General features: G+C 62.1%; 102 protein-coding genes and 3 pseudogenes. 51 read left to right on the top strand and 54 right to left on the bottom strand.

Features of this window, described 5'->3' with window-relative positions:
- Positions 1–12: 12 nt before the first annotated feature.
- The gene (locus tag J3P97_RS27000; protein WP_434602283.1) at positions 13–291 is read right to left on the bottom strand and encodes a YheV family putative zinc ribbon protein; all 279 of its coding nucleotides are present in this window, start codon (positions 289–291) and stop codon (positions 13–15) included.
- Positions 288–2,366: an oligopeptidase A gene (prlC, locus tag J3P97_RS26995; protein ID WP_434673131.1), complete on the bottom strand. Its 2,079-nt coding sequence runs from the start codon at positions 2,364–2,366 to the stop codon at positions 288–290. Before prlC ends, J3P97_RS27000 begins: the two co-directional genes overlap by 4 nt.
- A 72-nt stretch (positions 2,367–2,438) precedes the next feature.
- On the opposite strand from prlC, the gene J3P97_RS26990 reads away from it, so the two are divergent.
- The 3 genes from J3P97_RS26990 to J3P97_RS26980 all read left to right on the top strand — a co-directional run bounded on the left by J3P97_RS26990 (position 2,439) and on the right by J3P97_RS26980 (position 4,046).
- The gene (locus tag J3P97_RS26990) at positions 2,439–2,984 is read left to right on the top strand and encodes a gamma carbonic anhydrase family protein (protein WP_186643364.1); all 546 of its coding nucleotides are present in this window, start codon (positions 2,439–2,441) and stop codon (positions 2,982–2,984) included.
- 87 nt (positions 2,985–3,071) lie between these two features.
- Positions 3,072–3,722, top strand: coding sequence for an HAD family hydrolase (locus J3P97_RS26985; protein ID WP_434673130.1), 651 nt, complete (start codon positions 3,072–3,074; stop codon positions 3,720–3,722).
- A 114-nt stretch (positions 3,723–3,836) separates the two neighbouring features.
- Positions 3,837–4,046: a hypothetical protein gene (locus tag J3P97_RS26980; RefSeq protein ID WP_434602280.1), complete on the top strand. Its 210-nt coding sequence runs from the start codon at positions 3,837–3,839 to the stop codon at positions 4,044–4,046.
- Between the two features lie 186 nt (positions 4,047–4,232).
- On the opposite strand, the gene J3P97_RS26975 is transcribed toward J3P97_RS26980, so the two are convergent.
- Positions 4,233–4,667, bottom strand: a complete 435-nt coding sequence (locus J3P97_RS26975; protein WP_434570841.1) for a DcrB-related protein — start codon at positions 4,665–4,667, stop codon at positions 4,233–4,235.
- Positions 4,668–4,698: 31 nt separating this feature from the next.
- Positions 4,699–6,630, bottom strand: coding sequence for a type VI secretion system tip protein VgrG (locus J3P97_RS26970; protein ID WP_434673129.1), 1,932 nt, complete (start codon positions 6,628–6,630; stop codon positions 4,699–4,701).
- A 244-nt stretch (positions 6,631–6,874) separates the two neighbouring features.
- Between J3P97_RS26970 and J3P97_RS26965 the strand changes: the two genes are divergently transcribed.
- The 4 genes from J3P97_RS26965 to J3P97_RS26950 are packed head-to-tail and all read left to right on the top strand — an operon-like array spanning position 6,875 to position 9,376.
- The gene (locus J3P97_RS26965; RefSeq protein ID WP_434570845.1) at positions 6,875–7,309 is read left to right on the top strand and encodes a DUF1795 domain-containing protein; all 435 of its coding nucleotides are present in this window, start codon (positions 6,875–6,877) and stop codon (positions 7,307–7,309) included.
- Positions 7,310–7,363: 54 nt separating this feature from the next.
- Positions 7,364–8,737, top strand: coding sequence for a PAAR domain-containing protein (locus J3P97_RS26960; RefSeq protein ID WP_434602278.1), 1,374 nt, complete (start codon positions 7,364–7,366; stop codon positions 8,735–8,737).
- Positions 8,724–8,957 (top strand): hypothetical protein, encoded by a 234-nt coding sequence (locus tag J3P97_RS26955; RefSeq protein WP_434673128.1) that lies wholly within the window; start codon positions 8,724–8,726, stop codon positions 8,955–8,957. The genes J3P97_RS26960 and J3P97_RS26955 overlap by 14 nt, the downstream gene beginning before the upstream one ends.
- A complete protein-coding gene (locus J3P97_RS26950) occupies positions 8,954–9,376 on the top strand; it encodes a GTP pyrophosphokinase (protein WP_434673127.1) in 423 nt (140 codons plus the stop codon). Before J3P97_RS26955 ends, J3P97_RS26950 begins: the two co-directional genes overlap by 4 nt.
- A gap of 299 nt (positions 9,377–9,675) precedes the next feature.
- Here J3P97_RS26950 and J3P97_RS26945 read toward each other — a convergent pair whose 3' ends face one another.
- Positions 9,676–10,170 (bottom strand): hypothetical protein, encoded by a 495-nt coding sequence (locus J3P97_RS26945; RefSeq protein WP_434673126.1) that lies wholly within the window; start codon positions 10,168–10,170, stop codon positions 9,676–9,678.
- A 123-nt stretch (positions 10,171–10,293) separates the two neighbouring features.
- Here J3P97_RS26945 and J3P97_RS26940 point away from each other — a divergent pair.
- Positions 10,294–10,593 (top strand): annotated as a pseudogene (locus J3P97_RS26940) (hypothetical protein).
- Between the two features lie 198 nt (positions 10,594–10,791).
- On the opposite strand, the gene J3P97_RS26935 reads toward J3P97_RS26940, so the two are convergent.
- The 11 genes from J3P97_RS26935 to tssA form a co-directional block, all read right to left on the bottom strand.
- Positions 10,792–12,732, bottom strand: coding sequence for a type VI secretion system tip protein VgrG (locus J3P97_RS26935; protein WP_434673125.1), 1,941 nt, complete (start codon positions 12,730–12,732; stop codon positions 10,792–10,794).
- Positions 12,733–12,890: 158 nt separating this feature from the next.
- Positions 12,891–15,581 (bottom strand): type VI secretion system ATPase TssH, encoded by a 2,691-nt coding sequence (tssH, locus tag J3P97_RS26930; protein WP_434673124.1) that lies wholly within the window; start codon positions 15,579–15,581, stop codon positions 12,891–12,893.
- Positions 15,574–16,626: a type VI secretion system baseplate subunit TssG gene (gene tssG / locus J3P97_RS26925; RefSeq protein ID WP_434602271.1), complete on the bottom strand. Its 1,053-nt coding sequence runs from the start codon at positions 16,624–16,626 to the stop codon at positions 15,574–15,576. Before tssG ends, tssH begins: the two co-directional genes overlap by 8 nt.
- The gene (gene tssF, locus J3P97_RS26920; RefSeq protein WP_305497869.1) at positions 16,590–18,449 is read right to left on the bottom strand and encodes a type VI secretion system baseplate subunit TssF; all 1,860 of its coding nucleotides are present in this window, start codon (positions 18,447–18,449) and stop codon (positions 16,590–16,592) included. Before tssF ends, tssG begins: the two co-directional genes overlap by 37 nt.
- Positions 18,446–18,958 carry a type VI secretion system baseplate subunit TssE gene (tssE, locus tag J3P97_RS26915; protein ID WP_305497870.1) on the bottom strand — a complete coding sequence of 171 codons (513 nt, stop codon included), beginning with the start codon at positions 18,956–18,958 and terminating at the stop codon, positions 18,446–18,448. The genes tssF and tssE overlap by 4 nt, the downstream gene beginning before the upstream one ends.
- A complete protein-coding gene (locus J3P97_RS26910; protein WP_434673123.1) occupies positions 18,952–19,368 on the bottom strand; it encodes a hypothetical protein in 417 nt (138 codons plus the stop codon). Before J3P97_RS26910 ends, tssE begins: the two co-directional genes overlap by 7 nt.
- A gap of 20 nt (positions 19,369–19,388) precedes the next feature.
- Entirely contained in the window at positions 19,389–19,847 is a 459-nt protein-coding gene (locus J3P97_RS26905) for a T6SS effector amidase Tae4 family protein (RefSeq protein WP_434673122.1), read from the bottom strand.
- A gap of 81 nt (positions 19,848–19,928) precedes the next feature.
- The gene (locus tag J3P97_RS26900; protein WP_186615146.1) at positions 19,929–20,417 is read right to left on the bottom strand and encodes an Hcp family type VI secretion system effector; all 489 of its coding nucleotides are present in this window, start codon (positions 20,415–20,417) and stop codon (positions 19,929–19,931) included.
- Between the two features lie 228 nt (positions 20,418–20,645).
- Positions 20,646–22,142 carry a type VI secretion system contractile sheath large subunit gene (gene tssC / locus J3P97_RS26895; protein ID WP_305497874.1) on the bottom strand — a complete coding sequence of 499 codons (1,497 nt, stop codon included), beginning with the start codon at positions 22,140–22,142 and terminating at the stop codon, positions 20,646–20,648.
- 12 nt (positions 22,143–22,154) lie between these two features.
- Positions 22,155–22,670, bottom strand: coding sequence for a type VI secretion system contractile sheath small subunit (gene tssB, locus J3P97_RS26890; protein ID WP_186633609.1), 516 nt, complete (start codon positions 22,668–22,670; stop codon positions 22,155–22,157).
- Positions 22,671–22,751: 81 nt separating this feature from the next.
- On the bottom strand, positions 22,752–23,777 hold the full coding sequence (gene tssA, locus J3P97_RS26885) for a type VI secretion system protein TssA (protein ID WP_434627066.1): 1,026 nt from the start codon (positions 23,775–23,777) through the stop codon (positions 22,752–22,754).
- Positions 23,778–24,181: 404 nt separating this feature from the next.
- Here tssA and tagH point away from each other — a divergent pair, with 404 nt between their 5' ends.
- From tagH to J3P97_RS26820, 13 genes are all read left to right on the top strand, one after another.
- Entirely contained in the window at positions 24,182–25,624 is a 1,443-nt protein-coding gene (tagH, locus tag J3P97_RS26880; RefSeq protein WP_434673121.1) for a type VI secretion system-associated FHA domain protein TagH, read from the top strand.
- Positions 25,625–25,692: 68 nt separating this feature from the next.
- A complete protein-coding gene (tssJ, locus tag J3P97_RS26875; RefSeq protein ID WP_434673120.1) occupies positions 25,693–26,199 on the top strand; it encodes a type VI secretion system lipoprotein TssJ in 507 nt (168 codons plus the stop codon).
- Between the two features lie 15 nt (positions 26,200–26,214).
- Complete coding sequence (gene tssK, locus J3P97_RS26870) at positions 26,215–27,549, top strand: type VI secretion system baseplate subunit TssK (RefSeq protein ID WP_434673119.1); 1,335 nt, start codon at positions 26,215–26,217, stop codon at positions 27,547–27,549.
- Positions 27,550–27,555: 6 nt separating this feature from the next.
- The gene (locus tag J3P97_RS26865; RefSeq protein WP_434602264.1) at positions 27,556–28,866 is read left to right on the top strand and encodes a DotU family type VI secretion system protein; all 1,311 of its coding nucleotides are present in this window, start codon (positions 27,556–27,558) and stop codon (positions 28,864–28,866) included.
- Complete coding sequence (tssM, locus tag J3P97_RS26860) at positions 28,863–32,363, top strand: type VI secretion system membrane subunit TssM (RefSeq protein ID WP_434673118.1); 3,501 nt, start codon at positions 28,863–28,865, stop codon at positions 32,361–32,363. The genes J3P97_RS26865 and tssM overlap by 4 nt, the downstream gene beginning before the upstream one ends.
- On the top strand, positions 32,360–33,016 hold the full coding sequence (tagF, locus tag J3P97_RS26855) for a type VI secretion system-associated protein TagF (protein WP_434673117.1): 657 nt from the start codon (positions 32,360–32,362) through the stop codon (positions 33,014–33,016). Before tssM ends, tagF begins: the two co-directional genes overlap by 4 nt.
- On the top strand, positions 33,017–33,748 hold the full coding sequence (locus tag J3P97_RS26850) for a PP2C family protein-serine/threonine phosphatase (protein WP_434570876.1): 732 nt from the start codon (positions 33,017–33,019) through the stop codon (positions 33,746–33,748).
- A complete protein-coding gene (locus tag J3P97_RS26845; protein WP_434673116.1) occupies positions 33,745–36,831 on the top strand; it encodes a protein kinase domain-containing protein in 3,087 nt (1,028 codons plus the stop codon). The genes J3P97_RS26850 and J3P97_RS26845 overlap by 4 nt, the downstream gene beginning before the upstream one ends.
- Positions 36,831–37,547 (top strand): ABC transporter ATP-binding protein, encoded by a 717-nt coding sequence (locus tag J3P97_RS26840; protein ID WP_434570880.1) that lies wholly within the window; start codon positions 36,831–36,833, stop codon positions 37,545–37,547. Before J3P97_RS26845 ends, J3P97_RS26840 begins: the two co-directional genes overlap by 1 nt.
- Positions 37,547–38,743 carry an ABC transporter permease gene (locus J3P97_RS26835; protein WP_434673115.1) on the top strand — a complete coding sequence of 399 codons (1,197 nt, stop codon included), beginning with the start codon at positions 37,547–37,549 and terminating at the stop codon, positions 38,741–38,743. Before J3P97_RS26840 ends, J3P97_RS26835 begins: the two co-directional genes overlap by 1 nt.
- Positions 38,736–40,463: a formylglycine-generating enzyme family protein gene (locus J3P97_RS26830; RefSeq protein ID WP_434570884.1), complete on the top strand. Its 1,728-nt coding sequence runs from the start codon at positions 38,736–38,738 to the stop codon at positions 40,461–40,463. The genes J3P97_RS26835 and J3P97_RS26830 overlap by 8 nt, the downstream gene beginning before the upstream one ends.
- An 85-nt stretch (positions 40,464–40,548) precedes the next feature.
- Positions 40,549–41,490, top strand: a complete 942-nt coding sequence (tagQ, locus tag J3P97_RS26825; RefSeq protein WP_305497890.1) for a type VI secretion system-associated lipoprotein TagQ — start codon at positions 40,549–40,551, stop codon at positions 41,488–41,490.
- A gap of 365 nt (positions 41,491–41,855) precedes the next feature.
- On the top strand, positions 41,856–42,236 hold the full coding sequence (locus J3P97_RS26820; RefSeq protein ID WP_434673114.1) for a helicase: 381 nt from the start codon (positions 41,856–41,858) through the stop codon (positions 42,234–42,236).
- A gap of 203 nt (positions 42,237–42,439) precedes the next feature.
- On the opposite strand, the gene J3P97_RS26815 is transcribed toward J3P97_RS26820, so the two are convergent.
- The 6 genes from J3P97_RS26815 to exbB form a co-directional block, all read right to left on the bottom strand.
- Positions 42,440–43,837, bottom strand: a complete 1,398-nt coding sequence (locus tag J3P97_RS26815) for an HDOD domain-containing protein (protein WP_434673113.1) — start codon at positions 43,835–43,837, stop codon at positions 42,440–42,442.
- Between the two features lie 79 nt (positions 43,838–43,916).
- A complete protein-coding gene (gene recG, locus J3P97_RS26810) occupies positions 43,917–45,992 on the bottom strand; it encodes an ATP-dependent DNA helicase RecG (protein ID WP_434654704.1) in 2,076 nt (691 codons plus the stop codon).
- Between the two features lie 9 nt (positions 45,993–46,001).
- Complete coding sequence (locus J3P97_RS26805; protein ID WP_030142183.1) at positions 46,002–46,922, bottom strand: hydrogen peroxide-inducible genes activator; 921 nt, start codon at positions 46,920–46,922, stop codon at positions 46,002–46,004.
- Positions 46,923–47,231: 309 nt separating this feature from the next.
- Positions 47,232–47,987: an energy transducer TonB family protein gene (locus J3P97_RS26800; RefSeq protein ID WP_305497900.1), complete on the bottom strand. Its 756-nt coding sequence runs from the start codon at positions 47,985–47,987 to the stop codon at positions 47,232–47,234.
- On the bottom strand, positions 47,984–48,412 hold the full coding sequence (gene exbD / locus J3P97_RS26795) for a TonB system transport protein ExbD (RefSeq protein WP_434602255.1): 429 nt from the start codon (positions 48,410–48,412) through the stop codon (positions 47,984–47,986). Before exbD ends, J3P97_RS26800 begins: the two co-directional genes overlap by 4 nt.
- 6 nt (positions 48,413–48,418) lie before the next feature.
- Positions 48,419–49,390, bottom strand: coding sequence for a tonB-system energizer ExbB (gene exbB / locus J3P97_RS26790; protein ID WP_434673112.1), 972 nt, complete (start codon positions 49,388–49,390; stop codon positions 48,419–48,421).
- Between the two features lie 188 nt (positions 49,391–49,578).
- Between exbB and J3P97_RS26785 the strand changes: the two genes are divergently transcribed.
- Positions 49,579–50,436, top strand: a complete 858-nt coding sequence (locus J3P97_RS26785) for an SDR family oxidoreductase (RefSeq protein ID WP_434570898.1) — start codon at positions 49,579–49,581, stop codon at positions 50,434–50,436.
- Between the two features lie 118 nt (positions 50,437–50,554).
- Here the strand turns inward: J3P97_RS26785 and J3P97_RS26780 are convergent, their stop codons facing one another.
- From J3P97_RS26780 to J3P97_RS26755, 6 genes are all read right to left on the bottom strand, one after another.
- The gene (locus tag J3P97_RS26780; RefSeq protein ID WP_434602252.1) at positions 50,555–51,295 is read right to left on the bottom strand and encodes a hypothetical protein; all 741 of its coding nucleotides are present in this window, start codon (positions 51,293–51,295) and stop codon (positions 50,555–50,557) included.
- A 55-nt stretch (positions 51,296–51,350) separates the two neighbouring features.
- Entirely contained in the window at positions 51,351–51,731 is a 381-nt protein-coding gene (locus tag J3P97_RS26775; RefSeq protein WP_030142177.1) for a RidA family protein, read from the bottom strand.
- Between the two features lie 35 nt (positions 51,732–51,766).
- Positions 51,767–53,872 (bottom strand): bifunctional GTP diphosphokinase/guanosine-3',5'-bis pyrophosphate 3'-pyrophosphohydrolase, encoded by a 2,106-nt coding sequence (gene spoT, locus J3P97_RS26770; protein ID WP_407682909.1) that lies wholly within the window; start codon positions 53,870–53,872, stop codon positions 51,767–51,769.
- A gap of 60 nt (positions 53,873–53,932) precedes the next feature.
- Positions 53,933–54,196 carry a DNA-directed RNA polymerase subunit omega gene (gene rpoZ, locus J3P97_RS26765; protein WP_003177259.1) on the bottom strand — a complete coding sequence of 88 codons (264 nt, stop codon included), beginning with the start codon at positions 54,194–54,196 and terminating at the stop codon, positions 53,933–53,935.
- Positions 54,197–54,363: 167 nt separating this feature from the next.
- Entirely contained in the window at positions 54,364–54,984 is a 621-nt protein-coding gene (gene gmk / locus J3P97_RS26760) for a guanylate kinase (protein ID WP_305497909.1), read from the bottom strand.
- A 12-nt stretch (positions 54,985–54,996) separates the two neighbouring features.
- On the bottom strand, positions 54,997–55,860 hold the full coding sequence (locus tag J3P97_RS26755) for a YicC/YloC family endoribonuclease (RefSeq protein WP_305497911.1): 864 nt from the start codon (positions 55,858–55,860) through the stop codon (positions 54,997–54,999).
- Positions 55,861–56,124: 264 nt separating this feature from the next.
- Here J3P97_RS26755 and rph point away from each other — a divergent pair, with 264 nt between their 5' ends.
- Both rph and J3P97_RS26745 read left to right on the top strand, forming a co-directional pair.
- Positions 56,125–56,847, top strand: a complete 723-nt coding sequence (rph, locus tag J3P97_RS26750; protein ID WP_434570905.1) for a ribonuclease PH — start codon at positions 56,125–56,127, stop codon at positions 56,845–56,847.
- A gap of 30 nt (positions 56,848–56,877) precedes the next feature.
- A complete protein-coding gene (locus J3P97_RS26745) occupies positions 56,878–57,246 on the top strand; it encodes a DUF4870 domain-containing protein (protein ID WP_434570906.1) in 369 nt (122 codons plus the stop codon).
- Between the two features lie 174 nt (positions 57,247–57,420).
- On the opposite strand, the gene J3P97_RS26740 is transcribed toward J3P97_RS26745, so the two are convergent.
- Positions 57,421–58,200: an exodeoxyribonuclease III gene (locus J3P97_RS26740; RefSeq protein WP_013694557.1), complete on the bottom strand. Its 780-nt coding sequence runs from the start codon at positions 58,198–58,200 to the stop codon at positions 57,421–57,423.
- Positions 58,201–58,282: 82 nt separating this feature from the next.
- On the opposite strand from J3P97_RS26740, the gene pyrE reads away from it, so the two are divergent.
- A complete protein-coding gene (pyrE, locus tag J3P97_RS26735; protein WP_434570908.1) occupies positions 58,283–58,927 on the top strand; it encodes an orotate phosphoribosyltransferase in 645 nt (214 codons plus the stop codon).
- 193 nt (positions 58,928–59,120) lie between these two features.
- Here the strand turns inward: pyrE and argB are convergent, their stop codons facing one another.
- The 4 genes and pseudogenes from argB to coaBC form a co-directional block, all read right to left on the bottom strand.
- A complete protein-coding gene (argB, locus tag J3P97_RS26730; protein WP_305497915.1) occupies positions 59,121–60,026 on the bottom strand; it encodes an acetylglutamate kinase in 906 nt (301 codons plus the stop codon).
- Positions 60,027–60,050: 24 nt separating this feature from the next.
- A pseudogene (locus J3P97_RS26725) lies at positions 60,051–61,454 on the bottom strand (phosphomannomutase/phosphoglucomutase); the annotation flags it as partial.
- A gap of 251 nt (positions 61,455–61,705) precedes the next feature.
- Positions 61,706–62,161: a dUTP diphosphatase gene (gene dut / locus J3P97_RS26720; protein WP_053126549.1), complete on the bottom strand. Its 456-nt coding sequence runs from the start codon at positions 62,159–62,161 to the stop codon at positions 61,706–61,708.
- Between the two features lie 5 nt (positions 62,162–62,166).
- Positions 62,167–63,375 (bottom strand): bifunctional phosphopantothenoylcysteine decarboxylase/phosphopantothenate--cysteine ligase CoaBC, encoded by a 1,209-nt coding sequence (gene coaBC, locus J3P97_RS26715; protein WP_305497916.1) that lies wholly within the window; start codon positions 63,373–63,375, stop codon positions 62,167–62,169.
- Between the two features lie 144 nt (positions 63,376–63,519).
- Between coaBC and radC the strand changes: the two genes are divergently transcribed.
- Positions 63,520–64,194, top strand: coding sequence for a RadC family protein (gene radC / locus J3P97_RS26710; protein WP_434673111.1), 675 nt, complete (start codon positions 63,520–63,522; stop codon positions 64,192–64,194).
- A gap of 138 nt (positions 64,195–64,332) precedes the next feature.
- Here radC and J3P97_RS26705 read toward each other — a convergent pair whose 3' ends face one another.
- Entirely contained in the window at positions 64,333–65,919 is a 1,587-nt protein-coding gene (locus J3P97_RS26705; protein WP_434673110.1) for an ABC transporter substrate-binding protein, read from the bottom strand.
- A 447-nt stretch (positions 65,920–66,366) separates the two neighbouring features.
- Between J3P97_RS26705 and rpmB the strand changes: the two genes are divergently transcribed.
- Positions 66,367–66,600, top strand: a complete 234-nt coding sequence (rpmB, locus tag J3P97_RS26700) for a 50S ribosomal protein L28 (protein WP_003177273.1) — start codon at positions 66,367–66,369, stop codon at positions 66,598–66,600.
- 11 nt (positions 66,601–66,611) lie between these two features.
- The gene (gene rpmG, locus J3P97_RS26695) at positions 66,612–66,767 is read left to right on the top strand and encodes a 50S ribosomal protein L33 (RefSeq protein ID WP_003177274.1); all 156 of its coding nucleotides are present in this window, start codon (positions 66,612–66,614) and stop codon (positions 66,765–66,767) included.
- A gap of 103 nt (positions 66,768–66,870) precedes the next feature.
- Here rpmG and J3P97_RS26690 read toward each other — a convergent pair whose 3' ends face one another.
- Positions 66,871–67,179 carry a hypothetical protein gene (locus J3P97_RS26690; protein WP_434673109.1) on the bottom strand — a complete coding sequence of 103 codons (309 nt, stop codon included), beginning with the start codon at positions 67,177–67,179 and terminating at the stop codon, positions 66,871–66,873.
- A 105-nt stretch (positions 67,180–67,284) separates the two neighbouring features.
- A complete protein-coding gene (locus tag J3P97_RS26685; protein WP_434673108.1) occupies positions 67,285–67,647 on the bottom strand; it encodes a cupin domain-containing protein in 363 nt (120 codons plus the stop codon).
- Between the two features lie 231 nt (positions 67,648–67,878).
- Here J3P97_RS26685 and J3P97_RS26680 point away from each other — a divergent pair, with 231 nt between their 5' ends.
- Together J3P97_RS26680 and J3P97_RS26675 are read left to right on the top strand one after the other, a co-directional pair.
- Entirely contained in the window at positions 67,879–69,372 is a 1,494-nt protein-coding gene (locus J3P97_RS26680; protein WP_434570917.1) for an aldehyde dehydrogenase, read from the top strand.
- Positions 69,373–69,580: 208 nt separating this feature from the next.
- A complete protein-coding gene (locus J3P97_RS26675; RefSeq protein ID WP_434627111.1) occupies positions 69,581–70,723 on the top strand; it encodes an MFS transporter in 1,143 nt (380 codons plus the stop codon).
- Between the two features lie 39 nt (positions 70,724–70,762).
- Here the strand turns inward: J3P97_RS26675 and J3P97_RS26670 are convergent, their stop codons facing one another.
- Positions 70,763–72,328, bottom strand: coding sequence for a phospholipase D family protein (locus J3P97_RS26670; RefSeq protein WP_434570921.1), 1,566 nt, complete (start codon positions 72,326–72,328; stop codon positions 70,763–70,765).
- A 62-nt stretch (positions 72,329–72,390) separates the two neighbouring features.
- Entirely contained in the window at positions 72,391–73,824 is a 1,434-nt protein-coding gene (locus tag J3P97_RS26665) for a PLP-dependent aminotransferase family protein (protein WP_434627115.1), read from the bottom strand.
- Positions 73,825–74,001: 177 nt separating this feature from the next.
- Between J3P97_RS26665 and J3P97_RS26660 the strand changes: the two genes are divergently transcribed.
- Positions 74,002–74,247: a DUF1127 domain-containing protein gene (locus tag J3P97_RS26660; RefSeq protein ID WP_305497928.1), complete on the top strand. Its 246-nt coding sequence runs from the start codon at positions 74,002–74,004 to the stop codon at positions 74,245–74,247.
- Between the two features lie 113 nt (positions 74,248–74,360).
- Here J3P97_RS26660 and J3P97_RS26655 read toward each other — a convergent pair whose 3' ends face one another.
- A complete protein-coding gene (locus J3P97_RS26655) occupies positions 74,361–75,674 on the bottom strand; it encodes an NAD(P)/FAD-dependent oxidoreductase (RefSeq protein ID WP_434673107.1) in 1,314 nt (437 codons plus the stop codon).
- 146 nt (positions 75,675–75,820) lie between these two features.
- Between J3P97_RS26655 and J3P97_RS26650 the strand changes: the two genes are divergently transcribed.
- Positions 75,821–76,174, top strand: coding sequence for a YkgJ family cysteine cluster protein (locus tag J3P97_RS26650; protein ID WP_434570927.1), 354 nt, complete (start codon positions 75,821–75,823; stop codon positions 76,172–76,174).
- Positions 76,175–76,283: 109 nt separating this feature from the next.
- On the opposite strand, the gene J3P97_RS26645 is transcribed toward J3P97_RS26650, so the two are convergent.
- On the bottom strand, positions 76,284–76,772 hold the full coding sequence (locus J3P97_RS26645) for an Lrp/AsnC ligand binding domain-containing protein (RefSeq protein ID WP_003206849.1): 489 nt from the start codon (positions 76,770–76,772) through the stop codon (positions 76,284–76,286).
- A 155-nt stretch (positions 76,773–76,927) separates the two neighbouring features.
- On the opposite strand from J3P97_RS26645, the gene dadA reads away from it, so the two are divergent.
- The 6 genes from dadA (at position 76,928) to J3P97_RS26615 (ending at position 83,074) form a co-directional block, all read left to right on the top strand.
- On the top strand, positions 76,928–78,232 hold the full coding sequence (dadA, locus tag J3P97_RS26640) for a D-amino acid dehydrogenase (RefSeq protein ID WP_434673106.1): 1,305 nt from the start codon (positions 76,928–76,930) through the stop codon (positions 78,230–78,232).
- Entirely contained in the window at positions 78,204–78,557 is a 354-nt protein-coding gene (locus J3P97_RS26635) for a RidA family protein (protein ID WP_434570931.1), read from the top strand. Before dadA ends, J3P97_RS26635 begins: the two co-directional genes overlap by 29 nt.
- Before the next feature lie 97 nt (positions 78,558–78,654).
- Positions 78,655–79,728, top strand: a complete 1,074-nt coding sequence (gene alr / locus J3P97_RS26630; protein WP_434654732.1) for an alanine racemase — start codon at positions 78,655–78,657, stop codon at positions 79,726–79,728.
- Positions 79,729–79,856: 128 nt separating this feature from the next.
- Positions 79,857–80,405 carry a cupin domain-containing protein gene (locus J3P97_RS26625; protein WP_030138196.1) on the top strand — a complete coding sequence of 183 codons (549 nt, stop codon included), beginning with the start codon at positions 79,857–79,859 and terminating at the stop codon, positions 80,403–80,405.
- Positions 80,406–80,588: 183 nt separating this feature from the next.
- Positions 80,589–81,002 (top strand): c-type cytochrome, encoded by a 414-nt coding sequence (locus J3P97_RS26620; protein ID WP_434574329.1) that lies wholly within the window; start codon positions 80,589–80,591, stop codon positions 81,000–81,002.
- A gap of 137 nt (positions 81,003–81,139) precedes the next feature.
- Positions 81,140–83,074 carry an acetyl-CoA hydrolase/transferase C-terminal domain-containing protein gene (locus tag J3P97_RS26615; protein ID WP_434673105.1) on the top strand — a complete coding sequence of 645 codons (1,935 nt, stop codon included), beginning with the start codon at positions 81,140–81,142 and terminating at the stop codon, positions 83,072–83,074.
- A gap of 107 nt (positions 83,075–83,181) precedes the next feature.
- Here J3P97_RS26615 and J3P97_RS26610 read toward each other — a convergent pair whose 3' ends face one another.
- Entirely contained in the window at positions 83,182–83,754 is a 573-nt protein-coding gene (locus tag J3P97_RS26610) for a xanthine phosphoribosyltransferase (protein WP_003206836.1), read from the bottom strand.
- Positions 83,755–83,808: 54 nt separating this feature from the next.
- Positions 83,809–85,818: a DNA helicase Rep gene (gene rep / locus J3P97_RS26605; RefSeq protein WP_434570938.1), complete on the bottom strand. Its 2,010-nt coding sequence runs from the start codon at positions 85,816–85,818 to the stop codon at positions 83,809–83,811.
- A 274-nt stretch (positions 85,819–86,092) separates the two neighbouring features.
- Between rep and J3P97_RS26600 the strand changes: the two genes are divergently transcribed.
- Positions 86,093–87,763, top strand: a complete 1,671-nt coding sequence (locus tag J3P97_RS26600; RefSeq protein ID WP_434673104.1) for a putative bifunctional diguanylate cyclase/phosphodiesterase — start codon at positions 86,093–86,095, stop codon at positions 87,761–87,763.
- Positions 87,764–87,872: 109 nt separating this feature from the next.
- On the opposite strand, the gene J3P97_RS26595 is transcribed toward J3P97_RS26600, so the two are convergent.
- On the bottom strand, positions 87,873–89,267 hold the full coding sequence (locus J3P97_RS26595) for a NorM family multidrug efflux MATE transporter (RefSeq protein WP_434674592.1): 1,395 nt from the start codon (positions 89,265–89,267) through the stop codon (positions 87,873–87,875).
- A gap of 158 nt (positions 89,268–89,425) precedes the next feature.
- Here J3P97_RS26595 and J3P97_RS26590 point away from each other — a divergent pair, with 158 nt between their 5' ends.
- The 3 genes from J3P97_RS26590 (at position 89,426) to J3P97_RS26580 (ending at position 94,366) form a co-directional block, all read left to right on the top strand.
- Positions 89,426–90,346: a LysR substrate-binding domain-containing protein gene (locus J3P97_RS26590; protein ID WP_434602237.1), complete on the top strand. Its 921-nt coding sequence runs from the start codon at positions 89,426–89,428 to the stop codon at positions 90,344–90,346.
- Positions 90,347–90,527: 181 nt separating this feature from the next.
- Positions 90,528–92,504, top strand: coding sequence for a methyl-accepting chemotaxis protein (locus J3P97_RS26585; RefSeq protein WP_434654747.1), 1,977 nt, complete (start codon positions 90,528–90,530; stop codon positions 92,502–92,504).
- Between the two features lie 647 nt (positions 92,505–93,151).
- Entirely contained in the window at positions 93,152–94,366 is a 1,215-nt protein-coding gene (locus J3P97_RS26580; protein ID WP_434673103.1) for an aldose 1-epimerase family protein, read from the top strand.
- Positions 94,367–94,371: 5 nt separating this feature from the next.
- Here J3P97_RS26580 and J3P97_RS26575 read toward each other — a convergent pair whose 3' ends face one another.
- Complete coding sequence (locus J3P97_RS26575; protein ID WP_434602234.1) at positions 94,372–95,865, bottom strand: YifB family Mg chelatase-like AAA ATPase; 1,494 nt, start codon at positions 95,863–95,865, stop codon at positions 94,372–94,374.
- Positions 95,866–96,096: 231 nt separating this feature from the next.
- On the opposite strand from J3P97_RS26575, the gene J3P97_RS26570 reads away from it, so the two are divergent.
- The gene (locus J3P97_RS26570) at positions 96,097–97,362 is read left to right on the top strand and encodes a sensor histidine kinase (protein WP_434673102.1); all 1,266 of its coding nucleotides are present in this window, start codon (positions 96,097–96,099) and stop codon (positions 97,360–97,362) included.
- A 4-nt stretch (positions 97,363–97,366) separates the two neighbouring features.
- Here the strand turns inward: J3P97_RS26570 and J3P97_RS26565 are convergent, their stop codons facing one another.
- Positions 97,367–97,627, bottom strand: a complete 261-nt coding sequence (locus J3P97_RS26565; RefSeq protein ID WP_434673101.1) for an accessory factor UbiK family protein — start codon at positions 97,625–97,627, stop codon at positions 97,367–97,369.
- Positions 97,628–98,041: 414 nt separating this feature from the next.
- Between J3P97_RS26565 and glnK the strand changes: the two genes are divergently transcribed.
- The 4 genes from glnK to sutA all read left to right on the top strand — a co-directional run bounded on the left by glnK (position 98,042) and on the right by sutA (position 100,813).
- Entirely contained in the window at positions 98,042–98,380 is a 339-nt protein-coding gene (gene glnK / locus J3P97_RS26560) for a P-II family nitrogen regulator (RefSeq protein ID WP_002555808.1), read from the top strand.
- Between the two features lie 34 nt (positions 98,381–98,414).
- Positions 98,415–99,749 (top strand): ammonium transporter, encoded by a 1,335-nt coding sequence (locus J3P97_RS26555; protein ID WP_434673100.1) that lies wholly within the window; start codon positions 98,415–98,417, stop codon positions 99,747–99,749.
- Positions 99,750–99,962: 213 nt separating this feature from the next.
- Positions 99,963–100,388, top strand: coding sequence for a secondary thiamine-phosphate synthase enzyme YjbQ (locus J3P97_RS26550; protein ID WP_434570954.1), 426 nt, complete (start codon positions 99,963–99,965; stop codon positions 100,386–100,388).
- 101 nt (positions 100,389–100,489) lie between these two features.
- Positions 100,490–100,813: a transcriptional regulator SutA gene (gene sutA / locus J3P97_RS26545; RefSeq protein WP_007941277.1), complete on the top strand. Its 324-nt coding sequence runs from the start codon at positions 100,490–100,492 to the stop codon at positions 100,811–100,813.
- Positions 100,814–101,280: 467 nt separating this feature from the next.
- Here sutA and J3P97_RS26540 read toward each other — a convergent pair whose 3' ends face one another.
- Genes J3P97_RS26540 through lptM form a run of 6 tightly spaced genes read right to left on the bottom strand, consistent with a single transcriptional unit; the run spans position 101,281 to position 105,893 of the window.
- Positions 101,281–101,985, bottom strand: a complete 705-nt coding sequence (locus tag J3P97_RS26540) for an HAD family hydrolase (protein ID WP_305497957.1) — start codon at positions 101,983–101,985, stop codon at positions 101,281–101,283.
- The gene (gene xerC, locus J3P97_RS26535; protein ID WP_434602220.1) at positions 101,982–102,881 is read right to left on the bottom strand and encodes a tyrosine recombinase XerC; all 900 of its coding nucleotides are present in this window, start codon (positions 102,879–102,881) and stop codon (positions 101,982–101,984) included. The genes J3P97_RS26540 and xerC overlap by 4 nt, the downstream gene beginning before the upstream one ends.
- 2 nt (positions 102,882–102,883) lie before the next feature.
- Complete coding sequence (locus J3P97_RS26530) at positions 102,884–103,609, bottom strand: DUF484 family protein (RefSeq protein WP_305497960.1); 726 nt, start codon at positions 103,607–103,609, stop codon at positions 102,884–102,886.
- Positions 103,610–103,621: 12 nt separating this feature from the next.
- Complete coding sequence (gene dapF, locus J3P97_RS26525) at positions 103,622–104,452, bottom strand: diaminopimelate epimerase (RefSeq protein WP_434570960.1); 831 nt, start codon at positions 104,450–104,452, stop codon at positions 103,622–103,624.
- A 4-nt stretch (positions 104,453–104,456) separates the two neighbouring features.
- The gene (gene lysA / locus J3P97_RS26520; RefSeq protein WP_434673099.1) at positions 104,457–105,704 is read right to left on the bottom strand and encodes a diaminopimelate decarboxylase; all 1,248 of its coding nucleotides are present in this window, start codon (positions 105,702–105,704) and stop codon (positions 104,457–104,459) included.
- A 9-nt stretch (positions 105,705–105,713) separates the two neighbouring features.
- The gene (gene lptM, locus J3P97_RS26515; protein WP_264428547.1) at positions 105,714–105,893 is read right to left on the bottom strand and encodes an LPS translocon maturation chaperone LptM; all 180 of its coding nucleotides are present in this window, start codon (positions 105,891–105,893) and stop codon (positions 105,714–105,716) included.
- A gap of 184 nt (positions 105,894–106,077) precedes the next feature.
- Between lptM and cyaY the strand changes: the two genes are divergently transcribed.
- The 3 genes from cyaY to rnk all read left to right on the top strand — a co-directional run bounded on the left by cyaY (position 106,078) and on the right by rnk (position 107,302).
- Positions 106,078–106,410, top strand: coding sequence for an iron donor protein CyaY (gene cyaY, locus J3P97_RS26510; RefSeq protein ID WP_434570964.1), 333 nt, complete (start codon positions 106,078–106,080; stop codon positions 106,408–106,410).
- A gap of 4 nt (positions 106,411–106,414) precedes the next feature.
- Entirely contained in the window at positions 106,415–106,633 is a 219-nt protein-coding gene (locus J3P97_RS26505; RefSeq protein ID WP_305497964.1) for a DUF1289 domain-containing protein, read from the top strand.
- A gap of 258 nt (positions 106,634–106,891) precedes the next feature.
- Positions 106,892–107,302, top strand: a complete 411-nt coding sequence (gene rnk, locus J3P97_RS26500; protein ID WP_305497965.1) for a nucleoside diphosphate kinase regulator — start codon at positions 106,892–106,894, stop codon at positions 107,300–107,302.
- A 6-nt stretch (positions 107,303–107,308) separates the two neighbouring features.
- Here the strand turns inward: rnk and J3P97_RS26495 are convergent.
- The 3 genes and pseudogenes from J3P97_RS26495 to J3P97_RS26485 form a co-directional block, all read right to left on the bottom strand.
- Positions 107,309–110,151, bottom strand: a pseudogene (locus tag J3P97_RS26495) (class I adenylate cyclase).
- Positions 110,152–110,326: 175 nt separating this feature from the next.
- Entirely contained in the window at positions 110,327–110,572 is a 246-nt protein-coding gene (locus J3P97_RS26490; RefSeq protein ID WP_150724924.1) for a TIGR02647 family protein, read from the bottom strand.
- 239 nt (positions 110,573–110,811) lie between these two features.
- Positions 110,812–111,096 (bottom strand): hypothetical protein, encoded by a 285-nt coding sequence (locus J3P97_RS26485; RefSeq protein ID WP_434673098.1) that lies wholly within the window; start codon positions 111,094–111,096, stop codon positions 110,812–110,814.
- A gap of 124 nt (positions 111,097–111,220) precedes the next feature.
- Here J3P97_RS26485 and J3P97_RS26480 point away from each other — a divergent pair, with 124 nt between their 5' ends.
- Complete coding sequence (locus J3P97_RS26480; protein WP_434602215.1) at positions 111,221–111,880, top strand: glutathione S-transferase family protein; 660 nt, start codon at positions 111,221–111,223, stop codon at positions 111,878–111,880.
- Positions 111,881–111,998: the final 118 nt, after the last annotated feature.

Below are 111,998 nucleotides of genomic sequence, written 5' to 3'. Positions count from 1 at the left end.
ATGCCGGAGATTTCAGTCGGATTTTTTCTTCAGCTTGGGGTTGGGGAAGAACTGCACCGCCTGGACCTTGGCGTCCGGTACTTTCAAGGCGGACGTATTGACCCGGGTGCCCAATTCCTTGGGCACCGACAGGCCTTGTTCGTTGAGCGTGTCGGAATAACCACAGGCCACGCATTCGCGATGGGGCACGCCGTCTTCGTTCCACATCATCAACTTGTCCGGTTCACTGCACGCCGGGCAGACTGCCCCGGCGATGAAGCGTCGTTTGGTAATCACAGGCCCCTCACTCATGCTGCCGCGTCCTCGCTCAGGCCGCTATGGCGCAAGAGTGCGTCAATCGAAGGCTCACGGCCACGGAAGTCGACGAACAGCACCATCGGCTCCTGGGAGCCGCCACGCGCCAGAATCGCCTCGCGGAAGGCGCGACCGGTTTCGGCGTTGAGCACGCCGTCTTCTTCGAATCTGGAGAACGCATCGGCCGACAGCACTTCCGCCCATTTGTAGCTGTAGTAACCCGCCGCGTAACCGCCGGCGAAAATATGCGCGAAGCTGTTAGGGAAGCGGTTGTAGGCAGGCGGACGCATCACCGACACCTCGTCGCGTACGCCTTCGAGCACTTGCAGCACGCTGCGGCCATCGCCGTGGGTGGCGTGCAGTTCGAAGTCGAACAGCGAGAACTCCAACTGGCGGACCATCATCAGGCCGGACTGGAAGTTCTTCGCCGCGAGCATTTTTTCCAGCAGGTCCTGGGGCAATGGCTCACCGGTTTCGTAGTGACCGGAAATCAGCGCCAGGCCCTCAGGTTCCCAGCACCAGTTTTCCATGAACTGGCTCGGCAGCTCCACCGCGTCCCAGGCCACGCCGTTGATGCCCGACACGCCGGCATGGTCGACGCGGGTCAGCAGGTGATGCAGGCCGTGGCCGAACTCGTGGAACAGCGTGGTCACTTCATCGTGGGTCAGCAGCGCTGGCTTGCCACTGTCGGCCGGGGTGAAGTTGCACACCAGATTGGCGACCGGGCTTTGCAGCGCGCCATCAAGGGTGCGGCGACGATCGCGGGCGCCATCCATCCAGGCGCCGCCACGCTTGTTGGGGCGGGCGTACAGATCGAAGAAGAAGCGCCCGACGTGCTGGCCGTTTTCCTTGATCTCGAACAGGCGCACGTCCGGATGCCAGGCGTCGAAACCCTTCAGTTCCGCGATCTCGATGCCATAGAGGCGTTGCACGATGGCGAACAGGCCGCTCAGTACCTTGTCGATCGGGAAGTAGGCGCGCAGGGCTTCCTGGGCGACGCTGTAACGTTGCTGGCGGAGTTTTTCGCCATAAAAGCCGCTGTCCCAGCTTTGCAGGTCGGGGCAGCCCTGTTCGGCGGCGAAGGCTTTCAATTGTTCCAGATCCTGGGCGGCGAACGGTTTGCTGCGCTTGGCCAGGTCGCGCAGGAAGCTGAGCACCTGATCGCTGGATTCAGCCATCTTGGTTGCCAGGCTCAATTCGGCGAAGTTGGCGAAACCCAGCAACTGGGCCAGTTCCTGGCGCAGGTCGAGGATCTGCTCCATCACCGGGCCGTTATCGTTCTGACCGGCGTTCGGGCCCTGGTCCGAGGCACGGGTGCAGTAGGCAGCGTAGACTTCTTCGCGCAGGGCGCGGTCTTCGGCGTAGGTCATCACCGCGTAGTAGCTGGGAAACTCCAGGTTGATCAGCCAACCGTCGAGGCCTTTGGCCTGGGCCGCGGCGGCCATCTGCGCCTTGGCCGAGTCGGTCAGGCCGGCGAGGGCGGCCTCACAGGTGACATGCTTGGTCCAGGCCTGGGTCGCGTCGAGCAACTGGTTGGAAAAGCGGCTGCCCAGTTCGGACAGCTTGCTTTGCACTTCGGCGTAGCGCTTTTGCTGCTCGGGCGGCAGATCGATGCCCGACAGGCGGAAGTCGCGCAGCGAATGTTCCAGGATGGTTTTCTGGGCCACGTCGAAACCGGCGGCCTCGGGGCTGTTCGCCAGGGCTTCGAACGCCTGGAACAGTTCGCGGTTCTGGCCCAGCTCGGTGGAATAGGCACTCAGCGCCGGCAGGCAAGCCTCGTAGGCTTCGCGCAACTCGGGGCTGTTGCGCACCGCGTTCAAATGGCTCACCGGGCTCCAGGCCGCGCCCAGGCGATCATTGAGCTCATCCATTGCCAATACCAGGCCGGCCCAGGTGGGCTGTTTGACTTGTGTCTTGAGGATCTCGGCGATGGCGGCACGGTTGTCAGCCAGGATCTGCTCGATGGCCGGTTGCACGTGCTCGGCACGGATCGCCGAGAATGGCGGCAGGTCGTAGGGCTGCAAAAGAGGGTTGTTCACGCTCACGGTTGGCACCTTGGCTGGAAGAAACATGGGCCCATCTTAATTACAATCGACGTTCACCGCAGCTAGCAGCGCCTATCATCGGACAAGAGAGAGCCTATCGTGACCCTTCGAACGTACCAGAACCACAGCCCGCGGCTTGCCCGGGGCGCTTTTGTCGACAGCACCGCGGTGGTGATCGGCGACGTCGAGATCGGCGAAGACAGCTCCGTCTGGCCGCTGACAGTCATTCGCGGCGACATGCACCGCATCCGCATCGGCGCCCGCACCAGTGTCCAGGACGGCTGCGTGCTGCACATTACTCACGCCGGGCCGTTCAACCCCGATGGCTTCCCGTTGCTGATCGGCGACGACGTGACCATCGCCCATAAAGTCATGCTCCATGGCTGCTCGGTGGGCAGCCGGATCCTGATCGGCATGGGCAGCATTGTCATGGATGGCGCGGTGGTCGAGGACGACGTGATTATCGGTGCCGGCAGCCTCGTACCGCCGGGCAAGCGCTTGGAAAGCGGTTTTTTGTATGTGGGCAGCCCGGTGAAGCAGGTCCGGCCGCTGACGGACAAAGAGCGGGCCTTTTTCACCTACAGCGCGGCGAACTACGTAAAGCTCAAGGATTTGCATCTGGCTGAAGGCTACGACCAGCCTTGAGTGATTTGCCAGGCCCTTATTCTCGTGGCGAGGGAGCTTGCTCCCGCTGGGCTGCGTAGCAGCCCACTTACTTCCTCAGGACCAGCCATGCACTACCAGACCATACTTTTTGACCTCGACGGCACGCTTACCGACCCGCGCGAGGGCATCACCCGTTCGATCCAGTTCGCCCTGGACAAACTGGGCATCGACGAACCCGACCTGACCCGCCTCGAACACTTCATCGGCCCGCCGCTGTTGCAGGCCTTCATGCAGTTCTATGCCTTCGATGAAGCGAAAGCCTGGGACGCGGTGAATTTCTATCGCGAGCGCTTCAAGGTCACCGGCCTCTACGAAAACCGTGTCTTCGACGGTGTCGTGCCGCTGCTGGAAACGCTCGGTGGCCAAGGCCGACAGCTCTACATTGCCACGTCCAAGCCCTGGGTTTTCGCCCGGGAAATCGCCCGTCATTTCGATTTCGCCCGGCACTTCAAAGTGATCTACGGCAGCGAATTGGACGGTACCCGTACCAACAAGGTCGAGCTCATCGCCCACCTGATGGCCGAAGAAAGCCTCGACCCGGCCAGCACCCTGATGATCGGCGACCGCAAACATGACTTGATCGGCGCGCGCAGCAATGGCCTGGACGCGGCGGCGGTGGGGTACGGATTCGGCAGTTTCGAGGAGTTGAGTGCGCAGAACCCGGTACATCATTTCCAGACGCTGGATGAGCTGCACCAGGCGTTTTTACGGGGCTAAAGACGCCACTCTAGGAAACGTCCTACGTGCCATGAGGAATTGTCTGATTGTCAGCACCTGCCACCGGGCATAGGTTCTCTGCAGAAAATTTATCCATCGAGCAAGGAGAACAGCATGATTCAGCTGTCGCAAACGGAGCAGGTGATCTGGGATATGTATTTTGTCAGCGCCTTGCCGCAGGTGATGCAGCAGTTACCGGGCCGCCGTCCCGAGTTGATTGCGGAGAGCGCGGCCGAAGTCGCCGATGAAATGCTGGTGGAGCGCCGCGAGCGTCGCACGGTGGCACAAAGGACTCTGCCGGTCAGGGACGCAACGGTGAAATGAAAAAATAAATCCGACGCCTGTCGGGACAAGGCGGATATCTGTGGCGAGGGAGCTTGCTCCCGCTCGGCTGCGAAGCAGTCGTAAAACCAGCGGGTGCGGTGTGTCTGATGCTCCGCGTTTGGCAGGTTTTGGCGCCGCTTCAACCCAGCGGGAGCAAGCTCCCTCGCCACACGAGCCCGGCGTTGATCACGCCGGCGCGTCAAACACCAGCGATCCCTTGATCGTCGCCCAATGCGCCGCTTCGGCGTCGCCCAGCTTCTCGGCCTTGACGTAGCTCAGGGCGAGCATCTTGCGCGTGCCCGGCAGTACCAGGGCGAGCTGATACTGAAAGACCTTTTCGTTGCCTTTGTTGAACTGGCTGCGTAACTCGATGGCTTCGACTTCCTGCCGAGCCCCCACGCGCAACGTGGCGCCGGGTTGGCAGCGCAGGTCCTGGACCTGTTTTTCCAGGCGCTTGAGCTGGTCGTCGAGGTTGCTTTGCAAGGTTTCTCCCTCTGCTAGCAGGCTGCGGCTGACGATCAGGGACGTGCCTAGTTCGGGGAACTTGAGGATGTTGATCGAGGCGTCGAGCAACTCGCTGGGCGGCAGCTGGAGCTGAAATTCATTCAAACGGTAAGTCATGGCGCATCAGGTCTCGAAGTTAGCCTTTGGGTTAGCCTTTGGGAAAGGCGGCAGCGACGTTGGCATCGATGCTGGCCTTGACGCCCTGGCCGTCCGGCGTGGCGCCGGGGCCGCCGCCGTTGTTCAGGTGCAGCACACCGCCGGTGTTGAACTCGGCATCGCCGCTGGCGTAGAAGCTGATCTGCACGCCGGTCAGGTTGATCTGGCCGCTGGCGTTGAGCTCCAGGATGCTCTCGCCGCATACCAGGCGCAGGTTTTCGCCCACTTCAATGACGTAGCTCTGGCTGATGCTGTCGGTCTTGCGTTGGCCCACCGACAGGATGTCCTCCTGCTTGACGATGCGCAGGCGGTTGTTGCCGATGATCACCGTTTCGTCGTGGCCGATGCTCTTGGTGCGGTCGTGGCCGACCGAATGGCTCTCATCCACCTCGACCACGATGTCCTGGTTGCGCTCGGCATGGATGTAAAGCTGCTCGGCGCCTTTCTTGTCTTCCATGCGGATTTCATTAAAATTTGCCGGCGTGCCACCCTTGCTCGAACGGCTTTTCATGCCGCTCTGGGTGGCATTCTCAGGCAGGTCGTAAGGCACGGTCTGCTCGGCGTTGTAGACACGTCCGGTGATGATCGGTCGGTCCGGATCGCCTTCGAGGAAGCTGACGATGACTTCCTGCCCAATACGTGGAATCTGCATCGAGCCCCAGTTTTTCCCGGCCCAGCTTTGCGACACCCGGATCCAGCACGAGCTGTTTTCGTTGGATTGATCGTGGCGGTCCCAATAGAAATGCACCTTCACCCGGCCGAACTGGTCGGTCCAGATTTCCTCGCCCTTGGGCCCGACCACCAAAGCTGTCTGCGGCCCCTTGACGATGGGGCGGTGGGTGATCGCCATCGGACGGAAGCTTTGCTGGGCGTCGATGCAGGTCAGGCTGCTTTCGAACTGTGCCGAAGGCGCGCCGACGCCGCTCTCGCCACTTTCCTGGGAAACGTAATAACGCGCGCCGACGATCAGGTATTCGCGGTTCTGGTCCTGGCGGCTGAAGCCGGTCAGGCTGAACAGGTGCCCCGAGCCCAGGCCTCGGGCATTGCCCGCCAGTTCGACCTGCTCGTGCAGGGTCTGCAAGGCTTCGATGCGGGTGCGGGCGTAGTGCTCGCCGTCTTCGCTTTGCACGTAGGTGCCGGGGTAGTCATAGAGCGGATAGTCGCCAGCGGCGTGCGGGCGCGGCATGGCCGAACGTACATCGATGCGCGCGCTGGGACGCTGGAAGTCGTAGTCGTTGAGCTCCAGCGAACCCGGCTGGACTTCCTGGGCCAGATGCCAATCGTGGATATGATCGCGTTCGCGCTGCTGCTCGTTCTTCGGGTAGTACGGCACCGAGGCGTAGCCGGGCGCTTGAGCATGGGCGCCGTAGGCGTCGGCCAGCACCAGCACGTGGCGACCCTGTTCATGGCGGAAGAAGTAGTAGATGCCTTCCTGTTCCATCAGCCGGCTGACGAAATCGAAGCTGGTCTCACGGTACTGGACGCAGTACTCCCACTCGCGGTACGGCCGGCTGAGGGCGTCTTCGAAGTCGGAGAAACCCAGGTCGCGGAACACCTGCTTGATGATCTGCGGAACCGTCAGGTTCTGGAAAATCCGGCAATCGGAGGTGCGCGTCAGCAGCCACAGCCAGGGCCTTAGCGTGGCCTGGTAACTGGCGAACTGGCCCTGGTCGATGTTCTGGCTGAAGCGCGCGACGATGCCGTGGAAGTGCCGCTCGCCACCGCCATCCAGCTGAACGCTCACGCACATGGGTTTGCCAAGCACCTGGTTGAGGTCGATGGCGTTGTCCAGCGAGTGCAGCTGCAACTCATAGTTGAACAACCGCCCCAGCTCTTCGCCGCCGCCCATGTCCTTGAGCAGCAGCACCTCGGGCCCGAGGGGGCTGGTGATTTTCGCCAGGCGGGAGGCTTGGTTGAATAACATCGGTTGTCCTTATCGCTGCCGCAGTCCCTTATGCTGGCGAAGACTGCAATCGTCTGATTCAAAAAATCAACAGGATATGCCCTTCGACGGCTTCTGCAGAGGCGTGAATCGCCAGAGTGGTGACGCTGATCGCATAATGTAGAGGGTTACCTGGAGGAGAGGAACCCGGTTCTTGATTGTTGCCAGGCATTACCCGAATATCTGCTCCTCCACGCGTCACTCATGTCCATGGAAAGCGATTACCGTGACCTCATACCGCATTCAAGAAGCCGATCTCGAAATCCCCGATACCTGGCAGGACCAGAGCATCAACATTTTCAAGCTGCCGGCAGTGGGGCCCGCCAAAGAGGCCAGTTTCGTCATCAGCCGCGATGCCACCCAGGGTGACGCTCCCTTTGCCGAGTACGTGGACCGCCAACTCAAAAGCGCGGAGCAGCAATTGCCGGGCTTCAAGCTGGTTCAGCGCTGGGACACGGTGCTGCATGGACACACCACCACCTTGCTGGATTACACCTGGCAGCGCGAAGGACGCGACCTGATGCTGCGCCAGGTTTTCATCGAGCGTAAGCCGTCCGTGCTGATCACCACCTTGACCACCACACCCAACGACTTCGCCTATCACGAGCCGGCCTGGAAGCTGGCGATGCATTCGCTCAAGCCACAGCCTCCGATTGCCTGAGATTCGATACGTGCCACTGCGCAGTCAGACCAAACAGTGAGGTAGATTCCTGCGATGGATGCACAGGCAGCGGCACGTCTGGGTGACGAAATAGCCCACGGGTTCGGGTTGGCCGCGATGGTCGCCGGAGCCGTGGCCGGGGCCTTGATCGGCGCTGCGGTCGTCGCCGCAACGGTCGCCACGGGCGGCGTGGCGCTGGCGATCATGGCCGGCTCGATCGCGGCTGGCGGCTTGTCGATGTTCCAGATCGTCAAGGGCCTGTCCACCATATTCAACCTGCCCGAACCGACGACGGGGGCGTTGATCATGGGCAGCTTCAACGTCTATATCAACGACCGCAATGCCATGCGGGCGGGCGAAGACATCGCCTCTTCCTGCACCGGGCTGCCAATGAATCATCCGATCTGGCCTTTTCCGGTGCTGATCGCCGAAGGCAGCGCCACGGTGTTCATCAACGGTAAACCGGCGGCGCGCCTGCACAGCAAAATGGTCTGCGGCGCCCACATCAAGACGGGCAGCCCGAACACCTTCATCGGTGGGCCGACGGTGTCGGTGGCGTTTGTGCTGGACCTCGAAGGCTGGTTGCATACCGGCCTGGAAGCGCTGGGCATCGTGGCTGCGGGTGCTGCGCTGGTATTGGCGGCAATGGCCGGCGCTGCTGCCCTTGCTGCCGCCGTCGCCATTGGCGGTGCCGCGATGGCAGGCATGGCCCTGCTGGGGGATCTGGGCGACCGCCTTGGTCCGGGTTACCGGGATCTATTGCAAGGCGTGGCCGGCATGGCCTTGCTGGGCATGGGGCCGAAGTTGGCGAAGCTGGGCAAGCCCGCCACCACCTCCAAGGCTCCCAAGACCTTCGAAGAGGTCTACGCAAAAGCCCCGGCCGCGAAGGCGGAAATCGATACCGTCGCCGATGAAATCGCCGCCCAGTATGGGGGCAAGGTCGCCAAGGCGCCGATCAAGTCCGAGGCGCGTGCCCGAGAGAAAATCGACAACGATTATGGTGGGGATGCGACCCGGATCAAGGACTTGGCGAGGAATACGATCATTGTCGAATCCGACCAGATCAGTTCCGTTGCGGCAGAGCTCGGCAAGCGCGGCGCGAACGTGAAAGTGATCGACGGTGCCGCTAACGAAATGGGCTATAGCGGCGTCAACTCCACGATGCAGACCCGTGCTGGAATACCGGGAGAAATCCAGGTCAACTCACCGGAAATGATCTACGCCAAGGAGCCAGAGCCGCTGGCTCGGGTGTTGCTGGGGGACGACACCTATAATGCCGTCGCCGCAAAAACCCAGGTCCCTGGCGGGCTGGGCCACAAGTATTACGAAGACTTCCGGGTCTTGGACAAGGCCAGTGCGCAGGCGCAAGCTATCGCGGACAAGAGCAAGGCCTATTACGACGCAGTCAGGGGGAATGGTGGGAATTGATTTGAGTGCCTTCGCCAGTCGGGACGTGTTCCTGGACTACGACTACGAAGAGGTCACCTTCCGTTGGGATCATCGCACCGGGACCGTATTCAGGAGATTTTACGGTGCTGCCGAAAGTGAACAACCGGTTCCCTCGGACAACCGGCTGTACAACGACGCCGTCTTGTATGGTCGCGAGATTTCCAGAGAACAATACGAGAAGGGCTTTGATCGCCAATGAGCATTCTGGACGCTGCAATCGCCTTGGCTTCAAAGGTCCACGCGGGCCAGGTGGATAAGGCCGGCAAGCCCTACATTCTCCACCCGTTGCGCCTGATGATGAAGTTCGACGGGCTTGAAGAGCAACTGGTCAGCCTGTTGCATGATGTGGTCGAAGACGGCGATGTCACGCTGGGTGAGCTGCGCGAGCTTGGCATTCCCGAGGCCGCGGTGACGGCTATCGACTGCCTGACCAAGCGCCAGGGCGAGTCCTATGAACAGTTCATTGTGCGGATTCGTCCCAATCCACTGGCGACCCAAGTGAAGATAGCGGACATCCACGACAATCTTGACCTCACCCGGCTGCCCGTCGTGCGCGACAAGGACCTGGAACGCGCCGCGAAATATCATCGGGCATTGCGTTATCTGCAAGAGCAATGAATTATGGCGCCGCCATCTGATCGTGGGCGTGGGAGGGCAATCTGAAAAGGCCGGCGACGCGTTCGTTCTGACCGTGACCTGCGTCTCCGGGCCATCGATACGTCCCTGTGCAGCCATACCAACCGCCGGGTAGAAAGAGGGCTGGGTGCCGCATATCCATTTGACCGGCTACCGTCTATGGCACAGCCGTCACAAGGTCGGTGAAGGGAAGTTCCAGCCAATGAGCGCCGGCAGTCGCTTAATGTGATTTAAATCCGGGTTCTGAATGGCCCCTCCAAGAAAAGGCAGGGGCCATTTATTCAAGGTTTTATTTTTACATAATTGCCGGCAGCGTCCCTTGTATATTGAGTGCCAATAGGATCGCCATATGAATTGGTAGCATTTGTCCGGGCAGGATCATATGCAGCCATTTTGGGTGTAACAATCCGAAGGCTTAATTCACCGTCGTTATCGGAAAGTCCAAAATCATCGTTAATGCGTAGCCATAAATCCCATCCGGCTTCCACGTGCAAACGCCCTACCTCATCCAATGGCACTGGCATGCCTTGTTCACCTACGCGAACCAGAAGCTGACCAACTACAGCGTTATCACCAGTGTAAGGATAACGGTTGTCGTCTTTATTTATCTTTATAATGTAGTAATTTCCGCTCCTACCTCGCCCAATTGAGTTGCAGGTCCGAGCAGCACGATCCTTAGTATTAAAGCACCACTCCCCATCTGCATATAAATTTCCTGCTTCTTTTACTGTTCCGATGTGTTGCCATTCTAGGTTCGCATATACCTTGGTTTTCATCGTCTCACCTGTCAGTAGTTGATTAACTCGCCGCAGTTATCTGCGTTTGCAGACATTGACGTGGTGAGCACTACTTTTTAACTGTCAACTATTACAGTTTTACATATCTACTTTTCATGGTTTATGGGCGGTTTATGCTTTTTAGATCTAGAAGAGCCGCGCGATTTTCAAGATGCCTTGGTTCACCGTGAACATAGGTTTTGCGTGGGGACGTAACAGTACTCGGGTCGGTTCTATGTCTCCATACCAGTCAGCAACGGCATGGCTGACTACGAGGAATACTACGAAATTAACCAGGCGACCTTTGAGCTGTCCAAGCGTGACCCGCAAGCCGCGCTTCCTTTCGTGTCGCGTTGTAGGAGACGTGAATTGGACGAGCTCTTGATTATTCAACCGGGAACGAACCGCGGCACGGCCATCTGATCGCCGAAAGGGCCGGTTAGGCCGCAGTGCTTTTCACCATGGCCGTAGACAGACCCCGTGGCGAGGGAGCTTGCTCCCGCTGGGCTGCGTAGCAGCCCCTTTTGTGAGCGCTTCGCACTCAAGCGGGAGCAAGCTCCCTCGCCACGGGATCAGCGTTTTTCTTGAGTGAGTCAGGCTGGGGTTGTTCTGCGGTGAACCTCACTGCTTGGCCTTCGCCGGAAACAAAGCTTTCACCGCCGCCTCGATCACGCCCTTGATGCCTTTGCCCTTGGGGTCCACGGCGCTGGCGCCACCGGAGTTGAGGTCAAGGCGGCCGCCGGTGTCGATGTTGCCATTGCCACTGGCGTAGAGGTTGAACGCGGTGCCGGAGATATTGATCTCGCCACTGGCGTTGAACTCCAGCACGCTTTTGCCACACACCAGCCGAATCTGCGAACCCGCCTCGATGAGGTATTGGGTCGCGATGCTGTCGCTCTTGGCCCCGCCGACGAGCAACGTGTCGTTGCGCTGCACGGCCCGCAGCCGGTCTTCGCCAATGCGTACGGTTTCGTTGCGGTCGATATTCTTGCGACGATCGCGACCCACCCAGTGGCTTTCATCCACTTCCACGGCGATGTCCTGGTTGCGCTCGGCGTGGATGTAAAGTTGCTCGGCGCCCTTTTTATCCTCCATGCGGATTTCGTTGAAATTCGCCGGCGTGCCGCCCTTGCTCGAACGACTCTTGGTACCGCTCTGGGTGGCATTGGCGGGCAACGCATAGGGGACGGTCTGTTCGGCGTTATACACACGACCGGTGACGATGGGCCTGTCAGGATCCCCTTCAAGAAAGCTGACGATCACTTCCTGACCGATACGCGGGATCTGCACCGATCCCCAATTTTTGCCGGCCCAAGCCTGCGACACACGAATCCAGCACGAGCTGTTTTCGTTGGACTGGTCGTGGCGGTCCCAATAGAAATGCACCTTCACCCGGCCGAACTGGTCGGTCCAGATTTCCTCGCCCTTGGGCCCGACCACCAAAGCTGTCTGCGGTCCCTTGACGATGGGGCGGTGGGTGATCGCCATCGGACGGAAGCTTTGCTGGGCGTCGATGCAGGTCAGGCTGCTTTCGAACTGTGCCGAAGGCGCGCCGACGCCGCTCTCGCCGCTTTCCTGGGAAACGTAATAACGCGCGCCGACGATCAGGTATTCGCGGTTCTGGTCCTGGCGGCTGAAGCCGGTCAGGCTGAACAGGTGCCCCGAGCCCAGGCCTCGGGCATTGCCGGCCAGCTCGACCTGCTCATGCAGGGTCTGCAAGGCTTCGATGCGGGTGCGGGCGTAGTGCTCGCCGTCTTCGCTTTGCACGTAGGTGCCGGGGTAGTCATAGAGCGGATAGTCGCCAGCGGTGTGCGGGCGCGGCATGGCTGCGCGCACGTCAATGTGTGCACTCGGGCGCTGGAAGTCGTAGTCGTTGAGCTCCAGCGAACCCGGCTGGACTTCCTGGGCCAGGTGCCAATCGTGGATATGATCGCGTTCGCGCTGCTGCTCGTTCTTCGGGTAGTACGGCACCGAGGCGTAGCCGGGCGCTTGAGCATGGGCGCCGTAGGCGTCGGCCAGCACCAGCACGTGGCGACCCTGTTCATGGCGGAAGAAGTAGTAGATGCCTTCCTGTTCCATCAGCCGGCTGACGAAATCGAAGCTGGTCTCACGGTACTGGACGCAGTACTCCCACTCGCGGTACGGCCGGCTGAGGGCGTCTTCGAAGTCGGAGAAACCCAGGTCGCGGAACACCTGCTTGATGATCTGCGGAACCGTCAGGTTCTGGAAAATCCGGCAATCGGAGGTGCGCGTCAGCAGCCACAGCCAGGGCCTTAGCGTGGCCTGGTAACTGGCGAACTGGCCCTGGTCGATGTTCTGGCTGAAGCGCGCGACGATGCCGTGGAAATAGCGCTCGTCGCCACCGTCCAACTGCAGGCTGACGCACATGGGTTTGCCGAGTACCTGGTTGAGGTCGATGGCATTGTCCAGCGAGTGCAGCTGCAACTCATAGTTGAACAACCGCCCCAGCTCTTCGCCGCCGCCCATGTCCTTGAGCAGCAGCACCTCGGGCCCGAGGGGGCTGGTGATTTTCGCCAGGCGGGAGGCTTGGTTGAATAACATCGGGGGTCTCGTGCAAGTTAGTAACTGAAGGAACCAAATACCCACTGTGGGAGCGAGCCTGCTCGCGAAAGCGGTGTGTCAGTCAACAAGGATGTCACTGACAAGTTGCATTCGCGAGCAGGCTCGCTCCCACAGGGGTCGTGCGGTATTACCTGAAATCAGGCCGCGTCGCTGAAATCGTACTTCAGTTCGTTATCCACGGCGCTGATCCGCACGCCGGCCATGGCCTTGCCTTCGAGCATGCGAGTCAGGAACTCGCGGCTCATGTCCGGTAGCAGGCTGTTGGTCAGGATGGTGTCGATCATGCGCCCGCCGCTTTCGGTTTCGGTGCAGCGCGAGACGATCAGGTCGATCACCGCGTCGTCGTAATCGAAGGCCACTTTGTGAGTGCTCTCCACGCGCTTCTTGATGCGGTTGAGTTGCAGGCGGGTGATGGCCTTGAGCATCTCGTCGCTGAGCGGATAGTAGGGGATCGTCACAAGGCGGCCGAGCAGCGCCGGCGGGAAGATTTCCAGCAGCGGCTGGCGCAGGGCCTTGGCGATTTCTTCCGGCTCGGGCACGTTCTGCGGGTCCTTGCAGACCTGGGCGATCAGCTCGGTGCCGGCGTTGGTGGTCAGCAGAATCAAGGTGTTCTTGAAGTCGATCACCCGGCCTTCGCCGTCCTCCATCACGCCTTTGTCGAACACCTGGAAGAAAATCTCGTGCACGTCCGGGTGAGCTTTTTCCACCTCGTCCAACAGGACCACGCTGTACGGTTTGCGCCGCACGGCTTCGGTCAGCACACCGCCTTCGCCGTACCCGATGTAACCCGGTGGCGCACCCTTGAGGGTGGACACGGTATGGGCTTCCTGGAACTCGCTCATGTTGATGGTGATGACGTTCTGTTCGCCGCCGTACATGGCTTCGGCCAGGGCCAGGGCGGTTTCGGTCTTGCCCACGCCGGAGGTGCCGGCGAGCATGAACACGCCGATCGGCTTGCTCGGGTTGTCGAGGCCGGCGCGCGAGGTCTGGATGCGCTTGGCGATCATCTGCAGGGCATGGTCCTGGCCGATGATGCGTTTTTTCAGGTGCTGGTCGAGGTTGAGCACGGTTTCCAGCTCGTTGCGGGCCATGCGGCCCACCGGGATACCGGTCCAGTCGGCGACCACCGAGGCCACGGCCTGGTAATCCACGGTCGGCAGGATCAGCGGGGTCTCGCCTTGCAGGGCGGTCAGGCGCTGTTGCAGGTCCACCAGTTTCTCGCGCAGGGCATGGCTGTCGTTGTCGGAAGCTTCGCTGCCGTTCTCGCTGTCCACCAGGCCGACGCGCTCGCGCAGGGTAGCGCGAGTTTCCAGCAATTCGTCGACCAGGGTTTTCTCTTCGGCCCAACGGCTTTCCAGCTCGGCCAGGCGTTCGCGCTCGGCGGCGAGCAGGCTTTCGGTCTGGGTCTGGCGGGTGCCGATGGCGATACCGATCGCATGTTCACGGGCGATGATCTGCAGCTCGGTTTCCAGCGCTTCGATGCGCCGGCGGCTGTCGTCCACTTCGGCCGGCACGGCGTGCAGGCTGATGGCAACGCGGGCGCAGGCGGTGTCCAGCAGGCTCACGGACTTGTCCGGCAACTGGCGCGCGGGAATGTAGCGGTGGGACAGCTTGACAGAGGCCTCCAGGGCTTCGTCGAGGATTTGCACCTGATGGTGTTTTTCCATGGTCGAGGCCACGCCGCGCATCATCAGCAGGGCCTTGTCTTCCGACGGCTCGGCGACTTGCACCACCTGGAAACGCCGGGTCAGCGCCGGGTCCTTTTCGATGTGCTTCTTGTATTCGGCCCAGGTCGTGGCGGCGACGGTGCGCAAGGTGCCGCGCGCCAGGGCCGGCTTCAGCAGGTTGGCCGCGTCGCCGGTACCGGCGGCGCCACCGGCACCCACCAGGGTGTGCGCTTCGTCGATGAACAGGATGATCGGTTTCGGCGAGGCCTGGACGTCTTCGATAACCTGACGCAGGCGCTGCTCGAATTCACCTTTCATGCTCGCGCCGGCCTGCAACAAGCCAACGTCGAGGCTGCGCAGCTCCACGTCCTTGAGCGAAGGCGGCACGTCACCGGCGACGATGCGCAGGGCAAAGCCCTCGACCACGGCGGTCTTGCCGACGCCGGCTTCACCGGTGAGGATCGGGTTGTTCTGCCGACGGCGCATGAGAATATCCACCAGTTGGCGGATCTCTTCGTCTCGGCCGACGATCGGGTCGAGCTTGCCGCTGCGAGCCTGTTCAGTGAGGTCGACGGTGAAGCGCTTGAGCGCTTCCTGCTTGCCCATGGCGCTGGGGGCCATCGCGCCGCTGGCCTCCCCAGGTACGGCGCCGGCGTTGAAGCCGTCGCTGGCGGTCAGGGCGTTTTCCGGCGAGTCGCCGACGTATTCGTCAAACCGTTCGCTCAGGGCTTCGACCTTGACCTTGTCGAATTCCGACGACAGGCCCAGCAGCGCATGACGCAGGCTCGGCGTCTTGAGGATGCCCAGCACCAGGTAACCGGTGCGCACCTGGCTTTCGCCGAACATCAGGCTGCCGTAGACCCAGCCGCGTTCCACGGCTTCTTCCACGTGGGAAGACAGGTCGGTGATGGAGGTCGATCCCCGTGGCAGGCGATCCAGCGCCTCGGTCAGGTCGCGGGCCAGGCGTGCCGGCTCGATGTTGAACTGGCGGATGATGCGGTGCAGGTCCGAGTCCTGCAGTTGCAGCAACTGATGAAGCCAGTGGGCCAGTTCCACATAAGGGTTACCGCGCAACTTGCAGAACACGGTTGCGGCTTCGATGGCTTTGTAGGCCACGCTGTTGAGTTTGCCGAACAACGCGGCGCGACTGATTTCACCCATGCTCATGGCTCCTTGAGGTCTGTGAGGTGTTGGCCTGTTCGGCGTAATGCCGGGCCAGTATTAGATCGTTGGCATCTTTTTCAGGACGTCCCAGCCAGGTGTTGAAACCCAGGCGGAAACGACCATTGAGTTGTAGTGCGGGCACTTCGGGCTGCTCCAGGACCAGGTTCAGGTCCCAGTCCAGTTCGTGCCCCAGGTATTCGGCGACCCACGCCACCAGCTCATTGAACGGTTGGCTGCCGGGCAGCATGCCCATGTAGTCGACGAGCTTGAGCGGCCCCAGGCGAATGCGGAATTTGTGCTGGCGATCCCAAACGTAGCGGCCCAGGCAGAAGTCCACGCCCAGTTGATGGGCGCTGACACCAACGCGGCTGCGCTCCGGCAGCTCCAGCCATTGGCCGACGTATTCTTCGATTTCCACCGGCAGGCCGAAGTACTCGCTGAGGATCGCTTTCAAACCGTCCGGGTAGCGGGTTTGCGCCGACAGGTGACCGCTGTAGTGCAGCTTCGCCGTATCGGGAATCAGCCCCTGGTTGAGCAGGCTCGGCATGCCCCGGCCGCTGAGTGCCGCCAGGCGCGCCGACCAGTAATCATCGTCCGGGCGATCGTGGCTGACCGTCGGCCGTGCTTCGGCCCAGGCCCGGTAGAACAGGCTGAGCAGGCGATGATGGAAGACGTCGAGAAAGCGTTTGCTAGTGCTGTCGCCATTGTTGCGCTGGCGTTCGCGCACGTATTCGGTGATGTGCAACGGCATTGGGCCGTTGGGGCCGCCGAGGCCGAAGAAGAACTGCTCCAGGCGCGCCGGCGCACCGTCGACGCCCGGTTGCACCGAGGCCAGGGTCGCCGGCGCGAATGTGCACTCGGCCTGTTGCCCGAGGCGCAGCGGATCATCGGCCAGGCGCAGGGAATGGCCCAGGCGCGGCAGTTCGGGGGATTCGCACTCGATGCGCCGCAACGCCTGGAAGAAGTCGTATTCCCAGGGTTCCTGGTGCATCGCTTCCAGGGTACTCACAGGGTCGGACGACGTCCGGGCTTGGCTTTCCATCGCATGATCTCGCCGCGTTCGGTGGTACGGATCACCGTCTCGGTAAAACTGTTGATCGACACGTAGCGTGCCAGGAAGCGTTCGAACACCGCGCCGAGCAGGAACACCCCGGTGCCGCGAAACGCGTTTTCATCGAATTCCAGGGTGATCTCCAGGCCGCGACCAAACACGATCGGGCCGGGCATCGGCAGGCGCCGGGTGCAGGCCTTGCTGCTGACTTCGCGCAGGCCTTCGATCTGCAATTGCAGCGCCGCATCGTTGCTGTCGCCATACAGGCGCAGCAGTTCGCGCAGGGCGGCCGCGCCCTGGCCTTGTTCGCTCAAGGACAGGTAGTTCAGCGACAGCTGGCTGATCAGCCGCCAGGCCTTGGCGTCGTGGGCATGGCTGGCCCTCGGGCGACTCGGCCCGGCGACGCAGCGCACCGCGCCAACCGGCGCACTGTCGGCCAGGGTGAAGTCGGTCTTGCCGTTGCCCACGCTCATGAACAGCGGCAGGTCGCGGTTGGTGCACAGTGCGGTCACGCCCAATTGACGCAGGTCGTGGCGATAAGGCGTTTGCTGGCTGTCCACCAGGCTGACGAAGGTCTCGCTGCCGATATAGGTCGAGCGCGGGCCGTTGCGGCGCTGATCGCTGGACAGCACGCGCGGTTCGCGGCGCACCGTGTAATAGGCCTTGTCGCGGCCATAGCGGGACGGATCGCGCACGGCGTAGAAGGGCAGGAACGGCTGCTCCGGGCCGGTGCCGTGGCCGGCCAGCCCGGTCAGCGAATGCACTTCGAAATCCATCGGCCGGGTGCGGTCGGCAATCACATGATGTTCGTTGACCCGGTCCGACAAGTGAATGCGGTCCAGGCGCTTGGGAAACAGATTGATCGCTGGCGTGCAGAACGGCAGGAACTGCGCAGCGCCGACGCTGCCTTCCAGGCTCGGATCGTGGCGGTCGAACAGCACGATCAGCTCAAGCTCCTGGCCATCGCAGCGCTTGACGGCGCGACCGAGCTGGGTGAAATCGACGAACAGGAAGCGGTGCGGCAGGGCGAAATATTCCTGCAACAGGCGATAACCCTGGAACGCCCGCGACACTACCGGCAGCGCGGCCTCGGCGTCATCGAAGCCTTGCGCGCGCAACGCATCCTGCGGCAACCGTTCGACCCAGTTGCCGCCGGGCTGGCGGGCGAACACCGCGCAGGCATTGCCCAGCAGTTGTTCGTAGAGGCGGAAGGGCTGTTCGTCGGCGCCGCTCAAGTACAGCGGCAGATTGTCCAGGGCCAGGCTGTTGAACGGCAGTTCGGCGCCGGTGCGCAGGGTCAGGCGCAGGCCGGCCTTGGCTTTCGGTTCGCTGGCGGCCAGGCGCCCGAGTACCGCTGACGGGTTGCCGAAGTACTCGGCCTGGCTGACCTGCAACGGCCACAACGTCACCGCGTGGGCGGTACGGTACTCGCAGCAGGTCTGGGATTCGCGACCCAGGGCAGCACGCAGGACGGTGTCACGGGGCAGCGGGAAACCGCTGCTCAGTGAACCTTCGTCCGGGTCGGCCTGCATCTGCACCACGGTCATCGACGGCGTCGGTGCCAGGTAATGCGGATAGGCGATTTCCAACAGGTTGTGGGTGAACGTCGGGTATTCGGCGTCGAGCTTGAGCTGCACCCTTGCGGTCAGATAAGCGAAGCCTTCCAGCAGGCGCTCGACGTACGGGTCGGCGCAGTCCATGCCGGCCAGCGACAACCGGCTAGCAATCTTCGGGTATTCCTGGGCGAACTCCGCCGCGCTTTCGCGCACGTGGTGCAGCTCCTGGTTGTACAGCTCCAGCAGGCGCGGGTTCATGGGCGTCTCCGCTGGTCGGCGTTGACTACGCGCACGTGGCCGGTCTCCAGATCCAGGTCGGTTTGCAGCATCAGGCGCAGCGGCACCGGCTGCGCCCAGAGATCGCCTTCGATCTCGAAGCTCAGGGCGTTATGGTTCATCTCGGCGGTTGCCCGGGCGCGCACGCGCAGGGTGTGGCGCAAGATACGCGGCTCGAACGTGGCGATGGCCTGGTGGATCAGGGTTTCCAGCGCGGGCACATCGATGTTCGAGGCGCTGTTGCCGGCCAGCGCCGGCAGCCCGAAATTCACCACCGAGGTGCCCGCCGGGGTGTGCAGCGTGGCATCGGCGTCGAGCAACGACGTGGTGTTGAGCAGCCACGCCAGGTCACGCAGCACCGAGGCTTTTAATTGGGTAAGGGACAGCACGCGCTTGTCGGCGCTTTCCTTCGGGTTGCTCGGATCGTCGTCGGTCAGCCGGTCCAGCAGGGACGGTTGCAGGCGATCGCGGGTGGCGATTTCGGTTACCAAGTGAAAAGGCCCGTGTAATTCTTCTGGTCACCTGTGCCGCGCATGCAACTGGCGTTGCGAGCGATGATCGAGGGTTCGAGTTGGCCTTTGATCTGGCGTATGGCGCGATACTCGGAGCGACACTCCGGATCATTTTCAGCCGCCGTCGACAGATGAATCACGATGACAATCGGCACCTTGCCGAAGGTCTCGACATGCGATTTGCCTTGTCTGTCGACAGTGAACTGGCAGGGCCACGGCAGATCGAGCGGCAACAGGGTCTGGTCTGGTTTGCGCAGCGCGCAGCGTTGCTGGTCATTCACCAACGTAAACTGCTGTCCGCCCATCGAGGCGACTTGATCCATCGCAGCGGGTGGTGGGGTTTGCTGCTCGGCGCAAGCCGTCAGGCTCGACAGCAGGCAGCCAATCAATACGGTGCATCGAGCCTTGATCATGGAAGCTCCCAGAACCAGATTGCCTTGGACCGATAGGACGGGTCGTCATACCGGCTGGCGGTAAAGCCGCGGTTCCAAAGATCGATGTGGTCACCGGTGCGACCCTCGGCCGACTCTCCCAACTGCTGGAAGCAGTCTTTGAAGAAAATAAGCCCTCTTTTGTCCATCAGCTTGCGACGCGATTGAGCGTCTCCGCCGAGAATCGTCGGGCGGCCCAGATGATGTCTCCACAGCCAGTTTGCCAATGACTCGGCCCCACGCGCATGCCCATGGGCACATTTGGGTTCGGTGTAGGTGGACTTGTTGACCTTGATGGTCAGTTCGGTATTGAGCGTGATGCTCATGCGAATCGCGCACTGGTTTGCCCAAGGGCCGTCGCAAGGTTTCGCGTCGGGATGGGTGACCAGCAAATCGGAATAGGCTTTCCACAAATTGATAAACGCAGGCTTGGCCATGACTCAGACACCGGAAGGGAAAGGATGGGTTGCGAGCAAGCACCAAACACCCCCGGCGCGTGGCGCCGGGGGCGTGTTCGATTACACCTTGACGTTCTGGCGGATGTTCCAGCCGAACTTGACCGGACCGCCTTCCTTGGTGCCGTCGGCTTTCTGTGGCTGGTAGTCCACCAGCACCTTGGCGAAGTTCAGGGTGACGTTTTCGGTCAGGCGATCATCGCCGCCCGAGCCGCCGGTGCTCAGGGACGTGATCAGCACTTCTTCCAGGTTGATGATCATGTACTCGACCTGGCTTTCGCCGCCGGCCTTGCGCACGGTCAGCTTGACCTTGTCGACGTGCTTGCCGCTGGCGCAGTGCATCATCAGGTTCGGCGAAGCCTTGTCGACGTACTTGGTCAGCGACAGGTCCTGGATGCTTACCTTGCCCGCACCACCGCCACTGCCGACGTGCATGTTACCGGTCTGGGACATGCCCCAGCTCCAGTTCAGGACGTCGATCTCGTCCTTGTGGACCTTGTCCATGGACTCGCCCTTGATGTCGCCGATCTTGATGAAAATATCAACAGCCATGTTTTCTCCCTGTGTGGTCTTTACCACATTGTTTGGTTGACGCTGACCTTGCGAAAATTTTTATTGCCGACCGGAACCAGGGTGTTCTCCAACTCAATGAAGACCCCCTGTGGGAGCGAGCCTGCTCGCGAAGGCGATGTCTCAGGCAACACAAGTGGCGACTGATGCACCGCTTTCGCGAGCAGGCTCGCTCCCACATTTTTCCATTGCGTACCGCTCAGTAAATCCTTACGCGCCCTTGGCCGACGGCAGTTTCGATACCAGGCGCAACGACACGGTCAGCCCTTCGAGCTGATAGTGCGGGCGCAGGTAGAACTTGGAGTTGTAGTACCCCGGGTTGCCTTCGACTTCTTCGACGATCACTTCGGCGGCAGCCAGTGGATGCTGGGCCTTGGTGGTCTCGGTGGAGTGCGCCGGATCGCCATCGACGTAGTTGAGGATCCAGTCCTGCAACCAGCGCTGCATCTCGTCCTTCTCTTTGAAGGAGCCGATCTTGTCGCGCACGATGCACTTCAGGTAATGGGCGAAACGGCAGGTGGCGAACAGGTACGGCAGGCGCGCGGCCAGGTTGGCGTTGGCGGTGGCGTCCGGGTCGTCGTATTCGGCCGGTTTCTGCAACGACTGGGCGCCAATGAAGGCGGCAAAGTCGGTGTTTTTCTTGTGCAGCAGCGGCATGAAACCGTTCTTCGCCAGTTCCGCTTCACGGCGGTCCGAAATGGCGATTTCGGTCGGGCACTTCATGTCCACGCCACCGTCATCGGTAGGGAACGTGTGGGCCGGCAGGTTTTCCACTTCACCGCCCGATTCCACGCCGCGGATGCGCGAGCACCAGCCGAAGTGTTTGAACGAGCGGTTGATGTTCACGGCCATCGCATAGGCGGCGTTGGCCCAGGTGTACTTGGAGCTGTCGGCGCCGTCGGTGCTTTCTTCGAAGGCAAAGGCCTCCACCGGATCGGTCTTGGCGCCATACGGCAGGCGCGCCAAGAAGCGCGGCATGGTCAGGCCGATGTAGCGCGAGTCTTCCGATTCACGCAGCGAACGCCAGCCGGCGTATTCCGGGGTGGTGAAGATCTTGGTCAGGTCGCGCGGGTTCGACAGTTCCTGCCACGAGCCCATGCCCATGACGGTTGGCGAGGCGGCGGCAATGAATGGCGCGTGCATGGCGGCGCAGACTTTCGACAGCTCGCCCAGCAGTTCCACGTCCGGTGGCGACTGGTCGAAGTAGTAGTCGCCTACCAGGCAGCCGTAAGGCTCGCCGCCGAACTGGCCGTATTCTTCTTCGTACATCTTCTTGAAGAGCGGGCTCTGGTCCCACGCGGTGCCCTTGAATTTCTTCAGGGTCTTGTGCAGGTCGGTCTTGGAGATGTTGAGCACGCGGATCTTGAGCTGCTCATCGGTCTCGGTGTTGTTGACCAGGTAATGCAGGCCACGCCAGGCGCTTTCCAGTTGCTGGAAGTCCGGGTGGTGGATGACCTGGTTGACCTGGGCGGTGAGCTTGGCGTCGATCGCGGCGATGATCGACTCGATCGACTTGATGGCGTCGTTGGACACCAGGTCGGTCTGCGCCAGGGCCTGTTCTGCCAGCGTACGCACGGCGGTCTCGACGGCTTCGCGGGCGCGTTCGGTCTTGGGCTTGAACTCTTGCAGCAGCAGCGAGGCGAACTCGCTGGTTTCTTCGGTGGCGCCCAGGTTCTGGGGCTGATTGTCGCGTACCAAATCGTTCATGATCGTTTGTCCTTAAGCCTTGGGCTCTGCATCGGCGGGCTTCGGCGCGCTGGCAAGGGCCTGCAGCAGCGCTGGGTCCTTGATCGCCTTCATGATGATTTCCTCGGCACCGGTCTTGCCGTCCATGTAGGTCAGCAGGTTGGCCAGTTGAGTGCGCGCTTCGAGCAGCTTGTTCAGCGAATCGATCTTGCGGGCCACGGCCGCAGGGCTGAAGTCGTCCATGCTTTCGAACGTCAGGTCCAGGCTCAGGTTGCCTTCGCCGGTCAGTTCGTTAGGCACATGGAACGCCACGCGAGGCTGCATGGCCTTGAGACGCGAGTCGAAGTTGTCGACGTCGATCTCGAGGAACTTGCGATCGGCCACCGGCGCCAGAGGCTCCGCGGGCTTGCCGGCCAGGTCCGCCATTACCCCCATGACGAAGGGCAACTGGACCTTTTTCTCGGCGCCGTAGAGCTCGACGTCGTACTCGATCTGCACTCGAGGCGCGCGGTTGCGCGCGATGAATTTCTGAGAACTTTGCTTCGCCACGTTGCTGCTCCTGGTCGCTTGAGCGACGGTGTTGGCGTCATCGGGGGTACCTATGACGTGACTGCGTGATCCGCTCGCTTTTTATTCGCTTTCCGGGCCGCGCAGGTTTTCAAATTGACTCATGCCGTCGGGAATCAGGTTGCGTACGATTGCCGCGAAATCGGCGTGCACCAGATTCTTCGCCCGGTTCAACAGCACCGGCAGCGGGCTGGAGGGCTCATGACGGGTGTAGTACGCCAGGATCCGGTCCAGGCTGCGCAGGACGTCGTCGCGGTTGTTGATTTCTCCGGCGACGGTACTGCGCGGCGTGCTGGGTGCGCTGGCGTATTCAACCGGCGCGGCGTTGTCGGTTTCGACGGGATCGGCAAGGGCACTGTCGCCGCTCTGCGGGGCGAACTGACCGAGAATCTGCAGGGCCATCTTCAGCGGTTGTTTCAGCGGGCCGAGGTCCACGCCCTGGGCGGAACCGACCTGGTCGCTGACTTGCTGTTCGATGGATTCGGCGGCGCTACGGGCTTCCAGCAGGGCGGCACGAATGACTTCCAGCTGCTCGGGATCGCTGTCGAGCAGGGCGCCGGCGAGTTGTTCGGCGCCGAGGCTTTCATCAGGGAAACTCTGCAAGCCGCTGGCGTTGGCGGCGGCGCGCAGGCTGACGTTGCCGAACGTGCGCGAGCGAGCCAGGATGCTCTCGCGCAGCAGGCGGATGGTGACGTCCGACGTCAGGCCGGCAAGGGCATTGATGCGCACGGTGGGGTCGTTGTCATCATCGGCATCCAGGCGCGGGTGCAGGTCGGCCCAGTATTGCTTGAGCAGCTCGTTGATAAGCGTCAATACACGGGCCAGGCCGGGAATGCCTTCCAGGGCCAGGGAGCTTTGCAGCAGGAAATGGGTGATGCGCAGGTCTTTGCTGCGCGCGAGCAGGTCCAGGCTTTGCTGCTGGATGCTGCGCCATTCAGGGGGTTCTGCAGGCAGGATCGAGTCGCCCATGCTGCGCTCGGGCTGGCCTCGGGAATCGCGTTCCAGGCGCAAGAAATCCGCGTCATATTCCAGGTCTTCACCGCAAGGCGAATTCGCGGAAACGGCGGCGAGCAGCAAAGGCACATCCACTTGGATCGATCTCCCTATCACCCGCTGAAGAAGTCGGGCAGTGCACATGAAAGTTTCGGATGAAACTTCACATGTTCCTTGACCGTAATGGCGCTATAAGTGCGAGATGATCTTAAAGTGCCATCATGTATATTCAAGAAGTTGTGCATTTTTGGTGTAGTACTTATCCCTTGTCAAGGTAAGCTATTTCGCCGATGTGACAGTTGTGAGGTGCTTAACAACCCGCGCGACTGGTAGGTCGAAGCAGGCACCGATGCAGGTTTTTTTGTCACGCAGGCCGGTTAAGATCAGCAATCATGCTGGCAAAACGCCGTTCCGGGTTGTTTGCAAGGTTTTTAGCGCGCAGCCGGGGGCTCAGGTCCATTGTTCCGTCGGCAAAAAGAAGTAATCAGCAAGGAGGCAAGATGCCGCTGTGTTTGACTATCACTAGTTATCACAAGATTACCCCTGGACAGTGTTCTGAAAAGACCCTGAATCAAGGGGTGATGGCAATTGGCCGTAATTCCGATAATGACTGGGTATTGCCCGACCCGGAGCGCCTGGTTTCTGGGCAACATTGCGTTATCCAGTACAAGGACGGGCGCTATTATCTGACCGATAACAGCACCAATGGCGTGGAGTTGATCAAGGCCGGCATTCGCCTGCGCAAAGGCAACAGCGAGCCGCTGCAGGATGGCGAAGTCATTCGCATCGGTGATTACGAGATCCAGGCGCGCGTGGATTTCAGCCTGCCGGTCACCGACAGCAATCCGTTCGCCGAAGCGCCGAGCAGCTTCGAAGCCTTGATGGGGCGCCAGGGTGCCGCCGTGAATACGCCGGCGCCGATACCCGTGGCCACGCCTGCGCATTTCCAGGGCGTGTCGTCCATGGACACGCTGCCGGACCTGTTCGACTTCCTTGCTCCGAGCAGCGTCCCTCCAGCCACCCAGCCCGATCACGTTCCGGCCGAGCAACATGATTTCCGCCCGCCCACGCCGATTCCGCGCCCGAGTCCGCCGCCAGTGGTCCAACCGCTGCCGATGACGCCTGCTCCGGTTATCCCGGATGATTGGGACCTGTTCAGCGACACGCCTGCGCCGGTTGCGCCGATTCCCGTCGCGCCGCTGCCGGAGCCGGTTTCCGTGCCGCCATTGCCGGTGATCGAGCCCGTTTCCGCGCCGCCGATTCCGCAAGTCGTTGCGCCGATTGAGCCCGCGCCACCGCGCGAAGCGCCGGTCAGCCGCGTCGAGCCGACGGCTACCCCAACCGACACCTTTGGCCCTGACCTGCTGCAAGCGTTCCTGCGCGGCGCCGGGCTGGATCAGTTGCGCCTGGACAAAGCCCAGGCTGAGGCGCAGATGGAAAGCATCGGGCGCAGCTATCGATTGATGGTCGAGGGCCTGATCGATGTGCTGCGCGCCCGCAGCAGCCTCAAGGGTGAATTCCGCATCCAGCAGACAATGATCCAGCCGGTGGAAAACAACCCGCTCAAATTTGCCCCGAACGTCGACGAAGCCCTGCTGTTGCTGTTGCGCCACGGCAACCAGGCCTTCATGGCGCCGGACGTGGCGGTTCGCGACAGCTTTGACGATTTGCGCGCCCATCAGCTGGCGGTGATGGCCGGTGTGGAAGCGGCCATCAAGCATCTGCTGGCGCGTTTCGAGCCGGCCCAGCTGGAAGAGCGCATGGGCAAGCCCGGCGGGTTGTCGGGGATTTTCAGCGGGTCGCGCCAGGCCCAGTACTGGCAGCAATTCACCGAGCTCTACAGCAACATTTCCCGGGAGGCCCAGGAAGACTTCCAGGACCTGTTCGGTCGGGAGTTCAGCCGCGCCTATGAAGAACACAGCACGCGACAGCGACGTCGTTGAGCGGCACCGGGCCAGACAACACTTTTCAAGCACACAACGGATAGCTCAAACGTCATTGAGGACGCAGGATGATTCCCAGGTTTTTACTCGCAGTCGCCGCAGCACTTATGCTGACGGCGTGCGCCAAGGATGCGGCCGCTCCCCAGCCCGAAGAGGCTGAAGCCAACACCGCCGCCGTCGAGTTGCACTTCCACGCCATCGCCGGGCTCAACCCCGGCGCCAGCGGCCAGCCGGCGCCGGTACGGGTGCGCATTTTCGAGTTGAAGAACGCCGCCACTTTTGCCCGCGCCGACTATTTCGCCCTGGCCGAACGGGCGCAGGCGACATTGGGGGCTGACCTGATCGACCAGGACGAAGTGCTGATCCAGCCGGACCAGCAACTGAGCCTGCAACGCGATCTCGACCCGGCCACCCGGCACATCGGAATCCTGGTGGGCTATCGCGAGCTGGACCAGTCGCTGTGGCGCACGGTGATGAATGTCCCGGCGCGCCAATACACCGAATACCAGATCAGCCTCGATGTGCGTGCCGTGCGCAGCGCCGTCGTCGTCCCCCCATCCAGCCCTGCCCAATAAGCAATCGGAGCCCCCATGTCCTGGAACAATCGCGTGGTCTGGTCGGAAGGCATGTTCATTGGAACGCAGCACTTCCAGCAGCATGACCGTTACCTGGAAAACCTTATCGATTCCCGCAGCCGCCCATTGTCGGCCGGCGCCTGGGGTTTTTCCGAATTGCTGATCGATCAGGGCCTGCTGGCCCAGGGCAAGCTGGCGATCATTTCGGCCAAGGGCCTGCTGCCCGACGGCACGCCGTTCAATATTCCCCAGGACGACGTTGCGCCGACGCCGCTGAACATCGACGACAACCTGCGTGACGGCCTCGTGTACCTGGCCCTGCCGCTCAAGCGCGCCGGCGCCCGCGACACCGTGGACGAAGGTGAACCCTTGGGCGCCGCGCGCTACGTGAGCCAGGTCTGCGAAGTGCGTGATGACAATGCGCCGTTCGAGAACCGCGCGCCGGTGGCCGTGGGTTCCCGGGCGCTGCGTTTGCTGACCGCCCAGGATGGTATCGGCGATTACGCCGCGATTGGTGTGGTGCGCATCAAGGAAAAACGCGCCGACCGCGCCCTGGTGGTGGATGAAAATTACATCCCGCCGCTGCTGGACGTAGCGGCTTCGAAGTCACTGGCAGCGTTTCGCAGTGAGCTGCTGGGCCTGCTGCACCAGCGCGGCGAAGCCCTGGCCGGACGGGTTGTGGCCTCCGGCGCGGGTGGGGCCTCGGAGATTGCCGATTTCATGCTGCTGCAACTGGTCAACCGCGCCCAGCCGCTGATCCAGCACCTGAGTCAGCTGAGCCCGCTGCACCCCGAGCGTTTTTACAGCGAGCTGGTGAGCCTGGCCGGGGAGTTCTCGACCTTTACCGCATCCGGCCGCCGCCCGCAGGAATATCCGCAGTACCAGCACGATGACCTGGTGCTGAGTTTCACGCCGGTGATGCAAGCCTTGCGCGAGGCGCTGTCGATGCTCATCGACAGCAAGGCCACGCCGATTCCGATTGTCGAGAAAGCCTACGGCATCCATGTGGCGATGCTGGCCGACAAGACCTTGCTCGACAGCGCCAGTTTCATTCTCGTGGTGCGCGCCGACGTTCCCGCCGAAACCCTGCGCGGCCGCTTCGGCCAGCAGAGCAAAGTCGGCTCGGTGGAGCACATTCGCGACCTGGTCAACCTGCAACTGCCGGGCATCGGCCTGCTGCCGTTGCCGGTGGCGCCACGCCAGCTTCCGTACCACGCCGGATCCACCTATTACGAGCTGGACCGGGGCAGCGATCACTGGCAACAGTTGAGCAACTCCGGCGGCTTTGCGTTCCACATCGCCGGCCAGTTCCCGGGGCTGAACCTGGCTTTCTGGGCGATCCGAGGATAAATCGCGATGAGCAACGACGATCGTACCCAGTTCATGCCGACCCCCGGTGGCCGTGGCGCGGACCCTTTCCGCCCGGACCCGGGGCGGCCGCAACCGGCACCCGCGACGGCGCCGCTGTCGATGCCGGCCGCGCCGCTGTTGACCGGCAAGGCCCAGGGCCTCAACCCGCTGGAGAGCGCCGCCGGCCCGCTGCTGGCCCTGCTGACGCGCTTGCGCAGCACCATCGCCCACCCGGCACCGGCCAGCTTGCGCGCCCAATTGCTGGCCTACCTGCGCCAGTTCGAAGAGCGCGCCGAAGCCGCCGGCGTGGTGCGCAACGACGTCTTGCTGGCCCGCTACGCCTTGTGCACCGCGCTGGATGAGGCGGTGCTGAGCACGCCTTGGGGCGGCACCAGCGACTGGGGCAAGCAGAGCCTGTTGATCACCGTCCACAACGAAGCCTGGGGCGGCGAGAAAGTCTTCCAGTTGCTGGAGCACTGCCTGCAAAGCCCGCGCGAGCGTCTGTACCTGCTGGAGCTTTTGTACCTGTGCATGTGCCTGGGTTTCGAAGGGCGCTATCGGGTCATGAACGACGGCCGCAGCCAACTGGAAGCGCTGCGCGAACGCACCGCAGCGGTCATCCGCAGCGCCCGTGGCGACTACGAACGCGAGCTGTCGCCGCACTGGCGTGGGGTCACCGTGGCCCGCGATCGCCTGGCGCAGTTCATGCCGCCATGGATCGCCGTGGCCATTGGCGTCGCCCTGTTGCTGGCGTTGCTGTTCGGCCTGCGCATGAAGCTGGCCGCTGATGCCGAGCCGGTGTTCAAGAATATTCATTTCCTCGGCGAAATCCCGGTGCAGACCATCGACCGCCCAGTGGTCCAGCCGAAAGTGATCGAACGTCCGCGCCTGGCCGGGTTCCTCGCCGATGAAATCAGAGCCGGCCGGATTGCTGTGGAAGACGCCGTCGACCGCTCGGTGGTGACCATCCGTGGCGATGAACTGTTCGCCTCCGGCAGCGCCAGCATCAAGGATGATTTCCAGCCGTTGATGCTGCGCATCGCCGATGCCGTGCGCAAGGTCAAGGGCCAGGTGCTGGTGACCGGCCACAGCGACAATCGCCCGATCGCGACCTTGCGGTTTCCGTCCAACTGGGCCTTGTCCGAAGCACGGGCCAGGTCGGTGCTGGACATTCTTTCGGCCAAGACCGGCCAGCCCGAGCGCTTCAGCGCCGAAGGCCGCAGCGACACCGAGCCGTTGGCGTCCAACGCCACGACCGAGGGGCGGGCGCGCAATCGTCGGGTTGAAATCACAGTATTGGCGGAGGGGGTCGAGTGAAGGCGTTTTTCAGTTTCATGACCCGTTGGGTCATCCCGTTGCTGGGGCTGATCGCCCTGAGCCTGATCATCTGGTTCGTCGGCCCGCTGCTCGATTGGCTGGTGCCTGAAGGGCGCCGTTGGGCGCTGATCATCCTGGTGTTTGCGGTATGGATCGCCTATCGCCTGTTCCGCATCATCCAGGCCCGCCGGCAGGCCGCCGAAGTCATGCGCAGCCTGGCCGCGCAGACTCCGCCGGACCCGACCAGCATCGCCACCGCCGAAGAGCTCGAAACCTTGCGCCAGCGCATGGACGAGGCCCTGGCCTTGCTCAAGAAAGCCAAGCTGGGCGGTGACGAGCGGCGCAATCTCTACGAGTTGCCGTGGTACGTGATCATCGGCCCACCGGGCTCGGGCAAGACCACCGCACTGGTCAACTCAGGGCTGCATTTCCCGCTGGCGGCGCAATTGGGCGCCGGCGCGGTGCGCGGTGTCGGTGGCACGCGCAACTGCGACTGGTGGTTTACCGACGAGGCGGTGTTGCTCGACACCGCCGGTCGCTACACCACCCAGGACAGCGATGCGACCGTCGACAAGGCCGCGTGGCTGGGCTTCCTCGGCCTGCTGAAAAAACAGCGGGCGCGACGCCCGATCGATGGCGCGTTCATCGCCATCAGCCTCTCGGACCTGCTGTTGGGCAGCGACGCCGAACGTGCCGCCCACGCGGCGGCAATCCGCCTGCGGATCCAGGAGTTGTACACGCAGCTGGGCGTGCGTTTCCCGGTGTACCTGATGCTCACCAAGCTCGACCTGGTGCCGGGGTTCATGGAGTACTTCGACAACCTGAGCAAGGAAGAGCGTGCCCAGGTCTGGGGCATGACTTTCACCCTGGACGACGGCAAGAGCAATGACAGCCCGCTGGCGCACCTGCAAAGCGAATTCGCCCTGCTCGAGCAGCGCCTCAACGACCGCCTGGTCGAGCGCCTGCAACAGGAACGCGACCCGGCGCGGCGCGACCTGATCTACGGCTTCCCGCAGCAGTTCGGTGCATTGAAGGATTGCCTGCAAAGCTTCCTCGACGGCGTGTTCAAACCCAATGCGTTCGAAGAGCGTGTGTTGCTGCGTGGCGTGTATTTCACCAGCGGCACCCAGGAAGGCAGCCCGATCGATCGCCTGATCGGCTCCATGGCCCAAAGCATGAACCTGGACCGCCAGCACCTGGCGCGCCAGACCGGTACCGGGCGCAGTTACTTCATCGAAAAACTCTTCAGCGCCGTGGCGTTCGCCGAGCGCGGGCTGGTGGGCGTGGACCCGAAGGTCGAGCGTCGGCGCAAATGGATAGCCCGTGGTGTGCTGGCGTCTACCGTGCTGGTGGTGCTGGTGGTCGGCACGTTGTGGTGGGTCAGCTACCGCGCCAACCAGGCCTATATCGCCCAGGTCGATCAGAAGGTCGCGCCATTGGGCCAGACCGTGCAGAACCTCAGCCCGGCCCAGCGCGACGTGCTCGCGGTGTTGCCGTTGCTCAATGCCGTCAAGCATTTGGCCGGTGACGCGCCCGACTGGGCCGAAGGCCTGGGCCTGTATCAAGGCGACATGCTCGAAGCCGAGTCCGGCAGCGTCTACCGCAAGCTTTTGATCGCGGTGTTCGCGCCCCGCCTGCTGACGCGCATCGAAGAGCAACTGCACAGCGGCGGCAATTCGGACTTCCTCTACGAAGGCTTGAAGGCTTACCTGATGCTCGCCGACAACGAGCATTACGACGCCGACTTCATCAAGGCCTGGATCGCCCTCGATTGGGACCGCAGCCTGCCGCGCGACCTGCCGGCCGAACAGCGTCAGGCTTTGACCGGGCATTTGCAGGCGCTGTTCGAGCGGCGTCCGCCGACCGCGCGCCTGGACCCACGCCTGATCGAAGACCTGCGCCGCCAGCTGCAACAATTGCCGGTGGCCCAGCGCGTCTACGACCGCATCAAACGGCAGAAGCTGCCCGACGGCATCCCCGACTTCCGCATCAACGAAGCCGCCGGGCGTGACGCCGCGCTGGTGTTCAGCCGCAAGAGCGGCAAGCCGTTGGGCGAGCCGCTGAGCGGCTTCTTCACGGTCAAGGGTTACCGCCAAGGCTTCTTGCTCAGCAGCCTGAGCCAGACCGGCACCCTGGCTGAAGAGCAATGGGTGCTGGGCTTTGAGCAGGCCGACCAGCAGAACGTCGCCAGCCTCGCCGCCGATGTGCGTCGCTTGTACTTCCAGGACTACATGCGCCAATGGGACGCCTTGCTGGCCGACATCGACTTCGTCCCGATCACCAGCGTGGCCCAGGCCGCCGATGTGCTGCGGGTGATTTCCGGCCCGACCTCGCCGCTGAAAAAACTGCTGGTGGCGGTGGCGAAGGAAACCGACCTGCAACAGGACGAACGCCTGCTCGCCGCCCAAGGCGTACCGGCGGGCGACGGCGTGGACAAGCTCAAGGAGCGCCTCGGCAGCCTGCTCGGCCAGGAGCAGGCAACGCCAAACGCGCCGCAAACCAGCGATGATCCGATCACCGCGCACTTCGCCGAGCTCAACAGCATCGTCAGCAAGAGCGAAGGCGAACCGGCGGCCATCGACGGCCTGCTGTCCGACATGAACGCCCTGTATGTGCAGGTCAGCGCCATGGTCGGCGCCAGCGGCGACGCCTTGCTCGGCGAGGCCAAGAACCAGGCGTCGGCCGCGGCGACCCGCGTCAGCCTCAACGCCGAACGCCAGCCACCGCTGGTGCAGGGCTTGGTCAAGTCGGTGGTCAACTCCACCACCAATACCATGATGGGCGGGGTGCGCAATCAACTGAACGCCGCCTGGACCAGCGAAGTGGTGAACATCTATCGCCAATCCCTGGCCGGGCGCTATCCGATGTCGCCGGGCAGTGCGCGGGACGCGACCCTCGATGACTTCGGCCAGTTCTTCGGCGTCGGCGGGGTGATGGACAACTACTTCCGCAAATACCTGCAACCGTACGTGGATACCTCGACGCAGACTTGGCGCTGGCAGCCGGGCGCCGCGCAGAAGCTCGGGATTTCCCCGGGTGTGCTGCAAACCTTCCAGCGCGCGGCGACCATTCGCGATGCGTTCTTCCGTTCCGGCGGCACGCAGCCGATGGTGCGCTTCGAGCTCAAGCCGGTGGCGATGGATTCGACCATCACCCAATTCCTGCTCGACCTCGACGGCCAGCAGTTGAGCTACGACCACGGCCCGAGCCGGCCGACCGCCATGCAATGGCCGAACCCGGGCAGCATCGGTGTGGTGCGCATCTCGATCATGCCGCCGTCGTCCAGCGGTCGTTCCGGCATCACCTTGGATGGGCCATGGGCCTGGTTCCGATTGCTGGAGCAGTCGGACCTGACCGCTGGCAACTCGCCGGATCGCTTCAACCTGCGGCTGCGGGTCGATGGCGCCAGCGCCTCTTACGAGTTGCGGGCCAACAGCGCCTTCAACCCATTCAAGAGCCGGGTACTCAGTGGCTTCAGCCTGCCGGAGCGTCTATGAGCAGTACAGCGGGTTTCTATGGAAAGTTGGCCAGCCGTGGGGACTTCGTCAGCCGTGGCTTGCCGCAGAGTTTTATCGGCCCGTGGGACTCGTGGCTGGCGGCGGGTTTGCTCGCCAGCCAGGCCAGCCTCGGCGAGCGTTGGCTGGATGCCTATCTGGTCAGCCCGCTGTGGCGCTTCATGGTCGCGCCCGGCGTTTGCGGGCCGGACGCTGCGGTTGGCGTGGTGATGCCAAGCATTGACCGGGTCGGGCGGTATTTCCCGCTGACCGTTGCAGCGTTGCTCGACCCGGATGCCGACCCGGCCTCGGTGGTCGGCGGCGCGGACGACTGGTTCGAGCGGGTCGAGAACCTGCTGTTGAGCACACTGAACGTGGAGGCCAGTTTCGAAGCCTTCAACGCGGAGCTGGAAACCCTGGATGACCCGATGTACCTGCCGCGCACCCCGAGCAGTCGCTTCGCCAGCCTGCATCGCTTCGATGCCACCGATTCGCAGCGGCGAATGAGCGCCCTCGCCGAGTCGGCTTGCGAAGGCGTCAGCCTGTGGTGGGGCCAGGGTTCGGAGCGCATCGCCCCCGGTTTGATGCGGTGCCAGGGACTGCCGGCCGCCGCTGATTTTGCGCAATTTTTGCTCGGCCAAGAAGGTGTTGTGTAGATGCGTCCAAGTGCTGGAAAAGCCTTCAAGTCTGCAAGCAAAAGCCATGTCGGCATGGTCCGCCAGGTCAACGAGGACGCCTGCCTGGACCTGCCGGAAAACGGCCTGTGGGTGGTCGCCGACGGCATGGGCGGGCACGCGGCGGGCGACTACGTCAGCAGCCTGATTGTCGACAGCCTGCGTAGCATTGCGGTGGGCCGTTCCCTGGACGAATACATCGCGGCACTGCAAAGCGACCTGCTGCGGGTCAACGCCGCCGTGCGCGAAGAAACCGCCAACCGTGGCGTGACCATGATGGGCAGCACCGTGGTGGTGCTGGCCACGCGCGACCTGCGGGGCATGTGCCTGTGGGCCGGTGACAGCCGCTTGTACCGCTTGCGCGACGGCGTGCTGGAAGGCATCTCGCGCGACCACAGCTATGTCCAGGATCTGCAGGACAGCGGCTTGCTCAGCGAGGCCGAAGCCCGCGTGCATCCGCGGGCCAACATCGTCACCCGCGCCATCGGCGTCGAGGCGCAATTGAACCTGGCGATGACCGAGCTGCTGCTGGTGCCCGGCGACAGCTACCTGCTGTGCAGCGACGGCCTGACCAAGACCGTCGAGGACGAAGAAATCCGAGAAGTATTGAGCCACGACGAGCCCGGCGAAATCGCCAGCAGCCTGGTGTCCCTGGGTCTGATGCGCGGCGCGCCGGACAACATCACCGTGGTCGTTGTGAAGGTGCCGTCATGAGCTTGCCCCTGAATATTGTCATCCCCGGCTACGACATCGATGGCGAGATCGGCGAAGGCGCGATGGCCAGCGTGTACCTGGCGACCCAGCGTTCGCTTGAGCGCAAGGTCGCGTTGAAAGTCATGGCCGCGGCGCTGGCGGCCGACCCGACTTTCTGCGAGCGTTTCTTGCGCGAGGGCAAGACCCTGGCGCGCCTGTCGCACCCGCACACCGTCACCATCCATGACATCGGCAATGTCGGTGAGCTGTACTACATGGCGATGGAATACCTGCCCAACGGCACGCTCAAGGAACGCATCGCCGCGGGCCTGACGCCGGAGCAGGGCCTGACCTACATCCGCCAGATCGCTTCGGCCCTGGGGTACGCCCACGGCCTGGGCCTGGTGCACCGTGACGTCAAGCCGGCCAACATCCTGTTTCGCGCCGATGGCACGGCGGTGCTGTCGGACTTCGGTATCGCCAAGTCCCTGGACGACCGCACCCAGTTCACCCAAGCCGGTTTCGCGGTTGGCACACCGAGCTACATGAGCCCTGAGCAAGCCCGTGGGCAAGACATCGACGGCCGCGCCGACCTGTACGCCCTGGGCGTGGTGCTCTACGAGATCCTCGTCGGCAAGCTGCCGTATATCGGCAACGACGCGCTGTCGACGGCCCTGGCCCACCTGACCGAACCGCTGCCGGAATTGCCGGTGCACCACGGTCGTTACCAGGAAGTGCTGCGCAAACTGCTGGCAAAGGATCCGGCGGAGCGTTTCCCGGATGCGACTGCGTTGCTGCGCGCGTTGGATAACCTGCCAGAGGAATCGTCGGAAGCGACGCTGATCCGGCCGTTGTCGTTTGAGCTGCCTGTCGCGCCGCCTCCGGTGGATGACTTGGCCGGCCTGACGCCCATGTCCATCGACATTCCCAGTGGCCCGGCTTACGCACAACCGCAGCCCAGGCCGGTCCCACCGCCGGTAAAACCGACGCCTCAGTCGCCGGTATCGGAGCAACGCAAGCGGCCAGTGTTCGCCCTGGCCGCCGTTGCGGTCGCCGTGGCGCTGGCCTTGGGCGGCGCAGGTTATTGGTGGTTGGCCGGTGACAATGGCAAAAAAGTGAAGACGCCAGTGACTACGACCACCTCGGTCGAGCCACCGGAAGTGAAGCCACCGAAGGCCCCGGAAGTGCCAGCGGTCAAGCCTCCCGTCGCGCCTCCGGCTCAGCCCCCCGTGGCGACCGAGGCCGATGGCGGCCAGCGACCATTGCTGATGGCCGGTAAAAAAACCCTGTTCCAGCGTGTGCTCAGCAAGCCGGGGGCGAAACTCGCCGACGCGCCGGGCGCCGCAGCGGGCAAGTCGCTGCCGGCGTTCTCGGTGTTGTATGTGTATCAGCGCAAGGACGTGGATGGCAGCGCCTGGGTGCGGGTCGGCGCGGCCACCGACGGGCGCAGCGACGGCTGGCTGCCTGCTGCCCAGGTCAGCGACTGGAAACAGAGCCTGGTGCTCAAGTTCACCGAACGCTCCGGCCGTGCGCCGGTGATGTTCCTGCGCCAGCCCGGCGAAGTGGAAAAGCTCCTGGCGAACCCTTCGGCCGCGAAAAATGCGTTGCTCAAGGCCCAGCAAAGCCCTCAGGACAACCAGCAAGTGCTGGCCCTGGAACCGGCCGCCAGCGCCGTACCGCAAAACCAGTTCTACCTGTTGCCGATCTTCGATTCGCGTGAAAGCTTCGACGACAACGGCCAGCCGGTGCAGTTGCTGAACGTCGCCTCCATCGACCCCGGCAACACGCAAAAGGCCGCGACCAACACGCCGATCACCTCCGCCAATGCCGACGCGTTCCGTACCGCGGTGGTGCTGGTGGTGGACACCACCGTGTCCATGCAGCCCTATATCGATCAGGTCCGCGACGTGGTGCATCAGTTGCAGACCCGCATCGGCGAACGTGGCGAGTTGGACAGCGTCAGCTTCGGCATGGTCGGTTTCCGCAGCAGCATCAAGAAGACCCCGGGCCTGGAGTACACCGCCAAGACTCTGATCACGCTGGAGCAGGGTCGCGACCCGCAACGCTTCCTGGAGATGGCGCGGCAGGTCAAGGCGTCTACCGTGTCGAGCCATTCGTTCAACGAGGATGCGTTTGCCGGGGTCATGGAAGCCGTGGAAGGCATGGACTGGTCCGGTTACGGCGGGCGCCTGATCCTGCTGGTGACCGATGCCGGTGCCCTGCGCAAGAACGACCCGTTTGCCGCGACGCAAATGAACGAGGCCGAAGTGCGCCAGGCGGCGTTGGGCAAGCAGATCAAGATCTACGCCCTGCACCTGCTCAGCGACGCCGGCAAGAAAACCCACGCCGGCGCCCAGACCCAGTACCGCACCCTGACGGCCGACGCCAATCCGCAGATCGGCGACCTGTACATCCCGGTGCCGGGCGCCGACGTGCGCAAGTTCGGCGAGCGGGTCGACGAGATCGGCTCGGTGTTCGCCGATCTCGTGCACCAGGTGCGCAGCAACAAGCCGCAAAGCGTGCCGCTGCTCAGCGCCGCGCCAAGCCTGGCGGACAAATCGGCGGCGGTCGGTTACGCCATGCACATGGATTTCCTCGGCCGCAAGAGCGCCAGCCAGGCGCCGCAACTGGTCAGCGCCTGGACCGCCGACCGCGACCTGACCAACCCGGCGCTGCCGGCGTTCCAGGTCTGCGTGATGCTGACCAAGCTGCAGCTCAACGACCTGCAGCAATCGCTGAAGCTGATCGTCGACGCGGCCCGCAAGACCCAAAGTTCGCCCAAGGATTTCTTCCAGGAAATCGCCAGTGCCAGCGCCTACATGAGCCGCGACCCGTCGGCCCTGCGCAAGGGCGGCAATCTCGCCACCGGCGGCATCCTCGGCGAGTACCTGGAAGGGCTGCCGTACCGCAGCAAGTCGCTGAACATGACCCAGGACCTGTGGCTGTCCTTGAGCGTGGCCGAGCAGGAAGATTTCATCGACGAGCTGGAGTCGAAGATCCGTCTCTACGAAACCTTCCACAACGATCTCGCCAACTGGGTGCGTTTCGGCGATGCCGAGCCGGGCGATGCCTTGTACCGCGTTCCGTTGTCGACGTTGCCGTGATGCTGAACCTGAACGCCGTGCACAAAAGCCGGGGCACCGGCGGCCAGCGCTACAGCCTGGTGATTCCACGGCTGCAACTGCGTGGCGGTGAACAACTGGCGGTAGTCGGCCCCAGCGGCTGCGGCAAGAGCACCCTGCTGGATTTGCTCGCCCTGGTGCTGGCGCCGGATCAGGCCGGGCAATTCGATTTCACGCCCGCCAATACACCGTTGGACATCGCCAAACTGTGGCGTGCGTCGCAACAGGACACCTTGGCCGAGCTGCGCAGCCGTCACCTGGGCTATGTTCTGCAAACCGGAGGCCTGCTGGGTTTCCTGGACGTGCGCGGCAACATCGCGTTGTCGCGCAAATTGCTGGGCTTGAAGGATGACGGCAGCGTGACGCGCCTGGCTGAACAACTGGACATCGCCGATCAACTGGACAAGAAACCGACGGACCTGTCCGTGGGTCAGCGCCAGCGGGTCAGTTGCGCCCGCGCTTTGGCCCATGGCCCGCGCCTGCTGTTGGCCGATGAGCCGACCGCCGCGCTGGACCCGTTGAACGCCGAGCGCGTCATGCACTTGCTGGTGACCCAGGCCCGCGAGCAGGGTGTGTGCTGCGTCGTTGCCACCCATGACGAGGCGCTGGCCCGCGCCAGCGGCTTGCAGGTGCGGCGTATCAGCTGCCGTCGCGACACGGACGGCGGCGTCACCGCCACCCTTGGGGAGGCTTGCTGATGCGCGGCGCGCTGGTGGCTTCCCTGGCCTGGCAGGATTATCGCAACGACGCCTGGCTGTCGGCCTGTTCGGTGCTGGCGCTGGTCGCGGTGGTGGCGCCATTGCTGGTGTTGTTCGGCTTGAAGTTCGGCCTGGTCAGCAGCCTGACCGAACGCCTGGAACGTGACCCCGCGACCCGGGAAATCATCCCCCTCGGCGGTGGCCGTTTCAGCGCCGGATTCGTCGAACAACTGGGGCAGCGCAACGACGTGGCTTTCGCCTTGCCGCGCACTCGGCAGATCGCGGCCACGGCAGACCTGAGCAATGAGGCTTCGGCGGTCACGGTCGAAATGATTCCCACGGCCAAGGGCGATCCGCTGTTCGACCAACTGCCGGTGCCGCAAGGCCTGGAGCAAGTGGTGCTCAGCCAGACCGCCGCGGAAAAACTCGGCGCCAAGGCCGGCGATTGGTTGCAGGCCAGTTTCGGCCGGCAGGTGGCTGGCCGCAGCGAGGCGCAGCGCACTCGGGTGCAGGTGCTGCAGGTGCTGCCGCTGGAGGCCTTCGCCCGGGACGGTCTGTTCGCGCCACTGGCATTGCTTGAGGCGGCGGAGGACTACCGCGACGGCCGGGCCGTGCCCGCGTTCGGCTGGCCGGGCGATGCACTGGGCGACGCTGGGCAGCGGGTTTATCCGGCGTTTCGTTTGTATGCCCGCAGCCTCGGCGATGTCGAGCCGCTGCGCCAGTACTTCGCCGGACAGAACCTGCTGGTGTCGACCCAGGCCCAGACCATCGCACAAGTGCAATCGTTGAGCCGCAACCTGTCGATCGTGTTCTGGATCATCGCCGGCTTGGCGCTGGCCGGTGCGTTCGCGGCGATTTTTGCCGGTGCCCTGGCGGCCGTCGAGCGCAAGCGCCGGGAGCTGTCGGTGTTGCGCCTGTTGGGTGTGTCCACCGCGGCGCTGTTGTTGTTCGTGGTCTTGCAGGCGCTCTACAGCGCCACGTTTGCGGCCCTGCTGAGTGCTGGCCTGTATGGCCTGGCGCAGTCGGGCCTGAATCATTTATTTGCGCAGATGCCCGGCGAATACGCCAGCCATCTGCTGGTGCGTCATTACACCTTGGCCCTGGTGGCCGTGCTCGGCGTCAGTGCCGTTGCGGCGGTCTGTGGCGGTTGGCGGGTGGCGCGCATCCAGGCGTGTGAAGGAATTCGCGATGTATAAGTTATTGGGCGCCGCCGTGGCGCTGAGCCTGGCCGGTCTGGTCTGGGCTGATGAAGGCACGGATAAACTGGATAACCCCAAGCCATTGCCCGACGACGTCAGCCTGCCGCTGCCGTGCGAGGGGCAGATGGTGTTCCGCTACGTCTACATCCTCGCCCAGGGCACCCTGGACGACCGCGAGATCAGCCTCGGCTACCCGTTCAGTGAAGGCGAGGCGGGCTATCAACAGTCGTTCATTTCCGGCTACCGGCGCGATTTCATCAACGGCCAGTTCACCCTCAAGGACTTGCCCAAGGACTGGAACAAGACCATCACGCCGTTGATGCCCAAGACTGACGCCAAGACGCCGCTCAAGCCGATGCTGTACTTCATCGGCAAATACGAGGTTACCGCCCGCCAGTACGCCCAGGTCATGGCGCAGGCGCAATCGCTGGCCAGCGGCGAGCCGGCACCGGCCTGCGAGGCGCTGCTGGCCGAGTTGCCCCAAGGCATGGCCGGGCGCTTGCCCAAGGTGAAGCTGTCGAAGTTCGAGGCCGAGCGCTTCTCGGCGGTATACAGTGCCTGGCTGATGAAATACCACAAGGACCTGTTGCCGGTCAGCGGCCGCGGTACCTCCGCTGAAGACGGTGGGCTGGGCTTCGTGCGCCTGCCCACCGAGGTCGAATGGGAATTCGCCGCCCGTGGTGGACATGCCGTGAGCCGCCAGGACCTGGAAGGACGATTGTTTCCGCGCCGCCTGGAAGGCAGCGAAAGCGACGGGCCATTGGCCGAGTGGGCGGTGTTCAACCAGGTCGCCGGCGGCACCGGCCAGGCGGCGCGACTGATGCCCATCGGCACCAAGCTGCCGAACCCGATCGGGTTGTTCGACGTGGTGGGTAACGCCGCCGAGATGGTCCAGGAATCCTTCCAGCTTGTGCACGCCGGCCGCCGTCAGGGCGCCTATGGCGGTTTTGTAGTCAAGGGTGGCAACTACCTGGAAGGCGAGGGCACGTTGTTTACCGGCATGCGCCGCGAGTACCCGTTGTTCGCCGCCGATGGCACCGAACAGAGCAACGAAACCACCGGCTTTCGCGTGGCCGTCGGGGCGTTGTCGGCGCCGCGCTCGCGCTACAAGGAATTGTTCGCCCAATGGCAGAAGGAAGGCCGGCTCGCGTCCCTCACCGATGCCATCGACGATGCCGAAGACCCGACCAAGCGCCTGGACAGCATCATCGCCGCCAGCGCCGACCCGCGCCTGCAAGCCGAGCTGGGATTGGTCAACGAAGAACTCAAGCGCAACGTCTCGCTCATTGCCCAGCAGCGCGAGGAAGCGGCGGGCAACCTGATCCAGTCTTCGGCCCTGGTGGCGGAGACCATCAACAACTACAACATTCGCCTGACCAACCTGCAAAACAGCCGGCAGGCGGCCCTGGACGCCAAGGACGAGGCCAGCGCCACGTTGTTCGCCACGGCCATCGACAACGGCCGCAGCGCGCTGGATGGCGCGGTGGCGATCTACATCGACAACCTGGCAACCGGCACGCGCTACACCGATGCCGTGATCCAGGCGCAATTCCAGCGCATCAAGGAAGAGCTGGAGCGCAAACCGGTACTGGGCAAGAGCCTGGTGGCGCGTGCAACGTTATTCGTTCGTCATGTCGGGGATTATCGTCAGCAGAAACGAGCCGACCCGGCGGCGATATTGAAGGAATTGCTCGCATCGAGCGCTCAGCGGTCTTGAGTGTTCGTTGTCAGCGAGCTTGGAAGGGACTCAGGCGGCGATAGGGCTGTGCTGAGCTGGTCAAAACTTAAACGAGAACACAACTATGCTTTTCTCCCGTAAACCTTTTGCTTCGGTTTCCAAGCGTCATTTGCTGATGGTCGCTGTTGGCTTCAGCACCGTGCTGACCGGCTGCGCCACGTCGCCGACCTCCAAGGTCGCTTCGAGCACCAAGGTCGAGTACTACCCGAACTGCTACGAGCCGGTGCAGCACCTGCGCTCCACTGAAGGCAACATGACCAAGTCGGTGGTCACCGGCGCAGCCGTCGGCGCCGTCGGCGGTGCCTTGCTGGGCGCGCTGACCGCTGACAAGGAAGACCGTGGCCGCAATGCCGCCATCGGTGCCGCGGGCGGCGCCCTGGCCGGTGGCGCAGCCGGTTACTACACCGAGCGCCAGAAGCAGATCGCCGATGACAACATGCGCATCGCCTCCTACGCCGCCGATGTCAGCAAAAGTGCTTCGGACATCGACCGCAGCACCGCGTACGCCAAGGCTTCGCAACAGTGCTACCAGAACGCGTTCAGCAAACTGGTCGCCGACCGCAAGGCCAAGACCGTCAACGACACCGAAGGCCGCAAGCGCTTGGCGGAAATCGTTGCCGGCCTGAAAGAGTCCAACGACCTGATCGTCGCCGTGAACGGCAAAGCCGCCGAAGACCTGAACAACTACACCCAGGCCTATGAAAAAGACCTGCAGCAAGTGGGTGTGCAGCGTACCGACGTGGTGACCGTGGCCACTGCTGATACCACGCAAGTTGTGGCGGCACAGACCAGCACCAAGAATAAAAAGAAAGTGACGCCGGCGAAGAAGAAAGAGCTGCCAACCGTGCCGAAAGAAGCGGTCGCCACCGAGAAGACCCTGCAGACTGCCAAGGCCAAGCAGGATGAAGGCAAGCAGGTCGCCAGCGCCGGCACCACCCAGGTCAACAGCATGTGCAAAAACCCGGACCTGGGCGATTGGGCACCGGTGCCTTGCCCGAATGTCTGATTGATTGATGACGGTTGGTCACTCCCTCAGGGGGGTGATCATCGCGTAAAACCTGTGGGAGCGCGCTTGCTCGCGATAGCGTCCGTTCAGTTGGCATTGATGTCGACTGAGGCACCGCTTTCGCGAGCAGGCTCGCTCCCACAGTTTTTTGTGTGTAGCTGAAAGATCCGCATCAACCCCAAATCCCTGTGGGAGCGAGCCCGCTCGCGAAAGCGTCCGTTCAGTCGGCATCAATGTAAAACGTGACTTGGCAGTCATCATGCAGGATTACAGGTCTATCTTCCGCAAACCGGATTCGATGATGGCGTTCTGGTGCGGAATCGCTAAACTGCGCCGGCCGTTCATTTTCTCACGAGGCTGTGCCCATGAAATTTCGTTTGCTGCTGTGGATGCTCGGGTTGTTGATGGGCAAGGCCAGTCGTAACAATCCGGCGTTCCAGCAACAGTTGGCCGACCGGGAGTTGGTGTTCCAGTTGCAAACCCTGGACGGCAAGGTCGCCAGGCATTACACCGTGAAGAACCAGCGCATCACCAGCCACTCCGGTGTCTACCCGACACCGGCCTTCGCCATCGCCTTCAAGGATGCAGCCTATGGCTTCGCCACGATGCAGGCGAAGAACAAGCAGTTGGCATTCATGACCGGGATCCAGGACAAGTCGATCCAGATCAAAGGCAACCCGGCGCTGGTGATTTGGTTTCAGGGGTTGATGAAGTACCTGAAGCCGAGGAAACCGAAGAAGGTTTAACCAAGATCCCTGTTTGGTCCGGGGTCATGGTTAACACCCGTGGCGAGGGAGCTTGCTCCCGCTGGGCTGCGCAGCGGCCCCAAGATGGGCTGGCGCGATCCTTCAGGCGGATCGCGTCGGCTGGTTTCGCGACTGCTGCGCAGCCGAGCGGGAGCAAGCTCCCTCGCCACGGAGGCTCATCAGTGAGCTTGTCCAGCAGCTGATCAATGGCTGAACTGCGAAGCCAGTTCCCGCAGCAGCACTTCGGCTTCGAGCACTTTGCTCACCACGTCGTTGGCCTTTTCCCGGGTCAGCCCCACGCGTTCGAGCAGCGAGTCCGGGATGTCCTCGTCCGGGCCCGAGCCGATGCTGCGCGAGCGCAGCAGGCGCACGGCCAGGCACACCAGGTTCGGGTAGGCGGCGTATTCGCCGTCATAGTGCGGGTCGTGCTGGAAGCGCAGGGCGGTGGCCAGTTCGTCGGGCATGTCCCAGTAGCGCATCAGCCAGGCGCCAATCTGCTCGCGACTGATGCCCAGCAAGTGCTGCTCCACGTAGCTGTGGCACAGGTGCGGGTTGACCTCCAAGTGCCGGCAGATCAGTGAGAAATGCGGCGGGAACACGTGGGCCAGCAACAGATAGCCGAAGTTGTGCAGCAGCCCCGACAGGTAGGTCAGGCCGCCTTCGGGGCGCTGGGCGCGCGGCATGGCGCGGGTCAGGCCTTCGATGACGGCTGCGGTGTAGATCGATTGTTGCCAGTAAGGCGTGGTGTGTTGCGGATGGTCCTTGGGCAGGCTCAGGGTCTTGCCCAGGGCCAGGCCCAGCGCCAGGTTGATCACCAGGTCGAAGCCCAGCACCCGGACAATCGCGTCTTCCACCGAGCGAATCTTGCCCGGCGAGGCGTAGTACGGCGACGCGGCCCAGCTCACCACTTGCGCGGCCAGGGCCGGGTCGGTTTCCACCACGCCAGTGATGTCATCAATGGTCGCGTCGGGATCGACCCGCAACTTGATGATCTTCTGCGCGGTTTCGGCCAGCGGCGGAATCTCGATGGTTTCTTCCAGGCGTTGCTGGATACGCCGCGCGGTGAAGGCCTGCACGGCCATGGTGATTTCCTTGCGGTCGTCGTCCGGGCGGTCCAGGTTTGGCGTGATATTGCTCAAAGGCTCGCCGAACGTCGCGGCGCTGGCCTTGGTGAGCATGGTCTTGAAGGCTTCGCTGGTGACTTCCAGCAGCAGCCCCGGCTCGCCGGAATTGATCAACAGTTTCGGCTCGCGCAGCAGGCCTTCTTCATACAGGCACGGCGAGCTGGTCAGCGCTGGCAGGCCGGGCAGCAGGCTCAGGTTGTGCTTGCCGAGCATGCGTTCCAGGCGCTCGGTCGGCACAGCCGTGAGTTTACGACCGGTGAGCTCGGCCAGCCGGTTGAGGTCCAGCAACTGGTTTTGCGGAAACAGGACCATGAGCGCGCCGACAGCGTCGTGCAACAGCACGGCCTGCACTTTACGAGCGGGGTTCAAGCCCGGTCGCTCGATGACTTTGTCAAAGGCGATGCCCAATTTCTCGAGCAACTGCCGAATAACAGACGGAGCGTGCGGGGTTTCGGGGACGAGGGCAGCTTCGGTCATGGTCTGTATCCGTTTTCCTACAAGTTGGTCAGTATAACCAGCTTGTCGGGCAGGCGCGTCCAGAAAACTGAGCGCGTGCTCACACTTGGCCGTATTGCTGCCCGTGGCGCAACCAGCGATCCAACAGCGGGCTGACGTGGTCCGGCCAGCGCTCCAGCAACGCCTGGGCGGCGTCGCGGACAGCAGGGAGCAGGTCGGCGTCGCGCATCAGGTCGGCTACCTTGAATTGAAGCAGACCGGTCTGGCGCGTGCCGAGCATTTCACCCGGGCCGCGCAGTTCGAGGTCTTTTTCGGCGATGACGAAACCGTCATTGGTTTCACGCATGATGCCCAGCCGCTGGCGGCCGATCTGTGACAGCGGCGGGTGGTACAGCAACACGCAATGGCTGGCCGCGCTGCCCCGGCCGACCCGGCCACGCAACTGGTGCAACTGCGCCAGGCCCAGGCGCTCGGGGTTCTCGATGATCATCAGGCTGGCGTTGGGCACGTCGACGCCGACCTCGATCACCGTGGTCGCAACCAGCAATTGCAAGGCGCCGGCCTTGAATTCGGCCATGACCGCGGCTTTCTCGGCAGGCTTCATGCGACCGTGGATCAGCCCGACCTTCAGTTCGCCAAGGGCGGCGGTGAGGTCCTCGAAGGTGGTTTCAGCCGCCTGGCAGGTCAGCTCTTCCGATTCCTCGATCAAGGTGCACACCCAATAGGCTTGCCGGCCTTCGGCGCAGGCGCTGCGCACGCGCTCGATCACTTCGACCCGCCGGGTGTCGGTGACCAGCACGGTGTTGACCGGCGTGCGGCCGGGCGGCAGTTCGTCGAGGATCGAGGTGTCGAGGTCGGCGTAGGCGCTCATCGCCAGGGTCCGCGGAATCGGTGTGGCGGTCATGATCAACTGGTGCGGGCACATTCGTCCGCCCACGCCTTTCTGCCGCAGGGCCAGGCGTTGCTGGACGCCGAAGCGGTGTTGTTCGTCGATGATCACCAAGGCCAGGTTCTTGAACTGCACTTCGTTCTGGAACAGGGCGTGCGTGCCGACCACCATCGGCGCGCCCTCGGCTATCTGCGCCAGGGCGGCGACGCGGTTCTTGCCCTTGAGCTTGCCGGCCAGCCAGGCGACTTCAATGCCCAGCGGTTCGAGCCAGCGCTGGAAAGTGATGAAGTGCTGTTCGGCGAGAATCTCGGTCGGCGCCATCAACGCCACCTGATAACCCGCCTCCAGCGCTTGCAGCGCGGCGAGAGCGGCGACCACGGTCTTGCCGGCGCCGACATCGCCCTGGATCAACCGCAGCATCGGCTCGGGCTGGCTCAGGTCGTAGGCAATTTCATTGCCGACCCGTTGCTGGGCGCCGGTGGGGGTGAAACCCAGATTGGCCAGGTAGCGGGCCGGCAGTTCTGTCGCCTTGGGCATGGCCGGGGCGCGCAGCGAGCGCAGGCTTTCGCGCAGGCGTTGCTGGGACAGTTGATGGGTCAATAGCTCTTCGAACGCCAGGCGATGCTGGGCCCAGTGATGTCCAAGGGCGAGTTCTTCGACGTCGGCATCGGCGGGCGGGTGGTGCAGATAACGAATCGCGTCGGCCAACGGCGCCAATTGATAGTCCCGCGCCAGTTCCTTGGGCAGCCAGTCCGGCAGGCTGGTGGGGCCGAGCATCGTCAGGGTCTGCTGGCAGAGCTGGCGCAAGCGCTGTTGGGTCAGGCCTTCGGTGAGCGGGTAGACCGGCGTCAGGGTTTCAGCCACGGGTGGCGGTTCATCGCCGGTAATCGCGCGGTATTCCGGGTGATAAATTTCCAGCCCCGAGGCGCCGGGCCGCGCCTCGCCGTAGCAGCGCACGCGGGTGCCCCGCTTGAGGCCTTCCTTTTGCGCGTTGCTGAAATGGTAGAAGCGCAGGCTGAGCCCACCCGTGCCGTCCTGCAGGCGCACCACCAGGCTGCGCCGCCGGCCCATGACCACGTCGGCGCCGCTGACCGTGCCTTCCACCACCGCATCCTGCCCGGGTCGCAAATGGCCGATGGGCACCACGCGGGTGCGATCCTGGTAACGCAGCGGCAGGTGGAATAGCACGTCCTGGAGGGTTTCCAGGCCGACCTTGGCGAGTTTCTCGGCCATGGCTTCACCGACACCCTTGAGTGCCGTGACCGGCACTTTCGACAGCTCAGTCATGGCAGCGGCTTACTTGGCGGCGGGCGGCTTGGCCACGGAACACAGGCGGATCGAATCGGCGAGGATCTCGATGGCCTTGGGTCGCGGGAAGCTGGCGCGCCAGGCGATGGCAACGGTGCGGAACGGCACCGGCGCGGTCAATGGACGGACTTCGATCACGCCGGGTGAGTAATGATGGCTGTCCACCGCCGACAGCGGCAGGATCGAAATGCCCAGGCCGGAGGCGACCATGTGGCGAATGGTTTCCAGGGAGCTGGATTCCACCGTGGTGTGCTTGGCGCCTTCGCTGCCCTTGGTCAGGGTCGGGCAGGCTTCGAGCACCTGGTCGCGGAAGCAGTGGCCTTCGCCAAGCAACAGCAGGCTCTTGTCATTGAGCAGGGCGGCGTCGATGGTTTTTTTCTGGGTCCACGGGTGTTGGGCCGGCATCAGGACGTAGAACGGCTCGTCGTAGAGCGGCAGGGTCAGGACATCGGCTTCGTTGAACGGCAGGGCGATGATGATCGCGTCCAGCTCACCGTTGCGCAGCTTGTCGCGCAGCACATGGGTGAAGTTTTCTTCGATGTACAACGGCATCTGCGGGGCGACCCGGTGCAGTTGCGGGATCAGGTGCGGGAACAGGTACGGGCCGACGGTGTAGATCGCGCCGACTTTCAGCGGGGCAGTCAGCTGGTTCTTGCCGGCCTGGGCCAGTTCGCGAATGCCCTGGGCCTGTTCCAGGACTTTTTGCGCCTGGGCGACGATGCCTTCACCGACCGGCGTCAGGCGCACCGCGCTTTTGCTGCGCTCGAAAATAAGCACACCGAGTTCGTCTTCAAGCTTTTTCACGCCCACCGACAGCGTCGGTTGGCTGACATGGCAACGCTCGGCCGCATGGCCGAAATGCTGCTCTTGGGCGAGGGTCACGATGTAGCGTAATTCTGTGAGGGTCATGGCGAGCGTCCGTGAAGTTGCAAGCCAAGCATACCGGCTGCAATCGATAGACGCACGTTATCAGACTGGAGGCGCGGTGCGACACTGGCGAATGCCTGTGTGGTCGTTGCCGGATATGAAAAAGGCATCTTTCGATGCCTTGGTTTCATCGTGGCGAGGGAGCTTGCTCCCGCTGGCCTGCGCAGCAGGCCCCGGTTCGGTGGAGGTGATCAGTCTGATGCATTGCATTCACCGGTTTGGGGCCGCTGCGCGGCCCAGCGGGAGCAAGCTCCCTCGCCACAAGATTCACCCTGCCATTGGGTATTTGGGTCAGCGCCGGCGCTTGTCGATGGAGTACAGGAACGGTGCCGTCAGTTCGACCGTGCCGTTGCTCAGCAGGTCGGCCGGTGGCTTGGGCAGCGGTTGGGCGCGGCGGATCATTTCCAGGGTGGCCCGGTCCAGATCGGCGTTGCCTGACTTGCCCACCAATTCGAACGACACCACGTTGCCTTCGGCATCCACCACGAACCGCAAGCGGTTCATGCCTTCCTTGCCACGTGCCTGGGCGCTGGCCGGGTACTTCTTGTACTTGCCCAGGTGCGCCAGCAACGTACCTTGCCAACTGGCCTTGGCGGCCATCTGCGCGGGCGATGGGCCAGGGGCCGGTTGCGCGGACTTCTCCGTCGGTGCCTGGGTCGGCTGAGTGTCGGCGGGCTTTTGCTCCGACGGCGTTTCCTTCGGCGGCTCCGGCTTTTTCTCCACCGGCTTTGGCTTGGGCGGCTGTGGTTTTGGCTTTGGCTTGACCGGTTTGGGCACGGCGATTTCCGCCTTCGGCGCCTCGGCCAGTTTAGGCAGCGGCAGCTCTTCGACCGGCTCGGGCGGTTGCGGCGGCGTGACGACTTTTGGCGGCGCAGGCGGTGGCGGTGCTGGAACCGGCGCCAGTTCGACCATCATCGCCTGGGGAGGCAATTCGATGGGCGCACGCGTCGTCCAGTTCAGCGCCAGTGCGATGGCAAGCGCATGCACGCCCAGCACCACGGCCAGGCTACCGCTGTAACGCGTCAGCTTTTGGCGCGTCGTGATCATTTCTTCGGCGCCGTCTCGAGTCCGACCAGACCGACCTTCAGGTAGCCGGCGCCACGAAGTGCGTCCATCACGCTCATCAGGTCGCCGTAGTCCACGCCTTTGTCGGCCTGGAAGAAGATCGTCGTGTCTTTCTTGCCCTGGGTCCTGGCGTCCAGGGTCGCGCCGAGGCTGTCGACCTTGATTTCCTCTTCACCGAGGAACAGGCGCTGGTCGGCCTTGACGCTCAGGAACACCGGTTTCTCCGGGCGTGGCGAAGGCTTGGCCGTCGACGCGGGGAGGTCTACCTTGATGTCCACGGTGGCGAGCGGGGCGGCCACCATGAAGATGATCAACAGCACCAGCATCACGTCAATGAATGGCGTGACGTTGATTTCGTGGTTCTCGGCCAGATCGTCGTCTGCGCCTTCTTTCAAATGCAGGCCCATGGCCGATTACCCCACTTTCACCATGTGCGGTTGCGAGCTGCGCTCGGGCGGCAGGTGGTCGAGGTCGCGACTGACCAGCAGCAGGACTTCGGCCGAAGCGTCGGAGACCTGGGCCTTGTAGCCGGCAATGGAGCGGGCGAAGACGTTATAGATGACCACGGCGGGGATCGCTGCGACCAGGCCTAAAGCCGTCGCCAGCAAGGCTTCGGCGATGCCGGGAGCAACGACGGCGAGGTTGGTGGTCTGGGTCTTGGCGATGCCGATGAAGCTGTTCATGATCCCCCACACGGTGCCGAACAGGCCGACGAAGGGCGCGGTGGAACCGATGGTGGCGAGCACACCGGTGCCGCTACTCATGTTGCGACCGCAGGCCGCGACCAGGCGCTCGAGACGGAAGCTCACGCGTTCCTTGATGCCTTCCTTCTCGCGGCTGTTGGCCGACAGGCGCATCTCTTCGAGCGCATCGTGCACCAGCAGGTTGGCGAGGGTGCCTTCCTTGCCGGCGGTGGTGCTGGCTTCCTTGAGGGTGGCGGCTTTTTTCAGGGCGGCGATCTCGCCACGCAAGCGGCGCTTGGCACCCAGCAGCTCGAAGCCTTTGGCGATCCAGATGGTCCAGGTGATGATCGAGGCAATGGCCAGGCCGATCATCACGGCTTTGACGACGACGTCGGCGTTCTTGTACATGCCCCAGGGCGACAGGTCGTGGGCCATGCCCAGGGTGTTGTCGGCTTCGAGCACTTGGGGTGCCTCGGCGTCGACGGCCTGGGCCGGATCCGTGGCCACCGGCGTCGCAACAGGGGCGGCCGGGTCGGCAGGTGCCTGTGCGGCAGCAGGCGCGGTGGCCGGTGTCGTGGCGGGCGTCTGTGCATCAGCGAAGGCGGCGCTCGGCGCCAGCACCAGGCTGAGCAGCAAGGCTGCCACGGCGCCCCAGGCGCGAGGTCGGTTGGTTGGCGAAGCGGAAGAAAGAGAGCGTGTCATGCTGGCCGGACCTGAGAGGAAAAGAAGGTTGATGTTCTTCCAGGCCTCGTGAGGCCGAGAACAAAAGTGGCGAGCATTATTGCAAGTAATTCTTGTTAACAAAAGTAATACAGTTACTTTTTTTGTCGCATGGCTAGCCGCTGGTCCCTCTGGCAGCTAGGCTGCGGCTTTTCCAAAAGGAGATCCTGATGCCCGCGCCTTCTGTTTTGATTGCCGGTTGTGGTGATGTCGGCGGTCGCCTGGCCACGAAATTGCTGGCGGCTGGCTGGCATGTTTACGGCCTGCGCCGTGATGTCTCGCGGTTGCCGGAGGGTGTGACTGGCGTTGCCGGCGACCTGTTCAACGAAGACTGCCCAATGACTTGGCCGGTGGGCGCTATCGATTATGTGGTTTATTGCGCCGCCGCCACCGACCACGATGAGGATGGCTATCGGAAGGCTTACGTCCAGGGGCTGCAGAACGTGCTGAGTTGGTTGGGTGACTATGGACAGGTGCCCGATCGACTGATTTTTGTATCCAGCAGCAGCGTGTATGGCCAGCAGGACGGTGCATGGATCGATGAGACCTCCGAGACTGTCGCTACCGGCTATTCCGGACGCCTGATGCTTGAGGCCGAGCAGGTAGCACTCAAGAGCGGTATTCGCGCAAGTGTCCTTCGCCTGACGGGCATTTATGGCCCGGGCCGCGAATGGCTGCTCACGCAAGTGCGTCGGGGTTATCGCGTGGCGACGGAGCCGCCGCTCTATGGCAACCGGATTCATGCGGACGATGCTGCTGGATTGCTGGCGTTTCTGTTGGAAAAGGATCGGCAGGGCGTACAGTTGGAGGATTTCTACATCGGTGTCGACGATGCACCTGCGCCGTTGGCCGAAGTGGTGGGTTGGCTACGCGAATATCTGGGCGTGACCGAGTGGGCCGATGACGCCAGCGTGCGTCGCACGGGTAGCAAGCGTTGCAGCAATGCCCGGGCGAAGGCGTTGGGCTGGGTGCCCCGTTATCCGAGTTATCGCGAGGGGTATGCGGCGATTCTGGAAGGGCGCTGCTGACTTTCCCGGCACACCAAAAACAACTGTGGGAGCGAGCCTGCTCGCGAAGAGGTCATGACATTCAACGTCAGCGTTGACTGTCACACCGCTTTCGCGAGCAGGCTCGCTCCCACAGGGATTACTGTTTCTCCAGTACCCAGCGCCGGTCACCCGGCGTGAACGAAGGCATCTCATCGGCCAGCGCCGCATTCACGGTCTGGAAGATCTCCAGCTTCTTGCCATTACGCGCGAAGATCCAGGTGTTGCCCTGGCCGTTCTGCTGCAGCCAGATGTTGTCGTTGCCGCCGCTCATCGAGGCGCAGTCGCCGGCCAGGCACAAGGCGTAGCGATCAGCGCCCGGCAGGCCGCTGACCTGGCCGTCGGGCTGGAATTGCACCGTGGCGCCTTGGCCGGGGCCTTCGGCGATGTTCCAGGTGCCGCCCAGGTAGGCGCCATACAGTGCCCGCTCGAAGCTGGCGCCGATGGGCGCGCCGTCCGGGACCTGCACCTTGGCGCGCTCGAATACCTGCTGCGGTTCGTTTTCGGTGGCAGCCTGGCTCAGTTGGTCGCCGTCGCGCTTCAGTTCGCTGGCCGAGCTGCCATAAAAATCGACTTTCCAGGCACCGTCTTCTTCGCCGAGCAGCTTGCCTTCGACGTTTTCAAAGCCGTTGGTATAGCGCGCCTGGCCGGCCCGGGTGTTGACGTCCCATTCCAGGTTCGGGCCGTAGCCTTGCAGCGCTTCGCGCAAAGGGCCGCCCTTGGCGGCAGCGTCAATGGCGGCCTGGTTGATCCAGGTGCCGCTGATGTCACGGTCGGCAGGGTCGCTGGCGCAACCGCCGAGAATCAGGGCGAGCAGCGAGAAAGCAAGCGCGTTGCGCATGGAGGAATCCTTTCAGAACGAAAACGGCGCAGCGGAGGAAGCTGCGCCGGGTTTATTACTCGATGACCAGGATGGCGTCCATCTCGACCTGGGCACCCTTCGGCAGGGCGGCCACGCCAATGGCGGCGCGGGCAGGGTAAGGCTGGTCGAAATACTTGCCCATGATCTCGTTGACCTTGGCGAAGTGGCTCAGGTCGGTGAGGAAGATGTTGAGCTTGACGATGTCCTTGAACGAACCGCCGGCAGCTTCGGCCACGGCCTTCAGGTTTTCGAAGACCTGCACGGTCTGGGCTTCGAAGCCCTCGACCAGCTCCATGGTTTTCGGGTCCAGCGGGATCTGGCCCGACATGTACACCGTGTTGCCCGCCTTGATCGCCTGGGAATAAGTACCGATGGCGGCCGGGGCCTTGTCGCTGGAAATAACGGTCTTGGTCATTCATGACTCCTTGTAATGAGGGCGGCTATAAAGCGCTATGCGCGCATGCGGGTGATGCGAATGACCCCGGTCAGGGCGCGCAGTTTCTTGATCACGCGGGCCAGGTGCACACGGTCGTGCACGCTGACCACCAGTTGGACGACGCTGATGCGGCCGTCGCGTTCGTCCATGCTGATTTTCTCGATGTTGCCGTCGGCGGCGTTGACGCTGCTCGCCAGCAAGGCGATCAGGCCGCGCTGGTGTTCGAGTTCGACGCGCAGCTCGACGTTGAATTCGCCGGTGACATCCTTGGCCCACGAAAGCTGGATGCATTTTTCCGGGTTGTGGCGGATTTCGCTGATGTTGCGGCAGTTGTCCAGGTGCACCACCATCCCCTTGCCGGCGGACAGGTGGCCGACAATCGGGTCGCCCGGTATCGGCGTGCAGCACTTGGCGTAGCTGAGCACCAGGCCCTCGGTACCGCGAATCGCCAGCGGACCTTCGGGGCTTGGCAGCTGTTCGCCTTCGCCGAGCAGGCGGCGGGCAACGACATAGGCCATACGATTGCCCAGGCCGATGTCTTCGAGCAGGTCTTCGATCAGTTCGAGACGGTATTCGTTGAGCATGACCTGCACGCGCTCGGCCGGGATCTTGTCCAGCGAGCTGTCGAAACCGTTCAGCACTTTGTTCAGCAGGCGTTCGCCAAGGCTGATGGATTCGGAGCGACGTTGCAGCTTCAGCGCGTGACGGATGTGCGTGCGGGCCTTGCCGGTGACCACGAAATTGAGCCACGCCGGGTTCGGCCGCGCGCCGGGGGCGCTGACGATTTCCACCGTCGAGCCGCTTTGCAGCGGTTCGGACAACGGGGCCAGGCGGCGATTGATGCGACAGGCGATGCAGCTGTTGCCGACGTCGGTGTGCACGGCGTAGGCGAAATCCACCGCGGTGGAGCCTTTGGGCAGCTCCATGATCCGGCCCTTGGGCGTGAAGACGTAGACCTCGTCCGGGAACAGGTCGATCTTGACGCTTTCGATGAATTCCAGGGAGTTGCCGGCGCGCTGCTGCATTTCCAGCACGCCCTTGACCCATTGACGGGCGCGGGCGTGAGTGCTCTTGGGCTGTTCATCGCCGCTGGATTTGTACAGCCAGTGGGCGGCGATGCCGTTGTTGGCCATCTCTTCCATTTCACGGGTGCGGATCTGGATTTCGATCGGTACGCCATGCATGCCGAACAGCGTGGTATGCAGCGACTGGTAGCCGTTGGCCTTGGGGATCGCGATGTAGTCCTTGAAGCGCCCCGGCAATGGTTTGTACAGATTATGTACAGCACCGAGCACGCGGTAGCAGGTATCGACCTTGTCGACGATGATCCGGAACGCGTAGACGTCCATGATCTCGTTGAAGGCTCGGCGCTTGCCGCGCATTTTCTTGTAGATGCCGTAGAGGTGTTTCTGCCGCCCGCTGACTTCGCCTTCGATGCCGTCGATTGCGAGGCAGTGGCTCAGCGACTCTTCGATCTTGTTGACGATTTCCTTGCGATTGCCCCGGGCGCGCTTGACGGCCTGGTTGATCCGCGCCGAACGCATCGGGTGCATGGCCTTGAAGCCCAGGTCCTCGAACTCGATGCGGATCGCGTGCATACCCAGCCGGTTGGCGATGGGTGCATAGATTTCCAGGGTTTCCTTGGCGATGCGCCGGCGTTTTTCGCCGGACAGCACTTCCAGGGTGCGCATATTGTGCAAGCGGTCGGCGAGCTTGACCAGGATCACCCGGATGTCGCGCGCCATGGCCATGGCCATTTTCTGGAAGTTCTCGGCCTGAGCCTCGGCCTTGGTCTCGAAGTTCATTTGGGTCAGCTTGCTGACCCCGTCGACCAGCTCGGCCACGGTTTCGCCGAACTGCGCTTGCAGCGCTTCCTTGGCAATGCCGGTGTCTTCGATCACGTCATGCAGCATCGCCGCCATCAGGCTCTGATGGTCCATGTGCATGTCGGCAAGAATATTCGCCACCGCAAGCGGGTGCGTGACGTACGCCTCGCCGCTGCGGCGGCGCTGGCCGTCGTGGGCTTGTTCGGCGTAGAAATAGGCTCGGCGGACCAGGTTGACCTGGTCCGTGCCGAGGTAGGCCGATAAGCGATCGGCGAGGGCGTCTATGCTCGGCATGATGATGACTCCTGCCGTCTGCTGTGACCCCGCGCCGTGCTACGTCGACCAGGCATAGGCTTAGACCGCCTCGTTGGACTCGTCCTCGAACGCTGCGAACAGCGGTTCGTCTTCAACGATTTCAGCGTTGGCGATGAACTCGTAGCTCATCAGGCCTTCGGCGATTTCACGCAGCGCTACCACGGTAGGCTTGTCGTTTTCCCACTGGACCAACGGCTCTTTGCCACCGGTGGCCAGTTGACGGGCACGCTTGGTAGAGAGCATGACCAGCTCAAAGCGGTTTTCCACGTGTTCTAGGCAGTCTTCAACGGTTACGCGGGCCATGGTATTCCTCGGAGCGAATGCAATATGCGCGCTGCCCGGTTGGGCGAGCGGACTCGACAGTTTAAAAAAACACCAGCGTTTAGGGAAGCGCTGATTTTTTGAGCAAACCCCTCGGCGCGCTGCGACTACCAATGTAAAGCCGTCGCAGCGGTTTTGGGAAGGGCTGTTCAGCCCAGCAGTTCGGCCAGTAATTTACCGAAACGTTGCTGCTGGCGTTTCTGCTGGAGCTGGCTGGCGCGGAAAATTGCCTTCAGGTCGTCCAGCGCGTGGGAGAAATCGTCGTTGATGATCAGGTAATCGTAGTCAACGTAGTGACTCATTTCGCTGACCGCTTCACGCATCCGCCCTTCGATGATCTCGTCGCTGTCCTGGCCACGGTTGGTCAGGCGCTGGCGCAAGGCCTGCTGGCTCGGCGGCAGGATGAAGATCGAGCGGGCCTGGGGCATCAACTTGCGCACCTGCTCGGCACCTTGCCAGTCGATTTCCAGGATCAGGTCATGGCCTTCGTCCAGGGTCTGCTGGAGGACGCTTTGCGAGGTGCCGTAGAGATTGCCAAAGACTTCGGCGCGCTCCAGGAAGTCCCCGTGTTCGGCCATCCGCACGAACTCTTCGCGGTCGACGAAGTGATAATTCACGCCGTTCACTTCACCAGGACGCATGGCGCGGGTGGTGTGGGAGACCGAGACGCGAATTTGCGGCTCGGCGTCGATCAACGCCTTGACCAGGCTGGTCTTGCCGGCGCCGGAGGGCGCGGAAATGATGTAGAGGGTGCCAGTGCTGTGGGTCATGTCGGGTTAGCCTTACTCAATGTTCTGCACTTGTTCGCGCATTTGTTCGATCAACACCTTGAGGTTGACCGCCGCCTGGGTGCTGCGCGGGTCGAAGGCTTTGGAGCCCAGTGTATTGGCTTCGCGGTTGAGCTCCTGCATCAGGAAGTCGAGGCGGCGGCCGGCCGCGCCACCGGACTTGAGCACCCGGCGGACTTCAATGATGTGGGTGCTCAGGCGATCCAGTTCTTCGGCCACGTCGCTCTTCTGGGCGAGCATGACCATTTCCTGTTCCAGGCGCTGCGGGTCCAGCTCCGCCTTCATGTCGGCGAAGCGGTCGAGGACTTTCTGGCGCTGGGTGGCGAGCATCTGCGGAACGAGTTCGCGCAGGGTGGCGACGTCCTCTTCAATGGAGGTCAGGCGCTCGTTGATCAGTCGGGCCAGTTCCGCGCCTTCGCGCTCGCGGCCGGCCTTGAGCTCGTTCAGCCCTTGATTGAACAACGCCAGGGCCTCGGCGTTCAGCGCCTGCGGGTCGCTCGCGTCACCCACCAACACGCCCGGCCAGGCCAGGACTTCCAGTGGGTTCAGGGCGGCGGGATTGTTGATCAGGCTGGCGACGGTTTCGGCGGCGGCGACCAATTGCGCGGCTCGCTCGCGGTCCACTTGCAAGGTTTTGCCGCTGCTCTCTTCGGTAAACCGCAGGGTACATTCCAGTTTGCCCCGGGACAGGCCCTGGCGCAGCGCTTCACGCACGCCGCCTTCGAGGTCGCGGAAGGACTCGGGCAAGCGCAGGTGCGGCTCCAGGTAACGGCTGTTGACCGAGCGCAGCTCCCAGCTCAGCGTGCCTTGGGCGCCGGCCTTTTCAACGCGGGCGAAGGCGGTCATGCTGTGCACCATGGGGGTTCCTCGCAATGCAGGCTGGCCACAACCGTTGATTGTGGGGCCTGGGATCTGTGGGTGGATGCCGAAGGGCAGCAAAGGCGCAGGATTGTAGCGCAGTGGGACGCAAGCGCCCAAACAGCTCCGGTTACAAAGCGCTGCAGCCCGTCGGGCGGGGCTTTCGGCGCGCTCGCCGGTCGCGTCGGCTTTTTTAAACTGCCCTCTCGCGGTCCGCGGCTCTATAATGCCGGCAGTTTTCCGTCCTCTGTACAGGTGTTCCCTATGAAACGTCCAAGTGGTCGCGCTGCCGATCAGCTTCGCTCGATCCGCATTACCCGCAACTACACCAAACACGCCGAGGGATCTGTACTGGTGGAGTTCGGTGATACCAAGGTCATCTGCACCGTCAGCGTCGAAAACGGCGTGCCTCGTTTCCTCAAGGGCCAGGGCCAGGGTTGGTTGACTGCCGAATACGGCATGCTGCCGCGGGCTACCGGCGAGCGGAACCAGCGCGAGGCCAGTCGTGGCAAGCAGGGCGGACGGACCCTGGAAATCCAGCGTCTGATCGGTCGCTCGCTGCGCGCCGCGCTGGACATGTCCAAGCTCGGCGATGTGACGCTGTATGTTGATTGCGACGTGATCCAGGCTGATGGCGGCACCCGCACCGCCTCCATCACCGGTGCCATGGTTGCGCTGGCCGATGCCTTGAAAGTGATCAAGAAGCGTGGCGGCCTCAAGGGCGGCGATCCGCTCAAGCAAATGATCGCCGCGGTGTCGGTGGGCATGTACCAGGGCGAGCCGGTGCTGGACCTGGATTACCTGGAAGACTCCGCTGCCGAGACCGACCTGAACGTGGTCATGACCAGTGCCGGCGGCTTCATCGAAGTCCAGGGCACCGCCGAGGGCGCGCCGTTCCAGCCGGAAGAATTGACCGCTATGCTGGAGCTGGCGAAGAAAGGCATGGGCGAAATCTTCGAATTGCAAAAGGCCGCGTTGGCCGACTGATTTTTTTGCGCTTCAGACAAGGAGAGTGTCATGAGTGATGAGCAAGTCCTGTTGCCCCAGCCGAGCAGAGAAGCGCGGCAGTGGGCAATGTTTTGTCACCTGTCTGCACTATTGGGCATTTTCATTCCGTTCGGTTCGCTGATCGGGCCGCTGGTCATCTGGCAGCTCAAGCGTGAATCCGACCCGTTCATCGATGCCCAGGGCAAGGAAGCGCTGAACTTCCAGATCACTGTGGCGATCGCCGCGGCGATCAGCTTGCTGCTGATGATCGTGGTGATTGGTTTCTTCCTGTTTGGCCTGGTGGCGATCGGTGCGCTGGTGCTGACCATCATTGCTGGGGTGAAGGCCAATGAAGGGCAGCCGTATCGGTATCCGTTTACCTGGCGGCTGGTCAAGTAACGAGCAGCACATATATCCCCTGTGGGAGCGAGCCTGCTCGCGATGGCGATCTATCAGTCAGCATTGATGTCGGCTGACCCACCGCTATCGCGAGCAGGCTCGCTCCCACAGTTGTTTCGGCGCTCATAAAAAAACCGACATTGCTGTCGGTTTTTTTATGGGTACGAAAATGACCTAGATGGTCAGCGTCCAGTCGTAGTCCACGATCAGCGGCGCATGCTGCGAGAACCGCGGCTGACGTGGCAGGCGGGCGCTGCGGACGAAGCGGCGCAGCCCGGGCGTCAGCAGTTGGTAATCGAAGCGCCAGCCGAGGTTGAGCATCTCTGCCTGCTCGTTATCCGGCCACCAGCTGTACTGGTCGCCTTCGCGGCTGACTTCGCGCAGGGCGTCGACATAACCCATGTTGCCGATGATCTCGTCCATCCAGGCCCGTTCCGGCGCCAGGAAGCCAGGCGACTGCTGGCTGTCGCGCCAGTTCTTGATATCCAGCTTCTGTTGCGCCACGTACAGCGAGCCACAATAAATGTACTCGCGACGTTTGCGCCGCTGTTTATCAAGGTAACGGGCGAAGTCGTCCATCAACTTGAATTTCTGATTCAAATCTTCATCGCCGTTCTGCCCCGAAGGGAGCAGCAAGGTCGCGATGCTGACCTTGTCGAAATCGGCTTGCAGGTAGCGCCCGTAGCGGTCCGCCGTCTCGAAACCGAGACCGTTGATGACAGCCTTCGGTTGCAGCCGCGAGTACAAAGCCACGCCACCCTGGGCAGGGACTTCGGCATCGCAGGCGTAAAGGAAGTAACCGTCCAGTTGGAAGGCTGCATCGTCCAGTTCAAAGGCGGAGGCGCGGGTGTCCTGCAGGCAGATGACGTCGGCATTCTGTGCTTGCAGCCAACTGAGCAAACCACGCTCCACTGCAGCCTGAATACCATTGACGTTCACACTGATGATCCGCATAAATGGCCCCAAAAATCACGTGCGTGTATGATACACGCCGTCTACCTATTTAGCTAAATCCGCGGTATTTGAGGCTTTTTTCATGCAGGCGTATCAGCGCGATTTCATTCGCTTTGCCATCGATCGCGGCGTTTTGCGCTTCGGTGAATTCACCCTCAAGTCCGGGCGCACCAGCCCGTACTTCTTCAACGCCGGCCTGTTCAACAGCGGAACCGCCCTGGCGCAGTTGGGCCGGTTCTATGCCGCCGCCATCGTTGAAAGCGGCATTCCGTTCGACGTGCTGTTCGGCCCGGCCTACAAGGGCATCCCATTGGCCGCCACTACCGCCGTCGCCCTGGCCGAGCACCATGGCCGTGACCTGCCCTGGTGCTTCAACCGCAAGGAAGCCAAGGCTCACGGTGAAGGCGGAAGCCTGGTCGGCGCGCCGTTGACCGGCGAAGTGCTGATCATCGATGACGTCATCACCGCCGGGACCGCCATTCGCGAGGTGATGCAGATCATCGCTTCCCAGGAAGGCGCCAAGGCTGCCGGCGTGTTGATCGCCCTGAACCGCCAGGAGCGCGGTAACGGTGAGCTGTCGGCGATCCAGGAAGTGGAGCGCGACTTCGGTATCCCGGTGATCAGCATTGTGTCGCTGAACCAGGTGCTGGAGTTCTTGGCCGATGATCCGCAGCTCAAGCAGCATTTGCCGGCGGTTGAGGCCTATCGCGCCCAGTTCGGTGTCTAAAAAGCCCCGCTGGTTTTGATCTTGTGGCGAGGGAGCTTGCTCCCGCTGGGCTGCGCAGCGGCCCCAATACTTTACGGTCGCTACGCAACCGAGCGGGAGCAAGCTCCCTCGCCACATAAGCATCTTCTGAAGAAGTGATGAAAAAGACCCCGCTCAACCAGGTTGAGCGGGGTCTTTTTTTTACAGGTGTCGCTTAATGACGCTTGCGATTGCTGATCAGCGTACCCACACCGGTATCGGTGAAGATCTCCAGGAGGATCGCATTCGGCACGCGGCCGTCGATGATCAGCGAACTGCCAACACCGCCCTGGACCGCTTCCAGCGCGCAACGGATCTTCGGCAGCATGCCGCCGTAGATGGTGCCATCGGCGATCAAATCGTCGACTTGCTGGGTCGACAACCCGGTCAGGACCTTGCCGGTCTTGTCCATCAGGCCGGCGATGTTGGTCAGCAGCATCAACTTCTCGGCTTTCAGCGCTTCGGCAACCTTGCCGGCCACCAGGTCGGCGTTGATGTTGTACGACTCGCCATTGGCGCCCACGCCGATCGGCGCGATGACCGGAATGAAGTCGCCCTTGACCAGCAGGTTCAGCAGATCGGTGTTGATGCCGACCACTTCGCCGACCTGGCCGATGTCGATGATTTCCGGCTGAGTCATCTCCGGCGTCTGGCGGGTTACGGTGAGTTTCTTCGCCCGGATCAGTTCGGCGTCCTTGCCGGTCAGGCCGATGGCGCTGCCGCCGTGGCGGTTGATCAGATTGACGATGTCCTTGTTCACCTGGCCGCCGAGGACCATCTCCACCACATCCATGGTCTGCGCATCGGTCACGCGCATGCCGTCGATGAAGTGGCTTTCGATCGACAGGCGCTTGAGCAGGTCGCCGATTTGCGGGCCACCGCCGTGAACCACCACCGGGTTGATGCCCACCGCCTTCATCAGCACGATGTCGCGGGCGAAGCCGGTCTTGAGCTCCTCGCTTTCCATCGCGTTGCCGCCGTACTTGATCACCAGGGTCTTGCCGACGTAGCGTCGGATATAAGGCAACGCTTCGGACAGGACCTTGGCGGTGTTGGCGGCGGCTTCGCGTTCGAGGGTCATTCAGGGCTCCGGTGATGATTCAAATCAGAACGGTAGTTGGAGATCAGGTGCAACACGTTTGAGTTGGGCGTGGAACACATCCTTGATGCGTTGCAGTTCCGCCTCGTTGTCGGCCTCGAAACGCAGCACCAGCACCGGTGTGGTGTTGGAGGCGCGAACCAGGCCCCAGCCTTGTGGGTAGTCGACCCGCACACCATCGATGGTGGTCAGTTCGGCGCCTTCGCCCCACTGGGCGTCGTGCAGTGCATCAATGATGCTGAATTTGCTCTCTTCGGTCACATGGATATTGATTTCCGGCGTAGAAATATCGTTCGGGAAGGTCGCGAACAGCTCTTCGGCGGTGGATTTCTCCTTGCTGAGGATCTCCAGCAGGCGTGCCGCGCTGTAGATGCCGTCATCAAAACCGAACCAGCGCTCCTTGAAGAAGATATGGCCGCTCATTTCGCCGGCCAGCAGGGCGCCGCTCTGTTTCATTTTTTTCTTGATCAGCGAATGGCCGGTTTTCCACATGAGCGGACGACCGCCATATTCCTTGATCAGCGGCACCAGGCGACGGGTGCACTTCACGTCGAAGATGATCTCGGCGTCGGGGTTGCGTGCAACCACGTCCTTGGCGAACAGCATCAGCAGGCGGTCCGGAAACACCACGCTGCCGGTATTGGTCACCACACCCACGCGGTCACCGTCGCCGTCGAAGGCCAGGCCCAGGTCGGCGTTGGTTTCCTTGACCTTGGCGATCAGGTCCTGAAGATTTTCCAGCTTGCCCGGATCCGGGTGGTGATTTGGGAAATTGCCGTCGACGTCGCAGAACAACGGGATGACTTCGCAGTTCAGCGCTTCGATCAGTTGCGGGGCGATGACGCCGGCCGCGCCGTTGCCGCAATCGACTACTACTTTCAGGCGGCGGGCCAGTTTCACGTCCTTGACGATTTCGTCGTTGTAGCGCGGGAGGATGTCGACCTTGGTCACGCTGCCCTGGCCGCTGCTCAGGTCATTGGTCTTGAGACGGGTGTGCAGGGCCTGGATCTGCTCGTTGGCGAGGGTGTCGCCGGCGATGACGATCTTGAAGCCGTTGTAGTTCGACGGGTTGTGGCTGCCGGTGAGCATCACGCCGGATTTGCCGGCCAGGACATTGGCGGCGTAATAAAGCGCCGGGGTCGGCACCAGGCCGACGTCGCTGACGTGGCAACCGCTATCGGCAACGCCTTTGATCAACTGCTCGACCAGCTCCGGGCCGGACAAGCGACCGTCGCGGCCAACATTCACGTTCGGTTCGCCCTGGGCCAGGCTCTGGGAGCCGATGGCACGGCCGATCCAGTAGGCGGTTTCAGCCGTCAGGGTTTCCGGCACGACGCCACGGATGTCGTAGGCGCGGAAGATGCTGTCAGGGAAGATCGGGGCGATTGCGGCTGGGGTGTTCATGGGCGGGGCGCTCTATCAGGAAAGTGACTGGACAGGCCGACGACGGGCGTCGGCAGGCTCAAGCTGAAGGGTATGACGGCGTTTTCGACAGAGAGTTCGCGGTGGGAAAGTGCCATGAGACAGCGTTACCCCAGCGCGAACGGTCTAAAACGTTGATTCCGGATGGGAAACGTCGCCTTGAGCCGTTACGCATTCTTCGTCCTGAAACAGAAGCTTAATAAAGCGGCCGGGCCTGCTGCCCGGCCCGAGCAGCCGGATCAGTGGCTACCGGAGTGACCGAAACCGCCGGCGCCGCGCTGGCTCTCGTCGAATTCCTCGACCAATTCGAAATGGGCCTGGACCACCGGCACCAGCACCAGCTGGGCAATGCGTTCGCCCACGGCGATGTTGAAAGCGGTCTGGCCGCGATTCCAGCAGGACACCATCAGTTCGCCCTGGTAATCGGAGTCGATCAGGCCCACCAGGTTGCCCAGCACGATGCCGTGCTTATGGCCCAGGCCCGAGCGCGGCAGAATCAGCGCGGCCAGGCCCGGATCGCCGATGTAGACCGACAGGCCCGTGGGAATCAACAGGGTCTGGCCCGGTTCCAGGATCGTGTCCTGCTTGAGCATCGCCCGCAGATCGAGGCCGGCTGAGCCCGGCGTGGCGTACTGCGGCAGCGGGAATTCACTGCCGATGCGAGGGTCGAGGATCTTGGCTTGTAGAGCGTGCATTGAAATTAAACCTGGTTCAGCCGTTCGGCGATGAAAGTGATCAGTTGGCGGGCAATCTTGCCCTTGCTGGTCTGGGCGAAAAGCGTGGCGTGCAACTGGCGGTCGATCACGCTGCAGGCGTTCTCTTCGCTGTTGAAGCCGATGCTCGGGTTGGCGACGTCGTTGGCGACGATCAGGTCCAGATTCTTGTCCTTGAGCTTGCGCGCGGCGTAATCGAGGAGGTGTTCGGTTTCGGCGGCAAAACCGACGCTGAATGGACGGTCGGGACGGGTGGCGATGGTGGCCAGGATGTCCGGGTTACGTACCATTTGCAGGAGCAGGCCGTCGCCGCTCGTAGGGTCTTTCTTCAATTTTTGCGGGGCAACGACTTCGGGGCGGTAGTCCGCCACCGCCGCCGAGGCGATGAACAGGTCGCACGGGATCGAGGCCTCACAGGCCGCAAGCATGTCCCGGGCGCTGACGACGTCGATGCGGGTCACTCGATCCGGGGTCGGCAGGTGCACCGGCCCGGTGATCAGCGTCACCCGCGCGCCCGCTTCGACGGCGGCTTCGGCCAGGGCGAAGCCCATTTTTCCCGAGCTGTGGTTGGTGATGTAACGCACCGGGTCGATGTTTTCCTGGGTCGGGCCGGCGGTAATCAGCACATGCTTGCCAGTCAGCGCCTGGCGCTGGAAGCAGTCGGCGGCGCACTGAACCAGGTCGTTGGCTTCGAGCATGCGGCCCATGCCGACATCGCCGCAGGCCTGGCTGCCAGAGGCTGGACCAAAGACTTTCAGATCGCGGCTTTCGAGCAGTTGCAGGTTGGCCTGGGTGGCGGGGTCGCGCCACATGGCCTGGTTCATGGCCGGCGCCACGGCGACTACGGCGTCGGTAGCGAGCACGAGGGTGGTCAGCAGGTCGTTGGCGATGCCCTGGGCCAGGCGGGCGATCAAGTCGGCCGTGGCCGGGGCGATCAGCACCAGGTCAGCCCATTTGGCCAGCTCGATATGACCCATGGCGGCCTCGGCCGCCGGGTCGAGCAGATCCAGGTGGACCGGGTGTCCGGACAAGGCCTGCATGGTCAGCGGGGTGATGAACTCACTGCCGCCGCGGGTCATGACGACCCGTACTTCGGCGCCCTGGTCGATAAGCCTGCGAACCAGCTCGGCGCTCTTATAGGCGGCAATGCCGCCGCCGACGCCCAGAACGATGCGTTTCCGATACAGCCGCTGCATAGGCCTGCCTTTCGATTTTAATGGTCAGTGCAGGGCGAACCCTCGGCAGCAGCCTGCCTGGGTGCAAATCGCCTGCAAAAAAGATGGGCTAAGATATCACAGCGTCCGCTACGGAACAGCGGCGCCCATTATCAGGGAGATGCCATGAGTATTCGGGACTGGCCGGTGGCCGAGCGGCCACGGGAGAGATTGTTGGTGTCGGGGGCGGAGAGTCTTTCAGACGCCGAGCTGCTGGCGATATTTTTACGCACGGGTGTGTCGGGTAAAAGCGCGGTGGATCTGGCTCGACATCTGCTGTCCCAATTTGGCTGCCTGCGGGCGTTGCTTGAGGCTGATCAGCTCACGTTCAGCAGCCACATGGGACTGGGGCCGGCGAAATTCGCTCAATTGCGCGCGGTGCTCGAAATGGGCCGGCGACATCTGGCGGCGCGGACTCGACAGAAGTCGATGCTGGAAGACCCGCAGGCCGTTCGTGACTATCTCAAGTCAATGCTGCGCCACGAACCTCATGAGGTTTTTGGTTGCCTTTTTCTCAATTCTCGGCATCAGGTGCTGGCGTTCGAAGCGCTTTTTCGTGGCTCCATCGCCTGCACCAGTGTCCACCCCCGGCAAGTGGTCAAGCGCGCCCTGGCCCACAACGCCGCTGCCGTGATCCTGTGCCACAACCACCCCTCCGGCAGCACCGAGCCCAGCCAGGCCGACCGAATGCTCACCGAGCGGCTCCAGGACGCGCTGGAGCTGATCGATGTGCGGGTGCTCGACCATTTTATCGTCGGCGATGGGGAGCCGTTGTCGATGGCGGAGTGTGGGTGGATGTAGGCAGGGCCTGACAATATGGAGCCTTTGTGGGAGCGAGCCTGCTCGCGAACGCGGTGTATCAGTTGACTCAAAAGTTGGCTGACAAACCGATTTCGCGAGCAGGCTCGCTCCCACAAGGGCGACTGGGGCTAGGCCGGGTTACTTGAGGCTGACCTTGGAGTAATCCTGCCGCCCAAACGGGCTCACCGTATAACCCTGCACATCCTTGCGGGTCAGCGCGAATGCCGTCGGGTGCGCCAGTGGCAGCCAGAGGGCCTGCTGCTGGATCTGCGCCTGGGCCTGTTCGTAGAGCTTGGTGCGCACGCCCTGTTCGCTGGTGGTCTTGCCGGCGCTGATCAGTTTGTCCAGGTCCGGGTTGCAGTAACGAGCGAAATTGGTCCCGGACTTGACCGCCGCGCAGGAAAACTGCGGTGTGAGGAAGTTGTCCGGGTCACCGTTGTCGCCGGCCCAGCCCATGAACAGCAGATCGTGCTCGCCGGCCTTGGCGCGGCGGATCAGTTCGCCCCATTCGATCACGCGGATTTCCGCCTGGATGCCGATTTCCGCCAGGTCCGATTGCAGCAGCTGCGCGCCGAGGCTCGGATTGGGATTGAGTAGGCTGCCGGAGGGGCGAGTCCAGATAGTAGTCTTGAAGCCTTCCTTCAAACCGGCCTTGGCCAGCAGTTCACGGGCCTTGGCCGGGTCATGGGCATAACCGGGCAGGTTTTTCGCGTAGCCCCAGGTGTTGGGCGGATAAGGGCCGTTGGCCGCTTCGGCCGTGCCTTCAAAAACGGTCTTGAGGTAGCTGGCCTTGTCAAAAGCCAGGTTGATGGCCTGACGGACTTCAGGCTTGTCCAGCGGCGGATGCTGACTGTTGATCGCCAAGAAAGCGGTCATGAATGCTTCAGTCTGGGCCACCTTCAATGTCGGCTCCTGCCGCGCGGCCTGCACGTCCAGCGGCTTGGGCGACAGGGCGACCTGGCATTCGTTGCGGCGCAACTTCTGCAGGCGCACGTTGGCGTCCGGCGTGATGGCAAAGATCAGCGGATCCACCTGGGGCTTGCCGCCGAAATAGTCCCCGTTGGCCTTGTAGCGAATCGAGGCATCTTTCTGGAACCGGTTGAAAATGAACGGGCCGGTGCCGATGGGCTGGCTGTTGAGTTGCTCCGGCTTGCCGGCCTTCATCAACTGGTCGGCATATTCAGCCGAATAGATCGATGCGAACCCCATGCTCAACGTCGCCAGGAAGGTCGAATCGGCATGATCGAGGGTGAAGCGCACCGTCAGCGGATCCAGCGCGTCGATCTTGGTGATCAGCGCCGGCAGTTGCATGGATTGGGCGTGGGGGAAGCCGCTCTGGGCGACCTTGTGCCAAGGGTTGGCCGGATCCAGCATGCGCTCGAAGCTGAACTTGACGTCTTCGGCCGTCAGGTCGCGACGCGGTGTGAAGTAGTCGGTGTGGTGGAACTTGACCCGCGGACGAAGCTTGAAGACATACGTCAGGCCGTCAGGGGAGACTTCCCAAGTCTCGGCGAGGCTGGCGACCACTTTGCCGCTGGCGGTATCGAAATCCACCAGGCGGTTCATCAACACGTCGGCCGATGCATTGGTAGTGGTCAGGGAGTTGTACTGGACGACATCGAACCCTTCCGGGCTGGCTTCGGTGCAGACGCTCAAGGCAGCGGCCTGGGCCAGCGGGCTGATCAGCAGAGGGGCGAACAACAGCGGTAGGGCAGCGAGGCGCATGATTGATTTCCTGTGCAGGTCGGAGGCCCATCTGCGAGTGCAGTCTGGAAAAGGTCTACCCTAGTGGGCTCGCCTGCAAATGACTATCCCCTTTTTGCATTTTCCGGCACTCTTTGCAGCGCTTCGCGGGACGTGCTCAGGGCGCGAGCTCGCCAATGAATGAAAAAAACCTGCGCGCCGCGACGAGCGGTCAGGGCATCGCGGGCCCTTGCCGCAGCCGCCTGGGGCTGTTGGTCGAGGGTTTCCAGTAAAGACAAATCACACCGGCTGTTGTTGTGCCTGGGTCTTTCTGGTATAAAGCAGCGCTCTTTTCTAGGGGCCCGGTTCCTTCACTGTAGGTGTAGCCGGTAAGACCCTTAAAGAAACGCGGCGCCTGGCGCCAAATGACTGAGAGATTAAGCGGCCAACCCATGCCGGGTTGGGCATGTGGTTTTAGAGGGCTGAGGCATGTCGAGAGTCTGTCAAGTTACCGGTAAGGGTCCGGTGACTGGGAATAACATTTCCCACGCAAACAACAAAACCCGTCGTCGTTTCCTGCCGAACCTGCAGCATCACCGCTTCTGGGTTGAAGAAGAGAAACGTTTTGTGCGTCTGCGCGTATCTGCCAAAGGCATGCGCATCATCGACAAGCGTGGCATCAGTGTCGTGCTGGCCGAACTTCGTCGCGATGGCAAGGTTTAAGGGAGCTAATCATGCGTGAATTGATTCGTTTGATCTCGAGCGCCGGTACTGGTCACTTCTACACTACCGACAAGAACAAGCGTACTACCCCGGACAAAATCGAGATCAAGAAATATGATCCGGTTGTTCGCAAGCACGTGATCTACAAGGAAGGCAAAATCAAGTAATTGATTTTCCCTCCTTAAAGAAAAAGGCCCGTATCGCAAGATACGGGCCTTTTTCTTTAAGGGCTGAAAGTCCTGATCGTTTACAACTTTATCTGATCGTTAATCAGCCACACTTATGACCGGTATAAAAGTTTTCCTTGTCGCTGAAAACATAGAGCCGGTCATCTCGGTAGTCCATGGTGTAGGCTTCGCCTGCGCGTATATGGCGAATGATCTTTGCTCCCGAATAGGCTTGCATGTCTTGCAGAAATTGCGCGTCTACTTTCATCGGCAGCAGGGAGTTGAAAGCAAAGTTAGCCGTGCATACACCTGAAGGGCGGAGCTCGTTGGCAGCTGCTTCAAGCGCTCCGATGCTCAGTGTCAGCAGGGCAGCCAGCGCTGCGATCCGCGGTGAAGAAGTTTTTTTGGACATGTTGCCTCCTGGCATAATTAATAATCAGCGCCTCCTCATTGAAGCGCCCAGAGATAATTACAGGAGGGCGGTGGTTATGTATATCGCACTGTGTAAGTGTTTGATTCACTCTCGTTTCTCGAACACTACATAAATCTTGCGGCACGGTTCCAGTACTTCCCAGGTTCCCTTGAACCCCGCCGGAATTACAAAGCGATCGCCCGCCCGAAGCGTCTTGGCATTGCCATCACTGTCCCGCAGCACCGAAACGCCCTGGACGATTTCGCAGTATTCGTGCTCCGTATAGTTGACCGTCCACTGGCCCACCGCGCCTTCCCACACCCCCGCATTCATCTGTCCGCAAGGACTGCTGTAATGATTGAACACCGCTTGCTCGGGATCACCTTTAAGTACCTTGACCGGGTCCGGTCGATAGCGGTCGGCGGTGGTATTGGCCTGGCTGAAATCGACGATGTCCTGGATGCTCATGCGGTTACCCTCGGTGCTTGCGGCGCGGATGGCTGGGAGAGCAAAAGTCTATGTTTATTAAAACGAACATCGCAAGGCCGTTTGCGGGTTTTCTGTCAAATATATTGAAACATCCCCGGTCGCTGGTTTAGGGTGGCGGGTGCCTTGTGCCGAATACACATCGGCAAGGCAGAATTCTTGAACGCTACGCATAGCGTGGCGTTCGTACCCAAACAAGAGGAGGACACTCGCATGACCACCCTGACTCGTGCCGACTGGGAACAGCGCGCCCGCGACCTGAAGATCGAAGGCCGCGCCTTCATCAATGGCGAATACACCGATGCAGTGTCCGGCGAGACCTTCGATTGCCTCAGCCCGGTCGACGGCCGCCTGTTGGGCAAGATCGCCAGTTGCGACGTGGCCGACGCCCAGCGCGCCGTCGAAAACGCCCGCGCGACATTCAACTCTGGCGCCTGGTCGCGCCTGGCGCCGAGCAAGCGCAAAGCCACCATGATTCGTTTTGCCGGCCTGCTCAAGCAGCACGCCGAAGAGCTGGCCTTGCTGGAAACCCTGGACATGGGCAAGCCGATCAGCGACTCCCTGAATATTGACGTTCCAGGCGCGGCGCAGGCGCTGAGCTGGAGCGGTGAGGCCATCGACAAGCTCTACGATGAAGTGGCCGCCACCCCGCATGACCAGCTGGGCCTGGTCACCCGGGAACCGGTCGGCGTGGTCGGTGCCATCGTTCCGTGGAACTTCCCGTTGATGATGGCCTGCTGGAAGCTCGGCCCGGCGTTGTCCACCGGCAACTCGGTAGTGCTCAAGCCATCGGAAAAATCCCCGCTGACCGCCATTCGTATCGCCGCGCTGGCCATCGAGGCCGGCATCCCCAAAGGCGTGCTGAACGTGCTGCCAGGCTATGGCCACACGGTCGGCAAGGCCCTGGCCTTGCACATGGATGTCGATACGCTGGTGTTCACCGGTTCCACCAAGATCGCCAAGCAACTGATGATCTATTCCGGCGAGTCGAACATGAAGCGCGTCTGGCTGGAGGCGGGTGGCAAGAGCCCGAACATCGTATTTGCCGATGCTCCGGACCTGCAGGCCGCCGCCGAAGCTGCCGCCAGTGCCATCGCCTTCAACCAGGGCGAAGTCTGCACGGCGGGCTCGCGCCTGCTGGTGGAGCGTTCGATCAAGGACACGTTCCTGCCGCTGGTGATCGAGGCTCTCAAGGGTTGGAAACCTGGCAATCCACTGGATCCAGCGACCAATGTCGGTGCCCTGGTCGATACCCAGCAGATGAATACCGTGCTGTCCTACATCGAAGCCGGTCACAGCGACGGCGCCAAGCTGGTCGCGGGTGGCAAGCGGATTCTCCAGGAAACCGGCGGCACCTACGTCGAACCGACGATTTTCGATGGCGTGAGCAACGCGATGAAAATCGCCCAGGAAGAAATCTTCGGGCCGGTGTTGTCGGTCATCGCCTTCGACAGTGCCGAAGAGGCTGTCCAGATCGCCAACGACACCCCGTACGGCTTGGCTGCGGCAGTGTGGACCAAGGACATCTCCAAGGCTCACCTGACCGCCAAGGCCTTGCGCGCCGGCAGCGTATGGGTCAACCAATATGACGGTGGCGACATGACCGCACCGTTCGGTGGCTTCAAGCAGTCGGGCAACGGCCGTGACAAGTCGCTGCATGCGTTCGACAAGTACACCGAACTGAAGGCGACCTGGATCAAGCTCTGATCCTTCCTGTGGGAGCGAGCAGTCTGCTCCTACATGAGACTGAGGCTGGCAGTCGACACACAACTCCTGTGGGAGCGAGCTTGCTCGCGATTAGCGGTATGACAGTCGACGAATTTGTTGAATGTTGCGCCGTCATCGCGAGCAAGCTCGCTCCCACAATGTTTTTGGGTGATGGCTCAAACCGATAACCCTTCACAGGAGCGTGGAAATGCGTTGGGCGACCTATTTCGCCGTGTTGGCCTCTGTCCTGAGCGTCGGCCTTGCCCTCGGCGTAAGCATGCCCCTTGTGTCGCTGCGCCTGGAGGGCTGGGGTTATGGCTCGTTTGCCATTGGCGTCATGGCGGCGATGCCAGCCGTTGGCGTACTGGTCGGGGCCAAGGTTTCGAGCCGGCTGGCGGCGCATTTCGGTACGGCGGCGCTGATGCGCCTGTGCCTGTGGGGCGGGGCTGTGTCCATCGGGTTGTTGGCGTTGTTGCCCAGCTATCCGGTCTGGCTGCTCTTGCGGCTGTTGATCGGAGTCGTCCTGACATTGGTGTTCATTCTCGGCGAGAGCTGGATCAACCAGCTGGTCATCGAGCAATGGCGCGGGCGGCTGGTGGCGCTGTACGGGGCCAGCTATGCCTTGAGCCAATTGTCCGGCCCGCTGCTGCTCGGTGCGCTGGGGACCGATCATGACTACGGGTTCTGGGTGGGTGTCGGGCTGCTATTAATCGCCCCGTTGTTGTTGCTTGGCCGCAGCGGTGCGCCTGCCAGTGAGGCGGGCAGCGTTACCTTCGGCGATTTGTGGGAATTTTGCCGAGGCCTGCCGGCAATCGGCTGGGCGGTGTCGTTGTTCGCCGCATTCGAGGCGATGATCCTGACGCTGCTCCCGGTCTATTGCCTGCGCCAGGGCTTCAGTGCCGATATTGCGCTGGCGATGGTCAGCACGGTGGTGGTCGGCGACGCCCTGTTGCAGCTGCCTATTGGCGCCCTGGCCGATCGCCTGTCGCGCCGGTCGCTGTTCACCGGCTGCGCGGTGGCACTGATGTTGTCCAGCCTCGCGGTGCCGCTGCTGATCGATACCTTGTTGATCTGGCCGCTGTGGGTGCTGTTTGGCGCCAGCGCGGGTGGGCTGTTTACCTTGTCGCTGATCCTGATCGGCGAGCGCTACCGCGATGATGCGCTGGTGCGGGCCAACGCCCATGTTGCGCAGCTGTGGGGGATCGGTTGCCTGGTCGGGCCGCTGGTGGCGGGGGCGGGCAGCCAGTGGGTCAGCGGCCATGCGCTGCCGTTGTTCATGGCGGCGGGGGCGTTCGGCCTGGTCATTCTGTTGTTGCGCCAAGGGGCGTTCGGCGCGACACAAACCGCTTGAGCACATCCAGATACCCTGTGGCTCCAGAGTGTCCAGATTCTAAAGCATCCGCTCCAACCCGATCGTCGTGGCGAACCAGGCATTGAAGCGGCGCCACCAGCTGCCCGGTTCGCGATCCAGGTCGTGCAGCTTGCCATTGTCTTCGGTGGTCCAGACCAGTCTTTCATCTTCCAGGCGGGCCTGATAACTCAGGGTCGGGGCCATGCCCTGCAAAGCCAGCTCCCGAACCTGGCCGGCGAGTTCCGGGCTGTCCACCAGTACGCCGACCTCGGTGTTCCAAAGCACTGAGCGAGGATCGAAATTGAACGAGCCAATGAACGACTTCTGTTGATCGAAGATGATCGCCTTGCTGTGCAGGCTGGAGTCCGATTCGCCATAAGACTTGCTGTAGAACAGATGCGGGCTGCCGCCGCTGTCGCCGGGTTGGCGGCGCAACTCGAACAGCCGTACGCCATGCTGCAGCAAGGCCTTGCGATACGGCGCGTAGCCGCCGTGAACCGCCGGCACATCGGTGGCTTCCAGCGAATTGGTCAAGAGGCTCACGGAGACACCGGCATCGGCACGGCTGGTCAAGTACACCAGCCCTGGCTGTCCGGGCACGAAGTAGGCGGAGATCATGATCAGTTCCTTGCTGACGCCGGTCAGCTCCGGCCCCAGTTGTGTCGTCAGCAGCAATCGAGGGTCTGGCTCATCCTTGGCCAGTACCTTGCTGGGCGCATCCCACAGCGCCTGGTTCCAGGCCCAGATCAACTGTCCGCGCCAGATGTCCAGGCGCGGCTGGGTCTTGTAGGCGGTCAGTTGCTGGTAGAGCGTCTGGTTTTCCTTGTGCGTCTGCTCAAGCGAAGCTTGCAGGCGCAAGCGGCTGCTCTCCAGGTCCTTGGGGGTCGGTCGATGGGAAAGGAATTGTTCGATCGGTTTGCTCAGCGCGCTGTTCCAGTATTGGTCGAAGCTGTGTCCCAATTGCTCGGCCACCGGGCCGACGCTGAGCAGGTCGATGTCGGTGAAGTTCAGGTTGGGTTCGGCATCGAAATATTCGTCCCCGAGGTTGCGGCCGCCGACGATGGCCATGCTGTTGTCCGCCAGCCAGAGTTTGTTGTGCATCCGACGATGTTGCAGCGACAGATTGAACAGGCGCCCCAGGCTGCGGGTCACGCCGGTGGCGCGGCCAAGATGCAACGGGTTGAACAGGCGAATCTGGATGTTCGGGTGCGCCGCAAGGGTCGCGATGACTTGCTCCTGGCCGTCGCTGGTGGTGTCGTCAAGCAGGATCCGCACGCGCACCCCACGGTCCGCAGCCTTCAGCAGTTCGTCGACCAGCATGCGCGTGCTGATGCCGTCATGAACGATGTAGTACTGCAAATCCAGGCTGCTTTGAGCGTTGCGAATCAGCTCGGCCCGGGCGGTGAAGGCTTCGGTGCTGTCGGACAGCAGGCGAAAGCCTGAGCGGCCCTCGTGCGGGGCGGCCTGTTGCGCCACCGAGCGGCCGAACGCTGAGTCGGAGGCCGGCAACGCCTGGGAGGGTTCGCGGGTGACATCAAGACTGGCGCAGCCGCTCAACAGCGAGGCGACTAGCATTAGCGCGTACAGGATCGGTCTGGATCTCACGTAGGCTCGTTCCGATTGTTAGCGTGGGTCGGCTGTTGGGTGCTGCTTCCCTGCCTACACGGTCAGACGGTGTCTCGCTGGGTTTCGTTCAACAACGCTATAGCCACGGCACCAACCTTGCGCACTGCATCCTCGATCTGTGCCGTTGGCTTGGCAGCGTAGTTCATGCGCAGGCAATTGCGATATTTGCCCGATGCCGAAAAGATACTGCCGACGGCGATCTGCACGCCTTGGTCGTGCAGCATCCGGTTGAGCTTCAATGTGTCGAAGCCCTCGGGCAATTCGACCCACAGCATGAAGCTGCCGCGGGGACGGCTGGCGCGGGTACCTACCGGGAAATAACGGCTGACCCAATCAATCATCACGTCACGATTACGCTGGTATTGGCTGCGCATCCGCCGCAAATGCGGCTCGAAATGTCCGCCTTTGAGAAACTCCGCGATGGCTATCTGGGGTTGCGGCGCGGTCGAGCCAGTGCTGATGTATTTCATGTGCAGCACCCGTTCCAGATAGCGCCCCGGCGCTACCCAGCCGACCCGAAGGCCAGGGGCAAGAGTCTTGGAAAAAGAGCTGCAGAGCAGGACGCGACCATCGTCGTCGAAGGACTTGATGGTGCGGGGACGCGGATAGGTGTAGGCCAGTTCCCCATACACATCGTCTTCGATAATCGCCACATCGAAGCGCTGCGCCAGGGTCAGCAAAGCGCGCTTGTTGGCTTCCGGCATGATGTAGCCCAGCGGGTTGTTGCAGCTGGGAGTCAACTGTATGGCCTTGATCGGCCATTGCTCCAGTGCCAGTTCCAGCGCTTCCAGGCTGATGCCGGTGAGCGGATCGGTGGGTATCTCCAAAGCCTTCATGCCCAGGCCCTTCAGCGTCTGCATGGCACCGTGGAAGCTGGGGGAGTCCACCGCAACGATGTCGCCCTGCTCGCAGGTGGCGCGGATGCTGACCGACAACGCCTCGTGGCAACCGGTGGTGACGATCAGGTCGCTGGCGCCGAGTTGGCAGCCCGAGTCCAGGGACAGCCGGGCGATCTGCTCACGCAGTTCGAGGTTGCCGTAGATATTGTCGTAGTACAGGCCGGGCATGTCTTGGCGCCGGCTGATCTGCGCCAGGCTGCGCAGCAACGGTTTCATGGTCGGTGAATGGATATCCGGCATGCCGCGGCCCAACTGTACGACATCCTTGCGCGGCACCGCGCGTATCAGCTCCAGCACCTGGTCCCATTGGGAGATGTCCACCGGGCGCTGGGCCGGGCGGCCAACCGCTGGCAGGTCCGGCAACTCGCGGCTGACCGGGACGAAATAGCCGGACTTGGGCTTCGGCATCGCCAGTCCGCTGTCTTCCAGGACGCGATAGGCCTGCTGCACGGTACTCAGGCTGACCCCGTGTTCGGTGCTCAAGGCACGCACCGACGGCAGCCGGTCGCCGGGACGGTAGAAGCCCTGTTCGATGCGGGTGCCGAGCAATTCGGCGAGGTTCACGTAAAGAGTCATGGTGCATCCCGATGAGATGAAAACGCCAACCGATACAGATGAGCCGCAAAATTATAATTCAGTGCCCGAAACGCTCAATCTGTATGGCTATAAAAGGTATTGGTTGAATCTGTATTGAATCTGGCCGCCCGCGCATCATGAAAGCTCTGGCTACCCAAGTAAACAGGAGCGATCAAAATGAACGGCTTGAGCGATGTACGGCTGACGTTACACAGTCAGGAACTGGCGGCGGGGCAGGAAAAGGGGCTGCGTGATGCCATGCTGCGCAACGCCCCGTCCGGCTTGAGCCGCTGGGGCCTGTTCTGGCATCGTCTGCATACACGCAAGGCCTTGTTGGAGCTGACAACCGAACAGTTGCGCGATATCGGCCTGAGCCGGGAGCAGGCCCGGGCGGAAGGGTTGAAGCCGTTCTGGCGGCTTTGAAGCGTTATCACACAAACCTGTGGCGAGGGAGCTTGCTCCCGCTCGGTTGCGCAGCGACCGCAGGATCTCAGGGCTGCTACGCAACCCAGCGGGAGCAAGCTCCCTCGCCACGGTCAGATCAATTCTTTCAACCGGTGCCACAACATCCCCAGCGCCAACAGCGGTGAGCGCAAATGCTTGCCGCCCGGGAATGTCATGTGCGGTACCTTGGCAAACAGGTCGAACCCACCGCCCTGCTGGCCGCTGATAGCCTCGGCCAACAACTTGCCGGCCAAGTGCGTGGCATTCACCCCGTGACCGGAATAGGCCTGGGCGTAATACACGTTGGGCTGATCCTTGAGCCGACCGATCTGCGGCAGGCGGTTGGCGCCGATGCCGATCATCCCGCCCCATTGATAATCGATCTTCACGTCCGCCAGTTGCGGGAAGACCTTGAGCATTTTCGGCCGCATGTACGCGCCGATGTCTTGCGGGTCTCGGCCGGAATAGTGACAAGCCCCGCCAAACAACAAACGTCGATCCGCCGAAAGCCGGTAGTAATCCAGCGCCACCCGCTGGTCACAGACCGCCATGTTCTGTGGCAAAAGCGCGTTTGCCTGCGCTTCGCTCAGCGGTTCGGTGGCAATGATATAGCTGCCAGCGGGCAGCACTTTGCCGCTCAGCTCCTGGTTCAGGCCGTTGAGGTAGGCATTGCAGCCCAGCACCAGTGTCGTGGCGCGGACCGAGCCTTGTTGGGTGTGTACTTTTACCTGTGGCCCGAAGTCGATGCGTATCACCGCCGATCGTTCGAACAGCCGGACCCCCAGTTGCTGCGCTGCGGCCGCCTCTCCCAACGCCAGGTTGAGCGGATGCAGGTGGCCCGAGCCCATGTCGATCAGGCCGCCGACATAGCGATCCGAGCCCACAACGCTGTGCATTTCATCGGCTTGCAGCAGTCGCGTCTCGTAGTGGTAGCCCAGGCTGCGGAGTTCTTCGGCATCCTCGGCGAAACCCTGGAGATCGGCGGGTTTGTAGGCGAGGTCGCAGTAGCCCCAGGTGAGGTCGCAAGGAATCTGAAAGCGCTCGACCCGCTGGCGGACGATTTCCACCGCTTCGAGCCCCATCAGTTTCATCTGACGCACGCCGTCGGTGCCTACGATTGGCGCAAACTGATCGAGACCATGACCCACGCCGCGAATCAGTTGGCCGCCGTTCCGCCCGCTGGCGCCCCAACCGATTTTATGCGCCTCAAGCAGCACCACACTCAGGCCGCGCTCGGCCAGCTCGATGGCTGTGTTCAGCCCGGAGAACCCGCCGCCCACCACGCAGACATCTGCCACCAACTCGCCTTGCAGCACCGGATGGTCCGGCTGCGGCAGGCTGCTGGCGGCGTAGTAGGAGGCGGCGTGCGCGTGGCTCGGGACAGGTTGCTGAACACGGGCGTTCATGTGCGTAATCCTGATTGTTGTGTTTGAGAAATTTTACGGAGCATAAGCCGGGCTTTCCTCAGTCGGCAACACTGGTCGGCTGGCACTGTCTGGCATGGGGCTTTTAAGGCAGAATCCTCAGCTGTCCCGATTCGGTAATGGCCTCGATGAGCTGCAACAGTCAAAAAATCCGCACGCTACGTCAGCAGATTCCTACGTTCGAGTGCGTACCGGGCTGTCATGACTGCTGTGGTCCGGTGACCACCTCGCCCGAAGAAATGGCTCGTTTGCCACGCAAGAGCCGCGCCGAACAGGACGCGGCCCTGGAGGCGCTCGATTGCGTGCACCTGGGGCCGAACGGTTGCACGGTCTACGATGAAAGGCCGCTGATCTGCCGGTTGTTCGGCACCACCGCGACCTTGCCATGCCCTAATGGGCGGCGGCCGGTTGAGCTAATTCATCCGCGGGTCGAGAAGCAGATTCATGCATACATGGCCAGCACTCGGCAGGTGTTGGTCTAGCGGTCTGGGATACCGAGTCGCGGCTTTCGCGAGCAGGCTCGCTCCCACAAGCTCGCCACCTACTTACGTGGGAGCGAGCCTGCTCGCGAAGGCGGCCTGAAGCCAACCATCAATCCGGAATCGGCAGGTTCAGGCTCTCCTTCACTTCCTCCATCACGATGTAGCTCTTGGACTCGCGAACGTGGGGCAGCTTGAGCAGGATGTCGCCCAGCAGCTTGCGGTACGAGGCCATCTCGGAAATTCGCGCCTTCACCAGATAGTCGAAATCCCCCGAAACCAGGTGGCATTCCAGTACGTGAGGCAACTTCAGCACGGCACGTCGGAACTCTTCGAACGTGTCGCCGGATTTATAGTCGAGGCTGATTTCGACGAACACCAGCAGGCTGCCCTTCAAGTGCTGCGGATTGAGCCGGGCGTTATAGCCCATGATGATCCCCTCGCGCTCCAGCCGTCGCACCCGCTCGGTGCAAGGCGTGGTGGAAAGCCCGACCTTTTCCCCCAGCTCGGTGAAAGAAATTCGCCCGTCGGCCTGGAGGATGCGCAGGATGTTGCGGTCGATCTTGTCCAGCTCGCGTTTGGTCTGGGTATTGGTACGCACAGGTGATGCGCCTCCGTGAAAAGGGTTTTTGCCGAGAATTCTCGCCAAATATAGGCATTTATATAGTGAAAAGCACTGGCTGATCTTTTTTACACTGCGCGCATCTAAGCTTTGTATAACAAACGTCAGCGGTTATCCGCGATGAGGGTTTCAACATGCGCGTTCTGGTCTTGGGTAGCGGCGTCATCGGTACCGTCAGTGCTTACTATCTGGCACGTGCCGGGTTTGAAGTGGTGGTGGTCGACCGTCAGCCGGCACCAGCCATGGAAACCAGCTTCGCCAACGCTGGCCAGGTATCGCCGGGCTACGCCTCGCCGTGGGCTGCGCCGGGCGTGCCACTCAAGGCCATCAAGTGGCTGCTGCAGCGTCACGCGCCGCTGGCAATCAAGGCCACCGCCGACATCGACCAGTACCTGTGGATGGCGCAGATGCTGCGCAACTGCACCGCCAGCCGCTATGCGATCAACAAGGAGCGCATGGTCCGCCTGTCCGAGTACAGCCGTGACTGCCTCGACGAATTGCGCGCCGAAACCGGCATTGCCTACGAAGGTCGCAGCCTGGGGACTACCCAATTGTTCCGCACCCAGGCCCAGCTCGATGGCGCGGCCAAGGACATTGCCGTGCTCAAGGAGTCGGGCGTGCCGTTTGAAGTGCTCGATCGCGAAGGCATCGCCCGGGTCGAACCGGCCCTGGCCAATGCCACCGATATCCTGGCCGGTGCGCTGCGCCTGCCCAATGACCAGACCGGCGATTGCCAGATGTTTACCACGCGCCTCGCGGAAATGGCCGTGAAGCTCGGCGTACAATTTCGCTTCGACCAGAACATCGAGCGCCTGGATTTTGCCGGGGATCGCATCAATGGCGTCTGGATCGATGGCAAGCTGGAAACCGCCGACCGTTATGTCCTGGCCTTGGGCAGCTATTCACCGCAATTGCTCAAGCCGCTGGGTATCCGCGCGCCGGTGTATCCACTCAAGGGCTATTCCCTGACTGTGCCGATCACCAATGCGGCGATGGCGCCGACCTCGACCATCCTCGACGAAACCTACAAGGTCGCGATCACCCGGTTCGACAACCGGATTCGCGTCGGCGGCATGGCGGAAATCGCCGGTTTTGACCTCTCGCTCAACCCGCGTCGGCGTGAAACCCTGGAGATGATCCTCAACGACCTTTATCCTCAGGGCGGCGACCTGGCCCAGGCCAGTTTCTGGACCGGCCTGCGGCCGACCACCCCGGACGGCACGCCGATCGTTGGCGCCACGCCGTTCAAGAATCTGTTCCTCAATACCGGCCACGGCACCCTCGGGTGGACCATGGCCTGTGGTTCCGGTCGCCTTCTGGCGGACCTGATGGCGAAGAAAAAGCCGCAGATCAGCGCCGAAGGCCTCGATATTTCCCGTTATGGCAGCAAACCTCAGGAGTCCGCTAAACATGGCAATCCAGCGCCAGCTCACCAATGACCGCATGAGTCAGGTCGTTGTGCACAACGGCACCATTTATCTGGCCGGACAGGTCGGCGACGACATGAGCGCCGGCATCGAGCAGCAGACCCGCGAGACCTTGGCCAATATCGAGCGTCTGCTGGACCTGGCCGGGACCGACAAGAGCCGCCTGCTGTCGGTGACGATCTACCTGAAGGACATCGACGCCCATTTTCAAGGCATGAATGCGGTGTGGGACAAATGGCTGCCCAAGGGTGTCGCCCCGGCCCGCGCGACTGTCGAGGCCAAGTTGTGCGAACCGCAGATCCTGGTCGAGCTGTCCGTGGTGGCCGCGCTGCCCTGACAACTGTCAAAAAGCTCCCTCTCCCGGCGCTGTTGATGGCTGATGCCGTCAGCCTGCGCCGGTTTTTTTACCCATGACCGCCTAGAAGCCTGCCGCCATGCGTCCTGCCCGTGCCCTGATCGATCTCCAAGCCCTGCGTCACAACTACCAACTGGCCCGTGAGGTTACTGGGGCCAAGGCCCTTGCAGTAATCAAGGCCGACGCCTACGGGCATGGCGCGGTGCGCTGCGCCGAGGCTTTGCAGGAGACGGCGGATGGGTTCGCCGTGGCCTGCATTGAAGAGGCCCTGGAACTGCGGGCCGGTGGTATACGTGGGCCGATCCTGTTGCTGGAAGGGTTCTTCGAGGCCGATGAGCTGGCATTGATCGTGGAGCACGACTTCTGGTGTGTCGTGCATGCGTTGTGGCAGCTAGAAGCGATAGAGCGCGCGACGCTGGGCAAGCCGATCACGGTCTGGCTCAAGCTCGACTCGGGCATGCATCGGGTCGGTTTGCATCCGGCCGACTACCAATCGGCTTACCGTCGCCTGCTGGCCAGTGGCAACGTGGCAAAAATCGTCTTGATGAGCCACTTCGCCCGCGCCGACGAACTGCACGACCCCAGCAGTCTGCAACAATTGGCGGTATTCGATCAGGCCCGCCAAGGCCTGATGGCCGAGGTCAGTTTGCGCAACTCGCCGGCGGTGCTGGGTTGGCCGCAGATACCGAGCGATTGGGTGCGGCCGGGCATCATGTTGTACGGCGCGACACCGTTCGACGAGGCCAATGCCGTGGCCTCGCGCCTGCAACCGGTGATGACGTTGGAGTCGAAGATCATCAGCGTGCGCGAGCTTCCCGCCGGCGAACCGGTGGGCTACGGCGCTCGTTTCGTTACCGCCCAGCCGACCCGGGTCGGCGTGGTCGCCATGGGGTATGCCGACGGTTACCCGCGCCAGGCGCCCAACGGTACGCCAGTGCTGGTGGATGGTCAGCGCAGCCAGCTGGTCGGGCGGGTCTCGATGGACATGCTGTGTGTCGACCTGAGCCATATTCCCCAGGCCGGGCTCGGCTCGACCGTCGAACTCTGGGGCAAGAACATTCTCGCCAGCGATGTGGCGCAGGCCGCCGACACGATTCCTTACCAGATATTCTGCAACCTGCGACGTGTCCCACGGCTCTATTCCGGGACCTGAGACCAGGCGACGCATACCGGAAGTCGCTTCACCGCACAGGATTCGGGTCAAAGTGTTGTAAATACTGAACGCTGTCGCCATGATAACGCTCACTTTCCACACAACCTGATTCCCTGGAGGCTCCAGCATTGGACGTCGGTGAACGACTGCAATCCATTCGTAAACTCAAAGGCCTTTCCCAGCGTGAACTCGCCAAGCGCGCGGGCGTCACCAACAGCACTATTTCGATGATCGAGAAAAACAGCGTGAGCCCCTCGATCAGCTCGCTGCGCAAGGTCCTTGGCGGGATTCCCATGTCCATGGTCGAGTTTTTCTCCGAAGAGATCCTCCAGGAGAAACCGACCCAGATCGTCTATAAAGCCAACGAACTGATCGACATCTCCGACGGCGCCGTGACCATGAAACTGGTGGGCCGGGCGCATCCGAGCCGGGCGATTGCCTTCCTGAACGAAATCTATCCGCCTGGCGCCGACACCGGTGACGAAATGCTCACCCACGAGGGCGAGGAAACCGGGATCCTGGTGGAAGGGCGACTGGAACTGGTGGTGGGCGCAGAAACCTTCGTGCTCGAGGCCGGCGACAGCTACTATTTTGAAAGTACCAAGCCACATCGTTTCCGCAATCCGTTCGACGTGCCGGCGCGACTGATCAGCGCAGCCACTCCGGCGAATTTCTAGACCGAGAGGCGCCAGGCCCGCACGCCACAGGCGCCCGCATGTTGGGCTGTCATGACAAACAAGACCCTTGTGACTTTGGGGTTGTTTCAGAGTGACAGGCTTACCGCTATACTTGCGCCCGCCTGCAAACCGTGGCCGCAGGCGTGACTAGCCACCATTGAGGGTGTACGCGTGAACCTAATTATGAAAATGCTGGCTGCACCAGCAACCGTATTGGCCCTATGGGCTGCGAGCGCTCAAGCGGCGCCGAACGACGAAATCGCCAAGCGCCTTGAACCCGTTGGCCAGGTTTGTGTTCAGGGCAAGGAATGCAAAGGCATGGAAGTGGCCACTGCAGCCGGCGGCGCAGGCGGTGCCAAGGCACCCAAAGACGTCATTGCCAAGCATTGCAACGCCTGCCACGGCACCGGCCTGCTGGGCGCTCCGAAAATCGGTGACAAGGCTGCCTGGAAAGAGCGCGCCGATCACCAGGGCGGCCTCGACGGCATCCTGGCCAAGGCTATTACTGGCGTAAACGCCATGCCGCCCAAAGGCACTTGCGCCGACTGCTCCGATGATGAGCTCAAGGGCGCCATCAAAGAGATGTCCGGCCTGTAATTCGCCAGCATCTTTCACGAAAAAGCCGCTTTCGAGCGGCTTTTTTGCGCCTGGAGTTTTTTCCAGGGCTGTTCATCGCAACCAAGACCCGGCAAGCTCGGTCCAACCCACATTCAAGGAATGTCCCGGAGGGTCGGATGGTGCAGTTGTGTTCAATCGAACAGGCAGTGGATGACGTGCTCGAGCGCTTGCCCGCGCATATTCACCTGGGCATGCCATTGGGGCTGGGCAAGCCCAACCTGTTCGCCAACGCGCTGTACCGGCGCATCGCCCAACTGCCCGACCGGCAGCTGACTATCTACACGGCGCTGAGCCTGGGCCGACCGAGCCTGGGCGATGGTCTGCAGAAACGTTTCCTCGAGCCCTTCGTCGAACGGGTCTTCGGCGACTATCCCGAACTCGATTACCTTGCCGATCTGCAGCGCGACAGCCTGCCGGCAAACATCCGCGTGCAGCAGTTCTTCATGCAGCCCGGCAGCCTGCTGCACAGTGCAGCGGCGCAGCAGGACTACGTCAGCAGCAACTACAGCCACGCGGCGCGGGACATCAACGCGGCCGGCCTGAACCTGATTGCGCAATTGGTGGCGAGCGACCCGGAACATCCGGATCGCCTGAGCCTGAGCTGCAACCCGGACATCACCCTGGACCTGTTGCCGATGATTGCCAGGCGACGCGAGGCGGGCGAGACCATCCTCATGGTCGGGCAGGTCCACAGCGAATTGCCCTACATGCCCGGTGACGCGGAAATCGGCATTGACGCGTTCGACCTGCTGATCGACGAGAAGGACAGCCACACGCTTTTCTCCACGCCGAACATGCCGGTGGGGTTCCAGGACCATTTGATCGGCCTGCATGCCAGCACCCTGGTGCGTGACGGTGGTACGTTGCAGATCGGCATCGGCTCCATGGGCGATGCGTTGACGGCGGCGCTGTTGGCGCGCCAGGCCGATAACGCCGGTTACCAGGCGTTGCTGGCGGACCTGAATCTGAGCCAGTGGGCGCAGTTGATCGAGCGAGAGGGCGGGACCGAGCCGTTTGCCAAAGGGCTGTACGGTTGCAGCGAAATGTTCGTCAACGGTTTGCTGGTGTTGGCGGAGGCCGGGATTATCCGGCGCAAGGTCTATCCCGATGAGCCGACCCAGGAGCAGGCTAACGCCGGGACACTCGACGAGGCGGCGCAACCCGACGGCATTTGCATCCATGGCGGGTTCTTCCTCGGCCCGGGCAGCTTCTACGAGCGTTTGCGCGAATTGCCGCAGAGCCGGCGCTTCGAATTCAACATGACGCGCATCAGCTACATCAACGAGCTGTACGGCCAGGAACAACTCAAGCGCCTGCAGCGGCTTGATGCGCGTTTCATCAACACGGTGTTCACCATGACGTTGCTCGGTGCCGGGGTGGCTGACCAATTGGAAGACGGGCGGGTGCTCAGCGGTGTGGGTGGGCAATACAACTTTGTTGCCCAAGGGCATGCGCTGGAAGGGGCGCGCTCGATCCTGCTGCTGCGCAGTTGGCGCGAGTCAGGCGGCGTGGTCAGCTCCAATATCGTCTGGGAATACGGGCATTGCACGATTCCCCGGCACCTGCGGGACATCGTCGTGACCGAGTACGGCATTGCCGACCTGCGCGGCAAGACCGACGCGATGGTGATCGAGGCATTGCTCAACATCAGCGATTCACGCTTCCAGCCGGGGCTGATCGAGCAGGCCCAGAGCGCCGGCAAGTTGCCGAAGGATTTCCGTCTCGACCCACGTTTCGCCGACAACACGTCGGAGCGTTTGCAGGCGATCCAGGCGCGGCATCCCAATCTGTTCCCGGAGTATCCGTTGGGCTGCGATTTCGATGGGCTGGAGCGGGATCTGCTGCGAGCGCTGAACTGGCTCAAGAGCAAATTCAAGCTCACCGAGATCCTGGAGTTGGGCAAGGCCGCGCTGGATGCACCCGAACCTTGGGAGTTTGCCGGGCATCTGGAGCGGATGCAGCTGACGAGCCCGGAGGGGCTCAAGGAAGAGTTGGCCCAGCGGTTGCTGCTGGCCGGTCTCAAGGCGACCGTGCAACAACAAGCAACCTGACCCCTGTGGGAGCGAGCTTGCTCGCGATGGCGGTGTATCTGCTAAATAAAATGTGTCTGACAGACCGCTATCGCGAGCAAGCTCGCTCCCACAGGGGATATGGGAGATCAGTCGATGAAGGTCACTACCCCGCCCGCCAGCGACTTCACTCGCGCCAACGACTCGACGCGGTAGCCCTGGGCATCCAGCTCAGCGCGGCCACCCTGGAAGGATTTCTCGATCACGATGCCCAGCCCGGCCACGGTAGCGCCGGCCTGCTTGATGATGGAAATCAGCGCCTGGGAGGCTTTGCCGTTGGCCAGGAAGTCATCGATGATCAGCACTCGGTCGCTGCTGGTCAGGTGGCGCGGGCTGATGGCGACGGTGCTTTCGGTCTTCTTGGTGAACGAATACACGGTGGCGGACAACAGGTTCTCCGTCAGGGTCAGCGACTGCTGTTTGCGCGCGAAGATCACCGGCACGCCAAGGTTCAGCCCGGTCATGATCGCCGGGGCGATGCCCGAGGCCTCGATGGTGACGATCTTGGTGATGCCCGAATCCTTGAACAGCGCGGCGAATTCGTCGCCGATCAGCTTCATCAACTGCGGGTCGATCTGGTGGTTGAGGAACGCATCAACCTTCAGGACCTGATCGGAAAGCACGATGCCTTGTTCACGAATTTTCTGGTGCAGGGCTTCCATGAAGCCTCCTCTGATGACGCGTCGGCGCCTGAAGTCAGTGAAAAATAATCGATTCTAGCGCTTCAACATCGCGCGTATATCCGCCAGGGCGCTGTTGCCGCGAACGACTTTGACTTCCGTCGGCGTGTCGTCGTTGCCCTCCCAGGCCAGGTCGTCCGGCGGCAGTTCATCGAGAAAACGGCTCGGCGCGCAGTCGATCACTTCACCGTACTGCTTGCGCTTGGCGGCGAAGGTGAAGGCCAGCGTCTGGCGCGCCCGGGTAATCCCGACGTAGGCCAGGCGCCGTTCTTCTTCAATGGTGTCGGCTTCGATGCTGGAGCGGTGCGGGAGGATTTCCTCTTCCATGCCCATGATGAACACGTAGGGAAATTCCAGGCCCTTGGAGGCGTGCAGCGTCATCATCTGCACGCCTTCGGCGCCTTCTTCCTCTTCTTGCTGCCGCTCGAGCATATCCCGCAAAACGAGCTTGCCGATGGCATCCTCGACGGTCATGTCGCCGTCTTCATCCTTTTCCAAAGTGTTTTTCAGCGCTTCGATCAGGAACCAGACATTGCCCATGCGGTAGTCGGCGGCCTTGTCGCTGGAACTGTTGGTGCGCAGCCAGTTTTCATAGTCGATGTCCATGACCATGCTGCGCAGCGCCGCGATCGGATCTTCGCCGGCACACTGCTCGCGGACCTTGTCCATGAAGCGCTTGAAGCGCGCCAGGCGGTCGGTGAAGCGGCTGTCCAGGTGCTCGCCCAAGCCGATTTCATCGGTGGCGGCGTACATCGAGATCTTGCGCTCGGTGGCGTAGTTGCCGAGTTTTTCCAGGGTGGTCGAACCGATTTCCCGGCGTGGCACGTTGATCACCCGCAAGAAGGCGTTATCGTCGTCCGGGTTCACGATCAGGCGGAAGTAGGCCATCAGATCCTTCACTTCCTGGCGTCCGAAGAAGCTGTTGCCCCCCGACAGACGATAGGGGATCTGGTGATGCTGCAACTTCAGCTCGATCAGCTTGGCCTGGTAGTTGCCGCGATAGAGGATCGCAAAATCGCTGTACGGCCGGTCGGTGCGCAGGTGCAGGCTGAGGATTTCCATGGCCACGCGCTCGGCTTCGGCGTCTTCGTTGCGGCAACGGATCACACGGATCTCGTCGCCGTGGCCCATTTCGCTCCACAGCTGCTTTTCGAATTCGTGGGGGTTGTTGGAGATCAGCACGTTGGCGCAGCGCAGGATGCGGCTGGTGGAGCGATAGTTCTGCTCCAGCATCACCACCTTGAGCGATGGGTAGTCTTCCTTGAGCAACATCAGGTTTTCCGGCCGCGCGCCGCGCCAGGCGTAGATCGACTGGTCATCGTCGCCGACCACGGTGAACTGGTTGCGTTTGCCGATCAGCAGTTTCACCAGCAGATACTGGCTGGCGTTGGTGTCCTGGTATTCGTCCACCAACAGGTAACGGACTTTGTTCTGCCATTTCTCAAGGATGTCGGCGTGGTCCTGGAACAGCTTGACCGGCAGCAGGATCAGGTCGTCGAAGTCCACCGCGTTGAAGGCCTTGAGGGTGCGCTGGTAGTGGGCGTAGACGATGGCGGCGGTCTGTTCCTTGGGGTTGCGGGCGTTCTCCAGGGCTTCGGGCGGCAGGATCAGGTCGTTTTTCCAGGCGCCGATCATGTTCTTGATCTCGTCGACGCCGTCGTCGCCCGAGTATTCCTTCTGCATGATGTCGGTCATCAAGGCCTTGACGTCGGTCTCGTCGAAAATCGAGAAGCCCGGCTTGTAGCCCAGTCGCGCGTGTTCCTTGCGAATGATGTTCAGGCCCAGGTTGTGGAACGTACAGACCGTCAGGCCACGGCCTTCGCCGGCGCGCAACAGACCGCCGACCCGTTCCTTCATTTCCCGCGCGGCCTTGTTGGTGAAGGTCATCGCGACGATGTACTGGGCGCGGATGCCGCAATTCTGGATCAGGTGCGCGATCTTGCGGGTGATCACGCTGGTCTTGCCGGAGCCTGCACCGGCGAGCACCAAAAGAGGGCCGCCGACATAGTTCACGGCTTCTTGCTGCCGGGGATTGAGTCGGGACATGACAGGGTTCAGGGAGTCGTTTGCGAAATGGGCCGGCATTTTAACAGGCTCTGAGATTTGTGCTGCTCTGTCCGACTTGTGACGCTGCACATCATCTTCAATTGCCGCTTTTGTTACTTTCCCTCAGGATGCGGACGGGATTTGGGTCTAACGTTCGTTTTTAAGGTGAAAAACCGTCAAAACCGAGTGTTTGAGAACCATTGGCATTGGTGATTGCCCGTCGGCGAGTCATAATGCCCCGCGCCTACCACCTTGCAGAGTCTAGGGAGTCAGCTTGTCTACGCCTGTCGAACCCTTGCGTTTGCTGTTATTGGCCGAAACGCCTGAGTGGTCAGCGATATTGCGCGAGTGCCTGGCGCCCATGGGCCCCTCGGTCGTGTTGCTCAGCGCCCCGAGCTGGGAGTCGGTCAGCAGCCTGTTCGAAGACAACCGCAATGCGGTCCTGTTGACTATCGCCGCTTTGCAGCCGGCGCCCGGTCGTTGCCGCCTGCCAACGGTCCTGTTGCTTGAGCACGAACCGGCGACTCCCCCGGACGGCGTCAGCGACTGGCTGGTGCGTGACGTACTCGATGAGGCGACGCTGCGTCGTTGCCTTCGTCATGTGCGCGAGCGCGGGGTGCTGGAAAATACTCTGCAACGGCTCGCCGAGCAGGACCCGTTGACCGGCATCGCCAACCGCCAAGGCTTCCAGACCCTGCTGGCGGCACGCCTGGCTGAAAACGAAGGCCGTGGCCTGGCGCTCGGCCATCTGGATCTCGATAACTTTCGTCACGCCAACGACGCGCTCGGTCATCAGGCCGGCGACCGTCTCATCCTGCAGGTGGTCTCGCGGCTCAAGGGCGCGCTGGAAGTCGGTGATCAACTGGCGCGGCTGGGCAGCGACGAATTCGCCCTGCTGATCGATACCCGCCGCGCGCCCCAGCGGGCCGAGTGGATGGCTGAGCGCATCACCGAAGCCATGGCCGAACCCTACTGGGTCGATGGCGAGAGCCTGCTGATCGGCTGCAGCCTGGGGATCGCCCACGCCCGCGCCCAGGCCGGTGCCGACCCGCTGATGTGGCACGCGCATATCGCCATGCAGCAGGCCAAGAGCACGCAAGGCTGCACCTTTCATATCTTCAATGAACGCATCAATCGCAACGCCCGCAGTCTCGCCGACCTGGAAAGCGAACTGCGCCGGGCGCTGCGTCGCGACGAACTGGAATTGCATTACCAGCCGCGGCTGAACCTTGCCGATGGCACCATTGTCGGCCTCGAAGCCCTGGTGCGCTGGCGTCACGGCGAGCGCGGGCTGCTGCCGCCAAGCGAATTCGTGCCGCTGGCCGAGCAGAGCGGCCTGATCGTACCGTTGGGCTACTGGGTAATTTCCCGGGCGCTACGAGACATGCAGGCCCTGCGCGAGCGGGGCCTGGCGCCGCTGCACATGGCGATCAACCTGTCGTTCCGGCAATTCCAGGACAGCCAGCTGCTGCCGACCTTGAGTCGGTTGATCAGCGAACGGGGTGTCGAGGCCCAGTGGCTGGAGTTCGAACTCACCGAAACCGCCGTCATGCGTCGCAGCGAACTGGTCAAGCAGACCATGGATGCCCTGGGGCGCCTGGGCGTGCGGTTCTCCCTGGACGATTTCGGTACCGGATTTTCTTCGTTCGTGCACCTCAACAGCCTGCCCATCACCCTGCTCAAGATCGACAAGAGTTTCGTTGGCGGCATGGAGCAACGTGAAGAGAACCGCAAGCTGGTGCATGCGATGATCAACCTGGCCCATAACCTCAATCTTGAAGTCGTGGCCGAAGGCGTCGAGACCCATGAACAGATGGATCTGCTGCGGGGTTTCGGTTGCGATCAGGTGCAGGGCTTCCTGATCAGCAAGCCGCTGCCGTTGGTGGAGTTGGTTGAATACCTGGCGTTTGAAGGTGGCCAGGCGACGCAGGAAATCGTGAGCTGACACAAACCCTGTGGGAGCGAGCCTGCTCGCGAAAGCGGGGTGTCAGCCGGACATCCACCAACTGACACACCGCCTTCGCGAGCAGGCTCGCTCCCACAGGGGAAATGTTTCACTTCGCCTGGATCGCTTCGAAATTCTGCTGCTCCGGCTCGCTGCGAATCATCCGCTTCATCTTCCACTCGAATGCCCACGTCAGGCTCACCGCCGCGCACGCCAGCCCCAGGGCCAGGCCCCACCAGACACCAGTCGGCCCCCAGTTCAAATGAAAGGCCATCCACCAGGCAGCGGGCGCGCCAATCAGCCAGTAGCAACCCAGGCCTACCAGGAAGGTGGTCTTGGCGTCCTTCAGGCCACGGATACAGCCCATGGCAATGGTTTGCGTACCGTCGAACAGCTCGAACCACGCCGCCACGGCCAGCAGGCTCACAGCCAGGTCGATCACCGGGCGGAACGCCGGGTCATCGTGATCCAGGAACAAACCGATCAGTTGATTGGGCAGCAGCCAGAACACCATGGCGAAGGCCAGCATCGCCGCTGCGCCAAAGCCGATCCCGACCCGTCCGGCCAGGCGCGCCATGAGCAATTGCCCAGCGCCGTAATGCTGGCCGATGCGCATGGTGATCGCGTACGACATGCCCGCCGGAACCATGAATGCCACCGAGACGATTTGCAGAGCGATCTGGTGCGCAGCCAACGGCGTGCTGCCCATGGTGCCCATGCACAGCGCGGCGAACGCGAACAGCCCGACTTCCACGGCGTAGGTACCACCAATCGGCAGGCCCAGGCGCCACAGTTCCTTGAGGTATTGGCGATTGGGCCGCGACAGGCCTTCAAGTAATGGATAGGCGCGGTAGGCCGGGTGCCGGTGGATGTGCCAGGCGAGCACCAGGGCCATGCAGTTGGCAACAATCGCCGTCACCAGGCCGATCCCCATCAGGCCGAGCTTCGGCAAGCCGAACATGCCGGTGATGAGCGCGTAGTTGAGCAGGAAGTTGGCCACCGTGCCGCCGAGGCTGATCACCATGACCGGAGTGGCCCGGCCGATCGCGCTGGTAAATCCGCGCAGGGCCATGAAACTCAGGTAGCCGGGCAGGGCGAACGGCAGCACCAGCAGGAACTGGCCGGCGGCGAGGACGTTGGTTTCAGTCTGGCCGAACAACAGCAGCACCGGCTTGAGGTTCCACAACAGCAACCCGGCCACCAGCGCCATCAACCAGGCCAGCCATAACCCGGCCTGGGTCAGCCGGGTGGCGCCTTCAATATCGCCAGCGCCCTGGCGGATCGCGACCAGCGTACCGACTGCAGCGATCACGCCGATGCAGAAAATCGACACGAACGAGTAACTCGCCGCCCCCAGACCGCCACCAGCCAAGGCTTCCGGACTCAGGCGCGCCATCATCAAGGTGTCGGTCAGCACCATCAGCATGTGCGCCAGCTGCGAAGCAATCAACGGCCCCGCCAGCCGCAGGATGGCCCAGAGTTCGGTACGCACCGGATGCCGCATGATCATCACGCTCCATGTTCAAACAAGGCAGTAAGGCGTCGATTCTCGGCGCTTGCGGTGGTTTGCACAAAAGGATAAATCCGATTGCTGGCATGATTAAAACTCATGCTGGGCGAATCTTCTGATAGGGTTCGAAAAAAGCCACAGGAGCCTTTCCGATGTCTCGTCGCCTTCCTCCTCTTTATGCGTTGCGCGCATTCGAAGCGGCGGCGCGATACAGCTCGTTTACCCGGGCCGCTGAAGAACTGTCGATTACCCAGAGCGCGGTCAGCCGGCACATTCGCACGCTTGAGGAACACTTCGCCTGTCGGCTGTTTCAGCGCAGCGGCCGCAACCTGCAACTGACCGAGGCGGCACGCCTGCTGCTGCCGGGCGTGCGAGAGGGGTTCATGGCGCTGGAGCGTGCTTGCCATACCTTGCACGGCGAGGACGGAATTTTGCGCATGAAGGCTCCGTCGACCCTGACCATGCGTTGGTTGCTGGCGCGCCTGAGCCGCTTTCGGCATCTGCAACCCGGCAACGAAGTTCAATTGACCAGCGCCTGGATGGACGTCGACTCGGTGGACTTCAACACCGAGCCGTTCGACTGCGCGGTTCTGCTGGGCAACGGGCACTTTCCGGCGGACTGGGAGGCCAGTCTGCTGTTCCCCGAGGAGCTGATTCCGGTCGGCGCACCGACTCTGCTCAACGACCAACCCTGGGACGTGGCGCGGCTGGCCAGCGCCGAGCTGTTGCACCCCACGCCGGATCGCCGGGATTGGCGCAACTGGTTGCAGCGCATGGGGCTGGCGGACAAGGTCTCGCTCAAGGGCGGCCAGGTATTCGATACGCTGGAACTGGGCATGATCGCTGCCGCGCGGGGCTATGGTGTCTCCATGGGCGATTTGTTGATGGTCGCCGAGGACGTTGCCCAGGGACGCTTGAGTCTGCCGTGGCCTACGGCTGTTGCCAGCGGCGAGCACTATTACCTCGTCTGGCCGAAGACCCGGCCTGGAGGTGAACGTTTGCGCAGGCTCAGCGATTTTCTCCAGGGCGAGGTAAGCGCCATGCAACTGCCCGACGTGAAACGCCTGGCCTGAAGGGACAAACAGGCCCCGCTGGCGACTTGGCTTTATTCCTTCCAAAGCGCTCAAGTATTCGGTTTTGCGGCCGAATCCGTGAACATAGAACCTTCGTACAGAAAGGGCCCACACCTCAAAAAATTGAATGCCGAGCGTGCGACGTGATCAGGATGATCCAGTCTCTCGGCCAGGAGCCGTCATGTCTCAACCCCGCGCCCGGATCGCCTCACAGCTAGGCCTTGCCCTTGCCGTGATACTGGCGGTCGTGATTTCCGGCAGTACCGTCTTCGCCTTGCGTTCACTGGACGCCGCCAACCTTTCCACTCGTGAAGAGCACCTGGCCAGCGAAGCGCGCCTGATGGCCGACCAGCTCAATACCTTCCATAGCACCTTGCGCGAGAGCACCCAGCGGTTGGCGGGGCTGTTTGAAAAGCGCTTCAGCGCGGGTCTGAGCGTGCATCCGGACCAGTCGGTGACGGTGGCGGGCGTGCAGACGCCAGGCTTGAGCCTGGGCAGCGAAGTGTTGAACAACAACTTCAAGGAAGTGGACGAGTTCAAGGCGATGACCGCCGGCGTGGCGACTATATTCGTGCGTAGCGGCGACGACTTCATCCGCGTCAGTACCTCGGTGAGCAAGCAGGACGGTACGCGGGCCATCGGCACCGTACTCGACCGCGCGGGCCCGGCGTACGGCCCGGTGATCAGCGGGCAGAGCTACATCGGCCGGGCCTTGCTCTTCGGTCGTTTCTACATGTCGCAATACACGCCCGTTCGCGACGGCAGCGGCAAGATTATTGCCGTGTTGTATGTAGGATTCGATTACACCGATGCGCAGAATGCGCAATTCGACAACCTCAAGCGCTTCCGCATCGGCCAGACCGGTTCCCTGGCGCTGTTGGACGAACAGAACAAATGGTTGGTACCGCCAGCGGGTGTGCAGGCGCTGGACAACGCCACCGCGGCTATCACCGGTTTGATCAAGAAGCCGGGCAAGGGTGCGTTCTGGGAAGACACCGCAGAAGAATTCTACAGCGTCGCCGTGCCGTTCGAGGGCGGGCCGTGGGCGGTGGTGGCGAGCATGCCGAAAACCGAAATCAACGCAGTAACCTGGAACGTCGGTACGCAACTGGCCATTGGCAGCCTGCTGGCAATGTTGCTGGCGGTCGGCGCGGCGGTGTGGCTGTTGCGTAGCAAACTGGCGCCCTTGGGCGATCTGGTACGTCAGGCCGAAGCGCTGGGCGCCGGCGACCTGAGCGTGCGTCTGAACGTATCCAGCCACGATGAAATTGGCCAACTGGCCCGTGCCTTCAACCAGATGAGCCAAGCCTTGTCGACCATGGTCGAGCATATCCGCAAGGCCTCGCAGGAGGTCAACAGTCGTGCCCAGGCGTTGTCCGGATTGTCCAGCGGTGCGTATGAAGGGATGGAGCAGCAGTCCGGCGAAATCACCAGCATGGCGGGCGCAGTGGAAGAGTTCAGCGCCACCTCGTTGAACATCGCCGATAACATGGGCAATACCGAGCGTCTGGCCCAGGACAACGCCCAGCAGACCCGCATCGGCCGTACCTCGATGGACGAAGCTTCGTCATCGCTGGAACAGATCGCTGGCGCGTTGAACAGCACGGCCACGGTCATCAACACCTTGGGTCAGCGCTCCCAGGAAATTGGCGGCATCGTCGGCGTGATCACCTCGATTGCCGAGCAAACCAACCTGCTGGCCTTGAACGCTGCCATCGAAGCCGCGCGCGCGGGTGAACAGGGCCGTGGTTTTGCCGTGGTGGCCGACGAGGTCCGTAGCCTGGCGTCGCGTACCCGCCAGGCCACTGACGAAATCTCTGGCATGATCAACAGCATCCAGCAGGAAACCGGCAATGCCATCAGTACGATGGAGAAGGGCAACCTGCTTATGCAGGAAGGCTTGTCGCGCAACGCCAACGTCGCCTCGGCCCTGGCGCGCATCGACGAGCAAAGCCGCTCGGCCGGCCAGCAGTTTGCAGCGATCACCACGGCCACCCAAGAGCAGAGCAGCACCGCGACCTTGCTCAGCAGCAACCTGCAAAGCATCGCGATGGCCAACAGCGAACAACGCGAAGTAGTCTCGAACCTGGCGATCACCGCCAAGGAACTGGAAAAACTGGCGCAGGACCTGCGCAAAGAGGTTGATCGGTTCCGCTGAGGCTTCCTGCGGCAATATCACGAGCAAGCTCACCCAGCACTACTGTGGGAGCGAGCTTGCTCGCGATGACGGCTGACCAGCCACATCTCTATCAACTGACCCACCGCTTTCGCGAGCAGGCTCGCTCCCACAATGATTCCAGGTGGGACGCAGAGATGATTCCGCCGCAACTCCCCTGTGGGAGCGAGCCTGCTCGCGAAGGCGGCCTTCCAGCCACATCGCTGTCAGCTAACCCACTGCTATTCCGAGCAGGCTCGCTCCCACAATGATTCCAGGTGGGACGCAGAGATGTTCCGCCGCAATTCCCCTGTGGGAGCGAGCCTGCTCGCGAAGGCGGCCTTCCAGCCACATCGCTGTCAGCTAACCCACTGCTATTCCGAGCAGGCTCGCTCCCACAATGATTCCAGGTGGGACGCAGAGATGTTCCGCCGCAATTCCCCTGTGGGAGCGAGCCTGCTCGCGAAGGCGGCCTTCCAGCCACATCTCTATCAACTGACTCACCGCTTTCGCGAGCAGGCTCGCTCCCAAAAAAAGCTGCCTGATTCTGTAGGCACGCTCCTTTTTGCGGTTGATTGCTGTTTTTCGGCTTGCTGAAACGTTTCTTCAAGTCTATAAAAACCGCACAACTCCAATAAAAGGTCGTTTCCATGACTCCGCTCAAACTCCTCGTTGCCCTCAGCGCCCTCGGTGCTGCCTCCCACGCCATGGCCTGGGATTATGTCCTGCTCGATACCGACAAGGCCGCACAGCCCTGGCAAATCACCAGTCAGCAGCTCGGTGTGAAGACCGACAAACCGTTTTCCGTGACGATGCGCACCCTGCACGGCGGTCGCCAGGAAGGCGTCAGCATCGTCGATATCGACAACGGCACGATGAAACTCTCGGTCGTCCCGACCCGCGGCATGAATGTGCTGCAGGCCTCGGTCGGCGATGTCCGTATGGGGTGGGATTCGCCGGTCAAGGAAGTGGTCAATCCGGCATTCATCGAGCTCAATGGCCGGGGCGGCTTGGGTTGGCTGGAAGGATTCAACGAGCTGGTCACCCGCTGCGGCTACGAATGGGTCGGTCATCCGGGCATGGACAATGGCGAGCTGCTGACCTTGCACGGCCGCGCGGCCAATATCCCGGCGAACAAAGTCACCCTGCACATCGATGAAAAACCGCCCTACGCGATTACCCTGCGAGGCGAGTTGAAGGAGCAGGCGTTCAAGAAAGTCGACTTTTCGGTGCAGACCGAACTGGTCACCGAACCCGGTAGCGTGACCTTCGCGCTCAATGACACGCTGACCAACAATGGCGACTATCCGAAGGAATACCAGGCGCTCTATCACAGCAACTTCAGTACGCCGTTCCTGGAGCAGGATGCGCGCTTCGCAGCACCGGTCAAACAGGTGTCGCCATTCAACGACAAGGCCAAGGGCGACCTGAAAGACTGGCAAACCTATCGGGCCCCAACCAAGGACTACGACGAAACCGTCTACAACGTCGTGCCTTATGCCGACGCCAAGGGCGATACGCTGACCGTATTGCACAACAAGGCCGGTAGCCTCGGCGTGTCGGTGGGCTTCAACACCGGGACGCTTCCAGTATTTTCCCTGTGGAAAAACACCGATACCCAAGGCCAGGGCTACGTGACCGGCCTGGAGCCGGGCACCAGTTTCTCCTACAACCGTCGCTATCAGCGACCACTGGGCCTGGTGCCGACCATCGCACCGAAAGAGCGCAAGCAATTCCAGATCCACTACAGCCTTCTGGCAAACAAGGTTGCCGTGGACAAGGCCCTCAAACGCATCGATGACATCCGGGGCGATCGGAAAACCGAGGTGCGCGATACCCCGTTGGTGGACCTGAGCAAGCCATAAGCGGTTCAAACCGTGGCGGGGCGATACTGCAGGGCTTCGGCCAGATGTTCGCGGCTGATTCGCTCCGCTTGCTCAAGGTCGGCCAATGTCCGGGCGACCTTGAGCAAACGATGGGCGGCTCGCAGCGACAGGGTCAGCCGTTCGCAAGCGGTTTCCAGCCAGGCTTCGTCGGTGGTGGACAGTTTGCAGTGCCGGCGCAGGCCCGGCAGATCCAGGAACGCATTGGCACAGCCTTGGCGTGCTTGCTGGCGTTCACGGGCATCGGCCACCCGTTCGGCGGCGGTGGCGGTGTCGTCCCCCGGTTCGCTCTTGGGGTTCAGTGCGGTGGCTTCCCGGGCCACGGTCAGGTGCAGGTCGATCCGGTCGAGCAGCGGGCCGGACAGTTTGTTGCGGTAACGCTGCACCATGTCCGGTGTGCAGGAGCAACGACCGCTGGGCTCGCCGAGATAGCCACACGGGCAGGGATTCATCGCCGCCACCAGCTGGAAGCGCGCCGGAAAGCGCACCCGGTCGCGGGCGCGGGATATCACGATGTGCCCTGACTCCAACGGTTCTCTCAGCACTTCCAGCACCTTGCGGTCGAATTCCGGCAACTCATCCAGAAACAGCACGCCGTGATGAGCAAGGGTGATTTCTCCCGGTTGCGGCTTGGACCCACCGCCCACCAGCGCTGGGCCGGACGCCGAATGATGCGGCTGACGGAACGGACGCTGCGGCCAATGGCTCAACGGCACGCAACTGGCGACCGACTGGATCGCCGCGACTTCCAGGGCCTCGCTTTCGGCCAAGGGTGGCAATAACCCTGGCAAACGGCTCGCCAGCAGCGTCTTGCCGGTACCGGGCGGGCCGCTGAACAACAGGTTATGGGCTCCTGCTGCCGCGATCAGCAAAGCACGCTTGGCCCCGGCCTGGCCCTGGACCTCACTGAGATCGGGGTAGGGCTTGCTGGCCGAAAGCAGCCCGTTGGAAACAAAGGGTTCGACCGGGGTGTGGCCATTGAAATGCGCCACCGCTTCGAGCAGGTGATTCACCGCGATCACTTTCAGTCCCGACGCCAGGCAGGCCTCCTCGGCATTCGCCCAAGGCACCACGAGCATGCGTCCAGCCTTGCGTGCCGCCAGCGCCGCGGGCAACACTCCGCGCACCGGTCGTACCGCCCCGGACAACGCCAGCTCGCCGAGGCATTCGACGTCGTCCAGCATCAGCGTCGGCACCTGCACGCTGGCCGACAGGATGCCAAGGGCAATCGCCAGGTCGAACCGCCCGCCGTCCTTGGGCAGGTCCGCCGGCGCCAGGTTCAGGGTGATGCGCCGCGCCGGAAAGCTGAGCCCCGAGTTGATGATCGCGCTGCGCACCCGATCCTTGCTTTCCTTCACGGCGGCTTCTGGCAGGCCGACCATGGTCAGCGATGGCAAGCCATTGGCCAGGTGAACCTCAACGGTAACGGCAGGAGCCTCGACCCCCACCTGGGCGCGGCTGTGGACGATGGCGAGCGACATGAAGCGTTCCTTGAATGAATAAAGAGCCGCGTCCTGCGGCTCTTTAAGACTAGTCGAGTGAAGCCGCGCGAGCCTGGCAATTGAAAGGTGAAATCTTGGCAGAATATTACCGAGGCGATGGGCGCGCTCTGGATACGAACGGTGTGGACCAAGGCTCTGCTACGCTGGATTTGTCTGATAGGCATCTGGCGAGATCAACGGCGTAGCGAGGAAGTGACGATGGATGATCTGTTGGCGTTGCTGACCGACAAGCGCTTCATGCCCCATGGGCATTGTTACCTGTGGCGCCCGGATCTGTTGTGGACCAATGTGATCGCCGACAGCTTGATCACCCTCAGCTATGTCTCCATTCCCTTTACGCTCATTTACTTCATCAACAAGCGCAAGGACGTTCCTTTCGACTGGATGCTGACGGCGTTCGGCGTGTTTATCCTCGCCTGCGGAACTAGCCATGTGATGGAGATCCTGACCATCTGGCAGCCGTATTATTGGTTGTCCGCCCTGGTGAAAGTGATCACTGCCATTGCCTCTGTGATCACCGCCATCCTTTTGATCCGGCTGGTGCCCGCTGCCTTGAAGATTCCCAGTCCGCGACAGCTGGCCAAGGTCAACGATGAGTTGCGCGAGGCTCAGGCCGAGCTGGTGACGACAGCTCGCCGGGCTGGCATGGCGGAAATTGCCACCAATGTGCTGCATAACGTGGGCAATGTGCTCAACAGTGTCAACGTGTCCGCCCAGGTTCTCTTCGATAAGGTGCAAACATCGAAGGGGCCGGGCGTCGCCAAGGTTGTTCAGCTACTGAAAGAGCATCCGGATGATCTCGGCGATTTCATCAGCAGCGATCCGAAGGGCCGTGCGCTACCGGACTATCTGGGCAAGCTGGCCGACGCGCTGGCGACCGAGCAGCAGGCCATGATTGCTGAGTTGACGCAACTGAGCCGCAGGGTCGACCACATCAAGGACATCGTCGCGACCCAACAATCCTATGCCGGTTACTCCAGCGTGCTCGAACCGGGCTTGTTGCGGGAGCTGGTCGAGGATGTGGTGCGTATCAGTGGCGTGTCGCTGGTGCGGCACAAGGTGACGCTGGTCCAGGAGCTCAACGATATTCCGATGATGTCGCTGGACAAGCACAAGGTTCTGCAGATATTGGTCAACCTGATCAATAACGCCAAGCAGGCGCTGGTTTCTGTCACCGATCGGCCATCGCACATCACCTTGCGACTGAAGGCCGTTGACGACACGCGTGTGCGGATAGAGGTCGAGGACAACGGCGAGGGCATCAGCGCGGAGAATCTGACGCGGGTGTTCGAGCATGGTTTCACGACGCGCCCCGACGGCCATGGTTTTGGCCTGCATAGCTGCATCCTCGCAGCCCATGAGATGGGCGGGGACCTGACGGTGCAGAGCGCGGGGCCGGGCAAGGGTGCGCTGTTTGCCTTGGAGTTGCCGATCACGCCCGTCCTGGGGCAGTCGCAGAAAACAGCGACTCGTTGACTGCTTATTGCGGCGTCGAATTCAGGCGCTCTTCCAGCTCGGCCACCTTCGCTTCGAGACTCTCCAACCGCGCCCGAGTTCGGGCCAGCACCACCATCTGGCTGTCGAATTCTTCCCGGCTCACCAGGTCCAGCTTGCTGAAGCCGCTTTGCAGCAGCGCCTTGAACTGGCTTTCGATTTCGCTTTTGGGCAGGGGGGTGTCGCCGCTCAACAGGCGGGAGGCGTGGCCGCTCAGGGCGTCGAGGATATCTTTGGGGGCAAGCATGGCAGGTGTCCTGGAAACGATGGGGGGCAGTGTATCACGCAGGGTCTATAGTCAATTCGCCAGGCGTGGATGCACGCTTTTCGCGCACTGCGCCGGGCGTCACCGCACCGTTGTTGTGCGTATCGCTCCGGTTCGTGGCGCGTGCCGGGCGGGCGCGGTGGTCAAGGGGTTGAAATCCGGGGGGTTGGGCACAGATGGCAAGCTTTCTGCTTAGTGGCTGATGACCCATGCACTGATGCAGTCGCTGTGACGAATGCAGTGCAGCAGGCGGAGCGGGGAGTTTCGTCAGGAGTAGTCAGCTGGCGCCAGTCGGGCAACTTGGGCCGACGACGCGTTACAAAGCCAGGCACTGCGCTTAGACTTGAGTCGGGTTTGTTTTCCTGGGGCAAGTCCACCAATTCGGGAGAGAGTTTCATGAAGCTAGTCACTGCCATCATCAAGCCGTTCAAGTTGGACGACGTGCGCGAGTCGCTGTCCGAAATCGGCGTGCAGGGCATTACCGTCACTGAAGTCAAAGGCTTCGGTCGGCAGAAAGGTCACACCGAGCTGTATCGCGGCGCGGAATACGTGGTCGATTTCCTGCCCAAGGTGAAGATCGACGTTGCCATCGACGACAAGGATCTTGATCGGGTCATCGAGGCGATTACCAAGGCCGCCAACACCGGCAAGATTGGTGACGGAAAGATCTTTGTGGTCAATCTGGAACAGGCTATCCGCATCCGTACCGGCGAAACCGATACCGACGCTATCTAAGCCGCCAAACCCCAACGCCCCAGGAGAAAACAATATGACTCTGCGTAAATTCGCAGGGCTAGGAGCCCTGTTGTCCTTCGTAATGCCTGGCCTGGCCATGGCAGAAGAAGCGGCAGCCCCAGTCCTCAATTCCGGCGACACCGCCTGGATGCTGACGGCCACGATTCTTGTTCTGTTCATGACCATTCCCGGCCTTGCGCTGTTCTACGGCGGCATGGTTCGGTCAAAAAACATTCTTTCCGTGATGATGCAGTGCTTCGCCATTACCGGTCTGATCAGCGTGTTGTGGGTCATCTATGGCTACAGCATCGCGTTCGACACTACCGGCATGGAGCAGGGCGTCGTCAACTTCAACTCCTTCGTCGGCGGCCTGGGCAAAGCGTTCCTGGCGGACGTCACCCCGGCCAGCATCACCGGCCCGGCAGCGTTGTTCCCTGAAGCAGTCTTCATCACCTTCCAGATGACCTTCGCGATCATCACCCCGGCCCTGATCGTCGGCGCGTTCGCCGAGCGGATGAAGTTCTCCGCCATGCTGATCTTCATGGGCGTGTGGTTCACCCTGGTGTATGCGCCGATTGCGCACATGGTCTGGTCCGGCAACGGCGGCCTGATGTGGGACTGGGGTGTACTGGATTTCGCCGGTGGCACCGTGGTGCACATCAACGCCGGTATCGCAGGCCTGGTGGCGTGCCTGGTGCTGGGCAAGCGCAAAGGCTTCCCGACCACGCCGATGGCACCGCACAACCTGGGTTACACCCTGATGGGCGCGGCCATGTTGTGGGTGGGCTGGTTCGGTTTCAACGCCGGTTCCGCCGTCGCGGCCAACGGCACCGCCGGCATGGCGATGCTGGTCACCCAGATCGCCACCGCAGCCGCCGCGCTGGGCTGGATGTTCGCCGAGTGGATCACCCACGGTAAGCCAAGCGCACTGGGCATCGCCTCGGGCGTCGTGGCCGGCCTGGTTGCAATCACCCCGGCGGCCGGCACCGTGGGCCCGATGGGCGCCTTGGTCATTGGCCTGGCGGCGGGCGTGGTGTGCTTCTTCTGCGCCACCACCCTCAAGCGCAAGCTCGGCTATGACGACTCCCTGGACGCCTTTGGCGTGCATGGCATCGGCGGTATCCTCGGCGCCATCCTGACCGGTGTGTTCGCAGCGCCAGCCCTGGGCGGCTTCGGCACCGTGACCGATATCGGTGCGCAAGTGTGGATTCAGTTCAAAGGCGTAGGCTTCACCGTGATCTACACGGCGGTTGTCACCTTCATCATCCTCAAGGTCCTCGACGCCGTCATGGGTCTGCGGGTCTCCGAGGAAGAAGAGGCCGTGGGCCTGGACCTGGCCCAGCACAACGAACGTGGTTACAACCTGTAATCGCGCTCCAATAAAAAATGCCCGGTTCGCCGGGCATTTTTTTGTCTGGAGTTTGTCATTGCTCACAGGGCGTGCTGGTTTTTCCGACGCCTTTTGTTGTGTATGCGACACGGGTTTTTCTACCGCCAAAGACTTACAGGAAAGCAGGAATATTAGGCCCTTTGTTTTTTCCCAGAGCGCGCTAGAATGCGCGCCGAACGTGCGGAGAACTGTATGTGGCAACAGACGCTGATAACCCTGCGGGCAAGGCCCCGGGGCTTTCATCTGGTAACGGACGAGTTGCTCGCCGGCCTGCCTGAACTCAAGGCATGTCGTGTCGGTCTGTTGCATCTGTGGCTGCAGCACACCTCGGCCTCGCTGACCATCAACGAGAACGCCGATCCGGCGGTACGTCGAGACTTCGAACGATTTTTCAATCGGCTGATCCCACAAGGAACCGCCGACTATGAGCACAACGACGAAGGCCTGGACGACCTCCCGGCGCACTTCAAGGCCAGCGTGCTGGGATGTCAGCTCAGTCTTCCGGTGACGGCGGGACGGTTGGCGTTGGGCACCTGGCAAGGTGTTTATCTGGGCGAGCACCGTGATCATGGCGGTACTCGTAAAGTCCTCGCCACCTTGTACGGTGAAGGGGCATGACCGCTGATGGTTGGCGGATGTTGAATTTTTTCTGGCAGCCTTCGACAGATGGCGAAGCTGGGCTATAACTAATCTGCTTTTCGCAAGTCATGAGGTAGAACATGAGCGACGATGATCTGGAAAACGACGACCTCGAAGTAGGTGATGAAGACGAGGCCGAAGAAGGCCTGGAAGCGGCGGCTGAAGACGTCGCTGACGATGACGGTGCCGATGTTCCGGTCCCGACCGCCAAAGGCAAGGCCAAGGCGGCGGTATCGGTCGACGAGTTGCCGAGCGTAGAGGCCAAGAACAAGGAGCGTGATGCGCTCGCCAAGGCCATGGAGGAATTCCTGGCCCGGGGTGGCAAGGTGCAGGAAGTGGAGGCCAATGTGGTCGCCGATCCGCCCAAGAAGCCTGACAACAAGTACGGCAGCCGCCCGATCTGAGTATCTGCCCTTGCTTGCTGAAAAAGCCCGCCGTCGCTGCGGGCTTTTTCATGGGTGCGGATCAGGTGTCCAGGGCGGGCCCTTTGTGGGAGTGAGCCTGCTCGCGATAGCGGTTTACCTGTCACGTCGATGCTGGATGTGCCGCCGCCTTCGCGAGCAGGCTCGCTCCCACAGGGTTTTATGTCGGGTTTGAAATCGCAAGGCATAAGAGATCCAGGGTGGGAGCGAGCCTGCTCGCGATAGCGGTGGGTCTGTTGACATCGATGTGGGATATGCCGCCGTCATCGCGAGCGGGCTCGCTCCCACAGGGTTTTATGTCGGGTTTGAAATCGCAAGGCATAAGAGATCCAGGGTGGGAGTGAGCCTGCTCGCGATAGCGGTGTGTCTGTTGGCATCGATGTGGGATCTGCCGCCGTCTTCGCGAGCGGGCTCGCTCCCACATAGGCGGCGTTGTGGTTTTCGGGGGCTCAGCGCGGGTTATGCCATCCTGCCAATAACCCCGGCAGTTCGGTCAGGCTGCGGATTTCTGCATCCGGCGCATGGTCGGCGTCCCACGCCTTGCCTGTCGGGTTGAACCATACTGCGCGCAGGCCGGCCTGTTGGGCGCCGGCGATGTCGTCGCCCGGGTGATCGCCGATGTGCACGGCAGTCTGCGCGGTAGCGCCACCGCGTTGCAGGGCTTCGTGGAACAACCGGGCGTCGGGCTTGGCGATGCCGATGTCCTCGGCGCACAGGGCGAACTTGAAGTAATCCGCCAGCCCCAGGCGCCGCACGTCGGCGTTGCCATTGGTGACGACGCCAAGGGCGTAATCATTGGCGAGCAATTCCAGGGTGGGCTGCACCTCGGGAAAGACCTCCAGTTGATGTCGGGCATGCAGGAAGGCCTCGAATCCCTGGTCTGCCAGCTCCGAAGCCCGCCATTGGTCGTAGCCGGCGTCTTGCAGCGCCCGGAACAGCACGCGTCGGCGCAAGGCACTGATGCGGTGCTTGAGGTCCGGCTCTTCGCTGAGCACTTGCGTGCGGATCGCCCACAAGCGCTCCACCGGAAAGTCGCCCAGGTCCGGTGCGTTATCGGTCAGCCACTGACGTAATACGGCTTCGGCGCTGGCGATCACCGGGGCGGTGTCCCACAGGGTGTCGTCCAGGTCGAAAGTGATGAGTTCGATGGTCATGATTCGTCGCCCTTGATGCGTTTGGCCCTGGGGTGGGCACTGTCATAGACCGTCGCCAGGTGTTGGAAATCCAGATGGGTATAGATCTGGGTGGTCTTGATGTCCGAATGGCCGAGCAGCTCCTGGACGGCGCGCAGGTCCTGGGACGACTCGAGCAGGTGACTGGCGAACGAATGTCGCAGCATGTGTGGATGCAGGTTCTGCCCAAGTTCGCGCTCACCGGCAGCCTTGACCCGCAATTGTATCGCTCGCGGCCCGAGGCGCCGGCCTTGCTGGCTGACGAAGACCGCATCATCGGCCGGGTTGGCCATTGCCCGGAGCGGCAGCCACAGGTCCAAGGCTTCCCGGGCCTTGCGGCCGATAGGCAGCAGGCGGGTCTTGCTGCCCTTGCCGTGCACCTGAACCATGCCGTCGGCCAGGTCCAGTTGTTCCAGGTTCAGCCCGGTCAGTTCCGAAAGCCGCAGGCCCGAGGAATAGAACAGCTCCAGGATTGCCTGGTCTCGTCGCGCGAGAAAGTCATCCTCGACGGCGCCCTCCAGCAATTGCAAGGCCCGGTCGGTGTCGAGGGTCTTGGGCAGCCGACGCTCGCCCTTGGGCGGTGCCAGGCCGGTGGCCGGGTCGTGGTCGCAAAGGCCTTCACGGTTGAGGTACTGGTACAAGCCGCGCACCGCCGACAACAGTCGCGCCAGGCTGCGGGAGGATTGCCCTTGTTGATGCAGGCGGGCAATCAGGCTGCGCAGGCGTTGGATATCCAGGGCCGACCAGCTGCCGATATTCTGTTTCTGGCACCAGCCCAGCACCTTTTCGAGGTCGCGGCGATAGGCCGACAAGGTGTGGGGCGACACCTGGCGCTCACTGCGCAGGTGCTCGCAGTAGGCGTCCAGTTGCCGTTCCATCGTCAGCGTACCGAGCGCAGCGAACCGGCAACCCGTGGCAGCACGCGGCCGGTGACTTCGGCGATATAACTCAGGAACAATGTGCCGACCGAGCTCTTGTAGTGCTGCGGATCGCGGCTGGCGATGGCCAGCACGCCGTGCACGCCCTGGTGGGCAATGGCGACGACGGCCGTAGAGCCGATCTGCTTGCGTTGTTCTTCGCCGAACAGGAAATCCAGCTCATGTTCGCGCAGGCTGCCGCTGACGCTTTTGTTTTCCGTGAGCAGGCCGCCGATGGCGGTCTGCGCTTCGGCGTGAGTCACCCAGCGCCCAACCGGCATGGCGTTGTCGCCAAACAGGATGAGGCTGACAAAAGGCACCTGGAAATCCTGGCGCAGGCTGTCTTCGACGCTCATCACCAGGTCTTCCAGTGTGCTGGCGTCCATCAACGCGAGGATCAGGCGACGGGTCTTGTCGAAGAGCCGGTCGTTGTCACGCGCCACGTCCATGAGGTGCGAAAGACGGTGGCGCATTTCGATGTTGCGTTCGCGCAGGATCTTCATCTGGTGCTCCACCAGCGACACGGTATCGCCGCGCCGGTGGGGAATGCGCATCGTCGAAAGCAGGTCTTCATGCTCGACGAAAAAGTCCGGATGGGCCTCCAGGTAAGCGGCCACGGCTGCGGCTTCCGGGTTCTGGCTCGGGGATTCGTCGGGCTGCGGGGCTGGAACCTGAGGCTTATCGGTCATGGTTTGGCTCACTCAAAGACGAACTTGTCCTTCGTATACGCGTACGGCCGGGCCGGTCATCATCACCGGTTGGCCAGGGCCTGCCCATTCGATGGACAGGCGCCCGCCGGGCAGGTCGATCAGCAATGGCGAATCCATCCACCCCTGGCTGATCGCGGCGACGGCCGCAGCGCAGGCGCCGGTGCCGCACGCCTGGGTTTCCCCGGCGCCGCGTTCCCAGACACGCAGTTGCGCGCGATGCCGATCGATGACCTGCAGGAAGCCGACGTTCACCCGCGCCGGGAAGCGCGGATGATGCTCGATCTTCGGCCCCAGTTCGTGCACGGGCGCACTGTTTATATCATCCACCCGCAGCACGGCATGGGGGTTGCCCATGGACACCGCCGCCAGTTCCACCGGCATACCGTCGACGTCGACGGTATAGCTCAGGGCCTGGGCCGGTGCCTGGAACGGAATGTCCGCCGGAACCAGGCGTGGGGCGCCCATGTTGACGCCGATCTGGCCGTCGCTGCGGACATCCAGTTCGATGATGCCGCTTTTGGTCTCGACGCGAATCTGCCGTTTGGCAGTCAGGCGCTTGTCCAGCACGAAGCGGGCGAAACAGCGCGCACCGTTGCCGCATTGCTCCACTTCGGAACCGTCGGCATTGAAGATCCGGTAGCGGAAATCCACGTCCGGGTTGTTCGGCGCCTCGACGATCAGCAACTGGTCGAAGCCGATGCCGGTGTGGCGGTCGCCCCATTGCTTGGCATGCTTGGGCAGGATGTGCGCGTGCTGGCTGACCAGGTCGAGGACCATGAAGTCATTGCCCAGGCCGTGCATCTTGGTAAAACGCAGCAGCATGGTATTACTCCGGCAACAGGCTTTCGCCGGCAAACAGCTCGGCTACCGTCTCGCGGCGGCGCACTTCGAATGCCTGATCACCGTCTACCAGCACCTCGGCGCAACGGCCGCGAGTGTTGTAGTTGGAACTCATGACAAACCCGTAGGCACCCGCCGAATGCACGGCCAGCAGATCGCCTTCTTCCAGCGCCAGCTCCCGGCCCTTGGCCAGGAAGTCGCCGGTTTCGCAGATCGGCCCGACGATGTCGTAGGCGCGGACCGCGGTATCGCGTGGGCGCACCGCGGTGACATCCATCCAGGCCTGGTAGAGCGCTGGACGGATCAGGTCATTCATGGCCGCGTCGACGATGGCGAAATCCTTGTGCTCGGTGTGCTTGAGGTACTCGACCTGGGTCAGCAGCACGCCGGCATTGGCGACGATGTAGCGACCGGGCTCGAACATCAATGCCAGGTCGCGGCCTTCGAGGCGCTCGCGCACGGTCTTGATGTAGTCGGCCACCAATGGCGGTTCTTCGTCGCGATAACGCACGCCGACACCGCCGCCAAGGTCGATGTGACGCAAGTAGATGCCGCAGTCGCCGAGGCGATCGACCAGCGCCAGCAGGCGGTCGAGGGCATCGATGAACGGTTCGAGGGTGGTCAGTTGCGAGCCGATATGGCAATCGACGCCCAGCACTTCCAGGTTTGGCAGCTGGGCTGCACGTACGTACACGTCCTCGGCGTCGGCAATGGCGATGCCGAACTTGTTTTCCTTGAGACCAGTGGAAATGTACGGGTGGGTGCCAGCGTCGACGTCCGGGTTCACGCGCAGGGAAACCGGTGCGCGCACGCCTAGCTCGGCGGCGACGACCTGCAACCGCTCCAGCTCGTCGGTGGATTCGATGTTGAAGCAATGCACACCGACTTGCAGCGCGCGGCGCATGTCTTCGCGGGTCTTGCCGACACCGGAGAAAACGATCTTGTCGGCGCTGCCACCCGCGGCCAGCACACGCTCCAGCTCGCCACCGGATACGATGTCAAAGCCGGCGCCAAGGCGCGCCAGGACGTTGAGCACGCCCAGGTTCGAGTTGGCTTTTACCGCGAAGCACACCAGATGCGGCATGCCTTCGAGGGCATCGGCGAAGGTGCGGCACTGGGCTTCGATATGGGCACGGGAATAGACGTAGGTCGGCGTGCCGAAACGTTCGGCTATCGCGGACAGGGCAACCCCTTCCGCGAACAGCTCCCCGCCACGGTAGTTAAAAGCGTCCATGGCGGTCCCTTAGTAAGTGGTGTGGGTGTCGTGCGCGTGTGACTTGGATTGCGACGACTTGGCCTGCTCTGCTTGTTCTTCGGGAGACTTGCTGTCATCAGGCAGGTACAGCGGACCTTTTTGACCACAGGCTGTCACAAGGCAGGCAACCGCGACGAGCGCAGCAAGGGAAGAGATCAGGCGCTTCATGGCGAAATCCTTGAAAATGCGTTAATTGCGCCGGAGTATACCGGCCACCCGTCAGCTTGCCTATGCAACGGGGCGCCCGTCCGGCGGCGCTGGTGGTCTCAACCGGTATATCCTTTGCAATCGCCGGGAAGCGTCCGTATCTTGCGGCGCTTGAGCATGAGCAGACATTTTCGAGGTTGCCGCAATGAGTTTGACTGAAGCCCGTTTCCACGACCTGGTCGATGCGACCCAGCAAACGCTGGAGGATGTGTTCGATGACAGTGGCCTGGATATCGATCTGGAAATTTCCGCCGGTGTACTCACCGTCAAGTTCGAAAACGGTACCCAGCTGATCTTCAGCCGCCAGGAACCGTTGCGGCAGTTGTGGCTGGCGGCGGTGTCCGGTGGTTTTCACTTCGACTATGACGAGGAAAGCGAGCGCTGGATGTGCGACAAGAGCGAAGAGCAGTTGGGCGAGATGCTCGAACGCATCGTCAAGCAGCAGGCGGGCGCTGAGCTCGAATTCGAAGGACTGTGAACGCGTGAGCCAGCCAGCCCCGGCGCGGCCACCCAAGCCGCTCTACAGCAACGTCAGCCCCGCCGTTCCGTCGCCTTGCACCAGCGTGTGCAAGCTGGATGAGCAGAAGGTCTGCCTCGGCTGTTTCCGGCACGTGGAAGATATCCGCGAATGGCGCTCGGCGGATGATGAGCGCCGGCGGGTGATCTGTGCCGAGGCGGCCAAACGCAAGTCTTTGTCATGACGCCCGTGGCGAGGGAGCTTGCTCCCGCTCGGCTGCGAAGCAGTCGCAAGATTCTTGGGGTCGCTTCGCAACCCAGCGGGAGCAAGCTCCCTCGCCACAAAAGCCTTCCACCAGATGGGCAAGAACCATCCGGGTTGTATATTTATTGAGCTGTGGTAGTGTCCAGCAACGCCTCAACTCATCGAGGCGCGTGAAAACCCCGTCTTATGTGGCGGGGTTTTGCTTTTTTCGTGCAGAAGAAAGGAGTCTGCCTGGATCATGACCGCACCTTCCATCACCCTGACTCGCTTGGACGTACAACGTCTGGAGCGCTTGATCGACAGCCTGGATGACACGCTTCCCGGTGTGATCGCGTTGCAAACCGAACTGGATCGCGCCGAGACACTGGTCGGCCACGATGAAGTGCCCGCCGATGTCGTGACCATGAATTCGCGCGTGCACTGCCGCGAGGAAAGCAGCGGCAAGGATTACCATCTGACGCTGGTCTACCCGAAGGACGCCAACGCCGACGAGGGCCGGATTTCGATCCTGGCTCCGGTGGGCAGTGCCTTGCTGGGCTTGAAGGTGGGGCAGCACATCGACTGGCCGGCGCCGGGTGGCAAGACCTTGAAGCTGACGTTGCTGGAAGTCGAGTCCCAGCCGGCCAATGGCGGTGATTTCCCGTCCTGAACCCCGTCAGACCTGATTCAATGCTTCGTTCAGTGCGCGCTCCAGGTCGGCCTTGTAGCGCAGGAACAAAATGCTTGGGCAGGCACCGTCACCGACCAGGCCGGAGAGGTCCAGGTCGGTGATATAGCAGCGATAGCGTTCGGCGTCGCGGCGCTGCCCGACGATTTCCCTGGCGACCACGTGAAACAGCTGGTCGCCATGCTCCAGCTCCGAAAATTCCCGTTGGTCGCAATAGAGGGTGACGTGCACTTGCCCGTGCGCCGCTTTGCCGATGATCGCCTGTACGTCGTAGAAGGGCTTGTTGACCGGCGTCTGCGGCGCCTGCCGTGATTCGACCCGCCGGGCCCGCCCGTTACCCGAAGGCAGGAGCTGGTAATAAAGGACTTCCAGGGTCAACGGCTGGGTGGCGTCCATCGGCAGCAAGGCGTCGCGGCGATACAGCACCGACTGCAGGAAGCGCTGCAGCGGCACCAGCAGGCTTTGGTCATCGTGATACGGCAGGCGCTGCTGCCACAACGCGTTGAATTCATCGAGCACATACAGCTCCGCTTCGTCCTCGTAGACCCGGTAGAACACCTGGATGCACTCGGGCTGGCCCATGGGCAGGATCAGGGCCGCGTCGTGTTCTTCCATGGCCATCGCGTCCAGATGCAGCGGGCTGTACGCCGTCAACTCTTCGCCCAGGTAGTCCATCAACGCCGGCAGGCTGCTTAGCGCCACATGGTTGACCTGGCCGGGCACCAGCTCCAGCACGTGATAATGCTGCTGGACCTGAAGCAGGTAGCGGTAATTGAGTTTGCTCAGCAGCAAGGTCTGGGCGGTCTCGATGACTTCTTCAACCCGTCCCGCGATGAACTGCGCACGGTTGTGGCAGAAACAGCGCACCTGCAAGCGTGGCTGGCGCTGCGTAAGGGGCAAGTCGTTGAGGTAGTCGCGCAGGCAATCGAGCAAGGCGTGCTCGCCGTCGAACCGGTTGACCAGTACTTCATTCAGCTGTTGAGGGTGACCTGGTCGAGGGTCAAGACCAGGTTTTCGCGGACACCGGCGTAGCTCAAGGAGTCGGTGCGCTCGGTGGTCATCAGGATGTTCAGGTCGCGGTGATGCTTGAGCGGGTCGACGCCGACGTTCACCAGGATCAGCACTTCGCCGGGTACGCTGGCATGCAGCAGCTGTTCTTCGTCAACCGTGGCCAGGGGCAGGGCGATGGACTGTTGCAGGCTGCCCAGCAAGTTGAACAGCTCGAACTCGCTCAGGTCGCTGTCGCCGGGGTGTAGCGCCAGGCGCGTGCTACTGTCGATCACGCCGTTGCGGTGGCACCAGGTGAGCAATTCGAGCAATTCGCGGCTGCGCTTGATCGGCGCGAAATTCTCCCATTCCAAGGCATTCAGGCTGCCGTTGTACAACCCCCACTGGTTCTGCCCCGGCTCTTTCTTGTTCGGCGACTGGACCAGGGTCAGGGTGTCTTCGGCCAGGTCCGGGGCAATTCCAGGATTGATGAACTCGACCTTGTCGGCCTTGCGCTCGAAGGCCGCATACAGCCGTCGGCCAAGGACATTGAGGTCGCGCTTGTTGATCAGGCTGACGGTCTTTTCGGTGCGGGCGAACTGGGTCAGGAAACGATAACTGTAGGTCAGCTCGTTGACCAATGCGCGCCGCTCATTGCTGACCTGACGGACCTTCCATTGGCTGCGGCTGTCGAGCAACGCGAGTTGGCGTTGATCCCAGCCCCAGTCCCGCGCCAGGCGTTCAAGCAGGTTGCGTTGCCAGCCGCTGCTGCGGGCGTGGCCGGTGAGCTTGCGATTGACCTTCAGGTACAGCGCGCGGCGGATCAGCTCCAGGCGTTCCGGTTCGCCACGGGCGTTGAGGTATTCCTCGAGACGGCGGTAAACCACCATGTACGGGTCCAGCTCGTCCAGGTCCAGGCGATTGGCGAACACCGCCTGCTTGAAGCGCAGGCTCAGGCAGCGCACGTCCGGGTGTTCGCTGGCGTAGACCTCGGTCAGCAAAAGCTTGAGCACGGATTTGTAGGGTGACTCGATGCCCTTGAACAACTGCCAGAGCCCGGCGCCGATGAATTCGCCCGGCGGGATGTAGGCCAGATGCCCCAGGTCCAGGGTTTCGTCGGCACGGATGAAGCGCTTGGAAATCAGCGTGTGGGTGTATTGCTGATAATTCTCTTCTTCATAGACCGGCACCAGCCACCAGATCGGCGTGCGCCCGGCCAGCCAGATGGCGGTGCGGTAGAACTCGTCCAGCAACAGATAATGCTGGGTGGTGCCGCAGTCATCGGAGCTGAGCTGGTTGTCCCGTTCGCCGCGGACGAATCGCGCCGGGTCGATGAGGAAAAAGTGAGCCTCGGCGCCTTGGGTGGCGGCCCAGATTTCCAGCAGCTGGCATTTCTTGCGTAGCTCGGCAAGTTCATCGTCGCTCAAGTCCGGGCCGTGGCACACCCATACGTCCATGTCGCTCTGGTCGGCCTGGGCGAGCGTGCCGAGGCTGCCCATCAGGAACAGGCCGAGGATTGGCCGCGGAGGGTTGCTGCCATGGCGCGGCTTATACGAAAACGAGCGGGTCAGCCGCTGGGCCTCGGCGAGGACGTTGGCGTCGGGCTCGTAGTTCGACAACCCGGCGGGCGTGCTGCCGGAGACATAGCCGGGCAGCAGTGGATGGTTGACGTGAAAGAACAGCGGAAGCAGCGTCAATACGCCCTGCTGGCGGGTCGATAACCCTTCGAGGGCGCGCTCCATGCGGCCGGTATTGAGCTTGAGGAAACGCGCGCGTAACTGGCTAAGGACCTTGCGGTCGATTCCCTGGTCCAGATCGGGGCGTATTTCGTGATTGCGGGTCATGTCAGCTCAAACCGGCTCGCGGCGTCGCACGTGGGGAAGCACAAGTGATGGCAGGTTAACGCCGGAATCGTGGAATTCTTGAGCTGAAAATGATTTTGACGTCAGGATTTTTGCGAAAGAAGCCGTGCGCCTGCGGAAACCCCGAGGCAAAGGGATTTCCGTGGGCGGGAGGAGATCAGGCGGTTTCTTCGGCGCGGAGTATCGTCAGGACAGTTTGCACATTTTGCGCGGCATCACGCCCCAGGCTGGTCAGATAACCGCCATCGGGTTGGTCTATCAGGTCTTTTTCAAACAGGCGCTTGGCAGCGGCGATGGCTTTCGGGGCAGCGGTCTGATGAATTTTCAGGCCTTCCTGGGAACTGTCCAGGTTAAAGAGTGCAAGGATTTCCAGTTCGGCAACCAGCTCAGGGGTAAGCGACATAAGGACTCCAGACTTTCTAGGAATTTGGTCGACAGCGTCACTAAGGTGAGCGCACTCGGCCGAGCTGTCCAGTGTCAGTGTGGTGCTTTTTTGTTTAAAGCGATTTTTTTTGTGGCGAGGGAGCTTGCTCCCGCTGGGTTGCGAAGCGACCCCGAAAATTTGCGACTGCTGCGCCCGAAGCGTCGGACGGCCGAGCGGGAGCAAGCTCCCTCACCACAAGAGCGGCGTTGCCCGTCGGGTCATTTCTTTTCCGGCGGCAGCTCAGGCAAGGCGCGTAAGGCGGCTTCGTACCACTCGGTATTGAACGGGCGGTCTTCTTCCAGGATCGCGTCGATTTCAACCGCCAGCACGTGGGCCATCAGGTTGAGTATGTCGTCACGCTCATAACCGACCAGGGTCAACTTGTTGAAGGTGGCCTTGGCCGCTGGCGGGTTGTCGCTTTCGATCTGGTTCTCGATGGCCTGGATCAGCGTGGATTCGACGAACTCTTCTTCGTCATGTTCGATATCGCTTGGCTCGCTCATGGCAGCCTCCTGTAGAAAAGGCCGCCAGTTTACCTGCATTCAGCAGCGTGATGCGCCTGGCGCGAAATGTCCCGCCGGTCTATAACCCAAGGCTGCCAACCCCGCACGGCCTGGAGGCTATGGAATGCTCAAGCTTTATGGTTTTTCTGTCAGCAATTATTACAACATGGTCAAGCTGGCGCTGCTGGAGAAGGGGCTGCCCTTCGAAGAGGTCCAGTTCTTTGGCGCCCAGACCCCGGAAGCCCTGGCTATCAGCCCGCGCGGCAAGGTGCCGGTATTGAAGACCGAGCAGGGCTTTATCAACGAGACCAGCGTCATTCTGGAATATATCGAGCAAACCCAGCCGGGCAAGGCCCTGCTGCCCAACGACCCGTTCGAGCGCGCCCAGGTGCTGGCCTTGTGCCGGGAAATCGAGTTGTACATCGAGCTGCCGGGACGTGCCTGCTATCCCGAAGCGTTTTTTGGCATGGCGGTGCCCGAGGCGATCAAGGACAAGGCCAAGGGCGAGTTATTGCTCGGGTTTGCCTCGCTTGGCCGGCACGGAAAATTCTCGCCTTATGTGGCGGGTGACAGCCTGAGCATTGCCGACCTGTATTTCTACTACAGCCTTTCGCTGGCCTTGCCGGTGGGCAAGAAGGTTTTCGATATCGACTTGCTGGCAGAGATGCCGAAGGCCAGGGCCTTGATGGAGCTGCTCGGGCAGAATCCGCACGTGCAGCGGATTGCGGTGGATCGAGAGGCGGAAATGCCGGCGTTCCTGGCGAAGATTGCTGCCAGGAAATAAGGTTCTGGCGCCTTGAGGACGCCTTCGCGAGCAGGCTCGCTCCCACAGCGGATCTTCAGTGAACACAAAGTCTTGTGAACATGGAGAACCAGTGTGGGAGCGAGCCTGCTCGCGAAGC

This window comes from Pseudomonas sp. R1-15 (assembly GCF_051132085.1).
GTDB lineage: Bacteria > Pseudomonadota > Gammaproteobacteria > Pseudomonadales > Pseudomonadaceae > Aquipseudomonas.
This window is presented reverse-complemented; position numbering and strand designations above follow the sequence as displayed.

What these genes read in the sequence shown, in the direction of transcription:
- J3P97_RS26955 (WP_434673128.1), top strand. Translation starts at nt 8,724, where the DNA reads ATGGTGGGAATTGATTTGAGTGCCTTCGCCAGTCGGGACGTGTTCCTG.
- rpmB (WP_003177273.1), top strand. Translation starts at nt 66,367, where the DNA reads ATGTCGAGAGTCTGTCAAGTTACCGGTAAGGGTCCGGTGACTGGGAAT.
- lysA (WP_434673099.1), bottom strand. Translation starts at nt 105,704, where the DNA reads ATGGACGCTTTTAACTACCGTGGCGGGGAGCTGTTCGCGGAAGGGGTT.
- dut (WP_053126549.1), bottom strand. Translation starts at nt 62,161, where the DNA reads ATGCACGCTCTACAAGCCAAGATCCTCGACCCTCGCATCGGCAGTGAA.
- J3P97_RS26590 (WP_434602237.1), top strand. Translation starts at nt 89,426, where the DNA reads ATGTCTCGTCGCCTTCCTCCTCTTTATGCGTTGCGCGCATTCGAAGCG.
- J3P97_RS26705 (WP_434673110.1), bottom strand. Translation starts at nt 65,919, where the DNA reads ATGCGCCTCGCTGCCCTACCGCTGTTGTTCGCCCCTCTGCTGATCAGC.
- J3P97_RS26950 (WP_434673127.1), top strand. Translation starts at nt 8,954, where the DNA reads ATGAGCATTCTGGACGCTGCAATCGCCTTGGCTTCAAAGGTCCACGCG.
- J3P97_RS26800 (WP_305497900.1), bottom strand. Translation starts at nt 47,987, where the DNA reads ATGATCACGACGCGCCAAAAGCTGACGCGTTACAGCGGTAGCCTGGCC.
- spoT (WP_407682909.1), bottom strand. Translation starts at nt 53,872, where the DNA reads ATGCCGAGCATAGACGCCCTCGCCGATCGCTTATCGGCCTACCTCGGC.
- J3P97_RS26575 (WP_434602234.1), bottom strand. Translation starts at nt 95,865, where the DNA reads ATGTCGCTCGCCATCGTCCACAGCCGCGCCCAGGTGGGGGTCGAGGCT.
- recG (WP_434654704.1), bottom strand. Translation starts at nt 45,992, where the DNA reads ATGACTGAGCTGTCGAAAGTGCCGGTCACGGCACTCAAGGGTGTCGGT.
- J3P97_RS26815 (WP_434673113.1), bottom strand. Translation starts at nt 43,837, where the DNA reads ATGACCGAAGCTGCCCTCGTCCCCGAAACCCCGCACGCTCCGTCTGTT.
- tssG (WP_434602271.1), bottom strand. Translation starts at nt 16,626, where the DNA reads ATGGAAAGCCAAGCCCGGACGTCGTCCGACCCTGTGAGTACCCTGGAA.
- J3P97_RS26830 (WP_434570884.1), top strand. Translation starts at nt 38,736, where the DNA reads ATGTATAAGTTATTGGGCGCCGCCGTGGCGCTGAGCCTGGCCGGTCTG.
- J3P97_RS26675 (WP_434627111.1), top strand. Translation starts at nt 69,581, where the DNA reads ATGCGTTGGGCGACCTATTTCGCCGTGTTGGCCTCTGTCCTGAGCGTC.
- gmk (WP_305497909.1), bottom strand. Translation starts at nt 54,984, where the DNA reads ATGACCCACAGCACTGGCACCCTCTACATCATTTCCGCGCCCTCCGGC.
- J3P97_RS26805 (WP_030142183.1), bottom strand. Translation starts at nt 46,922, where the DNA reads ATGACCCTCACAGAATTACGCTACATCGTGACCCTCGCCCAAGAGCAG.
- rnk (WP_305497965.1), top strand. Translation starts at nt 106,892, where the DNA reads ATGACCGCACCTTCCATCACCCTGACTCGCTTGGACGTACAACGTCTG.
- sutA (WP_007941277.1), top strand. Translation starts at nt 100,490, where the DNA reads ATGAGCGACGATGATCTGGAAAACGACGACCTCGAAGTAGGTGATGAA.
- J3P97_RS26620 (WP_434574329.1), top strand. Translation starts at nt 80,589, where the DNA reads ATGAAAATGCTGGCTGCACCAGCAACCGTATTGGCCCTATGGGCTGCG.
- J3P97_RS26555 (WP_434673100.1), top strand. Translation starts at nt 98,415, where the DNA reads ATGACTCTGCGTAAATTCGCAGGGCTAGGAGCCCTGTTGTCCTTCGTA.
- exbD (WP_434602255.1), bottom strand. Translation starts at nt 48,412, where the DNA reads ATGGGCCTGCATTTGAAAGAAGGCGCAGACGACGATCTGGCCGAGAAC.
- glnK (WP_002555808.1), top strand. Translation starts at nt 98,042, where the DNA reads ATGAAGCTAGTCACTGCCATCATCAAGCCGTTCAAGTTGGACGACGTG.
- J3P97_RS26820 (WP_434673114.1), top strand. Translation starts at nt 41,856, where the DNA reads ATGAAATTTCGTTTGCTGCTGTGGATGCTCGGGTTGTTGATGGGCAAG.
- rph (WP_434570905.1), top strand. Translation starts at nt 56,125, where the DNA reads ATGAAACGTCCAAGTGGTCGCGCTGCCGATCAGCTTCGCTCGATCCGC.
- J3P97_RS26975 (WP_434570841.1), bottom strand. Translation starts at nt 4,667, where the DNA reads ATGACTTACCGTTTGAATGAATTTCAGCTCCAGCTGCCGCCCAGCGAG.
- cyaY (WP_434570964.1), top strand. Translation starts at nt 106,078, where the DNA reads ATGAGTTTGACTGAAGCCCGTTTCCACGACCTGGTCGATGCGACCCAG.
- prlC (WP_434673131.1), bottom strand. Translation starts at nt 2,366, where the DNA reads ATGTTTCTTCCAGCCAAGGTGCCAACCGTGAGCGTGAACAACCCTCTT.
- J3P97_RS26635 (WP_434570931.1), top strand. Translation starts at nt 78,204, where the DNA reads ATGGCAATCCAGCGCCAGCTCACCAATGACCGCATGAGTCAGGTCGTT.
- J3P97_RS26595 (WP_434674592.1), bottom strand. Translation starts at nt 89,267, where the DNA reads ATGCGGCATCCGGTGCGTACCGAACTCTGGGCCATCCTGCGGCTGGCG.
- dapF (WP_434570960.1), bottom strand. Translation starts at nt 104,452, where the DNA reads ATGCTGCTGCGTTTTACCAAGATGCACGGCCTGGGCAATGACTTCATG.
- J3P97_RS26755 (WP_305497911.1), bottom strand. Translation starts at nt 55,860, where the DNA reads ATGGTGCACAGCATGACCGCCTTCGCCCGCGTTGAAAAGGCCGGCGCC.
- pyrE (WP_434570908.1), top strand. Translation starts at nt 58,283, where the DNA reads ATGCAGGCGTATCAGCGCGATTTCATTCGCTTTGCCATCGATCGCGGC.
- J3P97_RS26985 (WP_434673130.1), top strand. Translation starts at nt 3,072, where the DNA reads ATGCACTACCAGACCATACTTTTTGACCTCGACGGCACGCTTACCGAC.
- J3P97_RS26840 (WP_434570880.1), top strand. Translation starts at nt 36,831, where the DNA reads ATGCTGAACCTGAACGCCGTGCACAAAAGCCGGGGCACCGGCGGCCAG.
- tagQ (WP_305497890.1), top strand. Translation starts at nt 40,549, where the DNA reads ATGCTTTTCTCCCGTAAACCTTTTGCTTCGGTTTCCAAGCGTCATTTG.
- J3P97_RS26485 (WP_434673098.1), bottom strand. Translation starts at nt 111,096, where the DNA reads ATGAGCGAGCCAAGCGATATCGAACATGACGAAGAAGAGTTCGTCGAA.
- J3P97_RS26585 (WP_434654747.1), top strand. Translation starts at nt 90,528, where the DNA reads ATGTCTCAACCCCGCGCCCGGATCGCCTCACAGCTAGGCCTTGCCCTT.
- J3P97_RS26850 (WP_434570876.1), top strand. Translation starts at nt 33,017, where the DNA reads ATGCGTCCAAGTGCTGGAAAAGCCTTCAAGTCTGCAAGCAAAAGCCAT.
- radC (WP_434673111.1), top strand. Translation starts at nt 63,520, where the DNA reads ATGAGTATTCGGGACTGGCCGGTGGCCGAGCGGCCACGGGAGAGATTG.
- tssC (WP_305497874.1), bottom strand. Translation starts at nt 22,142, where the DNA reads ATGAACGATTTGGTACGCGACAATCAGCCCCAGAACCTGGGCGCCACC.
- J3P97_RS26540 (WP_305497957.1), bottom strand. Translation starts at nt 101,985, where the DNA reads ATGACCATCGAACTCATCACTTTCGACCTGGACGACACCCTGTGGGAC.
- J3P97_RS26680 (WP_434570917.1), top strand. Translation starts at nt 67,879, where the DNA reads ATGACCACCCTGACTCGTGCCGACTGGGAACAGCGCGCCCGCGACCTG.
- J3P97_RS26615 (WP_434673105.1), top strand. Translation starts at nt 81,140, where the DNA reads ATGGTGCAGTTGTGTTCAATCGAACAGGCAGTGGATGACGTGCTCGAG.
- J3P97_RS26490 (WP_150724924.1), bottom strand. Translation starts at nt 110,572, where the DNA reads ATGTCGCTTACCCCTGAGCTGGTTGCCGAACTGGAAATCCTTGCACTC.
- tagF (WP_434673117.1), top strand. Translation starts at nt 32,360, where the DNA reads ATGAGCAGTACAGCGGGTTTCTATGGAAAGTTGGCCAGCCGTGGGGAC.
- J3P97_RS26900 (WP_186615146.1), bottom strand. Translation starts at nt 20,417, where the DNA reads ATGGCTGTTGATATTTTCATCAAGATCGGCGACATCAAGGGCGAGTCC.
- J3P97_RS26775 (WP_030142177.1), bottom strand. Translation starts at nt 51,731, where the DNA reads ATGACCAAGACCGTTATTTCCAGCGACAAGGCCCCGGCCGCCATCGGT.
- J3P97_RS26660 (WP_305497928.1), top strand. Translation starts at nt 74,002, where the DNA reads ATGAACGGCTTGAGCGATGTACGGCTGACGTTACACAGTCAGGAACTG.
- rep (WP_434570938.1), bottom strand. Translation starts at nt 85,818, where the DNA reads ATGTCCCGACTCAATCCCCGGCAGCAAGAAGCCGTGAACTATGTCGGC.
- J3P97_RS26785 (WP_434570898.1), top strand. Translation starts at nt 49,579, where the DNA reads ATGCCCGCGCCTTCTGTTTTGATTGCCGGTTGTGGTGATGTCGGCGGT.
- J3P97_RS26780 (WP_434602252.1), bottom strand. Translation starts at nt 51,295, where the DNA reads ATGCGCAACGCGCTTGCTTTCTCGCTGCTCGCCCTGATTCTCGGCGGT.
- exbB (WP_434673112.1), bottom strand. Translation starts at nt 49,390, where the DNA reads ATGACACGCTCTCTTTCTTCCGCTTCGCCAACCAACCGACCTCGCGCC.
- J3P97_RS26580 (WP_434673103.1), top strand. Translation starts at nt 93,152, where the DNA reads ATGACTCCGCTCAAACTCCTCGTTGCCCTCAGCGCCCTCGGTGCTGCC.
- J3P97_RS26665 (WP_434627115.1), bottom strand. Translation starts at nt 73,824, where the DNA reads ATGACTCTTTACGTGAACCTCGCCGAATTGCTCGGCACCCGCATCGAA.
- J3P97_RS26690 (WP_434673109.1), bottom strand. Translation starts at nt 67,179, where the DNA reads ATGTCCAAAAAAACTTCTTCACCGCGGATCGCAGCGCTGGCTGCCCTG.
- J3P97_RS27000 (WP_434602283.1), bottom strand. Translation starts at nt 291, where the DNA reads ATGAGTGAGGGGCCTGTGATTACCAAACGACGCTTCATCGCCGGGGCA.
- J3P97_RS26655 (WP_434673107.1), bottom strand. Translation starts at nt 75,674, where the DNA reads ATGAACGCCCGTGTTCAGCAACCTGTCCCGAGCCACGCGCACGCCGCC.
- J3P97_RS26745 (WP_434570906.1), top strand. Translation starts at nt 56,878, where the DNA reads ATGAGTGATGAGCAAGTCCTGTTGCCCCAGCCGAGCAGAGAAGCGCGG.
- J3P97_RS26685 (WP_434673108.1), bottom strand. Translation starts at nt 67,647, where the DNA reads ATGAGCATCCAGGACATCGTCGATTTCAGCCAGGCCAATACCACCGCC.
- J3P97_RS26980 (WP_434602280.1), top strand. Translation starts at nt 3,837, where the DNA reads ATGATTCAGCTGTCGCAAACGGAGCAGGTGATCTGGGATATGTATTTT.
- J3P97_RS26565 (WP_434673101.1), bottom strand. Translation starts at nt 97,627, where the DNA reads ATGCTTGCCCCCAAAGATATCCTCGACGCCCTGAGCGGCCACGCCTCC.
- rpmG (WP_003177274.1), top strand. Translation starts at nt 66,612, where the DNA reads ATGCGTGAATTGATTCGTTTGATCTCGAGCGCCGGTACTGGTCACTTC.
- J3P97_RS26530 (WP_305497960.1), bottom strand. Translation starts at nt 103,609, where the DNA reads ATGACCGATAAGCCTCAGGTTCCAGCCCCGCAGCCCGACGAATCCCCG.
- J3P97_RS26935 (WP_434673125.1), bottom strand. Translation starts at nt 12,732, where the DNA reads ATGTTATTCAACCAAGCCTCCCGCCTGGCGAAAATCACCAGCCCCCTC.
- J3P97_RS26550 (WP_434570954.1), top strand. Translation starts at nt 99,963, where the DNA reads ATGTGGCAACAGACGCTGATAACCCTGCGGGCAAGGCCCCGGGGCTTT.
- coaBC (WP_305497916.1), bottom strand. Translation starts at nt 63,375, where the DNA reads ATGCAGCGGCTGTATCGGAAACGCATCGTTCTGGGCGTCGGCGGCGGC.
- J3P97_RS26905 (WP_434673122.1), bottom strand. Translation starts at nt 19,847, where the DNA reads ATGGCCAAGCCTGCGTTTATCAATTTGTGGAAAGCCTATTCCGATTTG.
- J3P97_RS26845 (WP_434673116.1), top strand. Translation starts at nt 33,745, where the DNA reads ATGAGCTTGCCCCTGAATATTGTCATCCCCGGCTACGACATCGATGGC.
- J3P97_RS26610 (WP_003206836.1), bottom strand. Translation starts at nt 83,754, where the DNA reads ATGGAAGCCCTGCACCAGAAAATTCGTGAACAAGGCATCGTGCTTTCC.
- argB (WP_305497915.1), bottom strand. Translation starts at nt 60,026, where the DNA reads ATGACCCTCGAACGCGAAGCCGCCGCCAACACCGCCAAGGTCCTGTCC.
- J3P97_RS26945 (WP_434673126.1), bottom strand. Translation starts at nt 10,170, where the DNA reads ATGAAAACCAAGGTATATGCGAACCTAGAATGGCAACACATCGGAACA.
- xerC (WP_434602220.1), bottom strand. Translation starts at nt 102,881, where the DNA reads ATGGAACGGCAACTGGACGCCTACTGCGAGCACCTGCGCAGTGAGCGC.
- J3P97_RS26650 (WP_434570927.1), top strand. Translation starts at nt 75,821, where the DNA reads ATGAGCTGCAACAGTCAAAAAATCCGCACGCTACGTCAGCAGATTCCT.
- lptM (WP_264428547.1), bottom strand. Translation starts at nt 105,893, where the DNA reads ATGAAGCGCCTGATCTCTTCCCTTGCTGCGCTCGTCGCGGTTGCCTGC.
- rpoZ (WP_003177259.1), bottom strand. Translation starts at nt 54,196, where the DNA reads ATGGCCCGCGTAACCGTTGAAGACTGCCTAGAACACGTGGAAAACCGC.
- tssK (WP_434673119.1), top strand. Translation starts at nt 26,215, where the DNA reads ATGTCCTGGAACAATCGCGTGGTCTGGTCGGAAGGCATGTTCATTGGA.
- tssJ (WP_434673120.1), top strand. Translation starts at nt 25,693, where the DNA reads ATGATTCCCAGGTTTTTACTCGCAGTCGCCGCAGCACTTATGCTGACG.
- J3P97_RS26865 (WP_434602264.1), top strand. Translation starts at nt 27,556, where the DNA reads ATGAGCAACGACGATCGTACCCAGTTCATGCCGACCCCCGGTGGCCGT.
- J3P97_RS26960 (WP_434602278.1), top strand. Translation starts at nt 7,364, where the DNA reads ATGGATGCACAGGCAGCGGCACGTCTGGGTGACGAAATAGCCCACGGG.
- J3P97_RS26835 (WP_434673115.1), top strand. Translation starts at nt 37,547, where the DNA reads ATGCGCGGCGCGCTGGTGGCTTCCCTGGCCTGGCAGGATTATCGCAAC.
- J3P97_RS26740 (WP_013694557.1), bottom strand. Translation starts at nt 58,200, where the DNA reads ATGCGGATCATCAGTGTGAACGTCAATGGTATTCAGGCTGCAGTGGAG.
- dadA (WP_434673106.1), top strand. Translation starts at nt 76,928, where the DNA reads ATGCGCGTTCTGGTCTTGGGTAGCGGCGTCATCGGTACCGTCAGTGCT.
- tssH (WP_434673124.1), bottom strand. Translation starts at nt 15,581, where the DNA reads ATGGGTGAAATCAGTCGCGCCGCGTTGTTCGGCAAACTCAACAGCGTG.
- alr (WP_434654732.1), top strand. Translation starts at nt 78,655, where the DNA reads ATGCGTCCTGCCCGTGCCCTGATCGATCTCCAAGCCCTGCGTCACAAC.
- J3P97_RS26970 (WP_434673129.1), bottom strand. Translation starts at nt 6,630, where the DNA reads ATGTTATTCAACCAAGCCTCCCGCCTGGCGAAAATCACCAGCCCCCTC.
- tssF (WP_305497869.1), bottom strand. Translation starts at nt 18,449, where the DNA reads ATGAACCCGCGCCTGCTGGAGCTGTACAACCAGGAGCTGCACCACGTG.
- J3P97_RS26480 (WP_434602215.1), top strand. Translation starts at nt 111,221, where the DNA reads ATGCTCAAGCTTTATGGTTTTTCTGTCAGCAATTATTACAACATGGTC.
- tagH (WP_434673121.1), top strand. Translation starts at nt 24,182, where the DNA reads ATGCCGCTGTGTTTGACTATCACTAGTTATCACAAGATTACCCCTGGA.